We start from the raw sequence: 115,343 nt of genomic DNA on the forward strand, positions 1-115,343 counted from the left end.
TTCTTTGTGTTTTTTGATCGTTGCGGCCGCCGCCGCCGCCGCCCCCCCCCCCCCCCCCCCCCCCCCCCCCCCCCCCCTGGCGCTTACGCCTGACTCTGAATCGGTGTGATGGTTTCTGCTTTTTCTGACTTAGCGACCTCTTCCGCTTCGGCCGTCTCGGCCTCCTGCTTGAGCAGGGTGCGTTCGTAGGCCCGCACGAAGGGGTAGTACATCAGGGCGGAGATCCCCATGCAGATGAAGCACAGAATGACCGGACTTAAGGCCCAGTTGGTTGCCCAGGAGGCACCGATGGGAGCTGGCGTGGTCCAGGCGGTCAGCATCACGACCTTCTCCACCAGGCCCAGATCCACGGCGAACCAGGCCAGGATGGCGTTGATCACGGGCACCAGGATGAAGGGCAGGAAGAAGACCGGGTTCATTATGATGGGGGCACCAAACAGGATCGGCTCGTTGATGTTGAAGAACCCGGGGACCACGCCCATCCGCCCTATGGTACGCAGGTGCACGGCGCGGCTGCGCATCAGCAGGAAGGCCAGTGGCAGGGTGGAGCCCACACCGCCGATAAACAGGAAGTGATCCCAGAAACCGGGCAGGAAGGTGTGGGGGATGGCCTGGCCGGCGGCCAGGGCGGCCTGGTTGCTGGCGAGGTTGGCCATCCAGAACGGGTTCATGATGCCGGTGACGATCATGGTGCCGTGGATACCGGCAAACCAGAGGATCTGGCACAGCAGCACGGCGAGCAGCACGGCAGGCAGACTGTCAGAGGCGGCCACCAGAGGCTTGAGCATGGCCATGATCGCCTCGGGCAGGATCATGCCTGTGGTCTCCTGCAGCAACATATTGAGGGGATGCAGGGTCAGGATGATCGCCAGTACCGGGATCAGCACCTCGAAGGAGCGCGCCACCCCCATCGGCACCTGCTCGGGCAGACGGATGGTGATGTTGTTGCGCTTGAGCCAGGCATAGACCTCGGTCGAATAGATGGCGCAGATGAGCGCGGTAAAGATGCCCTGACCAGAGAAATACTCGGTGGAGATGGTGCCGTCTTTATATTGCGCCGCCACCAGCATGAACGACATCAACGACAGCAGTCCCGTGGTGATAGGGTCCAGGGAGTACTGCTTGGCCAGGCTGGATGCGACTCCTACCGAGATGAAGACCGTCATCAGCCCCATGCTCATGTTGAAGGGCAACATGAGTTCGGCCCGATAGGTGTTGGAAAAATCGAGCCAGGCTCTGGCGAAGCCCCAGGTGGTCTCGCTGGAGATGGGGGGGAAGATGAAGACCAGCATGAAGCTGCCGACGATCATGAATGGCAGCGCGGCAATGAAACCGTCACGGATGGCCAGCACATAGCGTTGCTGGCCCAGTTTTCCTGCCAATGGGCCGATCCGTTGTTCGATCAACTTGACCAGCATCCCATAGAGTGAACTCATAGTGTGTGTCCTTCCTTGTCAGCGCGTTTAACCAATCAGGGACAGGGCGTAGTCCAGCACCTTGTCGCCGCGCTGCATGCCGTAATCCATCATGTCGATAGGTTGTACCTTGATCCCGTGGGCCGCCGCCTTGGCCTGCAATTCGGGTTGCATGTACTTGATCTGCGGCCCCAGCAAGACCACCTGGTAATGAGGCATCTGGTCATCGAACTCCGATGCGCCAAAGGCCTTGATCTCGGTAGCCAGACCCCGTTTCTCGGCTTCTACCAGCATTTTTTTCACCAGCAGGCTGGTGGACATCCCGGCAGAGCAGCACAGCATGATTTTTTTCATGATCATTCCTCAGTTATTAAGTTGAGCTCACTATAGATCGGTGCAACAAAACAGGAAATCGATTTCATGATTTGGGGTTTGCAATTGTGATCACGATCACTTAGTAGGTGGGTTTCATAATTCTGTGTTAGTGATATTTTGTTTTATATCAATGCTTTGTGTGATTTTCATTGGTGCGTTACATCACTTGCTTATTAGACTTGGTTGGTTGAAATATCGATTTCAAGTTTGTCGTGGTTTTCATGCCGCTCCAGCGTCCCTGCCTGGCAGACTCTCTGCACGGTATAAGGTGCACTCTTCCGGCATGGCGGGAGGAAAACCGAAGCGCAAACAGGTGGATAAGAGATGGGCAGGCAGGAGGCATGGCCTGGCCGTGAAGGTCACGACGGGGCGGTCAGGTGCAAGGCAAGAGAGCGAGGAGGCCCTTTTCTGTCTGCTCGATAGCCTTTGCGTGATGGCGTGATGGCGTGATGGCGTGATGGCGTGATGGCGTGATGGCGTGAAACGGGGAGCCAAGGGTGGATACCGGCTCGGGCTCGGCCTTGGGGCAAGGTCGGCAGGAGAGTGAAAAAATGCTCCGTCACGGGGACGGAGCATCGGGAGGGCGATTAGCGGGTCAATCCGCCTTCATCCAGTACGCTGAGGGTCCAGAGGAAGGGGGCATTCCAGTTGATCGTCACCTCGTTCAGGGTCCAGGCGCCAATCTCATCCTTCCAGCAGGTCTGGCCGGTGCACTTGCCCTTGAGGGTGGAGGCAACGGGATCGCTGAAGTTGATGGAGTTCGGGCCACCCGACATCACGCCCGGCGGTACCAAGGGGGACGCAGGGTCGATGGGGTGAGCCCAGAACCTGTGGTGCGGGTTCTTCAGTGGGCGGCTGCCGTAACCCGAGACATAGGACTGATCGAGCGGGTTGCGACCCAGCACATAGTCCATGGCGTCAGACATGGCTTGCAGGTATTTGCGCTCTCCCGTGAAATCGTGCGCCAGCCCGAGGAAGATGCTGCGGTTCATCAGGTTGGAGTTGGATCCCCAGGGGTATTCGGTGGCCTGATAGGGGATAAGGTAACCCTCCGTCGCCACGCTCTTCTGGTAGCCGTCAGCAGCTGCGATGATGGCGGCGCGCGCCTTCTCCACGTCCTGTTTGCCCAGCGTGTTGGGCACCATGGCCAGGGTGATGGTCCCTGCGCTGCTGAGATCCTGCCAGTAGAGATCACCGCTTGCGCTGCGATCCCCCTTGGGGGCGGCCAGATAGAGAGGTGACTGCTGGACGGCCTGCTTGTACTCGGCCTTGCCGGTGGTGGCAAGCAGCTCGGCGGCAGCCCAGTAGAATTCGTCCTTCAGTTGGGTGTCATCGTAGGGACCGGATCCCACGAAGTTGTCATAGGCATAGACGTCCGGATGACGGTTGGCCGCCTGCCAGGCCCGTTCGGCTGCCTGCAGGCTGCGCTGTGCGAAGGCCGGATCCAGATCTTTCCAAACGCGGGCAGACTGGGCGGCGGTGGCCGCCAGGTTCAGGGTCGCGGCCGTGCTGGGGTGACTCAGGAAGCGAGGCTGCGGATCTTTGTGGGGAGGCAGCGGCATCCCGGTCCAGGCTTCATCGGCGACCTTGTGGAAGGCCATGCCGGAGGCATCGATCTCGGTCAGTGTCAGGTTGTCGAGCTGCCTGGACTGATCTCCCACCGGCGCCCAGACCTTCTTGCCTTCAGGCACCTGCATGGCGAGGAAGAACTCCATCATCCAGCGAGACTCGTCCAGCAGATCGTTGTGGCCGTTGTGCTGTTCCGGGATCTTGGCCTTGCCGTCGGCAAAGGCGCTCTTGTCACCCTCTTTCGCCAGTTGCTCCCGCTCATAGAGGTTCATCAAGGTCCACACCGAGATGCCCCCGTTGACCACGTACTTGCCCTGATCGCCGGCGTCGTACCAGCCGCCGGTCACATCCAGGGTGAAGTCACAGCCTGGCCACTGGTTGCCCTTGGCATCCTGTTTGTTGAAGCAGGTCACCTTCTCAGGTTTGTGCCCTGCCGGGCGAGCGAGATCGGGGCGCTGGACATACTTGGCCTCGATGTCGATGCCGCTGCGCTGTTGATAGAAAAAGGAGAGGGCGTCGAATTTCATGGTGTGATAGATGTCATCACCGATGCTGAACGGGTGGCTCTTCTGGCCTGCGACCTCCAGCACCAGGCCGGTGGCCGGGGCGGTGACCTGACTGAAGTCGGCGATCTGCACATTTTCCCCGGAGGCGGCATTCAGGCCAAAGGGCGTGGTCTTGCCTTCGGCGATGGCCTCACCCTGGGCATTGCGCAGGATCCAGGGGAGCGAGTCCTTGCTGTCGGTGGCGATGGTCGCCCGTTTCAGAGCCTTGCTCAGGTAGCCGACCTGGTTGACGCGCACGCTGGCCAGATCCGATTTCTTGACCAGAGAGGGGCCCGAGAGCGTGGCTTCACCGATGCAGACGGTGGTCGGTGTCTGGGTGCCCATCTGGAGTTGGAACTGGGTCTTCTCGTCCGTGGCGGAGGGCGTGAACTGGATATCGAAAGGCTTGGGGGTGCTGCTGAGGGCGAGGTCCTGCACCATGTGGTTGGTGTAGGGGGCGCCATCATGCTGGATCAGGGCCTTGACGTTGATGTTGCTCTTGGCCATGGCAGTGAAATGGAGCTTGTAGGGCTGTCCTTGCACCAGGCCGAGGTTGGACTGGCCCAGGATGACGTCCCAGGGATTGGCGCCCGACTCGGTGAAGGTGAGGCAGCCCATCTGGTTCTCGGCGTTCAGGGTGCCCCCGGCCGCCCACCAGCCATCGGTTCCCTGGAAGCCCCCGTTGGTCAGCAATTCACCCACAGGTCCGGCAGATGCCGAGGAGGCACCCGATGCCCCTGCGCTGGGCAGGGAGCAGCCATGCAAGCCAATGACGCAAGACATGGCGAGCGTCAGGGCACTAAGCCGAGATATTTTCATTGTTACCCCTTTGATCACAGACGGAAATAATGGCGTCGATTTTTGCACTCGCGCTGAAAATGACCGAGTCATCCAGCGGTCCGCATTTCACTGTCAAGATTTACACACAACCCTTGAGTGGAAATCGATTTCACGAGTCAGGTAACAGTAAATTTTGCGGCAAATCAAGTTTGCCTTTATGAACTGTGATGCGGGCTGCAAATTTTCGTTTATTGATATATTTATGTGCATAACTGGGGTTCTTTTGAGTTCTTTTTATTCCCCTCCATTTTCCACCAGTTTGGTCATGCCGGTGCCATTCTTGGCAAAGCATGCAGCGATATGATGTGATAGATTGACCGTATTTAGTTGATTTTATTGTTTTTTATTTGCACCTCTCCGCATGTCTTCCCATATTCCCCGCCCCCTCCGGATATTTCGCTGGCGCGAAACAGTCTGATCTTTGTGAGCTACATCACTATTTACTCTCTCGGTGGGATTTTTACCGTGGCAGGGCAAAGATACTGCTGGAATGGTGCAGAGATTTCTGTTTACCATTAAATATTCTTGCAATCGATTTCATGTTTGAGCTGTTTTTCAAGACGGATCCCCATGATCGATGCGTCAGGCGATGAATGAGAATATCCGGAGAGTCATAAGGAAAATGCGTAAAACTACAGGTCTCACCAGGTCTATGACCTGCCTATTCGTGGGGTGCGGCATCTGGAGTGCCGGGATGGCGGATGAGCTGTCGACCATGCCCTATTTTGCCACTTGGCCGCAGATCCACAGCGCCATTGCCAAGGACGAGGGGATGGAGCGCCAGATCCAGGCTCTGCTCTCCCGGATGACCCTGGAGGAGAAGGTCGGGCAGATGATCCAGCCCGACTTTCGTGAAGTGACCCCAGAGGAGGTCACTCGCTACAAGATTGGTTCCGTCCTCAACGGGGGCGGTGGCTGGCCCGGTAATAACAAACACGCCTCGGCATCGGACTGGGCACGCCAGGCCGACACCTACTGGCTGGCGGCGGAGGCGGGCTTTGAGGGCAGGGGCTATCGCATCCCCTTCATGTGGGCGACCGATGCGGTGCACGGCCACAACAATGTCTTCGCGGCGACCCTGTTCCCGCACAACATCGGCCTGGGGGCGGCGCGGGATCCGGGGCTCATCTACCGTATCGGCCAGGTGACGGCGCGGGAAGTGGCCGCCACCGGGCTGGACTGGACCTTCGCCCCGACGGTCGCGGTGCCCAGGGATGATCGCTGGGGCCGGACCTATGAGGGCTATTCCGAAGATCCCACCATCGTCTATCACTATGCCGGCGAGATGGTGCGCGGCCTGCAAGGGTCGGCGGTGGATCTGCGCGGCCAGCGCCATGTCATCTCGAACGTGAAACATTTCGTGGGGGACGGCGGAACCCAGAACGGGGTCGACCGGGGCCAGAACTTCTATTCGGAAGCGGATCTGCGCAACCTGCACGCCGTGGGCTACTTCTCGGGGCTGGATGCCGGCGCCCAGGTGGTCATGGCGTCGTTCAACAGTTGGCACAATGAGCTTAACGGCGATGTGTTGCCAGAGGACGGGGCCGAGTACAACGGCAAGCTGCATGGCAGCCGCTATCTGCTGACCGATGTGCTCAAGGGCAAGATGGGCTTTGATGGCCTGGTGGTCTCGGACTGGAATGGCCACAGTGAGATCGCCGGTTGCACCATGGGGAGCTGCCTGCCTGCGGTGCTGGCCGGGGTCGACATCTTCATGGTCACGGCGCGCAAGGACTGGATGGCGTTTCGCCAGAGCCTGCTCGATGGCGTGGCGAATCGGCAGATCCCGATGAGCCGCATTGACGATGCCGTGACGCGTATCCTGCGGGTCAAGATGCGGGCCGGACTGTGGGAGAAACCCATGCCATCGGCCCGTGAGCTGGCGGGCAAACAGGGTGAACTTGGCGCCGCGGCGCACAAGGCGCTGGCCCGGGAGGCGGTGCGCAAGTCGCTGGTGCTGCTCAAGAACGAAGGCAAGATCCTGCCCCTGAGCCGGCAGAGCCGGGTGCTGGTGGCAGGCAGCGCCGCCAACGATCTGGGCAAGCAGGTGGGGGGCTGGAGCCTGACCTGGCAAGGCAGCGAGAACGGGCGCGGTGATTTCCCCGGAGCCCAGAGCGTGCTGGATGCGGTGACCGCCACCGTCGGTGCGGATCATGTGCAGGTGAGCGCCGGGGCCGGGGATCTGACGGGAGCCAAGCCCGATGTCGCCATCCTGGTCATGGGGGAGGACCCCTATGCCGAGTGGTTCGGCGATATTCCAGACAACAAGACCCTCTCCTATGGGGATCTCAAGAACAGCTATCACGAGGATCTGCTGACCCTCAAGCGTCTGAAGGCGGCCGATATCCCCGTGGTGACCGTGCTCTTTTCCGGGCGCCCGCTCTACGTCAACGAGGAGATCAACCTCTCTTCCGCCTTTGTCGCCGCCTGGTTGCCGGGCACTGAGGGGGAGGGGATCACCGATCTCCTGTTCAAGGATGCGAAGGGCAAGGTGGCCCATGACTTCCAGGGACGCCTCTCCTTCTCCTGGCCCTTTGGCAAGTGCGCCACCACCATCAATCGCACACCCACCCATATCCCGGGCTGGCAGCGCCCTGCCTTCGAGCAATCCCTTGAAGGGGAGAATGCACCGCTCTTCCCCTATGGTTACGGGCTCAGTTACGGCAAGCCTTCCCCTGTGGCGGCCCGGGTCAGCAACCTCAATACCCTGGTCCTGGATAACCGTACCTTCGGCTGCAACGAGAGCGATCCCGCCAAGCTGAGCGCCGCCGACAAGGTGCTCGAGCTGTTCGGGCCCAAGGCGGGTGAAGAGCACCGTCTGCGCATGGGCGATGCCAGCAACTGGACGGGGACTGAAGTCTCCGGCAACGGCGTGACCGAGATGAGCTTCATCAAGGTTCAGCCCATCGACTACCTGCGCCAGCAGGATGCGCGCGCCGTCACCTTCCTTGGGACGGACAAGCCGGGTGTCGACTCCGGAGCCACAATCCAGTTGCAGACCACCCAGGTCAAGGGGGCGGATCGTCGCACCTACTTGAAGGGGGAGAGCGAGCTGCAGGTGACGCTGCGGGTGCAGCAGGCGCCAGCGGGCGACATGACGCTGGGGATGCAGTGTGGCTGGCCCTGTGGCAAGTCCATCGAGATTGCACCGGCTTTGCGCCAGTTGCCCCCGCAGCAGTGGGTGACCCTGAGCCTGCCCCTGCGCTGCCTCGAAGAGGGCATGGACTTCGCGAAGGTCAATACCCCCTTCATCCTGGGCACCAGTGGACAGGCGCGCATCGACGTGGCGACCGTGCGCTGGGTGCCGGCTTCCCTGCTGGGGGCGACAGGGGAGGTGTCCAGGCTCGATTGCCAGGGACAGCTGACCCGATAACCCCGTCAGGTAAACGCACCAGGATGCCTGCCGGGCTCCTGGTGCCTTGATAACCGGCTCCGCCCATGTGCGGAGGGAGAGGTGGGAGAGAAGGATGTCGATCGTACAGCGGATCAGATTGGGTTTTACGCTGCTGTTGGTGTTGTTGCTGCTGCTCGGGGCCATCAGTTACCTGAAGACGGCCTCCATTCACGGCCGTTTCCAGCAGGTGACCGAGGAGGCGACGCCCCTGGCCCTGACCGCCAGTCGGCTGCGCGCCGCCTTGCTGATGGCGGACAGGGACAGCCTGGCGCATCTCGCCATCCGGGAGGCCTCGACGTTTCCCCAGTCCCGCCAGCGTTTTGCCCATGACAAGGCCCGTTATCAGCAGTACGTCAAGGCGTTCGAGGCCCTGACGCTCGATGCCGAGAGTGAGCGGCAACTCGCCCAGGTCACCGGCCAGGTCCCTCGGCTGTTTACCATCTCGGAGCAGTTGATGAGCCTGCACGAAGAGTCGGTCGAGCTGGAGCGGGTGCTCTCCCGGATGCGTGGCGACCTGCTGCGCCTGGACGACAACTACCGCTCGGCGGCGGAGCTGCTGGTGCGTTATGCGGCGGGGCGACGCTCTTTGCAAAACAAGGCGGAGCTCATCACCAGCGGCATCGCCCGGGATCTCAAGCTGATCCTGCGCGCCGATGGCAACACGGATCTCGTGGCGCTGCAGGCGGTGCTGGCCAAAGACATCGACATCGCAAACCAGCGTCTGGTGCGGATTGTCGTGCCCGATGACGTCAAGGCCAGGTTCACCCGCCATGTGGCGCGCATTCCCCAGCTGGTATTCGGCGACAAGGGGCTGATCGCCACCCTGGTGCGCCACCAGCAGATCAATCAACAGCTGCACAGCTTGCGTGAGCAGCAGGAGGCGCAGAGCCAGCAACTGGGGGAAGCCCTGGACAGGCTCATCGCCATCAGCAACCAGAGCATGCGGGAGGACAGGCAGAGTGCCGACGCCGCGGTCGACAGCGCCCGCACCTGGATAGTGGCGGTGGCCCTGTGTTCCGTACTCATCGCGCTCATTGTCGCCTGGAGTACGGCCCGCAGCATCCAGGTGCCTCTGGTGCGGATCAATCGCGTCCTCGCCCTGATGGCGCAAGGGGACATGACGCTGCGGGTGCACTACCCGGCCAGGAACGAGCTCGGCGAGGTGGCGAACTCCATCGATCAGCTGGCCCACCACACCAAGGCGCTCTTGATGGAGGTCCAGACCGGGTCTGAGCACCTGGTGAGCGAGACGCGCAAGACTGCCGAGATCGGCGAGCAGGTGGTGTCGCGGGTACAGGAGCAGAAAGCTCAGACCGATCAGGTGGCGGCCGCCATCTTCGAGCTGGAGACCAGTGTCACCGAGGTGGCGCGCTCGAGCGATCATGTGCGCCGGGAAGTGGGTGAAGCCAATGACGAGAGCCAGCGTGGGCGCCATCTGATGCAGGCAAACCGGGATGGCATCGAACAGCTGGCAACCGGCATCGCCGGGGCCATGGCGATCACCCACAAGCTGGAAGGCTACAGCAGCAACATCGGCAACATTCTGGAGGTGATCCGTGGCATGGCGGAGCAGACCAACCTGCTGGCACTCAATGCAGCCATCGAAGCGGCCCGTGCCGGGGAAGCCGGGCGGGGCTTTGCCGTGGTGGCCGAGGAGGTGCGGGCGCTGGCTACCCGTTCACAAGGGGCGACCCAGGAGATCCAGGTGATGATCGACAACCTGCAGGGATGCGCTCGCGATGTGGCGAGCGTGATGGCCCAGAGCCATGAGCAGACCCAGCAGAGTGTGCAGCAGACCCGGGATGTTGAGAGAGCCCTGGCGGGGATCGCCTCGCGTATGGAGGCAATCAAGGAGATTGCGGCTCACATGGCTTATGCCGCTGCGGAGCAGATTTCGGTGAGTCAGGGAGTGGCCCAGCACGTGGCGGAAATCGCCGACGTGGCTCACGAGACCGAGCAGGCCTCCAGGGTTTCGGCGAGCAGTGGCGAGCTGTTGTCGGGGTTGGCCAGCCAGCAGCAGAGTCTGGTGGCCCGTTTCAAGGTGTAGGAGAGAGGCGATGTGGAAATCAGTGAGTGCCCTGCTGGTCTGTGGGCTGAGTACGGCGGCGGTGTCCCAGGAGCTGGTGCTGGAAACCTGGCGCGTGGATGACGAGCCGCTGTGGAAGGCGCAGTTTCTGCCCCGTTTTCAGGCGCGCAATCCCGAGATCAGCCTCAAGCTGCAACCGCAGCGCTCGGCCGATTACGAGCAGGGGCTTGCCGAGCGGCTGGCGGCGGGGAAGGCGGGGGATCTCATTACCTGCCGTCCCTATGATCAGTCCCTGCGGCTGTTCCAGCAGGGGTATCTGCTGGATCTGACGGACCTGCCCGGCATGGAGAACTTTCCGAGCTTTGCCAAGGCGGCCTGGCAGACCGACTCCGGGGCCCAGACCTTCTGCCTGCCCATTGCCTCCGTGATCCAGGGTTTTTACTTCAATGTCGACATCTTCAACACCCTTGGGCTGACGCCGCCCCGGACCCGTGCCGACTTCTTCGCCGTGCTGGATAAGGTGAAGCAGGATGGCCGCTATCTGCCGCTGGTGCTGGCGGCCCACGACAGCTGGGTGGTCTCCGAGCTTGGCTATCAGAATATCGGCCCCAACTACTGGCAGGGGGAAGATGGCCGACTGGCGCTGATCAATGGCCAGGCACGGGTGACCGATGCCCCTTATGTGGCGGCGTTTCGCGAGTTGGCGAGTTGGCGACCCTACCTAGGTGAGCACCCGGCCGATACCACCGAGGCGCAAGCGGTGGATGCCTTTGCTGCCGGCAAGGCGGCCATGATAGTGGCGGGATCCTGGTCTCTTGCCCAGTTCACCGGCAAGGTCAACTTTGGCGCCTTCCCGCCCCCCGTCGCACGGGAGGGGGACACCTGCTACTTCACCGATCACACCGACATGGGGATCGGCATCAATGCGGCCAGCCCCAACAAGGAGGTGGCCATGAAGCTGGTGGAGTGGATGGCGAGCGCCGACTTCGCCGAGCGCTTCTCCAACTCGGTGCCGGGTTTCTTCTCCCTCTCCAACCACTTCTTCGAGCTCAAGGATCCGGTGGCTAGCACCATGATGGGCTGGCGGGATACCTGTGATTCCACCCTGCGTCTGGGTGCCCAGTTCCTCACCCGGGGTGAGCCATCGCTCACCACTGAGCTCTCGGAGGTATCGCAATCCGTGGTGCTGGGTGCCATGACGCCGGAAGCGGCCGCCGCACGCATACAGCAGGGGCTGGCAAGCTGGTATCCCCCCAGAAGGCGGCAAGAAGATCCCGTCTGTGCGAAGCGGACGAGCCCCTCCCCACGACGGTGGCCAGTGCGGCCACCGGGGCGGAGACTCCCTTCGCCACCCCTTGACGGTGGCCGCGCCCACCGGGAAAGGCACCGCCCGGCGGGGCTCTTCATACTCCCCAAGGCGCTTTTAGGCGCCTTTTTCCATCAGGGTGAGGGTTCCAGGCCGCCGCGGGCTGGTTATTTCACCTTCATGGGATAGCGCATGATGCAGGGGAAAACATGATGTCTCTGGTCCTGGCCAATCCAGATTGGGGAGGGTACCTGCCGGGGTTGGCTGCATTCAAAGGGATGGAAAGCCCGGCCGCGTCATGTACCTGTGCGGACCCAAGACAGACGAGGGGGGAGGGACGATATGAAAAGCACTTCCCCCTTGCTGGGCAGGGCAGGGCGGTGTCGAGGGGGTGTGGAAAAAGGAAAGCGGCCCGCAGGCCGCTTTCATCTCATGTCGGGCGGAGCACAGCCCCCGTCAGCGTTCATCCCTTGTACGGCAGTGTGGTATCACGCACCACTATGCTCAACTCGGGCAATTCGTCCGAGTTCGGCTCCGTATTCTCGATCAATCCCAGCAGGGTCTTGGCCATCTTGACCCCCATCTCGTAGATGGGTTGGCGTACCGTGGTCAATGGTGGGTTGGAGTAGGTGGAGAAGGGCAGGTCGTCAAAACCGATGAGGGAGACATCTTCGGGCACGCGCAAGCCGCACTGCTTGAGCCCCAGGATGGCTCCGTAGCAGGTCTGATCGTTGGCGCAGAAGATGGCGGAGAATTTCCGGCCACTCTCCACCAGTTTCTTGACGGCATTGAGTCCGCCGACCTCGGCGAAATCTCCCTGGATGACCAGGGAGGGATCATATTCGATGCCCGCGCTGACCAGGGCCTGACGATAACCATGGTGACGCTCGATGGCATCGTTTTGATCTGGCAAGCCGACAATATGGGCGATATCACGATGACCCAGATCCAATAAATAACGGGTTGCCATATAGCCACCCAGTCGATTATTGATACTGAAGGAGTGTACCCGTTCGGTCATGATATTGTGACCGGTGGCAACAATAGGTATTTGCTGTGAAAACTCGAGCAGTGTTTGCTGATTGACGTGGCCGGTCAAAATAATAAGACCATCGACCCGTCGCGCCACCAGTAGTCGCAGCCGTTCGACCTCTTCTTCCGCATTCCAGTGGCCACTGACAATCAGCGGTACATATTCCATACCCTGCAGGGTATGTTCAACACCACGCAACATTTCGTTGGAAAATGGACTCTCAACATGTTGAGTCAATACTCCCAGGGTCATGGACTGACCCGTTTTCAGATATTGCGCCATCAGGTTGGGGCGAAAATTCAATGCTTGAATCGCATCTTCCACGGCCTGGCGTTTATCCGCGGCGACTTTGGCCGAGCCGTTCAATATCCTGGATACAGTGCTTGCCGAGACGCCAGCTCGACGGGCGATATCATAGACAGTGGCTTTTTTTTCCTGAGCTGACTTCGACATCCCCCCTCCGTATTCGACTGTAAAATGACTGGTGGTGGCCAGTATAAAGTAAATATCTTGCTAATAAATCAGCGAGTTAGGATACTCTTTTCCCTTCGTGGTGACAAGCGATGATACGAGTCGCCAAGGGGAAGATGCACTACTGCTGCGCGGCAAAAAAGACCTCTCTTGCCTTGGTGAAGCCTGCCTTTTCTGCGGCTTTGACCCAGGCGAGGGCTTGTTCATAGTCTTTGCTTTCGACTGCCGTGCGAATATGCTGGTAATAATCAAATTCACCCAGTGATTTATCCGATGTGACCATCACGGGTGATATGGTTTTTGTGACCAATATCTCGTTTTTGGCAGTCTCTGCGTCCAGCGACAAATATAGGCGTCCAGTGGCCATATGGGGTACTTCAACATTGATAAGCCGAGCGACATCCGTGGTGCGATCATATTGCATGGCACGCTGGAGATCGTCAGGATTGATCCTGGTATGGCCTTGCATGTCCTGTGCAGTGGTATATATCACCATATAGGCTGCTCGTGCACCGCCAATGGGAGCCGGGATCGTAAATTCCCCCTGGATGCTCTGCCCAGTAATTAATGAACGACCATCATATGTAAAGGTTGAACTGGGAATCGCTTGAACTGCCATATAGTTTTCATCCAGCAACAAGATGCTTGGCAGAAACACAGTCGCGTCGACCGGTATGGTTATTTTGACGCGGGCGGCCTGGGTGAAGGTGGGCAACGAAAAGGCCATCACATAGCTTTTTCCCGAATCAAATGCGTAAACCTGGTTGTCAGCGCCAATATTAACCCATCTGCTCTCCTGCCCAAGTGGCTGGAAGGTAAGACCCCTGAATGTTTCAACCGCCACCTTGTTTGACAATTGCATCCTGTCATCTTGAACCTGTTGCTGCAGGGCCGCTGCTGCAGACCTCGGCGGTTGGTCGGAGCCCATGCTGGCACAGCCTGCCACCAGCAAGCTGGCAAGAAAAGGCAGGTACTGCTTACTTTTCTTCATATTGTTTCCTTATAAAATGCGGGCCCCCAAGGGACCCGAGATTATAGTGCAGAACAGTGTTCCAACCTAGCTTACCACCACATATCCGCTTGCACTCCGACCAGGAAATCTTCCCGATCTTCTTGCCAGGGGGTCTCATTATTGTGATCGACATAGGTCGCCAGGAGACGGATCTCGGGCGAAGGACCCATGCCGGTATTGACGGTGAAGGTGGGAACCACACTGATCTTGTGGGAGGTACTTCCACGGTCAATGTTGTCAATCATCAGGTTATTTTTTACATAACCCAGTTCGGTCTGGACGGAGAAGAACTCATTGACCGGGAACACCGGGCGCAGTGAAGCGGCATACCAGGAGTCATGGCCACCCATCTCATAGTCGTTGTACTGATACGACAGGGTTGGCAGCAGGTGTACGTTGGCGCCATACCAGCCGCCCCAGATAAATACCCGATAGGATTGATCGCCATCCATCACCTTGGATTGATAGGGTTTGTAACCATCGGCCGCATCCTGCAGCGTCTTCTGGTACAGGGAACCCTTGCGATACATGGCGGTATTGGTCAGGTTCGCCCCCAGCAAATCGCCGGAACCCAGTCCACGGCCCGCCTGGGCGATGAACTTGGAGAAGCCGCCCGGCATGAAGAAGAAGTCATCGCGGGAATAGATGACGGTGCCTTCTGCCCCCTTGGTCGCATATTTTTTACTGTCCCCGTCAAATTCATTGTCGGGCATCTGTTTCAGGGCGATTTCCATATCCCAGGCGCCATACAAGGCGCTGGTATGGAGGGTATGCATGGTGGCATCGGTGCCATTGGCGCGATCGGAGTGGTCGGTATCATTGCTGTTGATGTAAGCAAAGTCCCACTTCCCTCCCGCCATCTCCATGCCTTTTATACCGGCGCCGGTGCCTGAGTAGTCAGTGTAAAAAAAGTCAGTGGTCCAGATATAGTTCTCACGATCGTAGTAACGTAACCCACCCCACATGATTCCTGTTGGCGTGATGCCACCGAGTTCCACATAGGTTTCTGATACGCCGCTTTCCCGTGGTGCAGTCCGAGTTTGCAAACCATCGGCATCGGATTCAACCTTGAAGTGAATGTTGACGGATTTTCCACTGCCAATATCCCACAGCTTATTCAGTCCAGCTTCCCAGCTATTATCCAACTCGGAGCCAAGGCGCCCCATGGTTTTATCCATCTCATATTCGTAACCCGCTTTGGAAAAGTTGTCTTTGGCGTCAAATAGTGAGCCGGCACGAATATATCCATGAAAACCAAAACTTTCGGCTGCATTTGATACAGCGGGCAATGCGAGCCCGCAACATGCCCCGACAAACAAGGCTAGCGACTTCAATTTCATCTTATTGCTCCAATCCGTAGAAAAGTGTTTTCAAGCGATCTCTCTTGAAGATTCAATGCCTTATCAATTGATCTTCTGGCAAGGCTGATTGCTGTCAAAGTCTGTTGGGATGGCCGTTTTCAGGGCCACGTTGGTGAAGGCGAAGCGCAGACCGGCCATGGCATCCCATGCCCCACTCAGGTAGAGCGCCTTTTGCACCGAGTCTGTGTTGGCCGCCGGGATGAGAGAGGTGACCGGCAGGGTGCAGCGATACCAGGTGTCGTCATCGGGCACTATGTTGCTGTCCATGGTGAAGAAGGTGCCAAAATCGGGGCCGGCGGTGCCGTCCATCCGGATCTGGATGTTGGGGGAGTCGCCGTAGCTGGAGACTTTCAGGTCGAGCAGCATGGCGCCGTTTTGGTAGGCAGAGAGATCCCCACTGGCGCTGTCGGTCCCGAGGAAGGCGGCGCCATTGCCCGGCAGATCCATGGTGATGACCTGGTTTTCATCGGTCAGGGTGCCGCCGAAGCTGGCTGCCGGGTAATCGGCGCTGAGGTCCTGGGCCAGGCTCTTGTCACCGGAGTAGTAGAGTGCGGTGTCGGTGACCACCAGCGCGGGGGCGTTGTTGACGCCGGAGCCTGTGTCCGGTTCGGTGCCGGGATCGGTTCCCGGATCTGTGCCTGGGTCAGTGCCAGGATCGGTGCCGTTGCCCGGAGCTTCACAGCTGACCGGGTCGACAACGGGCTTGGCCGAGGTGGTGAGCAGGTACTTGATGTTGGTGATTTCGTAGCTGAAGGCATCCTTGGTGGCCAGATGGAATGGCGTGCCCACGGTGGCGAGGTTGATGGCCGTGGCACCGGGGAAGGGCTTCATGCAGTTGATGGGCAGGGTGAGCGTTTCCCAGTCGCCGGTACCGGCCAGGGCGCCGGCAATGGGCAGGCTGCTGCGGTTGGGGTATTCGTTGTCGATGGAGACGGAGAGTGCCTCCGGGACCGCACTCTTGGTCCGCAGCTGAAACTCGATGAAACCGGAAGCATACTTGCTCAGATTCAGCGGGGTGGCGGATTTGAGCATGAAGGTGCCATCACCATCGCCGGGTACCTGCACATCGGCGGTGTCATCGGTGCCGGCATTGTTGATGAGTACGGCGCTGATGCTGGTCATGGCGACGGGGGAGGCCGTTACCGACTGAACATCCCAATTGTCTTTCTCCGATTGAATGCTGGGGGTGACGTTTGCGCTCGCCCCAACACCGAATAGCAGCAATGCACCATCGCCACTGTCTGGCGGCGTCTCACCAGGTGGCGTTTCGCCCGGAGGCGTTTCACCGCCGTTGCTAGCAGAAATGTTCTCGTCACCACCGCATCCGCCGAGCAAGGCTGCGGCGATCAAGGATGCCAAAAGTCCTTTTTTTGTTGCATTCATACTGACCACTCCAATCAATGGGAAAAATATCCACCGCGATGAACCGTCGAGACTCAAACAGCTTCTGCGCAATCGATGCCAAGACAAATCATGCTGAGCTCATTTTCTTGAAATCGATTTCCAATACAATCTTTATCTCTCATGATGATCGAAGTTTGTGTTGCAAATCACAAAACAATTCGTATTGATACATCACTCTTTACTTGTGCTGATTATATTGTGCTTGATGTTAACTTATTGATTTAAGTCTTTAATTTATGGTTTTTTCAATGAGTGCTCCTTTCGGTGTCGCTAGGGCGCTCGGTGAGCTTGTCTTGGCGCTTAGGGGGTGGGGAATTGTGGAGTGGTATGCGGTGTCGACTGATGTGGGTTGTGCTGTTTGGTTTCGATTTCAAGATTTGGTTGTCTACCTTGATCTCATTCCAGCCTCCCCAATACATGAGTCGACGCAGTCAATATCGGGAGCTGGCGCTCAAGAAGAGACGGTTCAGGGCGGTGGAGAGGCAATGGCTCCAGCGGTAGAAGGCATATGAGTCCATTGGCGTGAACCGTAGCGACCCGATTGGATGACGACAGCTAGTGGTGTTCGCATGAATGCGAGGAATTATCGTCGCCAGCTGTGACTGAACATCAGCCTGACAGCGTGTCCGAATTGAGTTGAGCACGACATCAAGGCCAAGCTAAATCAGAGCCGGTAAATGAATTTGAATCTTCTGTGATGAGAAGATGTTTGGGCCAATCCTGGCCTTGGCGTGCTTCAAAAGCTCAAACGATACAAGCCCCCCTGCCTGATGGGCTTTCTTGTGGCTCAAACGGGAGGGGTAGCAAACCGCAAAGGAGGGGGATGGAGCAAAAAAGCACAAAGGGTTGGCTTCGCTGAGAAGCTAACCCTTTGTTTTATATGGTGCCGATAAGGGGAATCGAACTCCTGACCTTCGCATTACGAATGCGCTGCTCTACCAACTGAGCTATATCGGCGTCGGCCCTAGATTCCCGAAAATGTCCTGGCAAGTCAATGTGCCTGAATCATTTTTATGAGCCGGCTCATGGTGTTACGGAGCGGATCAGAGATCTGAAAATTCCGGGATATGGGCCCGGCCCCGGCTTTCGAGAAACGCGAGCAGGGCGCGGGGGGAGCGGGCGAGGATCCGCTCTTCGGGGAAGCCGACTGCCGTGACCAGGCGATGGCAGTGTTCGAAGTCGCCGACACTGAAGGCGACATGGGAGTCGGATCCGAAGGTGAGATAGGCCCCCAGATCCCGCGCCGCCTCGACGATGGCGCGGCAATTATCTTCACTGCCCGCCCGGGAGTGGCTGAACGAGGAGTTGTTGACCTCAAGGGCGACCCTGTACTGCGCGGCGGCATGCACCACGGCTTCGATGTCGATGGGGAAGGCGGGGTTGCCCGGGTGGCTTATCATGTCGACCCGACCGCTTCTGATGGCGTTGATCATCGCCTGGGTATGGGTGGCCCTGTCACAGGGCGGGAACACGGGTTCGTGGAAGCCCGCCATGATCATGTCGAGGCGGGATTCGTAGCGTTCGGGAAAGTCTATCTCCCCGTCCAGATTCTTGATGTTGGCCTCTATGCCGCGCAGTATGCCCACGCCGTCCACGACCCTGGGCAAGACGTGCAGATTGACGAAATGCCAGAAATGCGGGGCATCGGCCATGTCCGGGCCATGGTCGGTGGTGGCAAACAGCTTGATCCCCTTGGCCCTGGCAATGGGGATGTAGTCATGGATGGTGCTGTAGGCGTGGGTGCTGGCGACCGTATGGGTATGGGTGTCGACGGTGTACTTCATGGCGTTTCCCCTGGGTGAGCAGAGCCAGATGAGCGAAGCGCCAGCATAGCAAAAACGGGGAGAGGGGGCCACGCAGAGGGGTTGTCATACTCTGTCACAAATGCCTGCAACTCTGACAAAGTTTATCCGGGAGGCTTGGGTAAGATGTGCTCATCGATGTGCAGCCTGAACTTCCATCGATGGGTTGGGTCAGGATGACGCAACCTTCTTTCCCCACCGTCGCTCTGCGGCGGTTTTTTTTGCCTTCCATTTGTTTTTCAAGCCGAAACGGGCATCCGTCAGCTCGATGAGATGGGCGTTTCGCCATAAAAAAATGCCCAATCAGCACAGGGCTGGTTGGGCGAGACTTAATGTTTAATTGCAGTGGCATAGATATAGAGTCCGTTTTTTGGTCAAAGTTCCCCGCTTTTTAATAAAACATTTCCCTAACCTGGATTCACATTCTCTTGACACCTCAGGCTATGAAACGTACTTTTTAAACATTCGTTTAAGTGAGGTGCACAGTGAGCAAGATTGATACCAAGAACCGTATTCTCGATGCTGCCGAGGTGTTGTTTGCCGAGCGGGGGTTCGCTGATACCTCTTTGCGTCTGATCACCAGCGAGGCCGATGTGAACCTGGCGTCGGTGAACTATCACTTCGGCTCCAAGAAGGAGCTGATCCAGGCGGTGCTGGACCGCTATCTCTCCCTGTTCATGCCGGAGCTGGACACCAGACTGGCCGCCCTGATGGCGCGAGACGAGCTGACCCTGCTCCAGGTATTCGAGAGTTTTGTCGACCCCCTGATGAAGCTGGCCGCCGTGCGTGCCAACGGCCCGGCCCTCTTCATGCAGCTGCTGGGGCGGGGCTACATCGACAGTCAGGGCCACCTGCGTCGCTTCATCACCAGCCATTATGGGGCGACCCTGCAGCGGATCACCCAGGCCATCTCCCAGGCCAATCCGGCGCTGACGCCGGCGGATCTCTTCTGGCGGCTGCACTTCACCCTGGGCACTGTCGTGTTCACCATGGCTTCCGCTGATGCGCTGCGGGATATTGCCCAGGCCGATTTTGGTCAGCACCTGGATGTGGAAGGGCTGGTGCGCAACGTTATTCCTTATCTGGCGGCCGGGGTAGGCGCGCCGACGGAATCGACCAGGTTATCCCTGGCCGTTTAATCAAAACAATAACTTAACGGAACTGTGAAATAGAGGGAACTGAACCATGATCACATTGCTTGTCCTGCTGGTGGTGACCGTCGCCGTCGTGCTCGGGGTCCCGGCTATCCGCAAGAAGTGGGTAACCCGTCCGGTGTTTGCCATCTTCAAGAGAATACTGCCTCCCTTGTCTGCGACCGAACGGGAGGCCATGGAGGCGGGCTCCGTCTGGTGGGATGGCGAGCTGTTTCGTGGCAATCCCGACTGGCAGAAACTCCATGGCTACGGCAAGGCGACCCTGAGCGCCGATGAGCAGAGCTTCATCGACAATCAGGTCGAGACCCTGCTCGCCATGATCGACGACTTCAAGATAGTCAACGAGACCAAGGATCTGCCCGAGCCGGTCTGGGATTATCTGAAGAAGGAGGGCTTCTTCGCCCTCATCATCCCGAAATCCTACGGTGGCCGCGAGTTCTCGGCGATCGCCAACTCCACCATAGTGACCCGCATCGCCACCAAGAGCCTGAGCGTGGCGGTCACCGTCATGGTGCCCAACTCCCTCGGGCCGGGCGAGTTGCTGATGCACTATGGCACCCAGGCCCAGAAGGATTTCTGGCTGCCGGGTCTGGCCAATGGCAAGGAGGTGCCCTGCTTCGCCCTGACCGGTCCGGAAGCGGGCTCAGATGCGGGAGCCATCCCGGACAAGGGGATCGTCTGCAAGGGTCAGTACAAGGGGGAGGAGGTGCTCGGCATTCGCCTGAACTGGAACAAGCGCTACATCACCCTGGCGCCGCGCGCCACCGTGCTGGGCCTGGCCTTCAAGCTGCATGATCCCGAGCAACTGCTGGGGGACAAGGAGGATCTCGGCATCACCTGCGCCCTGATCCCCACCAGCCACCCCGGGGTGCGGGTCGGCGATCGCCACTACCCCATGGGGCTGGCCTTCCTCAATGGCCCGACCTTTGGCAAGGATGTGTTCATCCCCATCGACTGGATCATTGGTGGTCCGGAGTACGCCGGTCGCGGCTGGCGCATGCTGGTGGAGTGCCTCTCCGCCGGGCGCGGCATCTCCCTGCCGGCCCTGGGCACCGCCTGTGGCCACATGGCGAGCCGTACCGTCAGTGCCTACGCCTATGTGCGCAAGCAGTTCGGCATGTCCATCGGCAAGTTCGAAGGGGTGCAGGAAGCCATGGCACGCATCGGCGGCCTGACCTATCAGCTGGAAGGGGCCCGTCGCATGACCGCCGGTTCCCTGGACTTGGGTCAGGCGCCGGCCATCGTCACCGCGATTTCCAAGTACCACATGACAGAGATGGCGCGCCAGATCATGGATGACTCCATGGATATCCACGCCGGTCGCGCCATCCAGCTGGGCCCGAAGAACTACACCGGCTACGCCTACATGGGGATCCCGGTCGCCATCACGGTGGAGGGGGCCAACATCCTGACCCGCAACCTGATGATCTTCGGCCAGGGGGCGACCCGCTGTCACCCTTATGTGTTCGCCGAGCTGGAGGCGGCGGCCGATCCGGATGCCGAGCGCGGCCTCGAGAAGTTTGACGGCCTGCTGATGAAGCACCTGGCATTTGGCACGGGCAACTTCTTCGGCGCCCTGTTCCAGGGGCTGACCCTGGGCCGCTTCAACGGTGCCCCCGTGAGCGGGGAAACTGCCCGTTATTACCAGCAGCTGGCTCGCATGAGCAAGGGGCTGGCCCTGTGCGCCGACGTCTCCATGCTGATGCTGGGCGGCGATCTCAAGCGCAAGGAGATGATCTCCGCCCGTCTTGGCGACGTGCTGAGCCACCTCTACCTGGCCTCCTCGACCCTCAAGCACTACGAGGATCAGGGGCGCATGGTCTCCGACCTGCCCTTCGTCCAGTATGCCCTGGAGCGTAACCTGCACCTCATCGGCAAGGCGTTTGACGGCTTCTTCCAGAACTTCCCGAACCGGGTCGTTGGCGCTCTGCTCAAGCGGGTGGTCTTCCCGTTCGGCATTCACTACCAGATGCCGGCCGATGATCGCTGCCACGCCATCTGCCAGGCCATGATGACGCCGGGCGAGTTCCGTGACCGCCTCACCGCCCTGTGCTACGTGGGCCAGGATGAGCAGGATGCCATTGGCCAGATGGAGAGGGCCTTCCTCGCCATGGTCTCGGTGCAGCCTCTGGAGAAGAAGCTTGCCCAGGCCCAGAAAGAGGGGCGCCTGCCCCGCAAGCTGGCTCTGCCGGAGCTGGTGAGCCAGGCCCTGGCGATCGCCCTGCTGACCCAGGAAGAGGCCGACCAGCTGCTCGCCGCCGATGCCCTGCGTAGCGAGGCTATCCAGGTGGACAACTTTGCCCCCGGCGAACTGGAGGCCATGGGCCACCCCGCCCGGGTGGACGACGCCGCCTGATCCCGGCATGCCTGCTGTTGAAAACCGGCCGTGATGGCCGGTTTTTTTTGTTTGTATTTCGCGCGTTTACAAGGGATGGGATTTCCAGTTTAATGATTCGTCCCCTCACCCTTGGGGCAGGAAGCAGGCTCGTGGAAGGAGCCGATAACAACAACATCAGGAAGATGAAATGAACCTCGCCAAGACGGCGATCGAACGCCCCATCTGGGTGGCGGTCTCGGTCGTGCTCATCTTTTTTGCCGGCCTGCTCAGCATGCGCAGCCTGCCGGTGCAGCTGTTCCCGGACATAGAGCGTCCCCATCTCAACATCTTCGTCTCCTGGCGATCCGCCTCGCCGCAAGAGATGGAGTCCGAGATAACGGATCCCATCGAGCAGGAGCTGCAGGGGGTGCAGGGGCTCAAGAGCCTCACCAGCAACAGCTACCCCGGCTTCGTCGAGATGGATCTGGCGTTTGCCATCGGCACCGACATGCAGCGGGTACAGCTGGAGATCATCTCGCGGCTGAACCGGGTCTCCAGCCTGCCGGACAACATAGAGGGCCCCTACCTCAACAACTACAGCAGCAACGATACCCTCACCTTCTTCTTCATCCAGCAGCTGCCGGGGACCGTGGGGAGCCTGGATGAGCAGCAGCCGCTGATTGAGTCCAGGGTCAAGCCGGAGTTGGAGCGCATCCCCGGGGTCTCCACCGTGGAGATAGACGGCATCAATGCCCGCCAGATCCAGATCCGCTTCGACCCTTACCGCGCCGCCGAGCTGGGGGTGGAGATCCCCGAGCTGGCGAGCCGGGCCGCCACCGGCTGGGATGTCTCCGCCGGTACCCTCGACATAGGGCGCTGGGAGTACAAGCTGCGCTTCGCCGGTCGCTACGACGTGGAGAGCCTCAAGGACAAGGTGGTGGACTGGCGCGATGGCCTGCCCATCTACCTGCGGGACGTGGCCGAGGTGCGGTTGACCCGGGAGCAGAACCCTGTGCTGCGCATCCAGAATGGCAACCAGGCCATCTCGGCCCAGATCTACAAGGAGAACGGCGCCAATGCCCTGGCGGCCCTGGAGGCGATCAAGGCCAGGGTGGGCGAGCTCAACCGCGAGGTGCTCGAGCCCGTCGGGCTGCACATGGCGCAGTCGTTCGATGCCTCCCTCTACATCAACCGCGCCATTCACATGGTCACCGCCAACCTGGGGCTGGGGGTGCTGCTCTCCTGCGCCATCCTCTGGGTCTTCCTGCGTCGGCTCAAGGCGACCCTGATGATAGCGCTCGCCATTCCCATCAGCATCATGCTGACTCTCTGCCTGCTCAAGCTGATGGACAGGACCCTCAACGTCATCTCCCTGGCCGGGATAGCGTTCGCGGTGGGCATGGTGCTCGATGCCGCCATCGTGGTGCTGGAGAGCATCTACCGGCGCCACGAGCGGGGGGATCTCGACAAGGCGGGGGCGGCCCTGGCGGGCACCAGCCAGGTGTGGGCGGCCCTGGTCGCCTCCACCCTCACCACAGTGGCCATCTTCTTGCCGGTGCTCCTGCTCAACGACGTGGAGGGGCAGCTGTTCGCAGACCTCGCGCTCACCATCGCCTGCGCCGTCACCGTCTCCATGCTGGTGGCCGTCTCTGTGCTGCCGGCGGTGGCGTCGCGCTGGATGGGGCAAGAGGGGCTGAGGGACCCCTATGGCGATCACTGGCGCCGGGCCACGGCGCGCATCCTCCACTGGACCCGCACCCCGGCGCGGCGCTGGACCCTCATCCTCACCATGATGAGCCTGCCTGTGCTGGCGACCTGGGCCCTGCTGCCCAAGATGAACTATCTGCCGGACGTGAAGCGCGACGCCATCGACGTCTGGATGAGCTTCACCCCGGGGGTCAACCTCAAGGCCCAGCGGGAAGAGGTGATAGACACCCTGATCGCCCGGCTCGATCCCTACATGAAAGGAGAGAAGGAGCCGGCCCTCAAGAACTACTACATCATGCGCTACCCGGGCGGGGCCCAGATCGGGGTGCGGGCCAGGGAGGAGGGGCGCATCAAGGAGCTGGAGACCTTGCTGATGCAGGATCTGTTGCAGGGCATCCCGGATACCCGGGCCTTCGGCGGCCAGGGCTCGCTGTTTGGCGGTTTTGGCAGCGAAAACGGGGTCGAGTTGTTGCTCCAGGGTGGGGATCTGCCCGAGCTCTATCACGCGGCCCGGGCGGCCATGGCGATCGTGAAACAGGATCTGCCGGGGGCCCAGGTGCGGCCCGAGCCCTCCCTGGACTTCACCGCCCCCGAGCTGCGGCTGGTGCCGCAAGACAGGCGCCTGGCGGAGGTAGGCTGGGATCGCACCCCCATGCCGACCATCATCCAGACCCTGGGGGACGGCCTGAGGGTCGGCGAATACTTCGACGGCGACGAGCGCTTCGACATCCTGCTGATGGGGCAGGCCTCGGGCAACCCGGACGATCTGCGGGCGTTGCCCCTGGCCACCCCCAGGGGCGGCATAGTGCCCCTCGGCGAGCTGCTGAAGGTGGAGCATGATCTGGGGCCATCGGGCATCTTTCGCGCCGATGGGCGCCGCAGCCTGAGCCTGCAGATCACTCCGGCACAGGGGATGAGCATGGAGCAGGTGCTCGACACCCTCAAGGAGAAGAGCTTCGCCCGCATCCGCCCCCTGCTCCCCGCCGGCGGCGAGTTGCGGGTGTCTGGCAACGCCGACAGCCTGCAGCAGGCCCTCGGCAATCTGGGGGGCATCTTCCTGTTCGCCCTGGTGATCCTGCTGGTGCTGCTGTGGGGCCTGTTCGCCTCGGTCCGGGATGCCCTGCTGGTGTTGCTGACCCTGCCGCTCGCCACCGTGGGCGGCGTGGTGGCGCTGGTCATCAGCGGGCGGGTGGCGCCGCTGCCCATGGATCTGCTGACCATCATCGGCTTCGTCATCCTGCTGGGTCTGGTGGTCAACAACGCCATCTTGCTGGTGCATCAGACCCGCTTGGCCGAGCGGGAGGGGATGACGCGCCCGGTGGCGGTGGCGGATGCGCTGCAAAGTCGGATGCGCCCCATCGCCATGACCAGTCTGACCAGCATCTTCGGCATGTTGCCCCTGATGCTGAGCCCGAGTGCGGGCAGCGAGATCTACCGGGGGCTGGCCACCGTCATCGTCGGCGGCATGAGCTGCAGCACCCTGTTTACCCTCATATTGCTGCCCGCCTTCCTGCGCCTGGGGGAGCAGGAGCCGGCAGCGGTGGCGCTGCGCCAGCGCGCCTGATGAACGAACGCGTCCATGGAAAGGAGAGAGATGTGAACAAGATGATTGCGGGGCTCGCCCTGATGGCGAGCCTGCCGCTCTGGGCCAAGTCGGTCACCCTGGCCGACGTCACCCGGGGCGATGCCGGAGCCAGCCTCTGGATCAGTGGCACTGTCGCCAGCCGCCAGCAGGCGGAGCTGAGCGCCGAGCAGAGCGGGCGGGTGGAGTGGATTGCCGAGTTCGGCAGCCGGGTCGAGGCGGGTCAGGTGTTGCTGCGCCTCGACGCCGCGGCGCTGCGCCTCTCCCTGGAGCAGGCCCGGGCCGAGCAGGCCAGGTGGGCCAGCAGCCTGCGCTTTGCCAGGGCGGAGTTCGAGCGCCAGGACAAGCTGCGCAAGCAGCACAATGCCTCCCTCAGCCAGTTCGACAAGGCCAGGCTGGAGATGGAGCAGGCGGAGCTGGCGCTGCAGCTGGCGGAGATAGCGGCGCGCCAGATAGAGGATCAGATCCGCCGCAGCCAGATCCATGCCCCCTTCGCCGGGGTGGTGAACCATCACTTCATCCAGCCGGGGGAACATGTGGATGCGGGGGAGAAGGCACTGGCGCTGGTCAACCCGGATGCGCCGGACATCCGCTTGCAGGCCCCCATCGACTGGGCCCTGCGCCTGGCCCCCGACACCCTGCTCAAGGTCGAGGGGGCCGGTTTGCAGGGGGAGGCGAGCTATTACCAGCGGGCGGCCAGTGCCGACCCCGTCTCCCGGCTCATCGAGCTCAGACTCAAGCCGACTCAGGGCAGCTACATCATAGGGGCGCCGGTGCGGGTTGCCCTGCCCCTGGGGGGGCAGCAGGCCATGCTGCTGCCCAGGGACGCCCTGGTGCTCAACACCGAGGGTAGCGTGGTGTACCGGGTCGAGGGGGAGGGGGATGCCCTGACGGTGAGCCGGGTGCCGGTCACCATCTTGTTCGGTGACGAGCACCAGGTCGCCATCAGCGGCGCCCTGACCCCGGGGGACAGGGTGGTGGTGCGCGGCGCCGGGGCCCTGAGCGACGGTGACAAGGTGGAACTCTATCGCGGTAGCTGAGCGGCGTCATTCCCATGCAAAAACGGCTCCCGAGGGAGCCGTTTTTGTTGCCGGTGGCGGGGATCACTCGACCATCATCACCTTGCAGGTGTTGGTGCTGCCGACGGTTTCCATCTTGTCGCCGTGGGTCAGCAACACCATGTCGCCGCTCTGGAGCAGCCCCTTGGCCTTGAGCACGTCCAGGGCCTCGCGGCACACCTCGTAGACGGGGCGGCTCTCGTCGGCATCGAACAGCACAGGGGTGACGCCCCGGTAGAGGTTGGTCCAGGCGAGGGTCTTGGCATGGGGGGACATGGCGAAGATCGGCAGGCCCGAGCTGATGCGGGACATCAGCAGCGGCGTGGTGCCCGACTCGGTCAGGGCGACGATGGCCTGCACCCCTTCCAGGTGGTTGGCCGCATACATGGTGGACATGGCCACCGCCTCTTCCACCGAGGTGAAGGTGTAGTTCATGCGGTGGTTGGAGACGTTCAGGCTCGGGTGCTTCTCGGCCCCCACGCAGACGCTGGCCATGGAGGTGACCGTCTCGATGGGGAACTGGCCGGCGGCGGTCTCGGCGGAGAGCATGACCGCATCGGTACCGTCCAGCACGGCGTTGGCCACGTCCATCACCTCGGCGCGGGTCGGCAGCGGGGCGTTGATCATGGACTCCATCATCTGGGTCGCGGTGATCACCACGCGGTTCAGGCGGCGGGAGTGGCGAATGAGCTTCTTCTGCACGCCCACCAGCTCGGGATCGCCGATCTCGACACCCAGATCGCCCCGGGCCACCATGACGGCGTCTGAGCCGAGGATGATGTCTTCCATCGCCTCGTCGCTGGCGACGGTCTCGGCGCGTTCCACCTTGGCCACTATCTTAGCGTTGGAGCCGGCCTCGCGGGCCAGCTCGCGGGCGTAGCGCAGGTCATCGCCGCAGCGGGGGAAGGAGACGGCCAGGTAGTCCACGTTCATGCGGGCGGCGGTCTTGATGTCTTCCTTGTCCTTCTCGGTCAGGGCCGGTGCGGAGAGACCACCCCCCTTCTTGTTGATGCCCTTGTTGTTGGAGAGGGGCCCGGCCACGGTCACCGTGGTGTGAATACGGCTGCCTTCGACCCGCTCCACTTTCAACTGCACCCGGCCGTCGTCGAGCAGCAGGATGTCGCCCGCCACCACGTCATCGGGCAGGCTCTTGTAGTCGATGCCGACCTGCTCCTGGCAGCCTTCCCCCTTGCCGAGGGCGGCATCCAAGATGAAGCTGTCGCCGATGGCGAGATAGACCTTGCCATCCTTGAAGGTGGAGACCCGGATCTTGGGGCCCTGCAGGTCACCCATGATGGCCACGTGGCGGCCCAGCTTGGCGGCGATGGTGCGAACCTGTTCGGCCCGCTGGATGTGATCTTCTGCACTGCCGTGAGAGAAATTCATTCGCACCATGTCGGCCCCGGCGCGGATGATCCCCTCGAGGATGCCTTCGCGGTCGGTGGCAGGGCCGAGTGTGGTCACAATCTTTGTACGTCTTGGCATGAAAGACTCCAGTTTGAAGTTGATATGACTTGAAATACTGTCCCGGCGGGCAGAGCCCCGATCGCCATCGGAGGGGATCTTGTTGCTAAACGACAATACTACACAATGGCGGCAGGCACACCTAGCGGGGGCCCGGGGCCCCCACAGACTCAGGAGGAGTGGGGTGTATCAAAGCGGGATTCGCGCAAACCTTCCTTGACCTTCTTCAGGTTTTCACGAAATTTCATGCCGCGGCGCAGGGTGAAACCGGTCGCCAGCACATCCACCAGGGCGAGCTGGGCGATGCGTGACGCCATGGGCATGTAGACGTCGGTGTCTTCCGGCACGTCCATGGAGAGCACCAGGTTGCACTCCCGGGCCAGGGGGGAGTCCTTGGAGGTCATGCCGATCACGGTGGCATCGTTCTCCCGGGCCAGGGCGGCTATCTCCACCAGGGCCTTGGTGCGCCCCGTGTGGGAGATGAGCACCACCACGTCCCCTTCGCTGCTGTTGATGCAGCTCATGCGCATCATGACGATGTCATCGAAGCTCACCACGGGAATGTTGAAGCGGAAGAACTTGTTCTGGGCATCCCGGGCGACGGCGGAGGAGGCGCCCAGGCCAAAGAAGCTGATCTTCTTGGACTGGGTCAGGATGTCGACGCAGCGGTTGATGGCGGAGATATCCAGGCTGTTCTTGGCGGCATCGAGGCAGGCCATGGTGGACTCGAAGATCTTGGCGGTGTAGATCTCGGGGCCATCTTCCGCCTCGACGTGGCGGTTCACATAGGGAGTGCCGTTGGCCAGGCTCTGGGCCAGGTGCAGTTTGAAGTCCGGGAAACCCTTGGTGTCGAGGCGGCGGCAGAAACGGTTGACGGTCGGTTCGCTGACATCGGCCAGTTTGGCGAGGGCGGCGATGCTGGAGTGGATGGCCGTCTGGGGAGAGGCGAGGATCACCTCGGCGACTTTGCGTTCCGATTTACTGAAACTTTCCAAATTGTTCGTAATCTTATCGAGGGTATTCATTATTACCACCAGGATTTCTTGTAATTTAGCTTCAGTGTCTTGGCACTAAATAGCAGGCTGGGCGGGTTCAAAACCAGGATGATGACTATACAAGACAAGCGTTTACCGGGACTAATCTCGGCCATGTAAAGTATGACTCACGTCTAATTATTTCGTTATTTTAGTTACAAATTTCCACTCACTTCCTGAAAGCGCTTACAAATGTTGCAAAGCAACAACACTGTGAGCCCGCGCACGTTTGTCGCCTCCGGCCGCCCCGTCGGGCGGCGCCTCGGGTAGAATCCGTGCCAAATAATAAGCTCGGGACGCAGCGTCGCCCCGACCCGTAACGAAGGAGTGATTATGCAGCATACCCATGCCCTGGTCGGCGACGTCGGCGGTACCAATGCCAGGCTTGCCCTGTGCGAGCTGGCCACCGGCACCATTTCCCAGGCCAAGACCTATTCCGGGCTGGAGCATCCCAGCCTGGAGGCCGTGATCCGCCTCTATCTGGCGGAGCAGCTGGCGCAGGTGAGCGAGGCCTGCATCGCCATCGCCTGCCCGGTCAACGGCGACTGGGTCGCCATGACCAACCACAGCTGGGAGTTCTCCATCGGCGAGATGCAGGCCCGCCTGGGTCTGGCACGCCTGCTGGTGATCAACGACTTCACCGCCGTCTCCATGGCGGTGCCCGTGCTGTCGGATGCCGACAAGATCCAGCTGGGGGGCGAGGCTCCCCAGGCGGACAAGCCGGTGGCCATCTATGGGGCGGGGACCGGCCTTGGCGTCGCCCACCTGGTCAAGGCGGGGGCGCAGTGGCTGAGCCTGCCCGGTGAGGGGGGCCATGTGGATTTTGCCGCCAACACCGAGGAAGAGGATGCGGTGCTGCAGGTGATGCGCGGCGAGCTGGGCCATGTCTCGGCCGAGCGTTTCCTCTCCGGTCCGGGTCTGGTCAATCTCTACCGTGGCCTGGTCAAGTCCGACGGCCGCGAGCCGGCGGAGCTGGCGCCCCGGGAGATCACCGAGCGGGCCCTGGCGGGCGAGTGCCTCGATTGCCGCCGCACCTTAAGCCTGTTCTGCGTGTTGATGGGGCGTTTTGCCGGCAACCTGGCCCTCAATCTGGGGGCCTTCGGCGGCGTCTATATCGCCGGTGGCATAGTGCCGCGCTTCCAGGAGTTCTTCCTCGCCTCCGGTTTTCGGGTGGCGTTTGAAGACAAGGGCCGCTTCAAGTCCTATCTCAAGGAGATCCCCGTCTTCCTCATCACCCATCCGGGGCCGGGTCTGCTGGGGGCCGGGGCCTATCTGCGCCAGAGCATGGGAATGAGCCTCTGATTCAGTCTCGATTAAGGGGATGGCGCTTATAGTGCTCCCACGCATTCAAGACTCGTTGGCATCACAGGAGGTGGTGCAACGGGTCACTCATTGAATGTGTGTATCACCTGACAGAGTCTGAACTCGCTTGACCGGCCCATGGGCCGGTTTTTTTTGTCCGTCGTTCCCACTGCGAGTTTCAGGTGAGCTCGCCACCGGACGCTGGCGAGGGGGATTCCTGGTAGGGGGGGCTGGCTGGACTGGCGGCTGCCGGTCGCGACGGCGTCTTGCCCCGTCCGGGCTCAGGGGAGCGTCAGGGTGAATCTGGCGCCGCCCAGAGGGGAGCCATCCACCCGGATATCGCCGCCATAGCTGTGGACTATTTCGGTGACCACCGCCAGACCTATGCCCTGGCCGGGGGAGCTGTCGGCGCGCACCCCGCGCTGGAAGATCTGTTGCGACTTGGCGGGATCGATGCCGGGGCCATCGTCTTCCACCTCGATCAGCAGGCCCGAGCCCTGGCGGCGTACCTGCACCCGGATCTCGCCGATGGCGAACTTGCAGGCGTTGTCGAGCAGGTTGCCCATCAGCTCCATCAGATCCCCCTGCTCACCGGCGAAGAAGACGTCATCGTCGAATTGGAAGCGGGTTTGCAGCTTTTTGTGGCGATAGACCTTGGCGAGGCTGGCCAGCAGCTTCTCGATGAGGGGGACGGGTTCGGTCCCCTTGCCGGCGAGGCGTTTACGCCCGGTCACGGCCCGGCGCAGCTGATACTGGATCATCTGATCCATGGTCAGGATCTGCTCGTTGATGTTGTCGTGCAGCTCCCGCCCCAGCGGGATGTCCCGGGTCGTCATCTGAATGAGCGCCAGCCGGGTTTTCAAGCTGTGGGCCAGATCGTTCAAGGCATGCTGGTAACGCTGGGTCTGCTGACGCTCGTTTTCCAACAGCTGGTTGACCGATCCGGTCAGGGGGGTCAGCTCGCGCTCGTAGTCCTGGGAGAGGGCGTCGCGCTTGCCCGCCCGGATCTCGTCTATCTGGCGCGCCATGGTGCGCAGGGAGGAGAGGCTCCAGAAACTGGTGAGCAGCAAGAGGGCGCCGAGCAGGAGGTAGGCGATCAGGGCGATGCGGATCCGCTGATAGAGGTAGACCCGTATTTGCTGCTGGTACTGGTTGGCGGAATCTATCATCACCACGTAGTAGGTGACGGGGCCCTGACCCAGGTTGCGCATGAAGCGCAGGCTGTAGATGAAGTAGCTGTTGCCGCTCTCTACGGTGATCTGCTTGAAGACGTAGTCGTGATCCATCTTGCCGAGATAGCGCATCAGATCCGGACAGAGGGTGGGCTTGTTCTCGATCACCTCCGGCTTGTGCAGGCTGGACCAGCTCATCTGGCCATCGGCACGGCAGATCAGGGTATCGAGGGAGGGATCGACCGCCATCGGACTGAGGTCGTCGAATCCGGCCTGCCCGGGCTGGTTGGGGAGCTTGGCGGAGAACAGCTTGGAGAGATTCTCCTGCATCTGGGTGCTGGTCCGCTTGGCCAGTTCCTCCTGCTTGGCCAGGTAGAGGGCATAGACGGAGAAGGCCAGGATGAGGGCGACGACCAGCATGGTGCTCAGCATCATCTTGGCTAGCAGTGAGCGGCGAATGAGCATCATGGCTCCGGTCACCTCGATGGGGGCGGGGCAAGGTCCCGCCGTGTTTGGGGCCGCGCCCGCGTCAGCTGCATGACAGGTTGAAGATGTAACCCTGACGACGGATGGTGGAGATGGGCAGTATGGTCCCTTCCGGATCCAGTTTCTTGCGCAGCCGGCTCACCATCACCTCTATGGTGTTGGGGTCCCCTTCACCATCCCCATAGAGCTGATCGAGCAGCTGCTGTTTGGAGACCACCTGGCGGGCGTTGCGCATCAGATACTCCAGGATCAGGTATTCGAAACTGGTCAGCACCACCACCTCATCGGCGATGGTCAGCTCCTTGCGCGACAGATCCAGCACATAGTCCCCTGCCTGCACCCTGGGGGAGATGAAGCCGGCGCTGCGCCGCACCAGGGCATTGAGACGGGCCAGCAGCTCGTCTTTCTGGAACGGCTTGACCAGATAGTCATCGGCCCCCGCCTCCAGCCCTTCGACCTTGTCCTGCCAATTGCCGCGGGCGGTCAGCACTATGATGGGGAAGGCAATCTGCCGCTCTCGCAACTCTCTGATGAGCTGCAGGCCATCCATGTCCGGCAGGCCGAGGTCGATGATGGCCACGTCTATGGGGTAGTCCTCGGCATAGTGCAGCGCCACCTGGGCGCTGTCGGTGCCATGCACCTGATTCTGTGCCTCGGTCAGCAGGGTGGTGAGATGGTGATTGAGCAGCTTGTCGTCTTCGACCAACAATATTTTCATAAGGTGCACGATCATGGGGATCCAGGCTGTCAATTAGAGAATTTATATCGGGGAGAGTCAATCAGCATCCTAACAGGCGTGCCTGTATCGGGACTGAATCAGGAGGCCCTAAAGGGGATCGCCCACCCCCCCTGCCGTCAGCTCCCCCAGTGGCAAATGGGGCCTTGCATCGCCCGTGACGCCCGTTTTTCAGGGACCGTTGAGCCATGGTATGCCGCTTTGTCCCCCACCATGAGCGGCACTCATGACGTGATCTGCGTTCGTTTTTCCCCGCTCTCGACTTCCTTCCGCCGTCTGGCCGGTTATGATGGCCATCGGCTGACACCGCCACGGACAAGCGGGCCAGTGGCGGCTTGATGCGCCACTGTGAGTGGTTTTCAGGAGGGGAAACCGGGCGCCTCCTGTCGCCTGGACATCCGGTTTGCGGTGATGGCGGCAACATCTGCCCTGCCTGCCCATCGCCTGGTATCGGGTGTAGCGAGAGGATGTGCGACAATGAGAGACCCGAAGCGTCATCGCTTCTTTTATGCCAAGTTGGGCAGGGCAAATACCCTGGCAGAGAGATGCCTCAATGGTGACACCCCCATAGGGTGTATGGCGGTCCCGATCTTTTTTGATCTCAGGGCAGACACAAGAGCACAATTTGAACGTGAAGGATCGGCCAAAGAACAAGGAAGAAATTTTTTCTGGTGCTCTGATCATCCAGAGAATGCCTTCATCATAGTGCTGCATCAGGCTGAATTGCATATATTGCGTCCAGTGGCTGAGGCTCAATTTTTTCGATGCTCGAAAAAGTTCGGATATGCTGATGCTGGCGATTATGTGAAATTTCTGCCGGTCGAAGCGATGGGGAAATATCCCTTCAGTGAGATCCCCTTGATATTATCCAGCATGTCGGCAAATGCCTATTATTATATGGGGACTTTCAGGGAAATTACCGACTATGGAAATGTTCTTGCATTGCAACACCTGGTTGGTATCGATGCTATGCCGGTGACAACAGCGCAAGATATTATTCGTTGTTTGAGCAGTACCGAACTGGAAACCCTGACGGCAAAGATCTTTGAAGAGTCCGGCTGCTTTGTTCCATCCTATATGGGCGGCGTTCTCAAGGATGTTGATATCATCGCAAGAAATACATCAGAGAACATCATTCGTGTATTCGATACGGAGATAGCTCCCCGCCAGGGCGTCTCCATACAGGTGAAAAGATCGACGGGTAACACCAGCCAGGCAGGCTGTGACATTCTGATTTCGGGTGAGCGAGATGCCGAGACGGTTGTCACCTTGGCCAAGGCCAGTCCACGAACCAAACGGTGGCTTTCTGACTCACTTCACTGGTTGCCCAATGAGGCGAGAATCATGTTTGATTTAGAATAAAATCATACACGCCATCTCGGACAATCGCCTTGCGAGCACGGGCAGTGTCACGCATCGTTCGCAGAAGAAATATCCATTTCCGGTAGAGGTTATCATGAGAAATAGCAATATTGGTGAGCTGGTACTGAGTGAGCAGCAGATCCGGCAAGGCGTGACCATAGTGGCTGAAAAATTGAACGAACATTATAGGGATGCCGTCATCATCACCATAGTCCCAGGTGGCATATTGTTTACCGCCGACCTGGTCAGGCAGCTTGATTTTGATATATGCATGGACTATATCTCTTGCCCCCATATACCGGGGGAGAGGCATAACCAGTCTGATATCGTATTTCATGACAATATCGGCATTGAGGGCAGGGATGTCATCATGATCGATGATGCCATCGAATCAGGTGGGACCATGAAGCGCCTGGTGGAGCATATCCGCGGTCACTATGGGGTCAAGTCCCTCTCGATCGCGACACTCCTGGTCAAGCCAGGCCGAATAGATATTCCAGTACCACAGCATTATGCGTTTGAGATGAAAGATGATGCGTTGCTCGTCGGCTATGGCTTGCCCTGGCAAGACAAGATGAGAAATATTCCCTATATATCAAAACTGGTTAAATAGAGGGTGGCGAGTATCGCCACCCTGACCTAAGGCGGGGGAGAGGCAATATATCTGGCATGCCTCTGCTCATCAAATAGGCACCTAGTCCATATCCCTCTCTGCCCGATATTATTCATAAGCATTATGCTCATTGACTTGGCTGTCACGGCCCAATTCATCGGCAAAGATCAACCAGGTGGTGATGAAGAGTGCGGCAATGATGGGCCCCAGCACAAAGCCATTGATACCAAATACAATGATGCCTCCCAAGGTGGAGAGCAGGATCAGATAATCGGGCATCTTGGTGTCTCTGCCCACCAGGATGGGCCTGAGGATGTTGTCGACCAGGCCGATCACTAAGGCGCCAAAGAGGGTCAGTATGACCGCATCCACCAGGTTGCCGGACGCGAACAGATAGACGGCGACCGGCCCCCAGATAAGGCCAGCCCCCACGACGGGGATCATGGATAACAGCGTCATGACCACGCCCCATATTATCGGGCCCTGGATGCCCAGGACCGCAAAGATGATCCCGCCCAGCAGACCCTGCAAGATGGCGACGGCAAAATTCCCCTTCATGGTGGCCCTGGCCACTTCGGAAAACTTGGCAAGCATCAGTCTTTCCCGGCGATTGCCCAGGGGGAGGGCATCAATGATCTTCTCGACCAGATGCTGGCCATCTCTTATCATGAAGAAGGCGACATACAGCATGATGCAGATATCGAGTATCAGGCTGAATGCCCCTTGCCCCACGCTGAAGGCGTGCTGCGCTATATAGCGCGTAATAAATACCGCCGCATTGGTCAACTGATTCCTGACCTCACCATAATCTATCCCGAGGGAACTCATGATATCGTGCAGCGCGGGAAAGGAGGCCTTGATGGTGTCCAGATATTCACCAAAATTAATCTTTCCCGCCTGCATGGTTTGATAAAGACCATTGATCTCTTTCATGAAGGACCAACCAAGAAAGAGAACGGGCACTATCAGCACCACCACGCACAGCAACAGGGTCAGCAGTGATGCCCCATTTTTCCCCAGCTTGAATTGATGCCGGATTTTCTCATTGATGGGTAGGAAGAGCACTCCAATCATGCAGGCCCAGAAAATAGCAGAGAAAAATGGCATCAGCATCCAGATGAAAAAGCCACTGATGATGGCCAAGGCAAGCATGAAGGATCTATTTTCCAATGATGCAATCATGTTCAGTCTCCTGATTATTGTAGGCTGAAGACAAGCAGCAGTACGCCGAGTGCCAGGCGATAAATGACAAATGGCAGCATCCCCATGCGCTCTATTATTTTCAAGAAATAATGAATGCAGGCATAGGCGGCGACAAAGCTGACGACAATACCAATCAATAATTCACCCATGTCTATGTCTGCTGGACTCGTCATCAATTGCCAGCCCAGATATAGACCGGCAAGGGTGATGATGGGAATGGACAGCAGAAAGGAGAATGTCGCGGCCGTACGGCGATCGAAACCCAGCAAGAGTGCCATTGTCATCGTGATACCGGAACGGGAAGTACCAGGGATCAGGGCGATGGCCTGCGCCAGGCCGATTTTCAATGCGTCCTTGACCCCGATGTCTTTCATCTCCCTGGCGAGCGTGGACTTGCGGTCCGCATACCAGAGCAACAGGCCAAAGAGGAGGGTGCTGATGGATATCACCAGGGTCGAGCGTGCGCTGCCTTCAATGAATCCCTTGCCGACAAGGCCCATGACGGCCGCTGGTATGGTGGCCAGGATCAACAGCCAGGCGAGACGGCCCTGCTCCGTGCGCTGGCCGCGCAATGAGCGCCGCCAACCCTGGATGAGGGCGCCGACATCGCGCCGAAAATAGATGACGACCGCAGACAGGGTGCCGACATGGACGGCGACATCAAACGCCAGGCCCTGATCCTGCCAGCCGAAGATCCTGGAGGGTAATATCAAGTGCGCAGAGCTGGAGATGGGCAGGAACTCTGTCAATCCCTGGATCAAAGCCAGGAAGACGGATTGAAAAATGTCCATCAGATAACAAACCTCTATTTTTAGGGCCGAATCTACCACCCTTGTCTTATTGATGCCAAGGCAACTTTTATTTGAAATACGCGGTGTTGTTCATGTGATATTCACATCGTGCTTTGTGCAACGGCAGCACCAATAGCTTCGCCCATTGAACAAAATGGAATAAATAGACTTGGTTTTGATAAGTAATTGAAAGTGAATGACTTTTTAATTGTTTTCCTACTGAGATATTCGTTGCATCTGTCCCTTGAATGTCGCTAGAATCTGGTCAATTCAAACCACGCCGAGGTCCGTTTCCGTTTCATGAGTTTACTTATAGCATTCGCTGTATTGTCTATTGGTGTTTCCTTTCTATGTTCCATCCTGGAGGCTGCCCTCCTCTCGATTACCCCCAGTTATATAGCTCAACTGAAGCTGTCCAACCCCAGGCTTTATGAGCGCATGCGCCTGCTGAAAGACAAGATAGATCAGCCATTGGCTGCGATTTTGACCCTTAATACGGTTGCTCATACCGTTGGTGCCACAGGTGTCGGCGCGCAAGTGACCATCGTTTTTGGCGATGGTTATCTGGGGATGGCATCTGCTGTGATGACAGTGTTGATCCTCGTGCTGTCAGAGATAATGCCAAAATCCATTGGTGCTCGCCATTGGCGTGCATTGGCGCCGATATTGCCTGGATTGTTGAATGGCATGATTTTCTTGCTCAAGCCGTTTATTTGGATTTCCGATCAGGTGATGAAATTGTTCGGTGCCCATACCCCGGAACATGACATACGGCAAGAGATCAAGGCACTTGCGATGCTTGGTCGTGAGATGAACAAGCTTGACGAGGATGAGCAGCGCACGATTGCCAATATTCTGGATCTTCATGAAACCAGTGTGCGAGATATTATGACGCCCCGTACCGTGTGCCAGATTGTCAGCCCGGATATGACGGTGGCTGATTTTGCCAATCATGCGCATGCCAATCGTTTTTCTCGCTACCCTGTCATTGATAAGGATGAAAATCCATTAGGATTGGTATTTCGCTATGACGTGATCAACGCAGACCATACAGAGACGGTATCCAGCCTTGTCAAGCCGGTTACCATAGTGACGGACAAGGTGAATGTTGAAAGTGTCATGAGCCAGTTCATGCAAGAGAGGCAGCATATGTTTCTCGTGTATGACGAGTACGGTACCTGGCTGGGCTTGGTGACGATGGAAGATGTTATCGAGACCATCATTGGCAAACCCATCATGGATGAGACGGATGAAATTCCCAATATGAGGCGCTTTGCCAAGCGTCGTTGGCAACACAGAATGAAGCATATCAACGAGGATTAATGGGCATTGACTTCCCCATGACATCTCACCCATTTGTACCATCAGACAGGTTATCGATATTTATTTATGGAACGTATTTTTGAAAAGCTGATGTATTCCTCACGCTGGATCATGGCCCCCATCTATCTCGGCCTGAGCCTGATCCTGCTGGCATTGGGCATCAAATTTTTCCAGGAGATACTGCATGTCCTGCCCAATATTCTGGCGATCCGTGAGGTTGATCTGGTGCTGGTCACCCTGTCGCTGATCGACATCGCCTTGGTGGGCGGACTCATCGTCATGGTCATGTTTTCGGGTTATGAAAACTTTGTCTCCCGCCTGGATGTGGGGGAGAGCGAGGACAAGCTGGGCTGGCTCGGAAAACTGGATGCAGGTTCCCTCAAGAACAAGGTGGCTGCCTCGATTGTTGCCATCTCATCCATTCATCTGCTGAAGGTGTTCATGAATACCGAGAACATCCCGAATGACAAAATAAAATGGTATCTGCTTATTCATGTCACCTTCGTCCTGTCAGCCTTTGCCATGGGCTACCTGGACAAGATCACCAAGGGCAAATGATGGCGGCGCGCTCACGCCGTCGACAGTGGGGCTGAGCCTGTCTGTCCCCCCATCGCGAATGCAGCGCCCTTGAGGTGAACTGACGCGCATTGAAAAAGCCAGCCCGTTTTCACGGGCTGGCTTTTTTGCTGTCCCCTGCAGGCAGGGGGGCAGTGGGGGCGGACTCAGCCGACCAGGCTGGCCCAGAGATCGTACTCGTCCGCCTCGTCGATGCGGACCTTGACCATGTCGCCGGGTTTCAGGCCGGTCTCGCCGTTCAGGTAGACAAGGCCGTCGATCTCGGGGGCGTCGGCGAAGGAGCGGCCGGTGGCGCCCTCTTCGTCCACCTCGTCGATCAGCACCGTCATCACCTGACCGACCTTGCGGGCGAGCTTGCGAACGGAGACCTGCTGTTGCAGCTCCATGAAGCGCTGGAAGCGCTCCTCCTGCACGGCTTCCGGCACAGGATCCGGCAGCTCGTTGGCCTTGGCGCCTTCGACCGGGCTGTATTTGAAGCAGCCGACGCGGTCCAGCTCCGCCTTGTCGATGAAGTCCAGCAGCATCTGGAACTCTTCTTCGGTCTCGCCGGGGAAGCCGACGATGAAGGTGGAACGCAATGTGATCTCGGGGCAGATCTCGCGCCACTTCTGGATGCGCTCCAGGGTGCGTTCGACGGTACCCGGGCGCTTCATCAGCTTCAGGATGCGCGGGCTGGCGTGTTGCAGCGGGATATCGAGATAAGGCAGTACCTTGCCATCGCGCATCAGCGGGATGACGTCATCCACGTGGGGGTAGGGGTAGACGTAGTGCAGGCGCACCCAGATGTCGAGCTTGGCCAGCTCCTCGCACAGGGCCACCATGCTGGTCTTGACCGGCATGCCGTCGTAGAAACCGGTGCGGTGCTTGACGTCGACGCCGTAGGCGGAGGTGTCCTGGGAGATCACCAGTATCTCTTTGACGCCGGCCTCTTTCAGACGCTTTGCCTCGGCCAGCACTTCGCCGATGGGGCGGCTCACCAGATCCCCGCGCATGGAGGGGATGATGCAGAAGGTGCAGCGGTGGTTGCAGCCTTCGGAAATCTTGAGATAGGCGTAGTGGCGCGGGGTCAGCTTGACACCCTGGGCCGGCACCAGGCTGGTGAAGGGGTTGTGGGTGGGTTTTTCCACGTATTTGTGGACGTGGCCCAGCACCTCTTCATAGGCGTGGGGGCCGGTGATCTCGAGCACCTTGGGGTGGATCTCGCGGATCTGGTTCTCTTTGGCACCCAGGCAGCCGGTGACGATCACCTTGCCGTTCTCGGCCAGGGCCTCGCCGATGGCTTCCAGGGATTCCTGCACTGCGCTGTCGATGAAGCCGCAGGTGTTGACCACCACCAGTTCCGCATCGTCATAGCTGGGCACCACGTCGTACCCTTCGGTACGCAGCTGGGTCAGGATGCGCTCGGAATCGACCAGGTTTTTAGGGCAACCCAAGGAGACGAATCCTACTTTGGGGGCCTGTTTTGTGTTGGACATCGCTCAATCACTCTTAGGTGGCTCTCTTATAAGGGCGCGGATTTTACCGGAATGGCTAACCAAAAACTATACAGCGGGCGCAACGGAGCAGAACAAACTTTGTGGTGGCGCCAGCGTGCCGACCTGGGCGCTGCCCTCGGAGCGGTACCGTGAGCCCGGGCTTTTCCGGTTTCAGTCAAATCTGCTACTGTGACCCAGGGTTTATCACGGGTGATGGAGAGCAAGATGAAGATTCGACTGCTGGTCATGGCAATGGTACTGGCATTGGCTTCGGCCCCAACGCTGGCGGATTGGGCCAAGGTGAAGGAGGCCGCCACCGAGCTCGGCAGCGCGGTGAGCGAGACCAGCAAGGAGGCGTGGCAAGATGTCACGGATTTTTCCAAACAGACCTGGGACTCGGTCTCCCGGTGGGGAGAGGAGACCTTCAACACCGCCGGGGAGTGGAGCGACAAGAGCGTGACGACCGGCAAGGCATGGTTGGAGACCGCCGACAAGCAGCTCGACACCCTGCTCGAACCCAAGACCCCGGCCGAGGCCAGAACCGCCCTCGATACCATGGCCGACACCGCCCTGGTGCGGCTGTTCAACGAGCAACCCTCCGCCAAGCTGCTGTTTGACCAGGCCTATGGCTATGCGGTGTTTGACTCGCGCAAGTTCTCCCTGATGGTGCACACCAACCAGGGATCCGGGGTGGCGGTCAACCGTCAGGACGATAGCCGTACCTATATGAAGATGTTTGGCGCCGGTTTGGCCGCCGGGCTGGGGGGCAAGTTCTACCAGCAGGTGATCCTGTTCGAGGACAAGGCCAGGTTCGATGCCTTCGTCAATCAAGGCTGGGAGGCCACCTCCGAGGTGGGCGCCGTGGCGGGCAAGGAGAGCGCCGAGCTGACGGCCAAATACAATGGCGGCATGGCCATCTATCAGATCGGCGAGAAAGGGCTGCTGCTCGATGCCAATATTTCCGGCTCCAAGTACTGGCTCGATGACGATCTGAACAAGGAGTAGCCGCCCGGGCTCTGCGGGAAATGTTTCTTGTATCATATTGAAATGCGGTCTGTTTAAATGACGCGACGCGCAGTAGAAGAGGGCCTTTCGCCCTCTTTTTCATGGCCGGGAACGGCGCCTCTGCTCGCCCTGCCCGGCAGCCAGGCGTGCCTGGGTGGCTCCCTCATCGCTCCTGGTTGGCACCTTATTTGCTTAAGTGATGCCAGCGTCAATGATTTGTCTGGGGAAGGGTGATGGAAATAAGTGCAAGCAGCCTGATGCAAGAGATGCAGGCCCTCAAGGTAGAAGCGGGTATCCCGGCCATCAGCCAGCCGGCCGGTCAGGTCAGCTCGGATTTTGGCCAGCTGTTGCAGCAGGCCCTCGGCCACGTCAACGGCCTGCAGGGGAACGCCAACGATCTGCGCAGCCGGCTCGACATGGGCGACAAGTCGGTGGATCTCTCCGATGTGATGATCGCCGGCCAGAAAGCCTCCATCGCCTTCGAGGCGACGGTGCAGGTGCGCAACAAGATGGTCGATGCCTACAAGACCATCATGAATATGCCGGTATAAGGGTGCGCATGCCGCGACCCGACCAGAAGATAAGGACCTGATCTGTGGCGAACGAACAAAACGGCGACCTGCTGATCAATCACGAAGGGACCAGCGCCCTCGATGAGCATGAACAGAAGAGTTCCGCACTGGGGTTCCTCTCCAACAGCGATGTGCTGCGTCAGATCACCCTGATCCTGGGACTGGCCATCTGCCTGGCCATCGCCGTCTTCATCCTGTTGTGGGGCAAGGAGCCGGAGATGCGGCCCCTTGGCACCTACAACACCGAGGAGCTGGTAGCGACCCTGGATTACCTGGATCAACAGAAGATCCCCTATCAGGTCGAGGGCAGAAGCGTGCTGGTCAGCGCCGAGAACTACGGCGACATCCGCCTGCGCCTGACCCGGGCCGGGCTCGGCACCAGCAGCGTCAGCAGCAATGACGGTGAATCCATCCTGCTCAAGGACTCCAGCTTCGGGGTCAGTCAGCGGATGGAGGCCGAACGCCTCAAGCTCAGCCGCGAGCGTCAGCTGGCGAGCGCCATCGAACAGTTCCAGAACGTGGGCAAGGCCCAGGTGCTGCTGGCCATTCCCAAGGACAATGTGTTCGCCCGCAACGAGCGCAAGCCCAGCGCCACCGTGGTGCTGACCCTCAAGGGCAGCGCCCTGGGACAGGGGGAGGTGGACTCCATCGTCGACATGGTCGCCTCCGCGGTCCACGGCCTGGAGCCGACCCGGGTGACGGTCACGGATCAGAGCGGTCGCCTGCTCAACTCAGGCTCCCAGGATCCCGTCTCCGCCCAGACCCGCAAAGAATTTGCCATGCAGCAGAAGCAGGAGCTGGAGTACAAGCAGAAGATAGACGCCATCCTGATCCCTGTGCTCGGCATGGACAACTACACCGCCGAGGTGGATCTCGCCCTGGACTTCTCCCAGCAGGAGCAGACCCGCAAGACCTACAACCCCGACCTGCCCGCGGTGCGCTCCGAGATGACCCTGGAGGAGAACAGTGCCAGCGGCGCCAATGGCGGCGTGCCCGGCGCTCTCTCCAACCAGCCGCCCGCCGCCTCCGGCATCCCGGAGAAGGCGGAAGGGGGCGAGGGCGGCACCAGCGCCGGCCGCTCCCGCAAGGAGGCGACCCGCAACTATGAACTGGACACCACCGTCAGCCACACCCGCCGTCAGATGGGGGGCATTCGCCGCATGACGGTGTCGGTGGCGGTGGATTACAAGTCGGTCACCGGCGCCGTGGGCGCCGTCAGCCGCGAGCCGCGCAGCCAGGCCGAGATAGACACCCTGCGTCGCCTCATCAGTGGCGGCCTGGGATTTGACGTGACCCGGGGTGACACCCTGGAGGTGGTCGCCATCCCGTTCAATCGCCCCGAGCTGGACGTGATGCCGGACCTGCCCATCTACGAGCAGCCCTGGTTCTGGCGCGCGGTGCGCATCGCCGCCTCCGTGCTGGTCATCATAGTGCTCATCGTCACCGTGGTGCGGCCCATGCTCAAGCGCCTGCTCTACCCGGATGTCAAACCCGAGAGCGAGCTGGATCTGGACAACAGCATAGTGCTGGGTGGCGACGACGAATTGAGTCTGCTGGCGGCCCAGGCCGAGGCCGAGCCCATCTTCGGGGTGCGCGATGGTCACCTGAAACTGCCGGATCTCCATCGGGATGAGGACCTGCTCAAGGCGGTGCGGGCCCTGGTGGCGAACGAACCGGATCTGGCCGCTCAGGTCATTAAAGAATGGGTAACCAAAGATGCCTGAAGAGAATAAGAACCAAGTGACCGGCAACGACATCAGCGACGGTCAGCGCCAGATCCTCGACCAGATGTCGGGGATCGAGATGGCCGCCGTGCTGATGCTCAGCCTCAACGAGGAGGATGCCGCCCAGATCTTCCGCCACCTCGAGCCCAAGCAGGTGCAGCGCCTGGGCATGTCCATGGCTTCCATGTCGGATTTCAGTCACGACAGGGTGGCGGCGGTGCATCGTCAATTTATCGACGACATCCAGAAGTACACCAACATCGGCATCGGCAGCGAAGACTTCGTGCGCAAGGCCCTGGTGGCGGCGCTCGGGGAAGACAAGGCCAGCAACCTGGTGGATCAGATCATCCTGGGCTCGGGTGCCCGGGGTCTGGACTCCCTCAAGTGGATGGATGCGCGCCAGGTGGCCAGCATCATCCAGAACGAGCACCCCCAGATCCAGACCATCGTCCTCTCCTATCTGGAGCCGGAGCAGTCCGCCGAGATCCTGAGCCAGTTCCCGGAGCAGGTGCGCCTGGATCTGGTGATGCGCATCGCCAACCTCGAAGAGGTGCAACCGGCGGCGCTGCAAGAATTGAACGACATCATGGAGAAGCAATTCGCCGGCGCCGCCGGTGCCCAGGCGGCCAAGATGGGCGGCCTGAAGGCGGCGGCCAACATCATGAACTACCTGGATACCAACGTCGAAGGCCAGCTGATGGATGCCATCCGCGACTCCGACGAGGAGATGAGCCAGCAGATCCAGGACCTGATGTTCGTGTTCGAGAACCTGATCGACGTGGACGATCGGGGCATCCAGACCCTGCTGCGGGAAGTGCCCGGGGATCTGCTGCAACGGGCCCTCAAGGGCTCGGACGATCAGATGCGCGAGAAGATTTTCAAGAACATGTCCAAGCGGGCCGCCGAGATGCTGGCGGACGATCTGGAGGCCATGGGGCCGATCCGCGTCTCCGAGGTGGAGGCGGCCCAGAAGGAGATCCTCTCCACCGCCCGCCGTCTGGCGGATGCCGGCGAGCTCATGCTGGGGGCCGGTGGCGGCGAGGAGTTCCTCTAAGCCCGGCCTGCCTGGGGGATGAACGGGCCGCTGCCTGAGGCCCTGCGCCAGGCAGGTATGGCGTGATGACGGCGTGATGCACGGGGCGCCAGTCCCGATGAAGGGTGTCAGATGGGAGTGCCTCTAGAGCATGAATGACAAGAACAGCAAGCTGCGCGGCTACATGCGACCGGATACGGCGGGCACCCAGATCGAGACCTGGGGCTGGCCCGAGATGGAGGTGGCCGCCGAGGTGGAGACCAATGCCCTCGGCCTGACGCCGGACTGGTATCGCCAGGAGGAGGAGGTCGTAGCCGAGGAGCCGGCGCCCGAGCCCGCCCCCAGCCTCACCGCCGAGGAGCTGGAGGCCATCCGCCAGGCCGCCTGGGAGGAGGGCATGGCCGAGGGCCAGGCCGCCGGTTTTGCCAAGGGCCTGGAGGAGGGCAAGCTCGAGGGCCTCAAGCAGGGTCACGAGGCGGGCATGACCCAGGGCAAGGAGGAGGGGCTGGCCCTGGGCCGCGAGCAGGTGGAGCAGGAGCAGGCCCACTGGCGCCTGCTCGCCTCCCGCCTGGCCGAGCCCCTGGCCGAGCTGGACGCCGGGGTGGAGCAGCAGCTCATCGCCCTGGTGATGCAGCTGGCCCGGGCCCTGATCAAGCAGGAGGCGGTGACCTCGCCGGCCCTGCTGCTGGGCGCCCTCAAGGAGGGGCTGGCCCTGCTGCCCGCCGCGCGCCAGGGAGTCACCCTCTCCCTGCATCCGGATGACATCCAGCGGGTGGTGGCGGCCTTTGGCGAGGAGGAGTGCGAGCGGCGCCAATGGCGCTTCGAGAGCGATCCCACCCTGGTGCCCGGCGATCTTCAGCTCGCCACCGAACTCTCCAGCGTGGATCTGACCCTCTGTGGGCGCATCGACCAGCTGCTGCGCAACTTCCTGCGGGAAAACCAGCACGACTAGCCTGGGCCCCTTCATGAGGATCGAGTGATGAGCAACAGCCTTTCCCAACGACTGCAACGATACCGGGTCGGCGAGATCGCCCCCAAGACCCCGGTCGCCGGAAAGTTGACGCGGGTGGTGGGCCTGACCCTGGAGGCGGTGGGGTGCCGGGCCGCCATCGGCGCCCTGTGCCGCATCGATACCCAGGATGGCACCCTGGAGGCGGAGGTGGTCGGCTTCTCCGGCGATCGCCTGTTCCTGATGCCGAGCGAACAGCTCAAGGGGGTCATTCCCGGCGCCCGGGTGGTGCCCGTCACCGAGGAGCACGGCATCCCGGTGGGCATGAACCTGCTCGGCCGGGTCATCGACGGTATCGGCCAGCCCCTGGACGGCCTGGGCCCCATCCTCGCCGCCCAGACGGTGCAATTTGCCCAGACCCGCATCAACCCCCTGGCCCGTCGCCCCATCCACAGGCCGATGGACGTGGGGGTGCGCGCCATCAATGCGGTGCTCACAGTGGGTCAGGGTCAGCGCATGGGGCTGTTCGCCGGCTCCGGGGTCGGCAAGTCGGTCTTGCTCGGCATGATGACCCGGGGCTCGGTGGCGGACGTGGTGGTGGTCGGCCTCATCGGCGAGCGGGGCCGGGAGGTGAAGGAGTTCATCGAGGAGATCCTTGGCGCCGAGGGGCGCGAGCGCGCCGTGGTGGTGGCCGCCCCGGCCGATGCCTCCCCCCTGATGCGACTCAAGGGGTGCGAGACGGCGCTCGCCATCGCCGAGTATTTCCGGGATCAGGGGCTCAACGTGCTGCTCTTGATGGACTCGCTCACCCGCTATGCTCAGGCCCAGCGGGAGATCGCCCTGGCGGTGGGGGAGCCTCCCGCCACCAAGGGCTACCCGCCCTCGGTGTTTGCCAAATTACCGGCGCTGGTGGAGCGGGCCGGCAACGGCAACGACGGCCAGGGCTCCATCACCGCCTTTTTCACCGTGCTGACCGAGGGGGACGATCTGCAAGACCCCATCGCCGATGCCGCCCGGGCCATCCTGGACGGCCACATAGTGCTGTCGCGGGAACTCGCCGATTCGGGCCACTACCCGGCCATCGACATCGAGAAATCCATCAGCCGGGTCATGCCCCAGGTCACCTCGGCCGAACATCAGGGGCTGGCTCGGGCCCTCAAGCAGTACTACTCCCTCTACCAGCAGAACCGGGATCTCATCACCATCGGCGCCTACAGCCAGGGGGCGGATCCGCGCATCGATCGGGCCATCAATCAGAAACCCTATCTGGATCGCTTCTTGCAACAAGGCATGCGCGAGGTCATCCACTACGACGATGGCCTGCAAGCCCTGCAACTGGTGGCCATGCCCCTGATGCAGTAATGGGGATCCGCCCCGCGCCGAGCAGCATGAGGTAGTTGATGAGCAAGGGATTGATGTTATTGGCCGAGCGCCTCGAGGCGGCCGAGCAGCAGGCCGCCCTGGCCCTGGCCAAGGCCCAGCAGGATCTCAAGCTGTTCTTGCAGCAGCAGGACGCCCTCAACCAGTACCGCCAGATCTATCACCAGCAGTGGACCGACCGCGGCCTGCAGGGGATCAAGGCCCAGCAGAATGCCCAGTATCACGCCTTCATCAACAAGTTGGAGCAGGCGGCGACCCAGCAGTACGAGGGGGTGCTGCAGATCCGCGAGGCCCTGGGCCAGCGGCGGGAGGAGTGGCTGGCGGCCCAGCAGAGGCGCAAGGCGGTGGCCCTGCTGCTGGACAAGCAGGCCGATCGGGCCCGGCAGCAGGCCCAGCGCCAGGAGCAGAAAATGCTGGATGAGTTCGCCCTGCGTAGCCGAACCCTGCATTCTGGCCTGTAACTTGCTTTGTCTTGTTCGATGGCGCGCCCAGGCGTGACCCCATCTCGATGCAACCAGGCCTTATCGGCGCCCAGACCCCGGAATCCAGGATGATGCAGACACTGTTGACCCCCACTTCCCCGCCGATCGGCGGTGACAAGCCTGCCGCGCCAGGGCTGGCGCGGTCCGCTGACGGCGCCGTCCTGGACGGTGACAAGGCCGACTTTGCCGAGCTGATCAGTCAGTATCGACACGGGGGCGAAGCCACCCCGGTCAAGGGGCAGGTCAAGGAAGAGAAGGTCGCCCTGGCCGCCGCGGACAGGGAGCCGGGCGCCTTGCCGCCCGCTGCCGGGCGTCAAGAGACTGACGCCGTGCCGGTGGCATCCGACGGTCAGGCCGATGACGCCGACGGCGGGCGCACCCCGGGCCTCTCCGGGGATGACGCCTCTGCCATCATGGCCGGCAACCCCTTCCTCGTTCACCTGCAAGACTCCCTCAATCAGGACACCCGTCTGGTCGCCCCGGGCGAGGCCGCGAGCCTTGGGGAGGAGCGCGATGGCAATGCCTTGCCGCCTGGCTCCGCGCTCCCCGCCGCCAGGGGGGCTGCCCAGGCCGATGGTGAGTCCAAACGCCTTGGGCAGGGGGAGGGCGCCGCCGAGGTAAATCAGGCAACCCAGGCAACCCAGAACACCAAGGAAACCGAAGCAACCCTGGCCTCAGCCCTGCTCGGGGCGGCAGGGGATCACGAGGCCCTGGCCGGCGAAGCGGACGAGGCCTCTGGTACGCAGGCTCCCCCCAGGGTGGGTGAGGCCGTCCGGCTGGACGGCGCCTTGACGACCGGCATGGTCACCGGCATGACGAGCGGCGAGACGCCCGATGTGGCCGTCGACGAGACAACTCATATGGCTGCCGACCAGGGCGCTGGCAAGACAACCGAGATGACGGCCGACAAGACGCCAGAGAGGGGGCCAGAAATGTCCCCTGAGCCTGAGGTCAGCACCCCGGCCGATGCCTATGCCGCCGGCAATCGCGTCGCCCGGCAGGCGGGCCAGGAGCAGGCTGCCGCCGACGGGGAGCAGGCCCTGAGCCAGACCGAGTCCGGCCTTCGCCAGGAGGCGCCAGGCAAGGATAGGGTCGCACCCCAGATTGCAGCCCAGGCCCCGGCAGCCTCCGGAGCGAACCCGGCGGTGGCGCCGACCCTGGCTGCGCCCCAGCAAGTGCTGGCCCAGGCCCAGTCCCAGGGCAGCCAGGCCCCCCTGGCCAGCCTGCCCCAGGGCGACGCGGCCGCGGCCATGGATGGCGCCACTAAGCAGGCTCAGAAAGGGGCCCCCCTGGGGGCCAGGGGCAGGCTGGCGAGCCTGACCCGGGGCGAGGCCGCCGCCGAGCCGAAGCGGGAAGAGGAGGCCCAGGCCGCCGGCCAGCCGCCAAGTCAGGCCGCGGTGGGGGAGACCCGGATCGGCACGGCGCCCACCGGCCAGCCCAGGGCCGAGGCCGCCGCCTTGCCCCATCTGAAATTGGCGAGCCAGGATGCCCCGGCCGAGTTGCAGCAGAGGGTCAACGTCATGCTGGCTGACAAGTTGCAGCAGGCGGAGATCCAGCTCGACCCCCTCGGCCTTGGCAAGATGAAGATCCAGATCCAGCTTGGTCAGGACAACCAGGCCAGCGTCAACTTCGTGGTACAACATGGCCAGACCCGCGAGATGCTGGAGCAGGCCATGCCCAGGCTCAGGGAGATGCTGGCGGGGCAGGGGCTCTCCCTCGGTCAGACCTCGGTGCAGCAGCAACCCCAGCAGCAGGGCCAGCCCGGATCACAGCAGCAGACCCAGGGGGGCGGCTTCTCCCAACAGGGAGGCCAGGGCCAGGGGGGCGAAGGTCGTCAGCCGAGCCAGCATGAGGGGGAAACCGGTGTCACCCGGCTCACTTTGTCCATGGATGCGGCAAACGAGAGCGGAATTGATTTCTATGCTTGATGCGCCCCAAGTTAAGTTTATGATATCGAACAAGTTTGATTGAGGGTGGACAAGAGATGGCAGACGATAGCGAACTGACGCTCCAGGATCCGGCGGCGGCCAAGAAAAAGAAGATGATCATCCTGGCCGCCATCCTGGTGGTGCTGCTCATCGGCGGCGGTGTGGCCGCCTGGTTGCTGCTCTCGGGCGGTGACGAGGCCGCCAAGGCCCAGACCAGCGCCCAGACCGACGGCCAGCCCCAGGATCCGGCCACCCAGCCCGCCCTCTATGTGGGGATGCCGCGCCCCTTCGTGTTCAACGTGACGGGCCAGAGCCGGGATCGGTTGGTGCAGATCAAGGTGCAGCTGATGGTGCGTGGCGCCCCGAGTGAAGCCCTCGCCAAGCAGCATGTGCCCCTGATCGAGGGGACCCTGCTGCGGGTGTTCAGCGCCGCCAGCGCCGAGCAGCTGGTCACCTTCGAGGGCAAGGAAAAATTGCGCAATGACTCATTGGAAGAGTGCCGTCGGGTCCTCAAGGATCTGACCTCTTCCCCCGTAATCGAACAAGTGCTGTTTACCGGCTTTGTAATGCAGTAGGTGAAGCGTGAGCGATCTGTTAAGTCAGGACGAAATTGATGCCCTGTTGCACGGGGTCGACGATGTCGAAGAGGAGGAGATAGGGGCGGCCGGGGATCCTGGCATCACCCAGTTCGACTTCTCCTCCCAGGATCGCATCGTCCGGGGACGCATGCCCACCCTGGAGCTGGTGAACGAACGTTTCGCCCGCCACATGCGCATCAGCCTGTTCAACATGATGCGGCGCACCGCCGAGGTGTCGATCAACGGCGTGCAGATGCTGAAATTCGGCGAGTATGTCCACACCCTGTTCGTGCCCACCAGCCTGAACATGGTGCGCTTTCGCCCCCTCAAGGGGACGGCCCTCATCACCATGGAGGCGCGCCTCGTCTTCATCCTGGTGGAGAACTTCTTCGGCGGCGACGGTCGCTACCACGCCAAGATCGAGGGGCGCGAATTCACCCCCACCGAGCGGCGCATCATACAGATGCTGCTCAAGCTGGTGTTCGAGGATTACAAGGATGCCTGGGCGCCGGTGATGGACGTGGGCTTCGAGTATCTCGACTCCGAGGTGAACCCGGCCATGGCCAACATCGTCAGCCCCACCGAGGTGATAGTGGTGAGCTCCTTTCACATCGAGCTCGACGGCGGCGGCGGCGATTTCCACGTGGCCATGCCCTACTCCATGCTCGAACCCATCCGCGAGCTGCTCGATGCCGGTGTGCAGAGCGACAAGGGTGACACCGACGTGCGCTGGAGCAAGGCCCTGCGCGACGAGATCATGGACGTCAAGGTGGAGCTCAAGGCCAAGCTGCTGGAGACAGAGCTCTCCCTGCGCGAGCTGATGGAGCTGCAACCCGGCGACATCATTCCGGTGGAGATGCCCGAGAACCTGCTGGTCTATGTGGAGGACCTGCCCACCTTCCACGCCAAGATGGGGCGCACCAAGGAGAATGTGGCGCTCAAGATTGTCGACAAACTCAAGCGACCGGACGGGGTCAAGACCGAGATGCACCTGGTCACCCGTGGCGGCGTGCGCATTGATGGCGAGGCCGAGCTCGAAGAGCTCGAGCGCAGCATCGATGATCCAAACCGATGACAGGCCAGGGGCCCGTCCAATCATGAACCGTAAGGAAGTAAGATGAGCACACCCGAAGACGAGCAGGATCTGATGGCCGACGCCTGGGCCGCCGCCCTGGAAGAGCAGGTCACCGCCGAGGTCAAGCCGGCTCCCCTCGAGGAGCTGAGGGACGATGCCCCCATCAGTGCCGAGGAGCGTCGCAAGCTCGACACCATACTCGACATCCCGGTGACCATCGCCATGGAAGTGGGTCGCAGCCAGATCAGCATCCGCAACCTGCTGCAGCTGAACCAGGGCTCCGTGGTGGAGCTGGACAGGGTGGCCGGCGAGCCCCTGGACGTGCTGGTCAACGGCACCCTGATCGCCCACGGCGAAGTGGTGGTGGTCAATGACAAGTTCGGCATTCGGCTGACCGATGTCATCAGCCAGATCGAGCGGATCAAGAAACTCAAATGATCCGAGCCGCCATCCTGCTGATGTTGCCGCTGCCCGCCCTGGCGCAGGCCAGTGCCACGGCGCCGAGCCTCACCTCCTGGCTGCTGTCGAGCCTGATGGTCATCGGCCTCATCCTGGTGCTGGGGTTTTTGCTCAAGAAGAGCAAGCTGACCGCCCAGCTCGGGGGCGGCCAGATGAAGGTGATCGCCAGCCTGCCCCTCGGTTACAAGGAGAAGCTGCTGGTGGTCAAGGTGGGGGAGCAGCAGCTGCTGATCGGCGTCACCCCCCAGCAGGTCAATTTCCTCTATCGCCTGGAGGAGCCGCTCGATGAGCGTCAGCCTCAGGCCTTCGCCCAGCAACTGGGCAAGCTGATGGCACGCCATGACAAAGAGTAACGGGACAAACTGCCTCCCCGGGATGAGACGCTGGCCCTGGCTGTTGCTGCTGCTCTCGCCCCTGGCCCTGGCCCAGGATGGCATGTCGGCGGTGACCGTCACCACCCTGGCCGACGGCAGTCAGGAGTACAGCCTGACCCTGCAGGTGCTGGCGCTGATGACGGCCCTCTCCTTCCTGCCGGCCGTGGTCATCATGATGACCTCCTTCACCCGCATCATAGTGGTGCTCGGGATCCTCAGACAGGCCATCGGCCTGCAGCAGAGTCCCTCCAACCAGGTGCTGATCGGCATCGCCCTCTTCATGTCGTTCTTCATCATGTCCCCGGTGCTGGATCGCATCAACGAGGAGGCGCTGCAACCCTATCTGGCCGAGACCATCACCACCCAGGAGGCGCTGGAGAAGGCTCAGCTCCCCCTGCACCAGTTCATGCTGGCCCAGACCCGCATCAAGGATCTCAACACCTTCATGGAGATAGCCAACGTGCAGGTGGAGACCCCCGCCGAGGTACCGCTGCGGGTGCTGATCCCGGCCTTTGTCACCAGCGAGCTCAAGACCGCCTTCCAGATAGGGTTCATGCTGTTTCTGCCCTTCCTGGTCATCGACCTGGTGGTGGCCAGCATACTGATGGCCATGGGCATGATGATGCTCTCTCCCATGCTGGTCTCCCTGCCGTTCAAGCTGATGCTGTTCGTCATGGTGGACGGCTGGAACCTCATCCTGGGATCCCTGGCCAACAGCTTCGGCCTGGGCGCGGGATAAGGGAGGCGCCATGTCACCGGAAACCTTCGTCGACGTGTTTCGAGAGGCGCTCTGGCTGGTCACCATCATGGTGTGTGCCGTGATCCTGCCCAGCCTGATGGTGGGGTTGGTGGTCGCCATCTTCCAGGCGGCCACCTCCATCAACGAACAGACCCTGAGCTTCCTGCCCCGGCTGGTGGTGACCCTGCTGGCCCTGGGAGCGGGTGCCCACTGGGGTCTGCAGAGCCTGATGGACTTCTTCGTGCTGATGGTGAGCCAGATCCCCGAGGTGGTGGGATGAGCGGCGCGGGGCAGGGGTCGTGACCTTCTCCAGCCAGCTCATCCTGGAGTGGCTCGCCTCCGTGCTCTGGCCCCTGGCGCGGATCAGCAGCCTGCTGATGGTGATGGCGGTGTTTGGCAGCAAGCTGGCCCCCATGCATGTGCGCATGGGGCTCTCGCTGGCCATCAGCTTCCTCATCGCCCCCCTGTTGCCCCCCATGCCCCAGGTGGCGCTCTTCTCCCTGGGCAGTTTTCTGATCCTCGGCCAGCAGATCCTGATCGGGGTGGCCCTCGGCCTGATGACTCAGTTTCTGATGGAGAGCTTCGTGATGGCGGGCCAGGTGATCTCCATGCAGACCAGCCTGGGTTTCGCCTCCCTGGTGGATCCCATGAACGGCCAGTCCGCCCCCGTGGTGGGCCAGTTCTACCTGATGCTGGCGACCCTGGTGTTCCTCGCCCTGGACGGTCACCTCATCATGCTGCGCATGGTGATCCTGAGCTTCGATACCCTGCCGGTGGGCAATGGCGGTCTCTCGGTCGCCTCCCTGCGCACCCTGGCGGGCTTTCTCGGCGTCATGTTCCAGGCGGCCCTGGTGATGTCCCTCTCCGCCATCGTCGCCCTGCTGCTCATCAACTTCGCCTTCGGGGTCATGACCCGGGCCGCCCCCCAGCTCAACATCTTCAGCATCGGCTTTGCGGTCAGCATGATCTCGGGGCTCTTCATCCTCTGGCTCACCATAGGCGGCTTCCTCGGCCACTTCGATGCCCTCTGGCAGCGGGTGCAGGAGACCGGCTGCCAGCTCATCGAGACCCAGTGTCTGGGGGGCGCCCATGGTTGAAGGAGGGGCATTGACCCTGGCCCTGACGGCCCCCTGCTCACGGGAGGCAGGCCACCATGGCTGATACCGATCAGGAACGTACCGAACAGGCGACGGGCAAGCGATTACAACAGGCCCGGGAGAAGGGGCAGATCGCCCGCTCCAAGGAGCTGGGCACCGCCAGCGTGCTGCTGGCCGCCGTGTTCGGTCTGCTGATGGTCAAGGAGTCCCTGGCCACCGCCATGCTCAAGGTGATGACCATGGGCTTTACCCTGGAGCGGGAGCAGGCGTTCGACCCCAGCGCCATGTGGACCATGGTGCCGACCCTGATCGGCGAGGTGGTGTTCCCCCTGGGTCTGCTGTTCGCCCTGGTGGCCCTGGCGGCCTTCATCGGCAATACCCTGCTCGGCGGCCTCAACTTCTCCAGTCAGGCCATGATGCCCAAGTGGAGCAAGCTCAGCCCCCTCGCCGGTCTCAAGCGGATGTTCGGGGTGCAATCCCTGGTGGAGTTGGTCAAGTCCATCGCCAAGGTCCTGTTCATCACCCTGTTTGCCTGGTGGATGCTGTCGAGCCAGTTCGACCACCTGCTCAACCTCTCCCTGGAGGCCTTTCCCGGCGGCATCATCGATGCCCTCGAGCTGTTTTTGTGGATGCTGATCATCCTCTGCTGCGCCCTGCTGCCCATCGTCGCCATCGACGTCCCCTTCCAGAGCTGGAACCATGCCCGCCAGCTCAAGATGACCAAGCAGGAGGTCAAGGACGAGTACAAGGACTCAGAGGGCAAGCCCGAGGTGAAGGGGCGAATCCGGCGCCTGCAGATGGAGATGGCGGCGCGGCGCATGATGGGGGACGTGCCCAAGGCCGATGTCATCATCACCAACCCGACCCACTACTCGGTGGCGCTGCAATACGATCAGGGCAAGCCGGGGGCGGCGCCCAAGGTGCTGGCCAAGGGGGTGGACGAGGTCGCGCTCAAGATCCGCGAGATAGGCCGGGAGTACGAGATCCCCATACTGCCGTCCCCGGCGCTGACCCGTGCCATCTACCACAGCGCCGAGATTGGCCAGGAGATCCCCGAGGGGCTGTTTGCCGCCGTGGCCCAGGTGCTGGCCTATGTCTATCAGCTCAAGAAGTTCCGCCGTGGCCGGGGCCGTCGCCCGCAGCCCCTGGGCAAGGACCTGCCCATACCTCCGGAATACCGCAAGTGACGTCTTGGCCAACCGTCTCTGGACAGGGACCTGCTCATTGCGCCGGAATACCGCAAGTCACGCCAGGGCCGCAGCCCGCAGCCTCTTGGCATCCCCCGCAAGCGCCCTCGTCAGGCCGCAGCTGACAAACTTCTGACACAGTCAAAATAAAAGCATTACAAATCAGTAAATTGCTTTATTGGCTCGATGTTTGCTTTAATCCCTCTCATCTGGGATCAAGAACTGAGAATCGTCATGACAGTGCGGGCATCATTGGGCCGATTGAAAGCGTACCGCGGAATAGTGGGCAAGGGGCTCGGCACGCCGCTGCTGGTGTTGGCCTCCCTCGGCATGGTGATGCTGCCCATCCCGCCGCTGATGCTCGATACCCTGTTCTCCTTCAATATCGCCCTCTCCATCGTGGTGCTGCTGGTGGCCGTCTATACCCGCCGTCCCCTGGAATTTGCCGCCTTCCCCACCGTGCTGCTGATAGCGACCCTGCTGCGACTTGCCCTCAACGTCGCCTCGACCCGGGTGGTGCTGCTGGAGGGTCACAACGGGGGCGACGCCGCCGGTCATGTGATCGAGGCATTTGGCAACGTGGTGATCGGTGGCAACTATGCGGTGGGCATCATCGTCTTCCTCATCCTGGTCATCATCAACTTCGTGGTGGTCACCAAGGGTGCCGGGCGGATTTCTGAAGTCAGCGCCCGCTTCACCCTGGACGCCATGCCCGGCAAGCAGATGGCCATCGATGCGGACCTGAACGCCGGTCTCATCAATCAGGAGGAGGCGCGCAAGCGCCGCGCCGATGTGACCCAGGAGGCGGACTTCTATGGCTCCATGGACGGTGCCTCCAAGTTCGTCAAGGGGGATGCCATTGCCGGCATCATGATCCTCTTCATCAACATCATCGGCGGCTTCATCATCGGCATGATGCAGCACCAGCTCAGCTTCGGCGAGGCGGCAGAGGTCTATACCCTGCTCGCCATCGGTGACGGCCTGGTGGCCCAGATCCCCTCCCTGCTGCTCTCCATCGCCGCCGCCATCATAGTGACCCGCCAGAACACGGATCAGGACATGGGCACCGCCATGCTGGGCCAGCTGTTCGACAATCCCAAGGCCCTGGTCATCTCTGCCAGCATCCTGCTGATGATGGGGCTGGTGCCCGGCATGCCGCACCTGGCCTTCCTGAGTCTGGGGGCCGTGGCTGCGGCCGGTGCCTGGTGGCTGCTGCGCCGGGAGAAGCAGAACCAGGCCAAGGCGGCGAGCGGTGAACTCTTGCCGGCCAACGGGGATGCGCCCGTGGAGCAGAAGGACTTGAGCTGGGACGACGTCATGCCGGTGGACATCATTGGCCTCGAGGTCGGCTATCAGCTCATCCCCCTGGTGGACAAGAGCCAGGGCGGGGAGCTGCTCAACCGGATCAAGGGGGTACGCAAGAAGCTCTCCCAGGAGCTGGGCTTCCTGGTGCCGGCGGTGCATATCCGCGACAACCTGGATCTGGCGCCGAACCAGTACCGCATCACCCTGATGGGGGTGAGCACGGGGGAGGCGAACGTCTACCACGACAAGGAGATGGCCATCAACCCGGGCCAGGTGTTCGGCCAGATCCAGGGCATCCCCACCCAGGACCCCGCCTTCGGGCTGGAGGCGGTCTGGGTCGGCAAGGATCAGGTCTCCCAGGCCCAGACCCTGGGTTATACGGTGGTGGACGCCGCCACCGTGGTCGCCACCCACCTGAGCCAGATCCTCTCCAACCAGGCGGCCCTGCTGCTCGGCCATGACGAGGTGCAGCAGCTGCTGGACATGATAGGAAAACATCAGAGCAAGCTGGTGGAAGGGCTGGTTCCCGAGGTGATCACCATGGGCAACCTGGTCAAGGTGTTGCAGAATCTCCTCAATGAGGGCGTGCCTATTCGCGACATGCGCACCATACTGCAGACCCTGGTGGAATACGGACCCCGCAGCCCGGATCCCGAGGTGTTGACCGCGGCCTGCCGCATCGCCCTGCGTCGCCTCATCGTGCAGGAGATAGCGGGCCCGGATCCCGAGTTGCCCGTCATCACCTTGGCGCCAGAGTTGGAACGTATATTGCATCAATCCTTGCAGGCGGGTGGGGGCGAAGGGGCCGGCATAGAGCCGGGCCTGGCGGAGCGGATGCAGCGCTCCCTGCTCGAGGCCACCCAGCGGCAAGAATTGGAAGGTCAACCGGCGGTGCTTCTGACATCGGGGATCCTGAGAAATACCCTGGCCAAGTTTGTCAAGAATGCCATTCCAGGATTGCGCGTCCTGTCCTATCAGGAAGTACCGGATGACAAGCAGATCCGTATTGTCAGCGCGGTAGGGCAGCACTAGTTAGCGGAGATGACGGGTGAAGATTAAGCGGTTTTTTGCCAAGGATATGCGCACGGCCCTGGCCGAGGTCAAAGAGACTCTCGGGCCGGACGCCGTCATCATGTCCAACAAAAAGGTCACCGGCGGGGTCGAGATCGTCGCCGCCATCGACTATCAATCCCAGGTCACGATCCCGAGGGATGTGCCGGTTCGCCGCCAGTTGAACGAAGAGAGCGTCAATATTTCGTCTGCGGCGCGTCAGGTGGCGCGACCGGCCCCCGGGCGCGGCGAGGCGCCCGCCGGCGGCCAGAGCCGCAATGAGCAGTATGCCGATACCCTGGCCGCCCTGCTGGCCCGTCAGCAGCAGCTGACCCCGAACCAGTCGAGCGGACTGGGGGCAGGGCGTCCGGCGCCCCAGGCGGCCGAGGCGCCCCGTACCCTGGCGGAGCAGGGCAACTGGGCCGCCCCGCAACCGGCCAAGCCCAGGGCCAGACCCGCACCGGCGCGGGCACCCCAGCCCCAGCGCGACCCGGAGATGGAAGGGATGCGCCAGGAGATGGCCTCCATCCGCAAGCTGCTGGAGCACCAGATCTCCGGCCTGATGTGGCAGGAGGTGGAACGCCGCGAGCCGATGCGGGCCCTGCTCATCAAGGAGCTCAAGAAGATAGGGTTCGATGATGCCTTCGCCGATCAGCTGGCGGGTCTCATCCCGGAAGAGATGTCCATTCATCAGGCCCTGGCCCAGCTGGCCGAGGTGCTGACCGCCCAGCTCAAGGTGAGCGAGGACGAGATCCTGCGCCAGGGGGGCGCGGTGGCGCTGCTCGGGCCGACCGGGGTGGGCAAGACCACCACCATCGCCAAGCTGGCGGCCCGTTTTGCCATGAAATATGGCGCCGAGCAGGTGGCGCTCATCACCACGGACAACTACCGGATCGGCGCCCACGAACAGCTGCAAACCTATGGGCGCATCATGGGCTGCCCGGTGCGCCAGGTGCGCGATGCCGAGGAGCTGGCCAGCGCCCTCTATCAATTCCGCCACCGCCGTCTGGTATTGATCGATACCGCCGGCATGGGGCAGCGGGATGTCAGGCTGACCGAGCAGCTCGACACCCTGGTCAAGAGTGCCAAGGTGCAGATCCGCAGCTACCTGGTGATGTCGGCGACATCCCAGCGCCGGGTCATGCAGGAGGCCATGGATCACTTTCGCCGCATTCCCCTCTCCGGCTGCATCCTCACCAAGCTGGACGAGAGCATCAATCTGGGGGAAGTGATCAATGTGTGTATCCAGAATGCGTTGCCCATCAGCTACATCACCGATGGTCAGCGGGTTCCGGAAGATATTCAGATAGCCAACGCGGCCCAGCTCGTCGGCGCGGCCATGGGGTCGCTGGACCGGGAGAGCGAAGAGCCCTACTTCTGGGGCGCGGGGTTTGGTGAGGGCGAGGATTCAGATTCTTATGAGTAACATACCTATGGATCAGGCGAGTGGTCTGCGCAAAATGCGTTCAAATAACCGAGTGAAAGTGATCGCCGTCTCCGGTGGCAAGGGGGGCGTCGGCAAGACCAACGTCACCCTGAACGTGGCCGGTGCCATGGCGGCCCAGGGCAAGCGGGTGATGGTGCTGGATGCTGACCTGGGTCTGGCCAACGTCGACGTCATGCTGGGGCTGAGGGTGCACCGCAACCTCTCCCACGTGCTGGCGGGGGAGTGCACCCTGGACGACATCATCGTCGAGGGGCCCTACGGCATGATGATAGTGCCGGCCACCTCGGGCACCCAGTCCATGGTCGAGCTGTCGCCGGCCCAGCACGTGGGGCTGATCCGTGCCTTCAGCGAGATGAAGACCCAGGTCGACATCCTGCTGGTGGACACGGCCGCCGGCATCTCCGACATGGTGCTTAGCTTCACCCGCGCCGCGCAAGACATCATGGTGGTGGTGTGCGACGAGCCCACCTCCATCACGGATGCCTACGCCCTCATCAAGATCCTCTCCAAGGATCACGGCGTGTTCCGCTTCAAGGTGGTGGCGAACATGGTGCGCTCCCTGCGAGAAGGCCAGGAGCTCTATGCCAAGCTGACCCGGGTGACCGACCGTTTCCTCGATACCTCCCTGGAGCTGGTCGCCTGCATTCCCTATGACACCAACTTGCGTGCCGCGGTGCGCAAGCAGAAACTGATCGTCGAGGCCTTCCCCAAGTCGCCGGCCGCCCTGGCGTTCCGCGCCCTGGCCAACAAGGCGGCCAGCTGGCCCATCCCGCACCAGCCGGGCGGTCACCTGGAGTTCTTCCTGGAAAATCTGCTGCAAAAACCGGCCATCACAGAGGAAGGATCTCGTGAATAAAGCCCAAGCCTACCTGCGTCATCAGGATTCCTATGTGCTGGTGGAGCGCCACGCTCCGTTGGTGAAACGGATCGCCCAGCATCTGTTGGCTCGTCTGCCGAGCAGTGTCTTGCTGGATGACCTGATCCAGGCAGGTATGATTGGGCTGCTCGAGGCCTCTCGCAACTTTGACGGCAGCAAGGGCGCCAGTTTCGAGACCTATGCCGGCATCCGCATTCGCGGCGCCATGCTCGACGAGATCCGCCGTGGCGACTGGGTGCCCCGTTCGGTTCACCGCAACAGCCGCACCATAGCGGACGCCATCGAGAACGTGGAGCAGGCCCATGGCCGCGATGCCCGCGACACCGAGGTGGCCGCCTATATGGGGGTGGGCCTTGGCGAGTATCACGCCATGCTGCAGGATGTCTCCTGCGGCAAGATCATCGGCATCGAGGATCTGGGGGTGAGTGAAGACGTCATCGGCGGACCGGAGGCGGGCAACAACCTCGGCTTCGACGAGCTGGCGGCGGAACGCTTCCAAGCGGCCCTGGCCGAGAACATAGGCCGTCTGCCGGAGCGGGAAGCCCTGGTGCTCTCCCTCTACTACGACGAAGAGTTGAACCTGCGCGAGATTGGTGAAGTATTGAACGTAAGTGAGTCTCGGGTGAGCCAGATCCACAGCCAGGCGATGCACAGATTGCGTGCTCGCCTGCGAGATTGGCACGCATAAGCGTGTCATGGCTACACTGGCCCCCGACTCTCAGGCATAATCCGCACCCTGCAACCTGCGCTAACGCATCATATGAGTGAGCCGCCCTGGCGGCTATCTAGGAGGAAAATTTGGACAAGAACATGAAAATCCTCATCGTCGATGACTTTTCGACAATGCGCCGGATTATCAAGAACTTGCTGCGCGATCTCGGCTTCAATAACACCCATGAGGCGGACGATGGCAACACGGCGCTGCCCATGCTGAAAAATGGCGACTACCAGTTCGTGGTCACCGACTGGAACATGCCCGGCATGCAGGGCATCGACCTGCTCAAGGCGATCCGCCTCGACGACAAGCTCAAGCACCTGCCGGTGCTGATGGTCACCGCCGAAGCCAAGCGCGAGCAGATCATCGAAGCGGCCCAGGCCGGCGTCAACGGTTACATCGTCAAGCCGTTCACCGCCGCCACCCTCAAAGAGAAACTCGACAAGATCTTCGAGCGGATCGGCTAAGGGGTCCGCCATGACGGCCAAAACGAGTGCCATTATCTCCCTCGAGCAGGCGAGAAGGCTGGTCGCCCACCTGGAACAGGGCGAGTTCGAGTCGGCCGACGACCTGCTCGCCGACATCTGCGCCCCCAATGCGGCCGCCCTGTTCGACAAGGTCGGCCAGCTGACCCGCCAGTTGCACGACTCCCTGCGCGACTTCCAGCTCGACCCCAGGCTGCCCTCCCTCGCCAACGAGGAGATACCCGATGCCCGCGAGCGGCTCAGCTATGTCATCGACATGACGGACAAGGCGGCCAATCGCACCATGGATGCCGTCGAGGCCAGCCTGCCCATCGCCGATCGCCTCAATGACAATATCCAGTTGGTACTGCCGAACTGGCAGGCCCTGATGTCGCGGGAACTCGGCCTGGGACAGTTCAAGGCACTCTGCCATCAACTGGATGATTTTATTAAGGCTTCCGAATCCGATGCCGATAAATTACGACAACTGCTGACCGATATCCTGATGGCTCAGGATTTCCAGGACTTGACCGGCCAAATGATCCGCCGGGTGATCACCCTGGTGCAGGAGGTCGAGACCAAGCTTATCGAGATGCTGACCATGTTCGGGGACGCCTCGGCCGAACCGAGTGCCCCCAAGGCGCCCATCAACGGCATTGAGGCGGAAGGCCCCATCATGAATCCGCATACCCGCAGCGACGTGGTCAACGGTCAGGATGATGTGGACGATCTGCTGTCCAGCCTCGGATTTTAACGGTCTGCCGCCCGGGCTCGCGCTCGATGAGATACAGGGCTCTGTTGTGCCGTCTGCCGCGTCCCGATGGGAGACGAGGCAGGCAGCCTCCGCCCAGAGCCCCCTGTGACAGGGACGGATCAGTTGTTCAACCCCGGATTCTAATGGAGTGACGAATGGCCTTCGAAGTTGATGAAGACATACTGCAAGACTTTCTGGTCGAAGCATCCGAAATTTTGGAACAGTTGTCTGAACAACTGGTCGAACTCGAGAAGCGCCCCGACGACAAGAACCTGCTCAACGCCATCTTTCGCGGTTTTCACACCGTCAAGGGGGGCGCCGGTTTCCTGTCGCTGACCGAGCTGGTGGACGTCTGCCATGGGGCCGAGAACCTGTTCGACATGTTGCGCAACGGCAAGCGAACCCTCAGCGCCGAGCTGATGGACGTGATCCTGCAGGCCCTCGATGCCATCAATGTGATGTTCGCCCAGGTCCAGAACCGTGAGCCGATCAGCGCCGCCGCTCCCGAGCTGCTGCACGATCTCCATGAGCTGTGCAAGCCCCAGGGGGAGGAGCAGCTGCTGAGCGTCTCCAGCGCCAGTGCGGCCCCTGTGGTCGCCCCCGAACCCGAACCTGAACCTGAACCCGAGATCGCCCCTGCGCCCCTGGCCGGCGGTGGCGGCACCATAGACGAGATCTCCGACGACGAGTTCGAGCGCCTGCTCGACGAGCTGCACGGAGCCGGCGGCGCGCCGACCCAGGCCGCCCCTTCTCCCGCCCCGGCCCCCGCGGCCAGCGGCGACATCACCGACGACGAATTCGAAGCCCTGCTCGATCAACTCCATGGTCAGGGCCAGCATCTGGGGGCTCCGACCCCCAATCCGCTGCAGTCGGTGCAAAGCGAGGTGGATGCCCTCATCGATGATGACGAGTTCGAGCGCCTGCTCGACGAGCTCCATGGCCGTGGCCAGGGCCCCGCCGTCACCATGAAGTCGGCGACCCCGGCATCGGCCCCGACTCGGGTCGAGCCGGTGGCCGCCCAGCCATCGTCTCCCGCCGCGCCGGCCCCGGTGGCCGCCAAGGCGGCCGTCCAGCCATCGTCCCCTGCCGCCGCTCAGGCCCCTCTGGCCGGCAAGGCCGCGCCCAAGCCGGCGGCCCCCGAGAACGCCGCCGCCGTCCAGAGCGACAGCACGGTGCGGGTCGACACCAAGACCCTCGACGTCATCATGAACATGGTGGGGGAGCTGGTGCTGGTGCGTAACCGCCTGGTGAGCCTCGGTATCGCCAGCAACGACGAAGAGATGTCCAAGGCGGTCGCCAACCTGGATGTGGTGACGGCGGATCTGCAGGGGGCGGTCATGAAGACCCGCATGCAGCCCATCAAGAAGGTGTTTGGCCGCTTCCCCCGGGTGGTGCGCGACCTCGCCCGCAGCCTGAAAAAAGAGATCGAACTGGTCATGGTGGGGGAGGAGACCGACCTTGACAAGAACCTGGTGGAGGCCCTGGCCGATCCCCTGGTTCACCTGGTGCGCAACTCCTGCGACCACGGCGTCGAGATGCCGGACGTGCGGGAGAAGGCGGGCAAGCCCCGTCAGGGCACCATCACCCTGAGCGCCTCCCAGCAGGGGGATCACATCCTGCTCTGCATCGAGGATGACGGCGCCGGCATGGATCCGGAGAAGCTCAAGTCCATCGCCATCAGCCGTGGCGTGCTCGATGCCGACAGCGCCGCGCGCATGAGCGACACCGATGCCTACAACCTGATCTTCGCCCCCGGTTTCTCCACCAAGGCCGAGATCTCCGACATCTCGGGCCGCGGCGTCGGCATGGACGTGGTCAAGACCAGCATCGTCAGCCTCAACGGCTCCGTGCACATCGACTCCACCTTCGGCAAGGGCACCCGCCTCGAGATCAAGGTGCCGCTGACCCTGGCCATACTGCCGACCCTGATGGTCGAAGTGGGGGAGCAGACCTTCGCGCTGCCGCTCGGCTGCGTCAACGAGATCTTCCACCTGGACCTGAAGAAGGCCAATGTGGTGGACGGCCAGCTCACCATCATAGTGCGCGACAAGGCGATCCCCCTGTTCTACCTGCACAAGTGGCTGATGCGCGGCGCCAGACGCCCGGGCAACCAGGAGTCGGGCCACGTGGTCATCGTCCAGATCGGGACCCAGCAGGTCGGCTTCGTGGTCGACAATCTCATCGGGCAGGAAGAGGTGGTGATCAAGCCGCTGGACAACCTGCTGCAGGGCACGCCGGGCATGGCGGGCGCCACCATCACCAGTGATGGCGGCATCGCGCTCATCCTCGATGTGCCCAGCCTGCTCAAGGCCTATGCGCGCAGACAATAATCCTTCGGGTCCAAGGAGTTAGAAAAATAACAATGGCAGTCAAGGTATTAGTCGTCGACGATTCGAGCTTCTTCCGCCGCCGGGTCAGCGAGATCATCAATCAGGATCCCCAGCTGACCGTCATCGACACGGCCCAGAACGGCCGTGAGGCGGTGGACAAGGCCATCGCCCTGCGCCCCGATGTCATCACCATGGACATAGAGATGCCCGTGCTCGATGGCATCAGTGCGGTGCGGGAGATCATGGCCAAGTGCCCCACCCCCATACTGATGTTCTCTTCCCTGACCCACGAGGGGGCCCGCTCCACCCTGGATGCCCTGGACGCCGGGGCCTTGGATTTTTTGCCCAAGAAGTTCGAAGACATCGCCCGTGACAAGGACGAGGCGGTGCGCCTGCTGCAGCAGCGGGTCAAGGAGATAGCCCGCAAACGCTTCCTGATGTCCGCCCGCCCGCAACCGGTGGCGAGCGCCCCCATCGCCAAGGCGGCGCCCGCCACCGCCCTGCGCGAGCGCTCCCCGCTGGCCGAGCGCCCCGTGCTGGCCGAGCGGCCTCAGCCTGCCGCCAGCTTCAAGCGCAGCGGCAAGAGCTATCAGCTGGTGGCCATCGGCACCTCCACCGGCGGTCCGGTCGCCTTGCAAAACGTGCTGACCAAGCTGCCCCTGGATTTCCCCCATCCGATCCTGCTGATCCAGCACATGCCGGCCACCTTCACCGCCGCCTTCGCCGCGCGCTTGAACGGCTTGTGCCAGATCGGGGTCAAGGAGGCGCAGGATGGCGACGTGCTCAAGCCCGGTCACGCCTATCTGGCGCCGGGGGGCAAGCAGATGCTGCTGGAGGGACGCGGCGCCGGCGCCCGTCTTCGCATCATCGACGGCAACGACAAGGTCAACTACAAGCCCTGTGTCGACATCACCTTCGCCTCCGCCGCCAAGACCTATGGCGACAAGGTGCTGGCCATAGTGCTGACCGGCATGGGGGCCGATGGCCGTGACGGGGCTCGCCTGCTCAAGGAGCAGGGGGCCACCATCTGGGCCCAGGACGAGGCTTCCTGCGTGGTCTACGGCATGCCCCAGGCGGTCGCCAAGGCGGGCATCGCCTCCGAATCCCTGCCCCTGGACAGGGTCGCCCAGCGCATCCTGGTCGAGTTGGGCCGCTAGATGGGATGGCTCGGTCTGTTGCTGGCCCTGGTGGCCATCGCCCTCGCCCAGTGGTGGCATGGGGGCAGCTTGCAGACCCTGCTCGACGGTCCCGCCTTCCTCATCGTGGTGGGAGGCACCCTGGGAGCCGTGATATTGCAGACCCCGCGCCAGTATCTGTTGCAAGCCTGCGCCCAACTCGGCTGGGTGTTCAATCCCCCGGCCTGGGATCTGGCCCGCCAGGGGGAGCGGCTGCAACGCTGGGCCCAGCTGGCTCGCCAGCAGGGGCTGCTGGCCCTGGAGGCGTCGGCGGACGAGGAGACGGATCCCTTCACCCGCCAGGGGCTGGCCATGCTGGTGGACGGGGTGCCGGTGGAACAGATGCGCCAGCTGCTCGAGTCCGACATCGACCTCAGCCAGGAGCGCAACGAGCACGCGGCCCGGGTGTTCGAGGCCATGGGGGGCTATAGCCCGACCATCGGCATCATAGGGGCGGTATTGGGCCTCATTCAGGCCATGTTTCACCTGGAGGATCCGGCGGCGCTCGGCGCCGGCATCGCCGTGGCCTTCGTGGCGACCATCTACGGGGTGGGCTTTGCCAACCTGATCTACCTGCCCCTGGGCAACAGGCTGCGCGCCTTTCATTACCACTATGGCCTCTATCAGGAGATGACCCTGGAGGGGCTGCTGGCCATCGCCCATGGCGACAACAGCCTGCAGCTGGAGCGGCGGCTCAAGAGTTACCTCAAGGGGGAGTGAGCATGCGCAAGCGCTATCGTCTTCACCTGAGGGGCCACGAGCAGCTGGACCGCTGGCTGGTCTCCTATGCCGATTACATGACCCTGATCTTCGCCCTGTTCGTGGTGCTCTATTCGGTGGCCATGGTCGACAAGGACAAGTACCGGGCGGTGATCGAGGGGATGACCCAGGCTTTCGAGGGGCGCCCCCTGCAAGGGGAGGGGCTGCTGGAGCGGGAAGGCCCCGCCATCCTGCCCCCGGCCGGCGCCTCGGGCAAGCCCCTGCTCGCCGAGGCGGCCCAGGCCCAGGCGAGCGCCCTGGCCCCCATCTCCGGGGTCCCCATCGCCCAGGAGGGAGAGCCCCTGGCCGAGCTGGACGATCGATTGCGCAAGGCGCTGGCCCCCTTGCAGGATGCCGGTCTCATCGACATCAAGCGGGACGAGGAGTGGCTCAATATCGCCCTGGATTCGGCGCTGCTGTTCTCGAGCGGCAGCGCCTTCATGGGGCCCAATGCCTCGCCCCTGCTCAATAGCCTCTCAAGTATTCTCAAACCGGTCGATAACTATGTGAGGGTGAGGGGCTATACCGATAACCAGCAGATCCATAATGAGATTTTCAGCTCCAACTGGGCGCTGTCCGCGGCCAGGGCAGAGGCGGTGCTCGGCGCCCTCATTGCCGAGGGCGTGCGGCCGGAGCGGCTGGCCTTCGAGGCGTATGGCGAGTTTTCCCCCTTCGCCAGCAATGAAACCGAGGCCGGCAGGGCCAAGAATCGCCAGGTGGTGGTCGCCATCTCCCGCCTGCGCTGGGTGGCCCCGGTCGCCCCGGCCCCCGAGCCCGTCATGGCCAGGCGCGAAGCGGCGGCGCCTCGGCCGGACGCACAGGACATCAACGTCATTGCCTTACCGGGCGGCGGCATACGAATTACCACGAGACAGGATTAACACTGTGATTGTCTGGGCGGTTGCCAATCAAAAGGGTGGGGTAGGTAAAACCACCACAGTCGTCTCACTGGCCGGGATCCTCGCCCAGAAGGGGCACAGGGTGTTGCTGATCGACACGGATCCCCATGCCTCCCTCACCTCCTATTTCGACTATGACTCGGATCGGCTCGAGGGGACCCTCTACGAGCTGTTCCAGGCGGTCAAGCCCAGTGCCGAACTGGTCAACAAGGTGACCCTCAAGACCCGGTTCGACAACATCAGCCTGCTGCCGGCCTCCATCACCCTGGCCACCCTGGACAGGGTGATGGGCAATCGGGAGGGGATGGGGCTGGTGCTCAAACGGGCGCTGCTGCGCATCCAGGACAGCTATGATTATGTGCTGATCGACTGCCCACCCGTATTGGGGGTCATGATGGTCAATGCCCTGGCGGCCTGCGATCGCATCCTGGTGCCGGTGCAGACCGAATTCCTGGCCCTGAAGGGGCTGGAGCGGATGATGAAGACCTTCGAGATCATGCAGCGTTCCAAGCGCGACAAGTTCCGCTTCACCGTGATCCCGACCATGTTTGACAAGCGGACCCGGGCCTCCCTGATGACGCTGCAGTCCATCAAGGAGCAGTATGGCGAGGCGGTGTGGAATGCCGTCATCCCCATCGACACCAAGTTTCGGGATGCCAGCCTGCAGCACATGCCGCCCTCGATCTTTGCCCCCGGCAGCCGGGGTTGTTATGCCTATCAAACGTTATTGACCCACCTGGACGCCCTGGAGCGTAAACGGGTGCAGGAGGTGGTGGTATGAGTGAAATCACCCAGACCCGGGCGATGGATGATTATTTCCATTCCCTGCTGATCGATGATTTGTTGCAAGAGGAGCTGCTGCAAGAGGAGGCGCCGACCCTGGCCCCGGCCCGTCAGCCCCTGGCGCTGCGCCAGCGCGCCGCCGCCCCCTATGCCGAGGTGGAGCCCGAGCGCAGGGCCCAGCTGAGCGAGCTGCTGGCCCAGGTGAGCAAGGTGCGGGTCGACATGGATGCCCTGGGCCAGGAGGCGCAGAGCGACGCCTTCGCCCTGGCGAGCGAGGCTAGCCCTGTGCCGAGTGCGCTGGCGGCCCAGCCCGAGCCCAGGGTGGAGATCGAGACCGCAGTCGAGACAGTGCCCCCCCAGGGGCTGATGGAGGTGGCGCCGCTCGCCCCGCCCGAGGTGCAGACCGCCAGCCTCGAGGCCGCCGTGGTCGCCCCGGCGCCGGAGGCCTGGCAGAACATCGAGGTGGGCAACGAGTTTCAGGCCCTCTTCTTCGAGGTGGCCGGGGTCACCTTCGCCGTGCCCCTGATGGAGCTTGGCGGCATTCATCAACTGGGGGAGGTCAGCGCCCTGTTTGGTCAGCCCAAGTGGTATCGTGGCATCATGACCCAGCGCGAGCAGCAGATGAGCGTGGTGGATACCGCCCTCTGGGTGATGCCGGATCAGGAGCTCGAGGTAACCGATTATCAATATCTGATCATGCTGGGTGAGTCCAACTGGGGACTGGCCTGCCACCACCTGAAAGGGACCGAACTGTTGCATCGGGATCAGGTCAAGTGGCGCCACCAGGAGGGCAAGCGCCCCTGGCTCGCCGGCATGGTCAAGGAGAAGATGTGTGCCCTGCTTCACGTCAGGGAGTTGCTGGTACTGCTGGCGCGGGGCGTCAATATCACGGGGCGCTGATCGCCACCCTTCGCCGGAACGAGACGTTTTCATACAAGGAACAAGACATGACAGAAAAGCGCAATATTGCCCAGAACCTGGCGGAAGACGAAGTGTTGCAGTGGGTCACCTTCCAGCTCGAGAACGAGACATATGGCATCAATGTGATGCAGGTGCAGGAGGTGTTGCGCTACACCGAGATAGCCCCTGTGCCCGGCGCGCCCGACTATGTGCTCGGCATCATCAACCTGCGCGGCAACGTGGTGACCGTCATCGACACCCGCTCCCGTTTCGGCCTGCCCGGCGGTGAGGTGAGCGAAAACTCCCGCATCGTCATCATAGAGGCGGAGAAGCAGGTGATCGGCATCATGGTCGACAGCGTGGCCGAGGTGGTTTACCTTCGTTCCTCCGAGATAGACGCGGCGCCCGCCGTGGGCACCGAGGAGAGCGCCAAGTTCATTCAGGGGGTCAGCAATCGCGATGGCCAACTGCTGATCCTGGTGGATCTCAACAAGCTGCTGTCAGACGAAGAGTGGGACGATATCGGCTCCCTCTAAGGCTGCGGCCAATGGATGAGGTCGGTTGATCCCCTTTGCCGGGGCGATGCCGGCCCGTGCGCCGGGCCTGAGCCTGGCGCGAGCAGATGAGGATGACGCATTGATAGTTGAAGCGATTGCCTTGGGGTTGTCCCTGCTGGCGCTGGGGGTGGCACTGGCCGGATGGCGCCAGGCGCGCCGGGCCGGGCAGGAGTCCGAGGCGAAGGCGGCGGCCCTGCAGGGGCAGCTCGAGAGTCTGCGCAAGCAGATGATGGAGCTGCACAGCGGGGCCATCGGCATGGGCCAGCGGCTGCAAGGGGTCGAGACCCTGGCGCAGCAGCTGGGGGATCGCCAGCAGGAGCTGACCCTGCAGGATCCGGATCGCCGGCTCTACAGCCGCGCCGCCAAGATGGTGGAGCTGGGGGCGGATCTGGACGAGGTGATGAACGAGTGCGAACTGCCGAAGGCGGAAGCCGAGTTGTTGATCTCATTGCGAAAGGGTCGACCCTGATCCCCGGGAAGGCTGCGGCCTTCCCGTTGTCTTTTCTCCCGCCGTGATCCCCTGTCCCGACGCTCGCCGGCAAGGGAATCGCCCGCAGCGGGATCTCCCCCACAAAACCGACGCCGGTTGCCCATCTTTGAAAAGACCCATTCCAATACTGTGTTAAGATGCAGGCCGCTCCTTTTTCATCTGAACCCGTCCCCATGCTGCTTGACGTTCACAATCTGGGCTGCGTGCGTGAAGATCGCACCCTGTTTGAGCACCTCTCCTTCTCCGTCTCCCCCGGCGATCTGCTGCAAATCGAGGGCCCGAACGGGGTGGGCAAGACCAGCCTGCTGCGCCTGCTCATCGGCCTGTCCCAGCCGTTTGCCGGCGAGGTGCGCTGGAATGGCGAGAACATCCGCCACTGCCGCGACGAATATCACGGCCAGCTGCTCTACCTGGGCCATCAGCCCGGGGTCAAGGGAGGGCTCACCCCCCTCGAGAACCTCGGCTTCTACCAGCGGCTGCATCAGGCCGATGCCGAGGGCGCGGATCTGTGGCAGATCCTGGCCCGGGTGGGTCTGGCTGGCTTCGAGGATTACCCCAGCGCCCAGCTCTCGGCGGGGCAGCAGCGGCGGGTGGCCCTGGCCCGGCTCTGGCTGAGCGAGCGCCCGGCGCTCTGGGTGCTTGACGAGCCCTTCACCGCCATCGACAAGCAGGGGGTCAAGGTGCTGGAGCGGCTGATGCTGGACCATGCCGAGCGCGGCGGTATGGTGGTGCTCACCACCCACCAGGAGATGAGTCTGATGCAGGGGCGGATCAAGACCCTCTCCCTCGCGCCTCGCCCCATGGAGGCCGCATGCTGAACGCCGTGCTGACCCTGATCCGGCGGGAGCTGCTGATGGCGTTTCGCCAGCGGGCCGACATCCTCAATCCGCTCTGGTTCTTCCTCATCGTCATCACCCTCTTCCCCCTGGGAATAGGCCCCGAGCCCCAGCTGCTGGCGCGCATCGCCCCCGGCATCATCTGGGTGGCGGCCCTGCTGGCGGCCATGCTCTCCCTGGAGCGGCTGTTTCGGGATGATTTTGCCGACGGCGCCCTGGAGCAGATGATGCTGATGCCCCATCCCCTGGGCCTGCTGGCCCTGGCCAAGGTGACGGCCCACTGGCTGCTGACCGGGCTGCCCTTGCTGCTCATCTCGCCCCTCATCGCCGTGCTGCTCTCCCTGGACATGCACACCTGGCTCGCCATGGCGGCGACCCTGGCCCTGGGCACCCCCATCCTCAGCCTGCTGGGGTCCATCGGCGTGGCCCTGACGGTGGCGCTGCGCAAGGGGGGCGTGCTGCTCAGCCTGCTCATTCTGCCGCTCTACATCCCTGTGCTCATCTTCGCCACCTCGGCCATCGAGGCGGCGAGCATGGGGTTGCCCTACAGTGGCCAGCTCGCCATCCTGGGGGCCATGCTGGCGGGGGCCCTGACCATGACACCGTTCGCCGTCTCGGCGGCGCTGCGGGTGAGTGTGAACTGACGGGCGTGAGGAGATATCGATCCTCTTCGCCGACCCCGTTCGTGGTCTCGGCGGCGCAGTGAATGAGAGTGAACTGACGGGCGTGAGGAGATATCGACCCTTTTCGCCGACCCCGTTCACCCTGGGTTGGCATTGGTCGGGGATAATGCGCGCGCCTGCCGGGCCCGACGCCGCCCTTTGCGGGCCAATAGGTTGCGATGGATCAAGGAGAGTGCCGCTTATTTCTTTCGGGGTATTTGCACGCCGGGAGCAGTGAGTAAGGTAGGCGGCGCCGACGATATCAATAACAGAAAGGTTTTGTGAGCTATGTGGAAATGGTTGCACCCCTACGCCAAGCCGGAGCAGGCCTATCGCCTGGCCGGTCGGCTACTGCCCTGGTTTGCCGTGATCAGCCTGCTCGCCTTCATCATAGGCACCGTCTGGGGGCTGGCCTTCGCCCCCGCCGACTATCAGCAGGGTGACTCCTTCCGGATCATCTATCTCCATGTGCCCGCCGCCATCCTCTCCATGGGGGCCTACTCCACCATGGCCATCGCCGCCTTCATCGGCATGGTGTGGCAACTGCGCATGGCGGACATGACGGTGGCCGCCATCGCCCCGGTCGGCGCCGTGTTCACCTTCATCGCCCTGCTCACCGGCGCCGCCTGGGGCAAGCCCATGTGGGGCGCCTGGTGGGTATGGGATGCCAGGCTCACCTCGGAACTCATACTGCTGTTTCTCTACCTGGGGGTCATCGCCCTCTACAACGCCTTCAGCGACAAGGTGGTGGCGGGCCGCGCCGCCGCTATCCTGGCCCTGGTCGGCGTCATCAATCTGCCCATCATCCACTACTCGGTGGAGTGGTGGAACACCCTGCATCAGGGCGCCAGCATCACCAAGCTGGCCAAGCCCTCCATCGCCCCCAGCATGCTCTGGCCCCTGCTGGTGATGATAGTGGCGTTCGCCACCTTCCTCGGCGCCCTGACCCTGATGCGTTTTCGCAACGAGTTGATCATGCGCGAGTGGCACAGACCCTGGGTCAAGGCCCTGGCCGAGCGGGAGCAATGACATGCACTTCTCTTCTTTGAGCGATTTTCTGGCCATGGGCGGTTACGGCTTCTATGTCTGGCTCTCCTTCGGCCTCTCCTGGTTCAGCCTCATCGGCATCATAGTGAGCACGCGCCTCAAGCGGCGCAGCCTGCTGGAGGCGCTGCGCAACAAGCAGGCTCGCGAGTCCCGCCGCCAGGCGGCCCGGCAGATGGAGAATACCCTGTGAGCCTCCCGGCCCCTTTCCCCGCCTCATCTTCGACGGAGATCCTGTTATGAACCCGCGCCGCAAGAAGCGTCTGACCATCATACTGGCCATCAGCACCGGCATTGCCGCCGCCATCGGCCTGATGCTCTATGCCCTGAGCCAGAACATTGACCTCTTCTACACCCCGGGGGAGCTGGTGCAGGGCAAGGGGCCGGACAAGGTCAAACCCGAGGAGGGGCAGCGACTGCGCATCGGCGGCATGGTGGTGCCGGGCTCGGTCAAGCGGGACGCCCAGAGCCTGCGGGTCGCCTTCGATCTCATCGACGCCAGCGGCGAGCGGGTCACCGTCACCTATGACGGCATACTGCCGGATCTGTTTCGCGAGGGGCAGGGCATAGTGGCCCAGGGCACCCTGGAGGACGCCAGGACGGTGGCGGCGTTCGAGGTGCTGGCCAAGCACGACGAGAACTATATGCCGCCGGAGGTGGCCGATGCCCTCAAGGGGATGCAGCACTACAAACCGGAATACACAGAGGCGCAGTTGCAGGGGAGCAAGTCATGATCCCGTCGGCCCAGTGCTTGCCTCGTTTCACCCTGCCATCGAAAGGAAATAGTCAATGATCCCGGAACTGGGTCAGTTCTCCCTGATCCTGGCCTTCGCCACCTCGCTGCTGCTCGGCAGCTACCCCTTGATTGGCGCCAAGTGGGGACGCATTGGCATGATGCAGGCGGCCCGTCCGCTCGCCTATGCCCAGTTTCTGCTGCTGCTGCTCTCCTTCCTCTGCCTGACCTGGGCCTTCATCGACAACGACTTCACCGTGCAGTATGTGGCCGGCAACTCCAACAGCCTGTTGCCGCTGGCGTACCGGATCTCGGCGGTGTGGGGCGCCCATGAGGGCTCATTGCTGCTCTGGGTGCTGACCCTGGGGGGCTGGACCGCAGCCGTGGCCCTGTTCAGCCGCAGCCTGCCGCTCGATGCGGTGGCGCGGGTGCTGGGGGTGCTCGGCCTCATCGCGGTGGGCTTCACCGCCTTCGTGCTGTTCACCTCGGATCCCTTCACCCGCACCCTGCCGTACTTCCCGGTGGATGGCCGTGACCTCAACCCCCTGCTGCAGGATCCCGGTCTCATCTTCCACCCCCCCATGCTCTATATGGGCTATGTAGGTTTCTCGGTGGCCTTCGCCTTCGCCATCGCCTCCCTGATGACGGGCAGGCTCGATGCCACCTGGGCGCGCTGGTCCAGACCCTGGACCATGGCGGCCTGGGTCTTCCTGACCCTGGGCATAGTGCTCGGCTCCTGGTGGGCCTATTACGAACTCGGCTGGGGTGGCTGGTGGTTCTGGGATCCGGTGGAAAACGCCTCCTTCATGCCCTGGCTGGCGGGCACGGCCCTGCTCCACTCCCTGGCGGTGAGCGAGAAGCGGGCCACCTTCAAGGCCTGGACAGTGCTGCTGGCGCTCTCTGCGTTTTCCCTGAGCCTGCTCGGCACCTTCCTGGTGCGCTCCGGGGTGCTGGTCTCGGTCCACGCCTTTGCCTCGGATCCGACCCGGGGCCTCTTCATCCTGGGCTTCCTGCTGGCGGTGATAGGCAGCTCCTTGCTGCTGTTCGCCTTCAAGGGCTCCCAGGTCAAGAGCCACGGCAAGCACGAGCTGTGGAGCCGGGAGACCCTGCTCCTTGGCAACAACATACTGCTGGTGGCGGGCCTGCTCGCCGTGCTGCTGGGCACCCTGCTGCCCCTGGTGCACAAGGAGCTGGGGCTGGGCAGCATCTCCATCGGCACCCCCTTCTTCAACCATATCTACAGCTGGCTCATCATTCCGTTCGCCGCCCTGCTGGGGCTGGGCCCGCTGTTTCGCTGGCGCCGTCAGGCCCTGGGGGAGCTCAAGGGCAAGGTGATCCTCGCCCTGGTGCTGAGCCTGGCCGCCGCCCTGCTGCTGCCCTGGCTCTTCGCCGAGGCATTCAAGCCCTGGGCTGCGCTCGGCATTGGCCTCGGCGCCTGGATCATCATCACCAGCATCCAGGAGACCTGGGTGCGGGCCACCCACAAGCACGGTTTCGCCACCGGGGTGCGCCGCCTTGGCAACAGCCACTGGGCCATGATCCTGGGCCACGTGGGGCTGGCGGTCAGCATCATCGGCATCGCCTGCACCCAGAACTACAGCATCGAGAAGGATCTGCGCATGCAGGCCGGGGACAGGGTGCAGTTTGCCGATTACGAGTTCGTCTTCGCCGGCATCCAGGAGAAGAACGGCCCCAACTACGAAGGCTTCAAGGGCATATTGGAGGTCCATCGCGACGGCAAGCAGGTAGCCCTGCTCAAGCCGGAGAAGCGCAACTATATCGTCAGCCGCATGCCGATGACGGAGGCGGCCATCGATGCCGGCCTCACCCGGGATCTCTATGCGGCGCTCGGCGAGCCCTTGGACAACGGGGCCTGGGCGGTGCGCATCTACTACAAGCCGTTCGTGCGCTGGATCTGGTTTGGCGGCGTCTTCATGGCCATCGGCGGCGTGCTCGCCATGCTGGACAAGCGCTATCGTTTCGGCCGTCGTGAGGAGGAGGCCAAGCCATGAGCAAGAAGACCTGGTTGTTTCTGATCCCCTTCATCATCTTCATGCTGGGGGCCCTGTTTCTGTTCAAGGGGCTCTATTCCGACCCCCGCAAGCTCGAGTCCGTGATGGTCGGCAAGGAGGTGCCCCTGTTCACCCTGCAGGATCTGCAGGATCTCGACAAGCAGCATGACAGCAAGCTGTTCAAGGGGCGCCCCATGCTGCTCAACGTCTGGGCCACCTGGTGCCCCACCTGTTACGCCGAGCACACCTATCTCAAGGAGCTGGCGGGGCAGGGGGTGGCCATCGTCGGCATGAACTACAAGGACGAGCGCGACAAGGCCCTGAAATGGCTCGCCGAGCTGGGGGACCCCTACCAGGTCAACCTCTACGATCCGGACGGCATGCTGGGGCTGGATCTCGGCGTCTACGGCGCCCCCGAGACCTTCTTCATCGACAGCCAGGGCATCATTCGCTATCGCCACGTGGGGGACGTCAACCCCCAGGTGTGGCAGTCCACCCTCAGGCCCATCTATGAGGCGATGAAATGACGCTATCCACCCTGACTCGCCTGCTGCTGACCCTGGCGCTGCTCAGCCCTGCCCTGGGCCGGGCGGCCATCGACGTCTACCAGTTCGACAATGAACAGCAGGAGCAGACCTTTCGCGAGCTGACCCGCGAGCTGCGCTGTCCCAAGTGCCAGAACCAGGACATCGCCGACTCCAATGCGGGTCTGGCCAAGGATCTGCGGGACAAGACCTACCAGATGGTGCATCAGGGCAAGGAGAAGCAGGAGGTCATCGATTACATGGTGGCGCGCTACGGCAACTTCATCCTCTATGATCCGCCCATGATGGCCTCCACCCTGATCCTCTGGCTGGGTCCGCTCGGGGTGATAGTGATCGGCTTCGGGGTGATGCTGGCGCGGGCCCGCAAGGCGCCGAGCGCCAGACAGGCCGCCCCGCAAGAATTGAGTGAGGAGGAGCGCAACCGTCTGACGGCGCTGCTCAAAGAGGAAGAAAAACCATGACCGCATTCTGGATTGCCATCATTGCCTTGCTGGCACTGGTGAGCCTGACCCTGGCCCTGCCGCTGCTGCGGACGGGCAGCCATCACACCATCAGCCGTTCCGCCCTCAACAAGGCGCTCTATCGCCAGCGGGTGCTGGAAATCGGCGAGGAGCGCGAGCAGGGGATCCTGGCCGAGGAGGCGGAATCCCTGGTGGAGCTGCAGCGCAGCCTGCTCGACGACATCCCGGATGTGGAGCAGACCGCCCGCGCCGGGCGCAGCCTGCTCTGGATCCCCGGCGTCCTGGTATTGGTGGTGGTGAGTCTCGGGCTCTACGCCAAGCTCGGTGCCTGGCAGGAGGTGCAGCACTGGCAGTCGGTCAGTGCCCGCCTGCCCGAGCTCAGCAACCGCATCCTGATCGAGCGGGACAGCGAGGTGACCGAGCAGGATCTGCAGGACTTCATGCTGGGGCTGCGAACCCGGCTGGCCGAAGAGCCCGATGATTACCGCGGCTGGCTGCTGCTGGGGCGTCTGGCTCTGGATGGCAGCGACCCCGACACCGCCCTCGGCGCCCTCGAGCGCGCCTACAAGATGGCGCCGGACAGACGCCTGGTGACGGTACCCTATGCCCAGGCGCTGATGATGAGCGGCGACGAGGACAAGGCCGATACCCTGCTCCGGCAGGCCATCGCCAGCGATCCCCAGGATCTGGAGGCGCGCTCCACCTATGCCTTCATGGCGCTGCAAAAAGAGGACTTCGAGACGGCCATCGCCCGCTGGCAGGCCATGCTGCCCCTGATGGAGAAGGGATCGAACCGGGAGGTGATGATCCAGCGCTCCATCGAATATGCGCAGCAGCAGCTGGCCAAGCGTGCGCCGAGTGCGACCCGTGCTCAGGATGAAGCTGCCCCGGCGGTGAAGGCGGGGGAGTATCCCCTGCACATCACCCTGGCGCCCGGCATCCAGATGCCCAAGGATCCCTATCTGTTCGTGTTTGCCGTGGTGCCCAATGGCTCACCCATGCCGATCGCGGTCAAACGCATCCAGGATCCCAGGCTGCCGCTCACCCTCTCCCTCGGGGATGGGGATGCCATGATCGAGGGCAGCAAGCTCGAGGCCAACCCTGAGCTGCAGTTCAAGGCGCGCCTCTCCGAGGGGGGCAACGTCATGAACAAGGAGGGGGCGTTCGAAGGTTTATCGATCCCGGTATCAACAGCGACAATTCCGACAGTGCCGATTGACATCCGTATCGATCGCGCCCTCTAATAGTCATCTTTGCTCGGCCCCCATGGGGCCGAGCCGCTTATAATCATCACACTGTTCAAAGTGATTTTCTCAAGGTAAATCAGTATGCAAATACGATTTGGAGCCTGGGTTCTGGCACTGCTGCTCGGTGGCTGTGCCGGCGGACCTCCCAAACCGGGCCCAGAGAGCCTGGATCTGGGGCTCAGCAATCACAGCGCCCCCGGGGCCACCAGCACGGCCGATGATCCCCAGGATCCCTTCCAGGGCGTCAACCGCGCCATGTGGGCGGTCAACTTCGACGTGCTGGAACCCTATGTCGCCCGTCCCGTGATCCACAGCTATGCGGATTATGTGCCGGACAGCGTCAAGGAGGGGGTAGACAACTTCGTCAACAACTTCGATGAGCCGAGCAGCATGGTCAACCACCTGATCAGCGGCGATCTGCCCGGCGCCGGCACCAACCTGGGCCGCTTCACCCTCAACACCACGATCGGCCTGCTCGGCATCTTCGACGTGGCAAAACACCTGGGGCTGGAGCGCAACATGCTGGAGATGAGTACCCTCATCGGCCGCGCCGACATCGGGGAGGGGGGCTATCTGATGTTCCCCATCTATGGCCCGACCACCACCCGGGACTTGATTGGTGACACCATCGACACCCTCTACTTCCCCTATGCCCTGCTGACCTTCCCGATGAAGGTGGTGCACTGGGCCCTGGACGGAGTGGGGACTCGCTCCAAGCTCATCGATCAGGAGCGGGTGGTGGACAACTCGCTCGACCCCTACGCCTTCACCAAGGGCCTCTACCTGCAATACGGCCAGAGCAAGGTCGAGGGGCGCAAGGCGACGTTCGGCGAGGGGGGCGACGCCCGCGGTGGCGATCAGGATGAAGGCAATCTGGACGACTATTTGGACGAGATCGACCAGTGATTTCCCCTTCTTCCTGAAAGAGAAAGAGGCGCCCGCGGGCGCCTCTTTCATCTTCGGGTCGCGGCCTTGCATAACAAAACACCCCGCAGTGCGGGGTGTTGTCAGCAAGACTCGGCGACTCAGGCAGCCAGGTTCTTGGCCACGAATTCCCAGTTGACCAGAGCCCAGAAGGTCTCCATGTACTTGGGACGCAGGTTGCGGAAATCGATGTAGTAGGCGTGCTCCCACAGGTCGACGGTCAGCAGCGGCGTGGTACCGGCTTCGGTCAGCGGGCAGCCGGCGTTGGAGGTGTTGACGATGGCCAGGGAGCCGTCGGCTTTCTTCACCAACCAGGTCCAGCTGGAGCCAAAGTTGCCGATGGCGGATTTGGTGAACGCATCCTTGAACTCGGCGAAGGAGCCGAATTGCTTGGCGATGGCGTCGGCCAGGGCGCCGGTGGGCTCGTTGCCACCGTTCGGGGAGAGGCAGTGCCAGTAGAAGGTGTGGTTCCAGATCTGGGCGGCGTTGTTGAAGATGCCGCCAGTGGAGGTCTTGATGATCTCTTCCAGAGACTTGCCTTCAAACTCGGTACCCGGCACCAGGTTGTTCAGGTTGACCACATAGGTGTTGTGGTGCTTGCCGTGGTGGTATTCCAGGGTTTCCTGGGAGATGTGCGGTTCCAGAGCATTGATTGCGTAGGGCAGAGCGGGAAGTTCGAAAGCCATTTTCTACTCTCCATTGGCTGGCCGTGCGAAAGCGACGGTTGCAAGACATTGCATCGGCTTTTCTCAGGCGAAAAGCATCATTTTACGTGATTGGGCAAGCGTCCTCGCATGGCCAGGACGGGCGCCCAATGGGCCGAACGATTGTAACAGCATCAAAGATGGCGTCACAACTCTTGATTCTTGCCATGATCGAGATCAAGCCGTCCGGTATTGAGGAAGAGATAAACAGCGGCTTTGCGGTTTGCCGGTTTGTGGTCGGCGGACTTTGCAGTAGAATGAGCGCCGAAATCGCTCTAGTGAGGCACCTATGGAAACTATTGAAAAGATTAAACAGCAGCTGGCCGAGAACCCCATCATTCTCTACATGAAAGGGTCCCCCAAGCTTCCGAGCTGCGGTTTCTCTGCCCAGGCCTCCCAGGCCATGATGTCCTGCGGCGAGCCCTTCGCCTATGTGGACATCTTGCAGAACCCGGACATCCGCGCCGAGCTGCCCAAGTTTGCCAACTGGCCGACCTTCCCCCAGCTGTGGGTCGAAGGTGAGCTGGTCGGCGGCTGTGACATCATGATCGAGATGTTCCAGGCGGGCGAGCTGCAGACCCTGATCAAGGAAGTAGCGGCGAAGCACAAGCAGGACGACGCCGCCGCCGAATAAGGTGGATCCCTTGCGCGGCCTCAGGGCGCGGCGCGGTGGATGTTGCCAGCATAAAAAAGGAGGGGAGCCAGTGGCTCCCCTCCTTTTTTGCGGCTTGTGCTGCCCTGGGCTCAGGCTCAGGCTCAGGCTCAGGCTCAGGCATCAGGCGATGCGCTCCAGGCGGGCCATGTAGAAGCCGTCGAAGCCGGTCTGGCTCGGGCTGACGTTATGGTCATCCAGCAGGCGGAAGTGCTCGTTGGCGGCGAGGAACTTGTCTACCTGCTGACGGTTTTCCGCCGGCAGTATGGAGCAGGTGGCATAGACCAGCATGCCGCCGACCTTGGTCATCTGGCTGTAGCGTTGCAGTATCTCTTCTTGCAGCGCCATCAGCACGGGCAGTCGCTCGGCGGTGTCGCGCCACTTGGCATCCGGGTTGCGCTTGAGCACGCCGAGGCCTGAGCAGGGCACGTCCAGCAGCACCCGATCCGCACTCTCTTTCAGGCGCTTGACCGTCTTGCTGCTGGTGATGACCCGGGTCTCCACGTTGTGGGCCCCGGCGCGGCGGGCGCGCTGCTTGAGGTTCTCCAGCTTCCACTCTTCCACGTCCATGGCGAGCAGGCGACCCTTGCCCTCCATCAGGGCGCTGATGTGCAGCGTCTTGCCGCCGGCACCGGCGCAGGCGTCGATGACCCGCATCCCGGGCTTGACGTCGAGGGCCGCGGCCACCAGCTGGGAGCCGGCATCCTGCTGCTCGAACCAGCCATCGGCGAAGGCCTTGGTGCGAAACAGGGCGGCATCGGAGGTGACCTGCAGGGCGGACGCCACTCCCTCGACCGGGATGGTGCTGACCTGCTCCTTGGCCAGGGCGGCCTGCAACTGCTCCCGGGTGCACTTGAGGGTGTTGACCCTCAGGTAGCGCTTGGGCATCCAGGCCAGGGCGGCGCGCTCGGCAGGCCAGGCGTCCCCCAGCTGCTCGCTGCCCAGCTTCTCCAGCCAGCTGGGGCAGCCATCCATCAGCACAGGATTCTTCTTGGCCTCGGTCAGACGGCGACGAAATGCCTCTTCATTGAAGCGATCCAGACTGGGGTGGTTGGGCATACTAATCTTGTGAAACGCATGCCAGGCCAGCAGCAGCGGCCAGACGTTCTTCGCCGCCTGCCGCACCTGAATGCCGGACAGGTTGCAGTAGAGGCTGAGGCGACGCAGCAGATCGCCGGTGACCAGGGCAATCCTTGCCTGTTCTTGGGGTTTGAGTTCGATGCCGGAGAAATGACGGGCGTAGGCTCTGTCCAGGGTGAGTCCCTGGGTCAGTACGTCGTCAAGAATGGCATCAACCAGATCCCCGAAACGGGGCAACAGTGGGGACTTGAGCATGAGATTAACCTTGGCCGAAGAAATCCGCGCAATGATAGGGGTTAGACCAGATTGGCGCAACCGCGGTGCTTGCCGCACCCCTGATAAACGGCCATGATCCCGTTATTTGTCGGCGCAGCCGCCTTTGGCGCTCGCCCAGGGCACAGACGATAAGGATATCCAGATGATGTCGATGCGAATGCTTCTGTTATGCATACCCCTGTTTTGTGGCCAGGCGTGGGCCCAGTCGACGCCCCATTGGAATACCCTGGCGGCCAGGGGCCAGGAGGACGCCGGCGTGCAGGTGCGGGCCCGGGCCTTTCGCCAGGTTGAGGAGGTCGGCGGCCAGCTGACGGCGCTGGCCGATGGCGCCCGCACCCTGATGCTGCCCCTGCCGGAGGGGGGCGAGGTCGGTTTCACCCTGACGGCCAATGATCTGCTGCCGGCGGCGCTGGCGGCCAGGTATCCCGAGATCCTCACCTTCAGCGGCCAGAGCCTGCAGGATGGGCGCGATACCGGCCGCTTCGAGCTGGGGCCCCTCGGCTTTCACGGCATGTTCCGCCATCAGGATCGGCTCATCTTCGTCGATCCCCTGGCCGATGGGCTCGGCTATGTGGTGTACGATCAGCGCGACGCCCTGACTCCGCTGGATCAGCAGGCCGACGAGGTGCTGGGTCAGCCCCTGGCCGCCGCCCGGGCCGTGCTGGTGAGCGGCAACGAGCGCAGGCGCTATGTCATCGCCATCTCGGCCACGGGGGAGTACACCCAGTATCACAACGGCACCAAGGCCGGCGCCCTGGCGGCCATCGCCACCCTGCTCAATCGGGTCAACGAGGTCTACCAACGGGATCTGGGGGTGAACTTCCAGCTCATTCCCAACAACGACCTCATCATCTATACGGATCCCGCCACCGACCCCTTCAGCAATGACAGCAGCGACATGACCGAGAACCAGAACGTGCAGGCGGGGGCCCTGGGGGGCACTGCGTTCGATATCGGCCATGTGCTCAACACAGGGGGAGGGGGCCAGGCCGTGGTGGGCAGCCTGTGTCTCTCCAGCTTCAAATCCCAGGGGGTGACGGGGGCCTCGGATCCCGTGGGGGATGCCTTCTTCATCGACTATGTCTCCCACGAGCTCGGACATCAGCTGGGGGCCGAGCACACCTTCAACGGCACCACGGGGGATTGCGGCAGCGGCAGCCGCAGCGCCAGCCAGGCCTGGGAGCCGGGCAGCGGCAGCTCCATCATGGGCTATGCCGGTCTGTGCGGGGAGGAGAGCCTGGGCAGTCGCAGCCTGGCCTATTTCCACAGCAAGTCCATCGAGCAGATGCGGGCCCACATGGCCCGTTACCCCAACTGCGGCACGGGGGAGGCGCTGAGCAACAATGCGCCCCAGGTTGCGGCGGGCAAGGACTACGTGATCCCGGCCAACACCCCCTTCCTGCTCAGCGGCGGCGGCTCGGATCTCGATGGCGACAGCCTGACCTACAACTGGGAGCAGATCGATCTGGGCACCGCCTCCAGCAGCCTGGCCACCATGGTCGATGACGGCAGCCGTCCCATCTTCCCCTTCGTGGCGCCCGGCTCCTCGAGCCAGCGGCTCCTGCCCAGCCTGAGTTCCCTTCAGAGCGGCACCCTGGCCAAGGGGGAAGCCTGGCCGACCACCAACCGCACCCTGAACTTTCGCCTGACGGCCCGCGACGGCAAGGGCGGGGTCGCCAGTGACGAGATGCAGGTGCAGGTGGTCAACACCGGCTCAGGCTTCAGGCTGACCGCCCCCCTGGATGGCACCCTGGCGGAGCAGCAGTCCCTGGCCATCGCCTGGCAGGTGGCGGGCAGCCAGTTTGCCCCCATCTCCTGTGGCAAGGTGGACGTGGCGCTGAGCGCCGACGATGGCCAATCCTGGAGCCTGCTGGCGAGCGGCATCGCCAACAGCGGCGCCGCCACTCTGCTGTTGCCCACCCTGCCCGCCTCGGATCAGGGACGACTGAAGCTGAGCTGCAGCGACAACATCTTCTTCTCCATGAGCCCCAGGCTGCGGCTGGCGGGCAGCGGCAGCACCATAGGCAGCGTCAGCCAGCCGGTCACGCCGACGACGCCCATCGTCGATTCGAGCGGGGATGGGGGCGGCGGTGGCGGCGGCAGTGCTAGCCCCTGGCTGTTGCTGCTGCTCGCCCTGGGGGGCGCCGCCCGGCGTTGGGGGCCCCGATGAGGGCCCTCTGGCCCCTGGGGCTCCTCCTGCTCGCCGGTTGCCAGGCCGATGCCAGCTCCCAGGGGGTTGCCCAGCCTGATATGACGGTGCCAGAGGTCGTCGTGCCGGATCTGACCCAGGCTCTGGACGAGCACCTGGCTCGGGGCGATCACCGCCTCATCATCCGGGCCGGACGGGGCCAGATGGCGCCGGGCATCGCGGCGGAGCAGCAGCAGGCCGCCAAGGCCCGCTGCGGCATACGCTATCTGACGGGGCTGGTGGACATGGTCAGGCCGGGGGAAGAGGCCAGGCAGCAGGCGCTGACCGAGTTCGCCGCCGAGTACAACCGCCAGATGCTCGGCCACTGTCCGCCCGATGAGGGGAAATAAGGCCGTCATGGCGCGCCGCTGGAGAAAGAGGCCAGTCAGCGGCCGACTCATCTGCCCGGCCGATGAGAGGGAGTGACGCCGCCACGGGTGGCTGCTGCGAGGGGGGGCCCTGGGCCTCCCCTCGCAGTTGAGGCTTGTGGCGAGGGCGGGCTCGTCGCACAATGCCAGCCAGAACATGCCCGTCGCCATGGGGGCGGGGAATGGGAAAAATAAAGAAGGAAAAACAAGATGATGGATGTTGCCGATCTGCGCCGTGAGTACATCAAGGGGGGGCTGCACCGGGCGGATCTGCCCGCTGAACCTCTGGCCCTGTTCGAGAAGTGGCTGGGGCAGGCCTGCGAGGCCAGGCTCTCCGATCCCACCGCCATGGTGGTGGCGACCGTCGATGGCGAGGGGCAGCCCTGGCAGCGCACCGTGCTGCTCAAGCACTTCGACGACGCCGGCATGCTGTTTTACACCAACATGGGCAGCCGCAAGGCGAGCCAGCTGGCGGGCAACCCTCGCATCAGCCTGCTCTTCCCCTGGCACATGCTCGACAGGCAGGTGCATGTGACGGGCCGGGTGGAGAAGCTGGGCTCCCTCGAGGTGATGCGCTACTTCCACAGCCGCCCCAAGGATAGCCAGATAGCGGCCTGGGTCTCCCAGCAATCGTCCCGCATCAGTGCCCGTGGCGTGCTGGAGGCCAAGTTTCTCGAGCTCAAGCAGAAGTTTGCCAATGGCGAGGTGCCGCTGCCGAGCTTCTGGGGCGGTTACCGGGTGGTGATCGACACGGTGGAGTTCTGGCAGGGGGGCGAGCACAGGCTCCATGACCGCTTCCTCTATCGGCGAGAAGGGGCAGGCTGGCAGATAGACAGACTGGCGCCCTGAGGCCAAGTGACCGCTCACAAGGCCGCCGCCTGGCCAAGGCTCTCTCCCCTGCGCCTGCTGCTCGATGGCGAGCTGCTCGCCCCCCACTGGCTGCCGGTGCTGGCCCGCTGGCGCCAGGCTGGCCATGGCTGGTGGCTGCTGGGTCGCCCAGACAGAGAGGGCCCTGCCATCCCCCCAGGTGGTGAGCCAGATGGCTGGCTCGAGGCCAGCCAGCTCTTGGCCGACTGGCTGGCCCCGGCCCCCCATGCCCTGGAGGCGCAGCCGCCGAACCGGCAGATCCTGTTGAGCGGCTCCCTCTCCTTGCAGGTACTGGCTCGGGAGCTGGGGCTGCTGACCTTGGGGCCGGGCGCTGGGGATCAGGATCTGGCGCCAGGGGACCCTCTGGGGCCGGCCCTGACCCGGTTGCTGGCCAAGCGCCTGACCATCCCTACCCTGAGCGAAGTGAGCGCTTCGCTCACGCCGACCCCAAATGAAGTCACCACTTCTCCCCCGTCACCCCCGAGCCTTGCCTCGTCAGCGTGCTTGACGCTGCGCCCCCTGCTGCCCGGGGACGAGATCTGGATCCGCCGCTATTGCCGGGACGCCGCCCTGAGCCGGTATACCCTCAACATCCCCCACCCCTACCCCGATGAGGGGGCCCTGGACTGGCTGCGTCTGTGCTGGCGCAGGCAGGCCCTGGGGCAGGGCTGGAGCTGGGCCATCACCCTGGATGACGAAGGAGGCGAGGAGGCGGTGGGTACCCTCTCCCTCGGCCGGGATGGCAGCCTGGCCTGGTGGGTGGGGCAGCCCTGGCAACATCGGGGGCTGGCGACCCGGGCCGCCCGACTGGTGCGCGACTTTGCCTTTGGCCGCGCCCGCTTGCCCGAGATCAACGGCTGTCACATGACGGCCAATCTGGCCTCGGGCCGGGTGATGGCCAAGCTGGGCATGGTGGATCTGGGGGTGAGCGCCCTGGCGTCTCGCCCCGATTGCCTGGTGCGCCACTGGCGGCTGGCCGCCCCCGGGAGCCAGGGCTGAGGCGCGGCGTCCATGGCGCTCAATCGTTTTCCTGGGGCGAGGCTCCCATTTCTCGACAAAGCCGTGCCGGCGCCGCGACGGTTATATGGAATAATGGCGGCAAGTTGTATCAGGAGTCTGTCTTATGCTGAGAACCGAGCGCCCCGGCGACATGCTGCCGGTCTATGAACTGGTGAGTGCCGCCTTTGGCCGTCACGATGAGGCCGAGCTGGTCAATCGCCTGCGCGAGTGTGGCGCCGCCGTGGTGACCCAGGTGGAGGAGGAGGACTATGAGTTCATGGGCCACCTGCTGCTCAGTCCCGTCACCATCAACGGGCAGGAGGGCCCCTGGCTGGGCCTGGCCCCGGTCGCGGTGCATCCCGACTGGCAGGGCCAGGGCATAGGCTCGGAGCTTATCCGCGAGGGACTGGACACGGCGCTGGAGATGGACTGGAAGGCGGTGGTGGTGCTCGGCGATCCCGCCTACTACGGCCGGTTCGGCTTTCGTCCCGCCAGCGAGTTCGGTCTGCACTGCTGCTATGAGGTGCCGAGTGAGCACTTTATGGCCATGGAGCTGCAAGCGGGAGGCCTGGCGGGCCTGCAGGGGGAGGTACTCTACCATCCGCTGTTTGACGAGATGCCGGAAGAGGCCTGATCCTGGCCCATGAAAAAGGCGCCATCAGGCGCCTTTTTCGTCTCTGTCATCCGGCAGGGATCAGTCGCCGAAGAACCAGTAGCCGCGGTTGATGAGGCGGGTCAGCAGTTGCAGGAAGCCCGCCTGATCGGCCAGTTCCACCATGTCGGCCTGGGTGATCATGTCCTTGTCGCACAAGAGGGAAATGGCGGCCGCATCCTCGCTCGGCAGAGTCCAGGCCTCGCCGTCGATGTAGCAGGTGCGGCTCTCGCCGCTGAACCAGACGCTGCGCAGCCCCGGCACCTTGATGGCGGGCTCGCCCTGACTCAGCAGATCGGCCACCTCGTCGGCGCCGTAGTCGGGCTCCATGGGGCTCACGTCCAGATCGTGCTTGGCCTCGGAGATCATGGTGCCGAACCACTCCTTGAACAGGGTCTCGTCATCCAGGGCCTGCTGCATCAATTCCCGCAGGCGGTGCAGCTCATGGGGCTGGATCTCGCCGTGACGGGCGCGGGGCTGGAGGTCCGGGTCGCCGTAACGCTCGGTGCGCAGATCGTTGTCGATCAGGTGATCGGCAAAGGAGGAGATGAGCGCCTTGGCATCCGGGGCGCGAAAGCCCACCGAGAAGTTGAGGGAGGGCTCGATGGCGTAGCCCTCGTGGGGGAATCCGGGCGGGATGTAGAGGATGTCGCCCGGCTCCATGATGGCGTCGATAATCGCCTCGAACGGCTCGCAGTGCAGCAGGGCGGCGTGGGCGGCGAACTCGCCGAGGGGCTTGGCATCGCCGACCCGCCAGTGGCGCTTGCCCTGGCCCTGGGTGATGAAGACGTCGTAGTTGTCGATATGGGGGCCGACGCCGCCGTGGGGGGTGGAGAAGCTCACCATCACATCGTCAAAGCGCCAGCCCGGAATGAACTGGAACGGCAGCGCCAGCTCGTGCACCTCGGGGGCCCAGTGGTTGCAGGCCTGCACCAGCACGGTCCAGTTCTCCTCCCCCAGGTGATCGTAAGATTCGAAGGGGCCGTGGGACGCCTCCCACTGGTTGTTGAAGCGGGTGACGAGGCGCGATTCGATCACCTCCTCCATGGCCAGCCCCGCCAGCTCGTCCGGGCTGATGGGATCCTGAAAGTCTTTGAAGCCCCCCTTGATGAGGAGCGGGCGCTTCTGCCAGTAGTGCTCGAGGAAGTGAGCGATATCCAGATTGAGTTGGTACATGGTGCTTCTCGTATCTTGTGAGAGGGCTTGCCCAAGGCGGGCTTGGGCAAGGCCTGTCGGGTGCTTGAAAAGAGCGGGGGCCCTGTGGCAACAGCTGCACAGGGCCCCCGTGTATCAGGTTATCGGCTTATTTCAGCAGATCCACCAGACGCTGGGCGTCGCCGATGTAGTTGGCCGGGGTCAGCTTCTTGAGCTCCACCTTCACGTCCTCGGGCAGTGCCAGCGTGTCGATAAAGGTGCGCATGCCTTCGGCGTCGACGCGGCGGCCACGGGTCAGCTCTTTGAGCTTCTCGTAGGGCTTCTCGATGCCGTAGCGGCGCATCACGGTCTGTATGGGCTCGGCCAGCACTTCCCAGTTGGCGTCCAGATCGGCGGCCATGGCGTCCGCGTTGGCTTCCAGCTTGGAGATGCCCTTCAGGGTCGCCTGATAGGCAATCAGGGAGTAACCCACCGCCACACCCAGGTTGCGCAGCACGGTCGAGTCGGTGAGATCACGCTGCCAGCGGGAGATGGGCAGTTTGCTCGCCAGGTGCTGGAACACGGCGTTGGCCAACCCCAGGTTGCCTTCGGAGTTCTCGAAGTCGATGGGGTTGACCTTGTGGGGCATGGTGGAGGAGCCGATTTCGCCGGCGATGGTGCGCTGCTTGAAGTGGCCCAGGGAGATGTAGCCCCAGACGTCGCGGTCGAAGTCGATGAGGATGGTGTTGAAGCGGGCCAGGGCGTCGAACAGCTCGGCGATGTAGTCGTGGGGCTCGATCTGGGTGGTGTAGGGGTTCCAGGTCAGGCCGAGGGAGGTGACGAACTCCTCGGAGAACTGGTGCCAGTCCACGGCCGGATAGGCGCTGAGGTGGGCGTTGTAGTTGCCGACGGCGCCGTTGATCTTGCCGAGGATCTCCACCGCCATGATCTGCTTGAGCTGGCGCTCCAGACGGTAGGCGACGTTGGCCATCTCCTTGCCCATGGTGCTCGGGGTGGCCGGCTGGCCGTGGGTGCGCGACAGCAGAGGCATGTCGCGGTACTCGGCGGCCAGACGCTTGAGTTCGCCGATGAGCTTGTCGCAGTAAGGCTTGATCACCTGGTCCCGGGCGGTTTTCAGCATCAGGCCGTGGGAGTTGTTGTTGATGTCTTCCGAGGTGCAGGCGAAGTGGATGAATTCGCTGACGGCGGCCAGCTCAGGGGTCACTTCCACTTTTTCTTTCAGGAAGTACTCCACCGCTTTCACATCATGGTTGGTGGTGCGCTCGATGGCCTTGATGCGCGCGGCATCCGCCTCGCTGAAGCCGCTGACGATCTCGTCGAGCAGGGCATTGGCCTGGGCACTCAGGGCCGGGACTTCCGGGATCCCGGCGTGGCTGGCCAGTTTCTGCAACCAGCGCACTTCTACCTCGACGCGAAAACGCAGCAGACCGAACTCAGAGAAGATAGGACGCAAGGCATCGGCCTTGTCGCCGTAGCGACCATCGATCGGGGATACGGCAGTCAGCGCTGACAACTCCATGGGGGTGAACTCCTGATGTGTGTGGGGGGTTAGCATCGGCTCACCCCCGGGGGGGGGGGGGGGTGCGGGACATTAAAAAAGTATGGGCAGGTCCACCCACATATTGGGGGGGCAAATTATCTGGGTGCGGCTGCCACCCAGTTGGCGCCAGAGCACGGCGGCGCGGATGCCCGCCAGCAGCAGGGCGCGCACCTTGTGCTGTACCAGGGGTTGCTGCAGGAACAGCGGCGTGCCCGCCACCTGGATGCGCGGCCCTATGGGGCTGATGAGATCGCTGTAGATGCTCGCCATGTTGGCCAGGATCTGCTCGTCCAGCAGATCGAAATGCTGTTGCTGGCGAGCGATCTGACCGATGCGCTCCCCCAGCATGTTGAGGATGTCCTTGCGCTTGGCCAGCTTGCGCTCCAGTGCAATCAGGCTCACCACGTAGCGGGTCAGCTCGGCATTCTTCTGGCTGCCGTCGGCCCCCAGCTGCTCCACCAGGGCGCGGTAGCCGTCACGAATGGCCAGGTGGCTGCCGAACACTTCCAGGGGCTGTTTGGGGTCGGTCACCAATATGCTTTGCAGGCTCTCGCGCAGGGCGGCCTCGTCACAGCTGCCATCCCGGGCCACCTTCTGCACCAGATAGGCCGCCTGGCAGATGCCGGCAAAGGCCATGGTTCTGTCTTGAAATTTGTCGCTCATATCTTCACAGCCCTGTTCTGTTCATTCACCGGCCGATGCCATGACCCGGCCTGGAATTTGTCGGCCATAGCTTCACAGCCCTGTTCTGTTTTTTCACCGGCCGATGCCGTGACCCGGCCTGGAATTTGTCGGCCATAGCTTCACAGCCCTGTTTTGTTTTTTCACCGGCCGATGCCGTGGCAGGCCCTGATCCGGCCCTGGAATTTGTCGCTCACGTCTGCTGCCTTCTGTTAAGGATTCAAACCGGATGGCTGAAACGCTGCTCTATGATGCCGCCGCCCAGGCACACTTCCCCGTCGTAGAAGACGGCGGACTGGCCCGGGGTCACCGCAGCCTGCTTCTCGTCGAAGATGACGCGTATGGTCAGATCGTCGATGGGCTGGATCAGGCAGGGGATATCCTGCTGGCGGTAGCGGGTCTTGACGGTGACGCGGCGCGGCTCGCGGATGGGGGTGCGATCCACCCAGTGCAGCTGGCTCGCGATCAGGCCGTCGGAGTAGAGGCGGGGGTGATCCCCTTGCGCCACCACCAGGGTATTGCGCTCCACCTCCTTGTCCACCACGTACCAGGCCTCTTCGGTCGCATCCTTCATGCCGCCGATGCCAAGGCCCTTGCGCTGGCCCAGGGTGTGATACATCAGGCCCTGATGCTCGCCGATGACCTTGCCGTCCACGGTTTCGATGGGGCCGGGCTGGGCGGGCAGGAACTTCGCCAGGAAGTCCTTGAACTTGCGCTCGCCGATGAAGCAGATACCGGTGGAGTCCTTCTTCTTGGCGGTGATGAGGTCGAGCTGCTCGGCGATGCGGCGCACCTCGGGTTTTTCCAGATCCCCGACCGGGAACAGGCTCTGACCCACCTGGGCTTCGCTCAGGGTATAGAGGAAGTAGCTCTGATCCTTGTTGTTGTCGAGACCGCGCAGCAGGTGCGGGCGGCCCGTGCTGTCGTCACGGCGCACATAGTGACCGGTGGCGATGTAGCTGGCCCCCAGCTCCTCGGCGGCAAACTCCAGGAACGCCTTGAACTTGATCTCCTTGTTGCACAGGATATCCGGGTTCGGCGTGCGCCCCGCCTTGTACTCTGCCAGGAAGTGTTCGAACACGTTGTCCCAGTATTCGGCGGCGAAGTTGATGGTGTGGAGTTTCATCCCCAGCTTGTCACAGACCGCCTGGGCGTCAGCCAAATCCTGGGCGGCAGAGCAATACTCGTCCGTGTCGTCCTCTTCCCAGTTCTTCATGAACAAGCCTTCGACCTGATAGCCCTGCTGCTGGAGCAGGTAGGCCGAGACGGAAGAGTCCACACCGCCGGACATGCCGACGATCACCTTGATTTGGCTGTTATCTGTCATTGAGTGTCGTTACCATTTCGTTTAAACGGGGCGTATTCTAACAGAGTTTCGTCGCCCCGGTCACATATCACATTTGTCCCGCGCCATGGTCGCGCCTTCGCGGTAATCGTTTGCCTCGATCGTCGGCAAGGGGGCGGGCAAGAACGGCAGGGCTGACCCTTGCCAACGCCCCGGGCCAGGGGCTAGCTGCCCTGGATGAAGGCCTGGAGCGCCGACAGCGGCAACCGGGTACCCGCCAGATAGTCCTGGATGCACTGCCACACCAACGGGCTGCGCAGGGCCGGGCGACGCTCTGCTATCTCGGCCAGGGTGAACCAGTGGCAGGCGAGCACGTCGCCGTCGGGATCCTCGGGCAGGTGCTGGCCTGGCGCCTCGGTCAGATCGAACACCAGGGCGGTGCGCAGGAAGGTGGCCTCGCTGTCGGCGGGTTTGAACAGATAGTTGCCGAGCCAGGCGTTAGGGGCGGCGCAAAGCCCCGTCTCTTCTTTGAGTTCGCGCCGGGCCGCCTCCATCAGGGTCTCCCCTGCTTCCACATGACCGGCGGGCTGGTTGAAGCGCCGCTCGCCGCGGATCTCTTCCTCGACCAGCAGGAAGCGTCCCTGCCAGTGCACCAGGGCGGCGACCGTGAGGCGGGCGGGCAGATAGTGGTGGTCCATAACAAGGCTCCTGCTGATGGGCACAACGCGGTGCCGGGGGTTAGTTGAGTTCGCTTCGATAATCGGGGGTTAGGCCCGGCTTGTCACCCGCGGCCTGCCATCCGGCCTATCGTCACCTGGGATCCGAGGGCGCCCTTGCCGTCGCTTTCCCATGTTGGCGTGCCCGAATGGATTCAGGCAAGGGGCAGGCCGCGATAACGCCTTGGCCAGAGATGCGCCGCGCCCCTTTTTCGCCATGGCCCCGCCATCGCCAGGGCCCCCGTTGTCATGCCCGGGTTCAGATCTTGCGGGCCGGGCGGCGGGCGCTGGCGCGCCCGGATCCCTTGCCGCCCGCCCCGCTACCGCTCTTGTCGCTCGCCCCGGTGCGGGCTGCTCTCCTGGCTGGCGCCTTGCTTGGCGAGGCTCTCCCCGGGCGAGGGGGGGAGGGCATCTCCTGGCTGGTCAGGGCGCGGCTCTCCCCCGGCGCCAGACCATCCAGGGTCCAGTCGCCGATGGCGTAGCGGATGAGGCGCAAGGTGGGGTGACCGATATGGGCGGTCATGCGCCGCACCTGGCGGTTGCGCCCCTCCACGATTTTTATCTCCAGCCAACAGGTGGGGATCGCCTTGCGCATCCGAATGGGCGGGTTGCGTGGCCACAGTGCAGGTTCATCCATGATGCGCGCCCCGGCGGGCAGGGTCATGCCGTCGTTGAGCGCCACCCCGGCGCGCAGGGCCGCCAGCTTCGCTTCATCGGGGATCCCTTCCACCTGCACCCAGTAGGTCTTGGGGGTCTTCTCCCCCGGCTGGGTGAGGCGTGCCTGCAGCTGACCGTCGTTGGTGAGCAGCAAGAGTCCCTCGCTGTCGCGGTCGAGGCGGCCGGCGGCATAGATGCCGGGCTCGGTGATGTAATCCTTGAGGGTCTCGCGCCCCCCTTCGTCGGTGAACTGGCACAGCACCATATAGGGCTTGTTGAGCAGCAAGAGCCTGCGATCTGCCGGAGCCACTGCCGGTTTGCCGCCGAGGGAGGGCTGGCTGCCGGCCCGCTGGGGCTCATGTTTTGCTGTGCGGCCAGAGAGGGAGAGGCGGGGACGATCAGGTTTCATCGCGTGCATACCAAAAACAGGGGATGGCGGAGTGTACCACAGGGGCGCAGGCCCATGGGCCATGGAGGAGATAACACCCGCCTCACTGGGATCAGGGCTCAATATTCGAGAAACTTCTCGCCGCAGCGCTCGCAAATCAGGTGCCTTACATGGGGGGCCTGGTGAGCCAGCGTGTCACCGAATGCCCAGTGGGTGATGCTGCTGGCAAGAAAGGCTTGCCAGAAGGCCTTGCGCGGCTCCTTGGGCATGATGTCTTGAGTGTGATCGCGGGCCACCAGCACCACGAGATGGCGGGTGCGCTCGCCGCATTGGTCGCAGCGATGAATTTCGCTTAGGGGTTGGGTGGTGCGCTCTGTTGTCATGATGAGACCCGCTGTGGATGGGCGGCCATCATAGTCTTCTCCGCTTGGCTCTCAATCCCCAGATAGAGGACATCCACCCGCTGTGAGGGGGCCCCATGTCACGGATTGAGCAAAAAGACCACCTCCCCCCGGTAGTGGGGGGAGGCGGCCAGTGTTGCCTGCCAGGCGGGATCCCAGTCGCCATCCTGCACCAGCCCCACCTTGAAGGGGAGGCTGAGTTGGAGCATGGCGGGCAGATAGGCCTGATAGCCAGGCACAGTGTGTTTGCCCTGATAGGTCTGGATCACCAGCTCGTCCACCGGCAGGCGATTGAGCTCTGCCAGGTCCCCCGTTTTCGCCCAGTCCAGCAGCCCCGTCACGCTGAGCTTGCACCCGGCAGGCAACACCAGCCTGAGGCGCTGCAAGGCGTCGGCGTACCGATCGAGTCGATGGGTGGCCGCATCGAGGTCTATCTGGATCCCCGTCACCCCGGCGCCCACCCGGCGCCACGCCTCATACAGGTGCACCAGCACCTTCTCGTGATCCGGGGTGAGGGGCAGCGCATTGACGCGCACCACCAGCCAGAGCTGCTCTGCCCTGATGGGGGAGGGGGCCCGCCCCAGCTTGACGAAGCGGGGGCCGGCGGGCCTGCCCAATATCTCCCCCTGATGCAGATAGAGGGTGCTCGCCTGCGCCAGGACCGGCTGGGGGCGGGTGGCGGACCAGAGCCAGAATGCCTGATAGGCGCTGGCATCAACCCCGGCTTCAAGGGGGGTGGCCAGGGTCGCCAGCAGCAGCGCCAGCAGAGCGCGTTCAGGGGGTCTGCTCATGCTCACCAGTAGTATTTGAGGGATCTGGCCCACACCGAGTTGCCATGGCGCTGCTTGAGGGTATTGAACCAGGCCTGCCGGGTGCCCTTGGGGATCTCCTGGCTGTCGCAGCCGTTGTAGCCGGAGGGGGCATAGCACTGGATGGCGCGATAGAGGGCATAGCTCTTATCCTCGGGCTCCGCCTTGGGGTTGGCCATCACGGCCTGATAGAGGGCGAGCCGGCTCGGTGCCGTGACGCTCTCCTCTGGCGCCAGCCCCCAGATCATCTCGCTATCCTGCCACGGGTCGATATGGGGATCCCGATTGCGCAGGTACTCCCCCAGGCAGTTGAGGGCATGGCCATCCTCGGGGCGCTGCACCAGGGTGCCAAGGGTCTGGGCCAGATCCCGGCAGTGGTAGCCCTGGGGCGTCCCTTCCCCGCTCCACTGGAACGCCGAGAGGCGCACATCCCCGTTGGGCACGGGCTGCCAGGGGGCGTCGGCGGGCGGGGCGACCTCCTTGTGATCGGCGGGAATGAGGGCCAGATCCTGCAAGAAGGTGGCAGCGTCGCTGGCGATGAGATCCCGCACCAGCAGGGTATGGAGCGCAATCTGGCGCTCCGCCGCGCTCGGGCCCTGCCTGACCTGCTGGCGCAAGAGGGCGGGATCGGCCGCTTGTTTGAGCACGGCGGTGCGGATGCGCAACTGGGTGATGGGGCTGCCCGGCTGGAAGATGGCCGCCGTGTTGCCGGTGCGCACCCAGTGATCCGCCAGCAGGTTCTCCACGAACGCCTGCTGGGCCTTGCCAAGGGGGGACGCCCCCAGCGCCAGCAAGGCCTGCTCGGCCTTGTCAGAGGCCTTCATGCCCTGCCAGGCCCAGATCCGCAGGATCTGGCGGCTGAAGGCGAGGGTCGAACCATCCGGCTCCGGCAACGCCGGCAGCAGGGTCAGCACCTGCTCAAACTCCTTGTTCAGGAGCAGGGCGTAGGCGTGCAGATAGGTGGCCTCTTGCGTGTTACCCGCTTCATGCAACTGTGTGATGGCGGCATCGAGCCGCTCATCACTCCAATGGCGTTTCTGGTCATCGCTGGTTCTGAGGCCACGCAGTGCGTTGGCAAACAGCAGGTCCGGTTGGGTTTTATCCTGGTAGACGGGGGCGTTTCGATAGGCGTCGGCACTGAGCAGGGCGAGATCGATCTCGTTCACCAGGGCCTCCAGCACCGGCAGGCTGCGGGTGGAGGCCATGGCTTCGGCGTAGGCATCGCGCAGCGCAGACCAGTCCCCCGACATCCACTGGATGCGCCTGAACAGCCCCTCGGTCGAGCTGGCGTAGCGCCCCTGCGGGTAGGCCGCCAGATAGGCCCGGCCCTGGGTCATGGCGCGGCGAAGGGCGACCTTGTCGCTCTTGCTCACATCCTCGCCACCGTATTCGTCCTTTGCCTCCTTCATCGCCAGGTTGATCTCAGTGCGCATCACCATGTAGGTGGCGCTCTCGGCCACCCAGGGGGCCCTGGCTTGCTGCAAGGCGGTAAAAGCCGCGCGGGTCTCGTCAAACCGGCCGTCGTAGAAGTGTTGGGCGGCCTGCAGATAGTCGCGCCACTCCCGGGCGGCGGCGCCCATCTCGACCCCGTCCTCCTGCGGGATGGCCTGCCGACCGAGGATCAGCAGGCGCATGCGCAGCAGGGGCACCCGCTGCTGTGGGGTTACCTCGCTCTGCTCGAGGGCGTCCAGAAACGCGCCGACCGAGGAGAGCGAGTTGGAGATGGCGTGCCCATAGAGGGAGTCGCGGCCCGCGTAGGGCTCGAGCAGCGGGGGGAGAGACGGAGCATGGGCGGCCAGCCGGCTGCCCAGCTGCTCGCGCAGCGCCGGGTCTTCCACCTCCTCTGGCTGGGGGAGGCGCATCAGGGAGAAGAGCGGCTTGTCCCGCTCGTTGACCGGATCCGCCGGCAGGGTGAAGGGGAGGGGAAGCCGCTGCCGCTCGGCGAGCCGCATCAGCAGATTGCCCTTGGTGTCGTTGTCGTTGAGATAGAGCGGGTAGGCGGGCAGCGGGCACTCGGTGAGCCAGAAGCGGCAGCCATCCCCGTCGCCGGAGGCGAGGGCCGGCACAGCGGCAAGGGCGGCGGCCAGCGCAGTGCCATAGATCAGGATTTTCATCGGAGGCGGTATCCATACGGTGTCGATTGGCTACTCCTTGCAGAACAGGCCACAGAGGTGAGTCGCAATGGTCGGTCATGGTACGAGATAGGGTCGCAATCGACAACCTATTGGCCACCAGAACCGGCGCGTCTCCCGGGATGGGGAGGCAGGCTCTCCCTTGGCGAGGGGAGCCGTGATCCATGAGATGGCATGGCGCCATGCAAGAGCGTTTTTTGGTCGCAATACATCTGTTTTATTGATTAATATTCTAATTTTCCATCCGTTAATTCGATGTTTAATGCGCCTCTTCGTGGGTTGGCCATGGATGTCAGAGAGGTGCTGCGTGAAAAAAATGTGCATAGCCAGAGGCCGCTGAGAGGGCGGGGCAGGCAACTGAATGAATTATGATTAATGTATTGATAAATATGGAATATTAGTCCTTACCCTGGTGTGATTCAGGGATGAAAAATAGGGTTTCATAAGAGGCTTTTGTTCATTTTTTAGATTGGTTTTTGCATAATCAATCGTTTATTTAGTTGGACAATAGAGGAAGGTTCGGTGTCCAATCGGGGGAGTAGGTTGGCCAGCTTCATTGATATGGGCAGAGCCGTCAGCCAGTGTGTAACCCGAGATGTAAGGAGACATCCTGATGGAAAAACTTGACCAACAAATCGACACCATGCGCCAGGAATTTGAGTCACAGGGGCAAAAGCAGGCCCATGACAAGTGGCAAGCCAGGGTCGATGAGCTGCAGCGGGAACGCACCGAAGCCCCCCAGCCGGAAGCGGCAGAACACTAGCCCCCGACGACCATGTCATGATGGTCATCGGTTGAGCAGATAAGAGAAACCACCGCCCCGACTCGGGGCGGTGGTTTTTTTCAAGGCGCAGAGCATGGGATCTTGACGCCAGGAGAACGCTCTATCGCTGAGCCCAGCTGTTCGGGGCTGGGATCTGCCTCATCTCTTGCGGCTCGCCCATCTTCATGGAGGGTCATGAGCATGTTGTTGTGCTCATCACGGGGAAGAGGTGGTGCCGGCGGTCACGGCTGCTCTGAGGTGGGTGTAGAGGCCGAGCCCGGCCAGCGATCCGACCAGGGCCAGCAGCAGCCAGATGGCCGTGACGGGGCGGGTGCCTGCGCCCCCCAGCATAAAGCCGATAAGCAGGTTGCCAAAGAGCGCCATGCAGCCCCCGGCGCTGGCATAGAAGCCGTAGTAGCTGGCGAGCTGGTCGGGGGGCGCGTAGCGGGGCAGCTGGGCGGCGAAGAGGGGGAAGCAGAGGATGGAGCCGAGCGAGAGCAGGGCCACCTGCGCCAAGACCCCCGCCGTCGACCAGGGGGCCAGCAGGGGCAGGGCCAGATAGCTCAGCCCCATCAGCCCGATGCCCAGCCCCATGGCGAGCGGTACCCCCAGGTGGCGCTCCACCAGGCGCGAGGCCGGCAGCTGGAGCAGGACGCCGATCACCGCCGAGAGGGTGAAGACGCCGCCGAGCAGCTCGGTGGCGTCCGGCAGGCTCTGGATATGGGCGGGCAGGGCGAGATAGAGCTGGTGGAACAGGATCTGGTAGCTGCCTGCCAGCAGGGTGAACATCATGAAGGGGCGCTGGCGCAAAATGGTGCCCCATTGGCGCAGTATGGCGCCGCGCGGGCTCTGGTTGGCCACCGGGCGTTTGGGCAGCACCCGATACTGCAACACCCCGAGCAGGGCGAACAGGCTCGCCGCCAGAATACCCGTCAGGGCATAGCTCTGCTGGGTCAAGGTGAGACCGACCAGGGGGCCGAGCAGCATGCCCGCCTGGCTGGCGAGATTGTGAAGGGCGAAGGCGCGCTGGCGCTGGCTCGGGGTGCCGCATTCGCTGGCCAGATAGGCCTGGGCGCAGGGGGTGAACAGGGCCCCGGCAAAGCCGGTCAGGGTCGCCGCCAACAGCAGTATGGGCAGGGACTCGGCCCAGCCCAGCAGCAGGAAGCCGACCGATCGCACCAGGCAACCCCAGACGATGGCAGGGTGATAGCCGATGCGATCCCCCAGTGTCCCCCCCAAGAGGAAGAGCCCCTGCTGGCTGAAGACCCGCATCCCCATCACCAGGCCGCAGGCCCAGCCGGCGAGGCCGAGCCCGCTGCCCATGTGCTGGGCGAGGAAGGGCAGCATCATGTAGAAGCCGAGGTTGAACGCCAGGCCATTGGTGATGAGCAGGCGGGCGGCCGGGCTCATGCCCTGCCAGTCCCGCCAGTAGGAGGCGCGGCTCATGCTCCATTGCTCCGAGTGTGGGACCTGCGCGCCCGATGCTGCGGGCTGCGGCTCGGGGCACTTGCTCTAATGGCCATCATGATTGTCTGCGCACGGTACGAAGGAAGGGGATGCCGCTCTGATCGTGGCTGATCTGCACCGGCACCTGATAGAGCCGCTCGATGAGGGCGGCGTCGAGCACTTGGGCGGGGGGGCCGAAGGCTTGCAGATCGCCCCCTGCCAGCACGATCAGCTGATCGGCAAACTGGGCCGCCAGGTTGAGATCGTGCAGCACCACCAGGGTGATCCACTGCTGGGCCCGGGTCTGCTGGCAGAGGTGCTCCATCAGTTGCATCTGGTGGTGCAGATCCAGCGCGCTGACCGGCTCGTCCAGCATCATGATGCGGGGGTCGCGCAGCAGCACCTGGGCAAACAGCACCATCTGGCGCTGGCCGCCGCTCAAGGAGTAGAGGGGGCGATCCGCCAGATGGGCGATGCCAAGGGCCTGCAGGGCGCGGCCGGCCGCCAGTATGTCTTCGTCCGCGAGGCGCATGGAGAGGCTGTCGAGGCGCCCCAGTACCACCACCTCGATGACGCTGAGATCCAGCTCCAGCTGGATGTTCTGGGGCATGTAGCCAAATTGCTGGCGCCATTTTGCCTGGGTCATCTGGCGCGGCGATTGGCCGGCCAGGCTGATCTCGCCGGAGGCCGGGGTCAGCTCGCCAAACAGGGTGCGCAGCAAGGAGGTCTTGCCGGTCCCGTTCGGGCCGATGATCACATGGACCTGGCCCGGCTGCAGGGTGAGGTCGAGGTCCCGCAGCAGGGTCTGCTGGCCGAGGGAGAGGGAGAGTCGGGATATCTCAAGCACGTTTACGCCCCCTGCCGAGGATCAGCCAGATGAAGAAGGGCACGCCAATGAGCGCGGTGACGATGCCGATGGGGAAGAGGGCCCCCGGAATGATCGACTTGGAGAGCACCGAGGCGGCCGACAGCATGCAGGCGCCGCACAGGGCGGAGAGCGGGATCAGGAAGCGCTGATCTTCTCCCACCAGCATGCGGGCTATGTGGGGGGCCACCAGGCCGACGAAGCCGATGATGCCGACGAAGCTGGTGGCGGTGGCGGTGAGCAGGGCGACCAGGATCAGGGTCTTCATGCGCAGCCTGTCCACGTTGACCCCCAGGCTCCGTGCCCTGGCTTCCCCCAGACGCAGGCTGGTGAGGGCCCAGGCGTCCCGATAGATGAGCAGGGTGCAGATCAGGGTGACGGCGGCCGTGATGGCCAGGGCATCCCAGGTGGTGCGCATCAGGCTGCCAAACAGCCAGAACATGATCTGCTGGTTGAGCTCGGGGGAGGAGAGAAACTGCAGCAGGGAGAGCAGGGACTGGAACAGGAACAGCAGGGCGATGCCCGCCAGGATCAGGGTCTGGCTGCTGACGTTGCGCATCATGGCCAGGCCAAACAAGAGGCAGGCGGCCACCATGCACAGGATGAAGGCCCCGGCCGGAATGGTGACCAGGGGCGGCAGCCCGAGCCCGCCGGTATAGAGCGCCAGCGCCGCGCCAAGGCCCGCCGCGGCCGCGAGACCCAGGGTGTAGGGGCTGGCCAGGGGGTTGTCCAGCAGGGTCTGCATCTGCACGCCGCCAAGGCCGAGCGACGCGCCGACCACCAGGGCCATCAGGGCGATGGGCAGGCGCATGTCATGGACTATGGTGCGGGTCATGGCGTCCGCCTGGGCGGGGGAGAGCAGGGCATCGATCACCTCGCCAAGGGGCAGCAGGGAGGGGCCGGTGGCGATGTCGAGCACCAGGGTAATGCACAGCACCAGGCTGAGCAGCGCCAGCCAGTGCCAGCGGCGGCGCTCCCGTTGCCGTTGACGGGTGAGGGTCTGCTGGAGGGCAGCCAAATCATTCATGATAACCATCCTGACGCGGGCGCTCTTGATGAAGCGCCCTGTGGGTAACAAGCGAGGGCGAAGGCGTTGCCTGCCTTGACGGCAGCGCGAGCCGCAGTGGTCTGCGGCTCGGGACTCAGTTCGCCTGGGACGGGTTTATCCCCAGCATAAAGGTGCCTTCTGGGCGAATGGGTAGATAGGCCTGGTAGAAGCCCTGATAGGTGGCCAGGGGGTCGAGATCTTCGAACAAATCCGGGTAGAGCGCCTTGGCCATGAACTCGATGAGGGCGGCATCCATGATGCTGCGGGTGGCGCCGTGATAGACGGCGTAGAGGCGACCCTGCTGCACCGCGGGCAGATCGCGCCAGCCCGGACGGGCGGCAAAGCCCTGCAGGCGCTGGCGCACCGTCTCGGCGGAGATGTCCTGGCCGACCTGCATCGCCTCTGCGCTGCTCACGCTCTCGTAGCCCGCCATCAGGATGACCTCCGGTTTGCTCGCCAGCAGTTGCTCCGGATGGATGGTGCCCCAGCGATCGACGAAGGGGGCCGCGACGTTGTCACCCCCGGCCAGCAGCGCCATGGCGCCCCACATGTCCTTGCCATAGGTGTAGCTGTACTCGGCCGGGCCCTTGTCCCCCAGCTCGATGTAGACCCGGGGCGGCTGGCGCTTCGCGGCAGCGATGCGCGAGGTGATGGTCTCAATCTTGGCCTGGTACTCGTCGGCCATCTTGCGGGCGCGGGCCTCCTGGCCGGTCAGCTTACCAAGCAGCAGGGTGCTCGCCATGTGGCGGGCCAGGGTCTGGGCGTTGTAGTCCACCACCACCACAGGGATGCCCGCCTGCTCGAGGCGCGGCAGATCCGGGGCCAGGGCCTCGTATTGCCACTGGGCCAGGATCACCAGATCGGGCTTGACCGCCAACGTCTTCTCGATGGAGAAGCTCTGATCCTGCACGTTGCCAAGGTCCGGCACCTTGGCCAGTTGCGGCTCTTTGGCGACATAGAGAGACCAGATGGCGGGGCGTGACTTGACGAACCAGCCACGGGACATGCCCACCAGGCGATCGGCGCCCCCCTCACCGGCCACGGCCAGGTAATCCTCGGGATAGAATCCGAGCACGATGCGGCTCGCGGGCAGGCTCAGTGAGACCTTGCGGCCCATCACATCTTCCACTTCAACGGGGGCGGCGGCCTGTGCCATCCAGCTCATCAGGGTGAGCTGACCAAGCAGCAGCAGCCTTGCCAGGGGGGAACGAAACATCTTGTTGGAACCTCGGGGGATGGACGGAAAAAGGAAAGTGAGAACTATTACTATTTCATCGCCAAAACGCAATGGGGTTTTGCATGGTTTGTCCTCTCCCTCTCCCCTCAGGCACAGCATTTGCGCGGCGCTGACGCAATGTGTGCTCCCTATGGGTCTTGTTATGGCTCAACTCATCCAGCAGATGACGCCGACTGGCATCGGGGCGCCCTGCTTGGGCGTCGCCGGGGGAGGGGGTAAAGCGTGGGCGCGTCTCCTGCTTTATCCTGGCCCGGGTGCATTGTGATCCAGTGCGCGACTATGGCCCGCGCTGCGTGCTCGCCATTTGATTATGTAAAGGGATGGGCTAAGATGGCCGCGCGAAATGATCAGATTGATAACAAACGGAAGTTAGGAGATGCCGATGGAAAGCAAAGTAGTAATCCCGACCCAGGGTCAGAAAATCACCGTTGCAGCCGATGGCAAGCTGAACGTGCCGAACAACCCCATCATTCCGTTTATCGAAGGGGATGGTATCGGCGTTGACGTGACCCCGGCCATGCTGAACGTGGTCAACGCTGCGGTCGAGAAGGCTTACAAAGGCGAGCGTTCGATCGCCTGGATGGAGATCTACACGGGTGAGAAGTCCACCCATGTCTATGGTGAAGGCGCCTGGCTGCCGGCCGAGACCCTGGATTTCATCCGTGAATACTGTGTGGCCATCAAGGGCCCGCTGACCACCCCGGTCGGCGGCGGTATCCGCTCCCTCAACGTGGCCCTGCGTCAGGAGCTGGATCTCTACGTCTGCCTGCGCCCGGTGCGCTACTACCAGGGCACCCCCAGCCCGGTCAAATCCCCCGAGCTGACCGACATGGTGATCTTCCGCGAGAACGCCGAAGACATCTACGCCGGCATCGAGTGGAAGGCGGACAGCGAGGAAGCCAAGAAAGTGATCGCCTTCCTGCAAAACGAGATGGGCGTGAAGAAGATCCGCTTCCCCGAGTCCTGCGGCATCGGCATCAAGCCCATGTCCAAGGCGGGTACCGAGCGTCTGGTGCGCGCCGCCATCGAGTACGCCATCGACAACGACCGCGACTCCGTGACCCTGGTGCACAAGGGCAACATCATGAAGTTCACCGAAGGTGCCTTCAAGGATTGGGGCTATGCCCTGGCCCAGAAAGAGTACGATGCCCAGCTCATCGACGGCGGCCCCTGGTGCTCCTTCAAGAACCCGAAAACCGGCAAGACCATCGTCGTCAAGGACGTCATCGCCGATGCCTTCCTGCAACAGATCCTGCTGCGTCCGGCCGAGTATGACGTCATCGCCTGTATGAACTTGAACGGCGACTACATCTCCGACGCCCTGGCCGCTCAGGTCGGCGGTATCGGCATCGCCCCTGGCGCCAACATCGGCGACGGCGTTGCCCTGTTCGAAGCCACCCACGGCACCGCACCGAAATATGCCGGCCAGGACAAGGTCAACCCGGGTTCGCTGATCCTCTCCGCCGAGATGATGCTGCGCCACCTGGGATGGGTTGAGGCGGCAGATCTGGTCGTGAAGGGGATGGAGCGCGCCATCGCCAACAAGACGGTCACCTATGACTTCGAGCGACTGATGGAAGGCGCCACCCTGCGCTCCTGTTCCCAGTTCGCTCAGGACATGATCGATCAGATGTAATCTATTGATTAAGTTGATATTAAGAGGCAACCATCACCGATGGCTGCCTCTTTTCGTTAGCCGGTTCCAAAGGAAGGCGCCTTCCTGGCTGAGTAGAGGCAATACATCGGTCGAGGATAAAGTTGGATTCCAATGACACCTTATTAGTTGAGGGTTAATCGACCAAACGGGCCCTGGCAATTTGCTTTTCGGTATCTCTTGGCGGGAGGGAAGTGATAGAATCCGAGGCTGTTTTAACGACTGTCCATGAGTGTTTTTCATGGAGAGCCCAGAGCCCAGAGCCCAGAGCGCATCAGCTCATCTCTGAGTTCCCGATGCGAATTCCTGCAGTGCTAAGCGTCACTTGAGGTCAACACCATGATCCTTGCACGCACACAATCCGGTCAAAAGCAGCAAACTGGGGGCTGTAACTCAGGGGCGGTAGCTATGGCATTCGGGGTTACCGCTGCAATATACGGATTAGGTGCTTCGCTTGCACCAGGCAGATATCCACAGCCGATCTCACTTCAGCATTAATTCTTATTCAAGAGCATATCTATGAAAATACTCGTCACTGGCGGAGCTGGCTTTATCGGCTCGGCAGTCGTTCGTCATATCATAAAGGACACTAACGACTCTGTTGTCAATCTGGATAAACTCACCTATGCGGGCAATCTGGAGTCCCTGTCAGAGGTATCGGCCAGTGAGCGTTATGCGTTCGAACAAGTGGATATCTGCAACCGCGCCGAGCTGGACCGGGTCTTTGCCGCGCATCAGCCGGATGCGGTGATGCACCTGGCGGCAGAGAGCCACGTCGATCGCTCCATCACCGGCCCTGCCGATTTTATCGAGACCAATATCGTCGGCACCTACATGCTGCTGGAAGCCGCCCGTGCATATTGGAATAGCCTGGAGGAGGCGCGCAAGGCGACGTTCCGCTTCCACCATATCTCCACCGATGAAGTGTATGGCGACTTGCCCCATCCAGATGAAGTTACCCCTGGCGAGGCCTTGCCGCTCTTTACCGAAACCACCCCTTATGCCCCCAGCAGCCCCTATTCTGCTTCCAAGGCATCGAGCGACCACCTGGTGCGCGCCTGGCGCCGTACCTACGGCCTGCCGACCGTGGTCACCAACTGCTCCAACAACTACGGCCCCTATCACTTCCCCGAAAAACTGATCCCGCTGGTGATCCTCAATGCCCTAGATGGCAAGCCGTTGCCTGTGTATGGCAAGGGGGACCAGATCCGTGACTGGCTCTATGTGGAAGATCACGCTCGTGCTCTCTACAAGGTGGTGACCACTGGTGTGGTGGGCGAGACCTACAACATTGGTGGCCACAACGAGAAGCAGAACCTGGAGGTCGTTCACACCATCTGCGACCTGCTCGATGAGATGGTGCCGAAAGCGGGTTCCTATCGCGATCAAATCACTTATGTGACCGACCGCCCCGGCCACGACCGTCGTTATGCCATCGATGCCAGTAAGATGAGCGCCGAACTGAATTGGCAGCCAGAGGAGACTTTCGAGTCTGGCATTCGCAAAACCGTGCAGTGGTATCTGGATAACCAACAGTGGATTAACAACGTCCAGAGCGGTACCTACCAGTCCTGGATCGAGCAAAACTACGGGGAGCGTGCCTGATGCATATTCTGCTATTTGGTAAGAATGGTCAGGTAGGTTGGGAGTTGCAACGGGCATTGGCGCCGCTCGGTCTCGTCACCGCCGTCGACTTCGACTCCACCAACTATTGCGGCGACTTCAGTAACCCGGTCGGTGTGGCCGAAACGGTACGTCTGGTTAGGCCGGACGTGATCGTCAATGCCGCCGCCCACACCGCAGTTGACAAGGCCGAGAGTGAACGGGAGTTTGCCGAGCTGCTCAATGCCACCAGTGTTGCAGCAATTGCCAAAGAAGCCGAGGCGTTGGGTGCCTGGTTGGTGCACTACTCCACCGATTATGTGTTCGATGGCAGTGGCGAGCGGCCCTGGACTGAGGGCGACCAGACCGCCCCACTCAATGTCTATGGTGAAACCAAGCTGGCAGGAGAACAGGCGGCAGCACTCTGCGCTCGTCATCTGATCTTCCGCACCAGCTGGGTCTATGCTGCCCGCGGTGCCAACTTCGCCAAGACCATGCTGCGCTTTGGCAAAGAGCGCAGCGAAATGTCGGTCATCAATGACCAGTTCGGCGCCCCGACCGGTGCCGAGTTGCTGGCTGATTGCACCGCTCATGCGATTCGAGTGGCGCAGAACAAGCCCGAAGTGGCGGGGCTCTACCATCTGATCGCCTCCGGCACCACCACATGGTTTGACTATGCCCAGCTGGTGTTTGCCAAAGCGAGGGCTGCCGGGGTTGAACTGGCGGTCACGCAAGTCAACGCCGTACCGACCAGTGCGTTTCCAACGCCGGCCAAGCGCCCTCACAACTCGCGACTCGATACCAGCAAATTCCAGCGCACCTTCGATCTGGTACTGCCGGACTGGACCGTCGGAGTGGAGCGGATGTTGACCGAGATCCTGGGCAAGTAAATCACTGGCCAGGGATGTATTGAATGCATCCCTGGCTGGCAGGGATCAAATGCAAAAGGTGTGGCCTCAAGCCACCCTTTTCTTTTGCAATTTAAGAACAAGAAACAAGCATCATGACCAAGCGTAAAGGCATTATTCTGGCCGGTGGCTCTGGCACCCGTCTCTATCCGGTCACCATGGCGGTGAGCAAGCAGTTGCTGCCCATCTATGACAAGCCGATGATCTACTATCCGCTCAGCACCCTGATGCTGGCCGGTATTCGCGATATTTTGATCATCAGCACACCGCAAGATACGCCTCGTTTTGAGCAGTTGCTGGGCGATGGCAGCCAGTGGGGCTTGAATCTGCAATACAAGGTGCAACCCAGCCCGGATGGCCTGGCACAAGCCTTTATTCTGGGTGAGGAGTTCATCGGCTCAGACTCCTGTGCGCTGGTGCTGGGGGACAATATCTTTTACGGCCATGACCTGCAGAAGCAGCTGGAGGCGGCGGCGAGAAAAGAGAGCGGTGCCACCGTCTTTGCCTATCACGTCCACGACCCCGAGCGTTATGGGGTCGTGGAGTTTGATAAACAGGGCATCGCTATTTCACTGGAAGAGAAGCCACTGGAGCCCAAGAGCAACTATGCGGTCACCGGCCTCTATTTCTACGACAACAGCGTGGTGGATATTGCCAAGAGCCTGAAGCCCTCTCCCCGTGGCGAGCTGGAGATCACTGATGTCAACCGCATTTACCTTGAGCAAGGAAACTTGTCGGTGGCCATGATGGGCCGTGGTTATGCCTGGCTTGATACCGGCACCCATGAAAGCATGATTGAAGCGAGCAACTTTATTCAGACCATCGAGACACGCCAAGGGTTGAAAGTCGCGTGCCCGGAAGAGATTGCTTATCGCCAGAAGTTTATCAATGCTGACCAAGTCCGTGAACTTGCCGCGGCGTTGGCAAAAAATGCATATGGACAATATTTATTAAGAATGGTTGCCAAAGCCTGATGTGATATGGGGGGAAGGAATATGCTCCCCCCATAAAAATTAAATTAAATGTGGATAGACAGATGAATGTAATCAAGACAGCGATTCCAGACGTGCTTATCTTTGAGCCAAAAGTATTTGGTGATGAGCGTGGCTTTTTCTTTGAGAGTTTCAACCACAAGCTGTTCGAAGAGGCAGTGGGTTATCCGGTTAACTTCGTGCAAGACAATCACTCGAAATCGTCGAGAGGCGTGTTGCGTGGATTGCACTACCAGCTGCCACCATACGCTCAGGGAAAGCTGGTTCGGTGTGTTGCAGGTGAAGTGTTCGATGTGGCGGTAGATATTCGCAAAAGCTCACCGACCTTCGGGCAATGGGTTGGGGTTCACCTTTCTGGGGAAAACAAGCGGCAATTGTGGATCCCGGAAGGATTTGCTCATGGGTTTGTGACCTTAAGCGAAACCGCGGAGTTTTTGTATAAAACGACGAACTACTATGTACCACAGAGTGAGGGCTCAATCCGTTGGGATGACCCGCAAGTAGGGGTTGAGTGGCCGATTGAAGGTGAAGTCAGCCTATCGAAGAAAGATCAAGAGGCGGTAAATTTTAGTTCAGCACTTTTGTTCAACTGATGTTACTGATGCCCATGCGATAAAAGTAAATAATGTGGGCATTTTTTATGTAAAAACGGGAGGGTGATTAATGAAAACACTCTTGCTAATATGAAAGTTGAAATGAATGACGAACTCAAATAACAATCGGCGGATTGTTAAAAATACGCTGTTTCTTTATTTTAGGATACTGTTAACCCTTGGCGTAACCCTCTATACCTCGCGTGTGGTCCTCAATAATTTGGGGGTGGAAGATTTCGGAATTTATAACGTTGTCGGTGGAGTGGTGACCATGATGGCGTTTTTAAGTGGTGCTATGTCTTCTGCCTCTCAGCGTTTTTTGGCATTTGAATTGGGAAAAAATAACCTTGAGCAGTTAGCCAAGGTGTTTAAGATGAGCCTCAATATTCATTGGTTTATTGTACTCATTGTGATTTTTGTGGCGCAAACCTTGGGGCTGTGGTTTGTCAATACCCAGTTGGTGATCCCGCCCGATCGCTTAGTGGCAGCCAATTGGGTATTCCAGTGCGCCTTATTCTCGTTTTGCTGCACTGTGCTGGGTGTGCCCTATAACGCAGCGATTATCGCTCATGAGAAGATGAGCGCTTTTGCTTATATCAGCATTGTTGATGTGTTGCTTAAACTAACAGTAGTTTTTCTATTGGATGCGCATGATGGCGACAAGCTGCAACTGTATGCGTTGTTGCTGGCCGTGGTGAGTCTACTGGTCTTGGGTTGTTATTATATCTATGCCCGCTGGCAGTTTGCGGTAACTCGATTTAGTTGGTATTGGAATGCCGAGTTATTTAAAACCTTGTTTAGTTATACCGGTTGGAACTTATTTGGTAATGTAGCTGCGGTAGCGACTAACCAAGGGATTAACATTTTACTGAACCTATTTTTTGGTGCAACGGTCAACGCAGCGCGTGCCATTGCTTTTCAAGTCAATAGCGCTATCACTGGTTTTGTAAGTAGCTTGCAGATGTCAATCAATCCTCAGATTGTAAAGTCATACGCTAATGACAACCATGAGTATATGTTACAACTGGTCTTTTCTGGTGCTAGATACTGTTTCTTTTTATTGTATTTCTTATCCATTCCATTTTTGTTACAAACAGAACTAATATTAAAAACTTGGTTAGGTATGTTGCCTGAACATGCAACTGAATTCTGTCGTTTAGTTATCATTGACTCATTAGTTATATCATTATCTGGTACATTAATGACTGCATTTCAAGCAACAGGAAAAATAAAAAAATACCAGATGGTTGTTGGGGGAGTTATATTGTGTAACTTACCATTATCATATATATTTTTAAACTTGGGATATAATGCACAAGTGACAATGTGGATTAGTATCTTAATATCTCTCGCGGCTTTATTTGCGCGAGTTTTTTTAATGTCAAACTTATTTCCTGGGATAGTCGATAAATTTAAAAGTTTATTTAATAAAGTCATAATGGTTTTCGGGTTCTCATTGCTTATTGCAAATGCGATACCATCCCTAGATGGAGAAATGTTTATAGGGTTTGTCGTTAGCTGTATATTTCATTGGTCGGTGGTGTTGTTATTTGTACTAACAATAGGCATTGATGACCAAGAGCGAAAGTTTGTTTTTAATAAAATTAAGAACATTCTAAAATAATTAGGTTGGTGAAAGAATGAATAGCAAAGCTATGATAAAAGCTGTGGTCGAAAATGATATGTGTATCGGTTGTGGAATGTGTGCAGCACAATGTAAAACCGGCGCTATTAACATGAAGATGAATGACTTTGGTTTTTATAATGCAAATTTTGATGATTTGTACGAGGTAGATGAGAATGCTATTAAAGTTTGCCCATTTAATCCCAAGCCTGATGACAAGGTTAAAACGGAAAATGAGATTTCCGAGTTGTTTTTAACACAAGCAAATAATCAACATGATAAAATCGGTCGTTATATTAATACCTATGCGGGCTATTCAGTTGAGCATCGATTAACTTCGTCCTCTGGTGGCATTGCCACTTACACGCTAACTGAATTAATGCGCCGTGGCGAAGTTCAGCATGTTATTTCAGTTAAAAATGGACAAGCTACAAAGCATTACCAATATACGATCATTAGTTCAATTGATGAGTTGGTTGATGCTGCAAAGACTAAATATTATCCGGTTACCCTTGCTGATGTTTTGAAAGATATAGCCAAGTTAAATGGTAAAGTGGCTATTGTTGGTGTAGCCTGCTTTGTTAAAGCTATCCGACTTGCACAAGTTTACGATCCTAGTTTTAACGATAAAGTTGGTTTTATCATAGGTATTATTTGCGGGGGAGTAAAAAGTGCTTTTTTTGCAGAATATTTAGCCAGCAAAACAGGTGTTTCTGTAAAGGACTTTAGTCAGCCCGAGTTTAGAATTAAAGATCATAATAGTACCGCTGCAGATTATGCATATGGTTGCTTAGATAAAAATAATAACCAGAAAACCATTAAAATGCGTAATGTTGGCGATATGTGGGGTACTGGTTTATTTAAAGCCAACGCTTGTGATTATTGTGATGATGTGACAACTGAACTAGCCGACTTATCTGTTGGGGATGCTTGGTTAGAACCATATGTACGAGATGGCCGTGGGCATAATGTACTCGTAACTCGCTCATTGCTAGCTGATGATATCATTAAATCTGGCTTTATTAATGGTGCTTTAGTGATAGAAGAGTTATCAGAAAATATGTTTTTAGCATCACAGCAAGGTAGTTATAATCATCGACATGATGGTTTATTGTATCGGATAAAACATGGCAGAACCGATAGCCGTGTTATACCTCCTAAAAGATTTAATACCAAATTAATTTCTCCATTATTAATGCTAATCCAATCTATGCGTATGAACTCTCGCAGGAAAAGTCTAGAGGTATGGAAGGAAGAAAAATCTGCATCAATGTTTGATGCTAGAATGAAAAAACATTTATATTTGTTAAGGCTTTTTACAAGGTTCAATCATTATCAGCGAGCCATATTGCGGAGAGTTAATAAGATTGTAGGTGTTTAATCTTATTTTTATGGCAATTATTTAAACTAATATGATGTGAGATTTAAGCTTTGAATAAAAAAATTGGATTGTTAAACTTCCATTACTCAGATCATAACTATGGTGCTGTGTTGCAAGCCGCCGCATTGGCTGATGTCGTGACGCAATTTGGTTATAACGCAGAGCATATTGATTTCATACCTGTAATAATTGAGCAGAAAAAAACACTACGTCAGCGATTGGTCGCTGTTTTGGCGGCGTTAGGGGTTAAGTCATTTCTCAAACGTCTATTGGGTAAAAAAGTCTACATAAAGTCCCAAGTCACTGGAAGTGAAGTATTTGAACAATTTCGCACAACCTGGATTGCCCGCAGCGCCCAGACGTACACCGCCTCAACCCAGTTAAATACGATTGGTACGACCTACGTAGCTGTCGTGGTGGGTAGTGATCAAGTTTGGCGTCCCGGTATGTTTGTGAACAAGCAACAGGATGTAGCAGCATATTTTTTATCTTTTTTGCCAGACTCTGTTAAGCGTATCTCTTATGCCGCCAGTTTTGGAGTGGATAAATGGGAAGAAACAAGTGACTCTATACTGAGTGACCGTGTTCGCAAGGCGATGACCAAGTTCAATGCGATCTCAGTTCGCGAACAATCTGGCGTTACTATTTGTCGAGAAAATTTTGATGTTACTGCACAACATGTACTCGATCCTACTTTATTAAATGGGGTAGAATTTTTTGAGCGTGTGATAGCAAAGGCTGGTGTGGGCATACAATGTGAAAATGTGGTTTACTACAAACTGGATGTTGATACCGTATTTATTAGCGCTATTAAACATATCGGGGATATTTTGCAGGCACCAACTGAAGATATCTACTACCAAAAGAGTGAGGCTGGTTATCGTTATATCCCTGTCGCCGACTGGTTAGCTAAAATTCGTGACAGTAAGTTTGTAGTTACAGATTCGTTTCACTGTGTATGCTTGGCAATTTTATTCAATAAAGAATTTATCTGCTTTGCCAATAAAGATCGAGGTCTAGCTCGCTTGCAAAGTCTGTTGGCTAGTTTAGGGATTGAAGGTCGTTTGTGTGATGAGCAACAATCACTTGCGCCATTCTTTGCTGAGTGCAAACCTATCGATTATAACAACGTTAACACCAAACTCGCCGAGCTGCGTATTGGTTCACTGGCGTTTTTGAAAGATGCACTTGAGTAATAATAATGCAAACTAACGTTGATAGTGAAATCATACTCTCGGTAATTATTCCAACTTGTAATCGCAATAATACTTTGCCAAGGGCAATATATTCGGTATTGAGTCAAAATGTGATAGGGCTAGAAGTTATCGTTGTAAATGATACAGATAACCCTATTTCCAATGAAATACTCAATATTGCAAAATCATATCCGGTGGTCTTTGTCACTAATCCTGGCAAGCATGGTGCGGCAAGCACTCGTAATTATGGTGTGAGTATCGCTAAAGGTACATACATCACCTTTCTTGATGATGATGATATATATTTGCCAGGCAGACTTAACAATATGCTGAAGGTCATTCAGAGTGGTAAATATGTTGTAATTTCTTCTGGTCGGTTCATTGAATATGATGATTTTAATACAATAAGCATACCAAAAAGTCAATTGTTTGGCGAATTTAGCTTTAAGGATGTATTGTTTGGTAATGACATAGATATTGGGTTTATGATATCAAGAAATATTTTTAGTGCGCTGGATGGTTTTGATGTCAATTTAAATTCATTGGAGGATTGGGACTTTATTTTACGAGCGTTAAGTAATGGAGACGGTTATAAAATTCAAAGATTTGATTATGTTGTTAATAGAACCTCTAGCTTTATTAGAGTTTCTGACCGTGAATCAGAAGGTTATATTGAGTTGTCGAGAAAATGGAGAGGCAGGACTAGTTTAAACTGGATAGCCTTTATGATGTCGACTTCGTTGAGGCTTGCTAAGGAATTAACATTTATTAATGCTTTAAAACTATCATTAAAGTTTGCTAGTATAATTCCTTTAAAGCAATATTTAAGTGTGAAAATGAGAAATGATTAAATATCTAGTGTTAAATCCATTTTTTATTATTTCAACCTCCTTTTGTTTATCTTATTTTCTTTATCTGTTGCCTTTTTCTGATAAATATTACGAGCTTGATTTGATAGGTTTATATCCTGGCTTGTATTTTGTTTTTTTAAATTTTATATTGGGCTTTTTATGGTTTGAATTTAAACTAAGCACTTTGACCAAGATTGATGTGTCAAAGGTTTTAGTTTTTTCAAAAAAAACAAACTATTTAGGCTGTGTGGTTTCTTTTTTGATTTTGATAGAATTATTATTATATGGGGTACCTATTTTAGGACAAGTTGATTATACTGAATTTGGAGCACCTATCATTCATGTCGCATTGGTTTCCTCAATGCTTGTTTTATCAATCATTTCAAGTCTAATTTATTCATACAATAAGAAGTTAAAATGGTGGATTATTATCTCTTTAGTTATTTCTTTTTTGATTTTAAATAGATTTTTAATGTTGTTTGTGTGTATTTCAACGGTGTTTGTTTATTTGAGTTTATCTAGAGTTCGCGCAAAAAATATTATTTTAGTATTTATATTTATTATTCTTTTTGGTTACGTTTTTGGCTTGTTGGGTACATGGAGAATGTCAAACATTATGGATGTACCTTATTCGCAAGCACAAGACTATATCTTGACGGCAGGTCATGCTTCAGATCAGTTTAAAAACACAGGCTTGCCCGTTAGTGTTTTCTGGTTTTGGTTATATATAACGTCACCATTATCTAATTTTATATTAAATATACATGATAATCAGATTGGAAATATTGCAAATATAGTAAATGTTATATCTTTTGAACTTTTACCCCAGACGATTTCCAAGCACCTCGGTGATTATCCGATAAAAGTGTTATTATTATCTGATAATTTAAATGTATCGTCTGCGATAACTCCAGTTTATGTTTCTCTTGGTTATCTCGGTATAACAATTTATGTATTGTACTACGCTAGTATTTATTTTTTTGTTGCAATCCTGTCGCGTGGAATTTTTAGAAATATCACTGTGATATTACTATCTACACTTTCTCTGTTCATGATTTTTTTTAATGTTATAATTATGCCAATTTTTATTTTTTCATTAGTAATTGTTTTTTTTATTTCGTTGAAATACTCTGGTTCATTGCGTGGTGCTAGATGAATATTGCTATATTACTTGCTACATACAACGGTTCAAAATTTATTGAGGCGCAAATAGAATCCATCATCACTAATGATAGCTACAATCTTATAAGTAAGATTGTCGTTACAGATGATGGTTCTGCCGATAATACAGTTGAATTAGTTAAAAAGTACAAAAATGTACTTTTTATAGAGAATACGTCGATAGAACATGGGCCATCAGCAAATTTTTTTAATGGTCTTAAATATTGTAAAGATATGGATTATGTTTTTTTTTGTGACCAAGACGATATTTGGTTTAATAATAAAATATCTGTTTTTATTGAAAACATTCCAAAGCTGAATAAGAATTGTCCAGGAGTAATCTACTCTAACTTAGAATTAATCGGTTCAGAAGGGGAATATATAGGGAAGACATTTTTTGAGAACGAATCAATTCCTTATGATTGGGCTTGCAAGATTAGCAATCTATATCTGCAAAATTGTGCACCAGGTTGTTCGATGCTGATTAATAATAAAGTCGTTAATCGAATGATTGATACTTACTCAAATGAAATCGTGATGCACGATTGGTGGGCTTTGTTATTTGCTTCATTATATAAAAATGTAGTTGTTATTCCTGAATGTACCGCAGGATACAGACAACATGATAACAATGCTATAGGTGCCACCAAAAAACTATCACTATTGTCAATTCCAAGCATTTTCACAAGAAGTAGAAATAATCTAAAGAGTACAGTTCTTCAATTAAGTTTATTTGAGAAATCTTTATCTGTTGATGAATTGAAGATGCTTTCGCCAAAAGAAATCAAAGTTATGAGATATATAGTTTCGTTAAATGAAACTACCTCCTTCATTTGTAGAATGAAATTGGTTTTTTGTTTTTCTAGATATAAATCATCTCTTATAAGGGATATCGTCACTAGACTTTACTTTATTAATATCTAGCATCTATGATTACCGAAGGAAATAGAAACCTGAGTGATCAGGTATTTCGTTAATATTTAAATATCACTTGGTGGTTAATTATCACTTCTAACATGCAATAATTAGAGTGGTCAATACGTGACAAATAACAAAACGCTAATTTTACTTGCTGCATACAATGGCTTTAATTCGATACCAGAGCAACTCGACACCATTATTCAACAAGCTAATGCAATAGTCGATATAGTGATTAGTATTGATTTAAGTGATGATGGTACTTTTGCTATTTGTAGTGATTATGCAGAAAAAAATACTAATGTTAGGTTGTTAGCTTATGGCGAACGTTTCGGTGGTGCTGGAAAAAATTTTTATCGTCTATTAAAAGATACTGAGTTAAGTGACTATGATTATATTGCCTTTAGTGACCAAGATGATATTTGGCCAGAAAATAAACTAGCCAAGGCTATCGAAAAACTTCAACAATATGATTGTTATTCTGCCAATGTGACGGCTTTTTGGGAGGATGGTCGTGAAGCCTTGATTGACAAGGCACAACCACAACAACAATGGGATTTTTTATTTGAAGCCGCAGGTCCTGGTTGTACCTATGTTTTTAAACGAGATGTAATCATACAATTTAAGACATGGTTGCTTGTGCACTATAAAGAAATTGGTGATGATATCGAGTTGCATGACTGGCTTATTTATGCTTTTGCACGTAGTCGCGGATATCGTTGGTTTATTGATCCAGAACCAATGATGCGCTATCGGCAACATGCTCATAACCAGGTCGGTACTAATAACAATATTAAAGCAGCCAAGAAACGGCTTTTATTAATTAGGTCAAAATGGTATCGTAAACAAGTAATGAATATCGCTGAGTATTTGGAGTTGCAAGAAACTGCAATATTCAAATTCGGTTTAGCAAAGAAATACAGAGGTAATTTATATCTTTTCTTTAGGGTTAATAAACTAAGGCGTCGGTTACGTGACAGACTGGCTCTGGCTCTGGTTTTATTGTTTAACGTTTTCTGATTGCTAGTGTGTTGTGTTTTTAACCTTAGCTCTATATTGCCTGTTTACCACAGGATATAGTGCTATTTTGTGAATCATTCTTTATAAACTCGAATAAAGATTCATGTCTTGACTGTATATGTATTTATGTTGCCAAGTGAATACACAACTGTAGTTCTGTTTGGTTTTATGTATAGATACGTATATTCTAATTCTTTATTTTCTGGGGGTCGTCCTTGTCATTTCAACGTCGTCACTCACGCTGGTATGAGCGTGTGTTATTCAGCCCTCCCTCCTTGTTCCTGTTCGGGGCCTTGCTTGCTGTTTGTCTACCTGCCATCGAACGCTGGGGTTGGGAGTTTTGGGAAGGACTTGATGCGGTAAGAATCAACACCTTGGCAGGGGCTTTCGTGGCGTTTCTGCTGACAGGAATTGTGTTGCATCGCTTCCTGCGCTATCCGGGCGCTAGCCCGGTGGCCTATATGATCCCCACGGTGACTACCCTCTATGGTGCCTTGGTCGGGATCCTCTTCTTCCTGCGTTTACCTTACAGTCGTCAGGTATTGTTCGAGTCATATCTGGTGGCCTTGCTCTGCTGCTGGCTGGTCTATTTTATCGGTCGCCGCTACCGCACCCCCAAGTATGCGCTGTTGCCCTTTGGCGACTATCAGCCCTTGACCCAGCACGCGTGCGTGCAGTGGCGCTTGCTGGACAAACCCGATCTCGGTGCCGTGCGCTATGACGCCGTGGTGGCAGACCTTCGGGATGAGAAGCTGGCGGGTGAGTGGGAGCGTTTCCTGGCGCGCTGCGCCCTGGCGCATATCCCCGTCTATCACATCAAGCAGATCAGCGAGGCCCTGACCGGTCGGGTGAAGATCGACCATCTGCACGAAAACCAGCTCGGCTCCCTGTTGCCGTCCCCCATCTATGCCTTCATCAAGCGGGGCATGGACATACTGGCCGCGTTGATCGCCATCCCGTTGTTCTCCCCCTTGATGCTGGTGACGGCAGTCTTGATCAAGCTGGAGAGCCCAGGGTCCGTGATGTTCCTGCAAAATCGGGTCGGCAAGGGCAACAAGGATTTTTGCATCTACAA

102 protein-coding genes and 1 tRNA gene (1 of these 103 running past the window's edge) are annotated in these 115,343 nt (G+C 60.2%); 72 read left to right on the forward strand and 31 right to left on the reverse strand.

The features are described 5' to 3' along the window. Nucleotides 1-83: 83 nt before the first annotated feature. The 3 genes from ACW5W4_RS10340 to ACW5W4_RS10350 form a co-directional block, all read right to left on the reverse strand. Nucleotides 84-1,436 carry a PTS sugar transporter subunit IIC gene (locus ACW5W4_RS10340; protein ID WP_456689301.1) on the reverse strand — a complete coding sequence of 451 codons (1,353 nt, stop codon included), beginning with the start codon at nt 1,434-1,436 and terminating at the stop codon, nt 84-86. 27 nt (nt 1,437-1,463) lie between these two features. Then, nucleotides 1,464-1,769 (reverse strand): PTS sugar transporter subunit IIB, encoded by a 306-nt coding sequence (locus tag ACW5W4_RS10345; protein WP_339332019.1) that lies wholly within the window; start codon nt 1,767-1,769, stop codon nt 1,464-1,466. A gap of 608 nt (nt 1,770-2,377) precedes the next feature. Continuing rightward, complete coding sequence (locus ACW5W4_RS10350; RefSeq protein ID WP_456689302.1) at nt 2,378-4,606, reverse strand: glycoside hydrolase family 9 protein; 2,229 nt, start codon at nt 4,604-4,606, stop codon at nt 2,378-2,380. Between the two features lie 832 nt (nt 4,607-5,438). Between ACW5W4_RS10350 and ACW5W4_RS10355 the strand changes: the two genes are divergently transcribed. The 3 genes from ACW5W4_RS10355 (at nt 5,439) to ACW5W4_RS10365 (ending at nt 11,659) form a co-directional block, all read left to right on the forward strand. Beyond that, nucleotides 5,439-8,117: a glycoside hydrolase family 3 N-terminal domain-containing protein gene (locus tag ACW5W4_RS10355; RefSeq protein WP_456689303.1), complete on the forward strand. Its 2,679-nt coding sequence runs from the start codon at nt 5,439-5,441 to the stop codon at nt 8,115-8,117. A gap of 94 nt (nt 8,118-8,211) precedes the next feature. Continuing rightward, the gene (locus tag ACW5W4_RS10360) at nt 8,212-10,185 is read left to right on the forward strand and encodes a methyl-accepting chemotaxis protein (protein WP_456689304.1); all 1,974 of its coding nucleotides are present in this window, start codon (nt 8,212-8,214) and stop codon (nt 10,183-10,185) included. A 10-nt stretch (nt 10,186-10,195) separates the two neighbouring features. After that, entirely contained in the window at nt 10,196-11,659 is a 1,464-nt protein-coding gene (locus ACW5W4_RS10365) for an ABC transporter substrate-binding protein (protein WP_456689305.1), read from the forward strand. A 274-nt stretch (nt 11,660-11,933) separates the two neighbouring features. Here the strand turns inward: ACW5W4_RS10365 and ACW5W4_RS10370 are convergent, their stop codons facing one another. The 6 genes from ACW5W4_RS10370 to ACW5W4_RS10395 all read right to left on the reverse strand — a co-directional run bounded on the left by ACW5W4_RS10370 (nt 11,934) and on the right by ACW5W4_RS10395 (nt 18,535). Then, nucleotides 11,934-12,956, reverse strand: coding sequence for a LacI family DNA-binding transcriptional regulator (locus ACW5W4_RS10370; protein ID WP_427262936.1), 1,023 nt, complete (start codon nt 12,954-12,956; stop codon nt 11,934-11,936). Between the two features lie 139 nt (nt 12,957-13,095). After that, nucleotides 13,096-13,965 carry a MalM family protein gene (locus ACW5W4_RS10375; protein ID WP_456689306.1) on the reverse strand — a complete coding sequence of 290 codons (870 nt, stop codon included), beginning with the start codon at nt 13,963-13,965 and terminating at the stop codon, nt 13,096-13,098. A 71-nt stretch (nt 13,966-14,036) separates the two neighbouring features. Further along, a complete protein-coding gene (locus ACW5W4_RS10380) occupies nt 14,037-15,326 on the reverse strand; it encodes a carbohydrate porin (protein WP_427262934.1) in 1,290 nt (429 codons plus the stop codon). A gap of 63 nt (nt 15,327-15,389) precedes the next feature. Further along, on the reverse strand, nt 15,390-16,730 hold the full coding sequence (locus ACW5W4_RS10385) for a putative glycoside hydrolase (RefSeq protein WP_456689307.1): 1,341 nt from the start codon (nt 16,728-16,730) through the stop codon (nt 15,390-15,392). Nucleotides 16,731-17,632: 902 nt separating this feature from the next. Next, a tRNA-Thr gene (locus tag ACW5W4_RS10390) sits at nt 17,633-17,708 on the reverse strand. 86 nt (nt 17,709-17,794) lie between these two features. After that, complete coding sequence (locus tag ACW5W4_RS10395) at nt 17,795-18,535, reverse strand: PHP domain-containing protein (RefSeq protein ID WP_456689308.1); 741 nt, start codon at nt 18,533-18,535, stop codon at nt 17,795-17,797. A gap of 503 nt (nt 18,536-19,038) precedes the next feature. Between ACW5W4_RS10395 and ACW5W4_RS10400 the strand changes: the two genes are divergently transcribed. The 4 genes from ACW5W4_RS10400 to ACW5W4_RS10415 all read left to right on the forward strand — a co-directional run bounded on the left by ACW5W4_RS10400 (nt 19,039) and on the right by ACW5W4_RS10415 (nt 26,353). Beyond that, a complete protein-coding gene (locus ACW5W4_RS10400) occupies nt 19,039-19,692 on the forward strand; it encodes a TetR/AcrR family transcriptional regulator (protein ID WP_408798013.1) in 654 nt (217 codons plus the stop codon). Nucleotides 19,693-19,738: 46 nt separating this feature from the next. Further along, nucleotides 19,739-22,063 carry an acyl-CoA dehydrogenase gene (locus ACW5W4_RS10405; protein ID WP_456689309.1) on the forward strand — a complete coding sequence of 775 codons (2,325 nt, stop codon included), beginning with the start codon at nt 19,739-19,741 and terminating at the stop codon, nt 22,061-22,063. A gap of 169 nt (nt 22,064-22,232) precedes the next feature. Next, nucleotides 22,233-25,295, forward strand: a complete 3,063-nt coding sequence (locus tag ACW5W4_RS10410) for an efflux RND transporter permease subunit (protein ID WP_456689310.1) — start codon at nt 22,233-22,235, stop codon at nt 25,293-25,295. Nucleotides 25,296-25,336: 41 nt separating this feature from the next. After that, nucleotides 25,337-26,353: an efflux RND transporter periplasmic adaptor subunit gene (locus ACW5W4_RS10415; RefSeq protein WP_427262960.1), complete on the forward strand. Its 1,017-nt coding sequence runs from the start codon at nt 25,337-25,339 to the stop codon at nt 26,351-26,353. Between the two features lie 63 nt (nt 26,354-26,416). Here the strand turns inward: ACW5W4_RS10415 and pyk are convergent, their stop codons facing one another. Beyond that, on the reverse strand, nt 26,417-27,856 hold the full coding sequence (gene pyk / locus ACW5W4_RS10420; protein ID WP_427262928.1) for a pyruvate kinase: 1,440 nt from the start codon (nt 27,854-27,856) through the stop codon (nt 26,417-26,419). A gap of 149 nt (nt 27,857-28,005) precedes the next feature. Next, the gene (locus ACW5W4_RS10425; protein WP_167335478.1) at nt 28,006-28,860 is read right to left on the reverse strand and encodes a MurR/RpiR family transcriptional regulator; all 855 of its coding nucleotides are present in this window, start codon (nt 28,858-28,860) and stop codon (nt 28,006-28,008) included. A 342-nt stretch (nt 28,861-29,202) separates the two neighbouring features. On the opposite strand from ACW5W4_RS10425, the gene glk reads away from it, so the two are divergent. Then, on the forward strand, nt 29,203-30,171 hold the full coding sequence (gene glk, locus ACW5W4_RS10430) for a glucokinase (protein WP_427262927.1): 969 nt from the start codon (nt 29,203-29,205) through the stop codon (nt 30,169-30,171). A 281-nt stretch (nt 30,172-30,452) separates the two neighbouring features. Here glk and ACW5W4_RS10435 read toward each other — a convergent pair whose 3' ends face one another. Together ACW5W4_RS10435 and ACW5W4_RS10440 are read right to left on the reverse strand one after the other, a co-directional pair. Beyond that, nucleotides 30,453-31,811, reverse strand: coding sequence for an ATP-binding protein (locus ACW5W4_RS10435; protein WP_456689311.1), 1,359 nt, complete (start codon nt 31,809-31,811; stop codon nt 30,453-30,455). Between the two features lie 61 nt (nt 31,812-31,872). Next, nucleotides 31,873-32,547, reverse strand: coding sequence for a response regulator transcription factor (locus tag ACW5W4_RS10440; RefSeq protein ID WP_427262925.1), 675 nt, complete (start codon nt 32,545-32,547; stop codon nt 31,873-31,875). Nucleotides 32,548-33,042: 495 nt separating this feature from the next. On the opposite strand from ACW5W4_RS10440, the gene ACW5W4_RS10445 reads away from it, so the two are divergent. Together ACW5W4_RS10445 and ACW5W4_RS10450 are read left to right on the forward strand one after the other, a co-directional pair. Further along, nucleotides 33,043-33,927, forward strand: coding sequence for a hypothetical protein (locus tag ACW5W4_RS10445; protein WP_456689312.1), 885 nt, complete (start codon nt 33,043-33,045; stop codon nt 33,925-33,927). A gap of 94 nt (nt 33,928-34,021) precedes the next feature. Continuing rightward, complete coding sequence (locus ACW5W4_RS10450) at nt 34,022-34,540, forward strand: phosphoribosyltransferase (RefSeq protein ID WP_456689313.1); 519 nt, start codon at nt 34,022-34,024, stop codon at nt 34,538-34,540. 108 nt (nt 34,541-34,648) lie between these two features. Here the strand turns inward: ACW5W4_RS10450 and ACW5W4_RS10455 are convergent, their stop codons facing one another. Then, nucleotides 34,649-35,722, reverse strand: coding sequence for an AI-2E family transporter (locus tag ACW5W4_RS10455; protein ID WP_456689314.1), 1,074 nt, complete (start codon nt 35,720-35,722; stop codon nt 34,649-34,651). A gap of 14 nt (nt 35,723-35,736) precedes the next feature. Continuing rightward, nucleotides 35,737-36,534, reverse strand: a complete 798-nt coding sequence (locus ACW5W4_RS10460; protein ID WP_456689315.1) for an undecaprenyl-diphosphate phosphatase — start codon at nt 36,532-36,534, stop codon at nt 35,737-35,739. A 300-nt stretch (nt 36,535-36,834) separates the two neighbouring features. Between ACW5W4_RS10460 and ACW5W4_RS10465 the strand changes: the two genes are divergently transcribed. Continuing rightward, nucleotides 36,835-37,857: a CNNM domain-containing protein gene (locus ACW5W4_RS10465; protein WP_408798038.1), complete on the forward strand. Its 1,023-nt coding sequence runs from the start codon at nt 36,835-36,837 to the stop codon at nt 37,855-37,857. Between the two features lie 66 nt (nt 37,858-37,923). After that, nucleotides 37,924-38,415, forward strand: coding sequence for a TIGR00645 family protein (locus ACW5W4_RS10470; RefSeq protein WP_456689316.1), 492 nt, complete (start codon nt 37,924-37,926; stop codon nt 38,413-38,415). Nucleotides 38,416-38,579: 164 nt separating this feature from the next. Here ACW5W4_RS10470 and rimO read toward each other — a convergent pair whose 3' ends face one another. Beyond that, entirely contained in the window at nt 38,580-39,908 is a 1,329-nt protein-coding gene (gene rimO / locus ACW5W4_RS10475) for a 30S ribosomal protein S12 methylthiotransferase RimO (RefSeq protein WP_456689317.1), read from the reverse strand. A gap of 225 nt (nt 39,909-40,133) precedes the next feature. Here rimO and befA point away from each other — a divergent pair, with 225 nt between their 5' ends. The 40 genes from befA (at nt 40,134) to ACW5W4_RS10675 (ending at nt 77,441) form a co-directional block, all read left to right on the forward strand. After that, complete coding sequence (befA, locus tag ACW5W4_RS10480) at nt 40,134-40,913, forward strand: beta cell expansion factor BefA (RefSeq protein WP_456689318.1); 780 nt, start codon at nt 40,134-40,136, stop codon at nt 40,911-40,913. 233 nt (nt 40,914-41,146) lie between these two features. Then, the gene (gene fliE / locus ACW5W4_RS10485) at nt 41,147-41,464 is read left to right on the forward strand and encodes a flagellar hook-basal body complex protein FliE (protein ID WP_456689319.1); all 318 of its coding nucleotides are present in this window, start codon (nt 41,147-41,149) and stop codon (nt 41,462-41,464) included. A 44-nt stretch (nt 41,465-41,508) separates the two neighbouring features. After that, complete coding sequence (gene fliF, locus ACW5W4_RS10490; protein WP_456689320.1) at nt 41,509-43,209, forward strand: flagellar basal-body MS-ring/collar protein FliF; 1,701 nt, start codon at nt 41,509-41,511, stop codon at nt 43,207-43,209. Then, the gene (fliG, locus tag ACW5W4_RS10495; protein WP_427261275.1) at nt 43,202-44,263 is read left to right on the forward strand and encodes a flagellar motor switch protein FliG; all 1,062 of its coding nucleotides are present in this window, start codon (nt 43,202-43,204) and stop codon (nt 44,261-44,263) included. Before fliF ends, fliG begins: the two co-directional genes overlap by 8 nt. A gap of 130 nt (nt 44,264-44,393) precedes the next feature. Then, complete coding sequence (gene fliH, locus ACW5W4_RS10500) at nt 44,394-45,194, forward strand: flagellar assembly protein FliH (RefSeq protein ID WP_456689321.1); 801 nt, start codon at nt 44,394-44,396, stop codon at nt 45,192-45,194. Nucleotides 45,195-45,221: 27 nt separating this feature from the next. Continuing rightward, a complete protein-coding gene (gene fliI, locus ACW5W4_RS10505; RefSeq protein WP_456689322.1) occupies nt 45,222-46,553 on the forward strand; it encodes a flagellar protein export ATPase FliI in 1,332 nt (443 codons plus the stop codon). Nucleotides 46,554-46,591: 38 nt separating this feature from the next. Beyond that, on the forward strand, nt 46,592-47,032 hold the full coding sequence (fliJ, locus tag ACW5W4_RS10510; protein WP_408797403.1) for a flagellar export protein FliJ: 441 nt from the start codon (nt 46,592-46,594) through the stop codon (nt 47,030-47,032). 89 nt (nt 47,033-47,121) lie between these two features. Then, nucleotides 47,122-48,981 carry a flagellar hook-length control protein FliK gene (locus ACW5W4_RS10515; RefSeq protein WP_456689323.1) on the forward strand — a complete coding sequence of 620 codons (1,860 nt, stop codon included), beginning with the start codon at nt 47,122-47,124 and terminating at the stop codon, nt 48,979-48,981. Between the two features lie 56 nt (nt 48,982-49,037). Beyond that, the gene (fliL, locus tag ACW5W4_RS10520) at nt 49,038-49,556 is read left to right on the forward strand and encodes a flagellar basal body-associated protein FliL (RefSeq protein WP_427261278.1); all 519 of its coding nucleotides are present in this window, start codon (nt 49,038-49,040) and stop codon (nt 49,554-49,556) included. 7 nt (nt 49,557-49,563) lie between these two features. Then, on the forward strand, nt 49,564-50,634 hold the full coding sequence (gene fliM / locus ACW5W4_RS10525) for a flagellar motor switch protein FliM (RefSeq protein ID WP_041994013.1): 1,071 nt from the start codon (nt 49,564-49,566) through the stop codon (nt 50,632-50,634). A 42-nt stretch (nt 50,635-50,676) separates the two neighbouring features. Beyond that, entirely contained in the window at nt 50,677-51,072 is a 396-nt protein-coding gene (gene fliN, locus ACW5W4_RS10530) for a flagellar motor switch protein FliN (RefSeq protein ID WP_041994010.1), read from the forward strand. Further along, nucleotides 51,069-51,446, forward strand: a complete 378-nt coding sequence (gene fliO, locus ACW5W4_RS10535; RefSeq protein WP_456689324.1) for a flagellar biosynthetic protein FliO — start codon at nt 51,069-51,071, stop codon at nt 51,444-51,446. Before fliN ends, fliO begins: the two co-directional genes overlap by 4 nt. Continuing rightward, nucleotides 51,433-52,206: a flagellar type III secretion system pore protein FliP gene (gene fliP / locus ACW5W4_RS10540; protein WP_408797396.1), complete on the forward strand. Its 774-nt coding sequence runs from the start codon at nt 51,433-51,435 to the stop codon at nt 52,204-52,206. The genes fliO and fliP overlap by 14 nt, the downstream gene beginning before the upstream one ends. Nucleotides 52,207-52,216: 10 nt before the next feature. After that, nucleotides 52,217-52,486, forward strand: a complete 270-nt coding sequence (gene fliQ / locus ACW5W4_RS10545; RefSeq protein WP_041993999.1) for a flagellar biosynthesis protein FliQ — start codon at nt 52,217-52,219, stop codon at nt 52,484-52,486. Between the two features lie 19 nt (nt 52,487-52,505). Next, nucleotides 52,506-53,303, forward strand: a complete 798-nt coding sequence (gene fliR / locus ACW5W4_RS10550) for a flagellar biosynthetic protein FliR (RefSeq protein WP_408797394.1) — start codon at nt 52,506-52,508, stop codon at nt 53,301-53,303. 56 nt (nt 53,304-53,359) lie between these two features. Beyond that, on the forward strand, nt 53,360-54,490 hold the full coding sequence (gene flhB / locus ACW5W4_RS10555) for a flagellar biosynthesis protein FlhB (RefSeq protein ID WP_427261281.1): 1,131 nt from the start codon (nt 53,360-53,362) through the stop codon (nt 54,488-54,490). A 234-nt stretch (nt 54,491-54,724) separates the two neighbouring features. Beyond that, nucleotides 54,725-56,827, forward strand: a complete 2,103-nt coding sequence (gene flhA, locus ACW5W4_RS10560) for a flagellar biosynthesis protein FlhA (protein WP_456689325.1) — start codon at nt 54,725-54,727, stop codon at nt 56,825-56,827. Nucleotides 56,828-56,843: 16 nt separating this feature from the next. Then, on the forward strand, nt 56,844-58,271 hold the full coding sequence (gene flhF / locus ACW5W4_RS10565) for a flagellar biosynthesis protein FlhF (RefSeq protein WP_456689326.1): 1,428 nt from the start codon (nt 56,844-56,846) through the stop codon (nt 58,269-58,271). Further along, a complete protein-coding gene (locus tag ACW5W4_RS10570) occupies nt 58,264-59,148 on the forward strand; it encodes a MinD/ParA family protein (RefSeq protein WP_041993984.1) in 885 nt (294 codons plus the stop codon). The genes flhF and ACW5W4_RS10570 overlap by 8 nt, the downstream gene beginning before the upstream one ends. Further along, nucleotides 59,141-59,857: an RNA polymerase sigma factor FliA gene (locus ACW5W4_RS10575; RefSeq protein ID WP_408797386.1), complete on the forward strand. Its 717-nt coding sequence runs from the start codon at nt 59,141-59,143 to the stop codon at nt 59,855-59,857. The genes ACW5W4_RS10570 and ACW5W4_RS10575 overlap by 8 nt, the downstream gene beginning before the upstream one ends. A gap of 122 nt (nt 59,858-59,979) precedes the next feature. Further along, nucleotides 59,980-60,351, forward strand: coding sequence for a chemotaxis response regulator CheY (cheY, locus tag ACW5W4_RS10580; RefSeq protein WP_425320766.1), 372 nt, complete (start codon nt 59,980-59,982; stop codon nt 60,349-60,351). Between the two features lie 10 nt (nt 60,352-60,361). Beyond that, nucleotides 60,362-61,102: a protein phosphatase CheZ gene (locus tag ACW5W4_RS10585; RefSeq protein ID WP_427261283.1), complete on the forward strand. Its 741-nt coding sequence runs from the start codon at nt 60,362-60,364 to the stop codon at nt 61,100-61,102. A 155-nt stretch (nt 61,103-61,257) separates the two neighbouring features. Next, nucleotides 61,258-63,432 carry a chemotaxis protein CheA gene (locus ACW5W4_RS10590; RefSeq protein ID WP_456689327.1) on the forward strand — a complete coding sequence of 725 codons (2,175 nt, stop codon included), beginning with the start codon at nt 61,258-61,260 and terminating at the stop codon, nt 63,430-63,432. Nucleotides 63,433-63,464: 32 nt separating this feature from the next. Next, nucleotides 63,465-64,589, forward strand: coding sequence for a protein-glutamate methylesterase/protein-glutamine glutaminase (locus ACW5W4_RS10595; RefSeq protein WP_456689328.1), 1,125 nt, complete (start codon nt 63,465-63,467; stop codon nt 64,587-64,589). Next, on the forward strand, nt 64,590-65,327 hold the full coding sequence (locus ACW5W4_RS10600) for a flagellar motor protein (protein WP_456689329.1): 738 nt from the start codon (nt 64,590-64,592) through the stop codon (nt 65,325-65,327). 2 nt (nt 65,328-65,329) lie between these two features. Next, a complete protein-coding gene (locus ACW5W4_RS10605) occupies nt 65,330-66,247 on the forward strand; it encodes an OmpA family protein (protein ID WP_456689330.1) in 918 nt (305 codons plus the stop codon). A gap of 4 nt (nt 66,248-66,251) precedes the next feature. Further along, nucleotides 66,252-67,046 (forward strand): ParA family protein, encoded by a 795-nt coding sequence (locus tag ACW5W4_RS10610; RefSeq protein WP_111872854.1) that lies wholly within the window; start codon nt 66,252-66,254, stop codon nt 67,044-67,046. Next, the gene (locus tag ACW5W4_RS10615; RefSeq protein ID WP_456689331.1) at nt 67,043-67,948 is read left to right on the forward strand and encodes a chemotaxis protein CheW; all 906 of its coding nucleotides are present in this window, start codon (nt 67,043-67,045) and stop codon (nt 67,946-67,948) included. The genes ACW5W4_RS10610 and ACW5W4_RS10615 overlap by 4 nt, the downstream gene beginning before the upstream one ends. Nucleotides 67,949-67,995: 47 nt before the next feature. Then, entirely contained in the window at nt 67,996-68,484 is a 489-nt protein-coding gene (locus ACW5W4_RS10620; protein ID WP_041993956.1) for a chemotaxis protein CheW, read from the forward strand. Between the two features lie 103 nt (nt 68,485-68,587). Continuing rightward, nucleotides 68,588-68,974: a DUF2802 domain-containing protein gene (locus tag ACW5W4_RS10625; protein WP_084205269.1), complete on the forward strand. Its 387-nt coding sequence runs from the start codon at nt 68,588-68,590 to the stop codon at nt 68,972-68,974. Nucleotides 68,975-69,168: 194 nt separating this feature from the next. Continuing rightward, a complete protein-coding gene (ccmA, locus tag ACW5W4_RS10630) occupies nt 69,169-69,813 on the forward strand; it encodes a cytochrome c biogenesis heme-transporting ATPase CcmA (protein WP_456689332.1) in 645 nt (214 codons plus the stop codon). Then, the gene (gene ccmB, locus ACW5W4_RS10635) at nt 69,807-70,475 is read left to right on the forward strand and encodes a heme exporter protein CcmB (protein WP_408797371.1); all 669 of its coding nucleotides are present in this window, start codon (nt 69,807-69,809) and stop codon (nt 70,473-70,475) included. Before ccmA ends, ccmB begins: the two co-directional genes overlap by 7 nt. Nucleotides 70,476-70,781: 306 nt before the next feature. Beyond that, nucleotides 70,782-71,522 (forward strand): heme ABC transporter permease, encoded by a 741-nt coding sequence (locus tag ACW5W4_RS10640; protein ID WP_408797369.1) that lies wholly within the window; start codon nt 70,782-70,784, stop codon nt 71,520-71,522. Between the two features lies 1 nt (nt 71,523). Continuing rightward, the gene (gene ccmD / locus ACW5W4_RS10645) at nt 71,524-71,730 is read left to right on the forward strand and encodes a heme exporter protein CcmD (RefSeq protein WP_456689333.1); all 207 of its coding nucleotides are present in this window, start codon (nt 71,524-71,526) and stop codon (nt 71,728-71,730) included. Between the two features lie 46 nt (nt 71,731-71,776). Further along, a complete protein-coding gene (ccmE, locus tag ACW5W4_RS10650; protein WP_408797365.1) occupies nt 71,777-72,271 on the forward strand; it encodes a cytochrome c maturation protein CcmE in 495 nt (164 codons plus the stop codon). A 55-nt stretch (nt 72,272-72,326) separates the two neighbouring features. Next, nucleotides 72,327-74,282: a heme lyase CcmF/NrfE family subunit gene (locus ACW5W4_RS10655; protein ID WP_456689334.1), complete on the forward strand. Its 1,956-nt coding sequence runs from the start codon at nt 72,327-72,329 to the stop codon at nt 74,280-74,282. Continuing rightward, nucleotides 74,279-74,809, forward strand: coding sequence for a DsbE family thiol:disulfide interchange protein (locus ACW5W4_RS10660; protein WP_456689335.1), 531 nt, complete (start codon nt 74,279-74,281; stop codon nt 74,807-74,809). Before ACW5W4_RS10655 ends, ACW5W4_RS10660 begins: the two co-directional genes overlap by 4 nt. Then, nucleotides 74,806-75,288: a cytochrome c-type biogenesis protein gene (locus ACW5W4_RS10665; protein WP_456689336.1), complete on the forward strand. Its 483-nt coding sequence runs from the start codon at nt 74,806-74,808 to the stop codon at nt 75,286-75,288. Before ACW5W4_RS10660 ends, ACW5W4_RS10665 begins: the two co-directional genes overlap by 4 nt. Further along, complete coding sequence (gene ccmI, locus ACW5W4_RS10670; protein ID WP_456689337.1) at nt 75,285-76,532, forward strand: c-type cytochrome biogenesis protein CcmI; 1,248 nt, start codon at nt 75,285-75,287, stop codon at nt 76,530-76,532. The genes ACW5W4_RS10665 and ccmI overlap by 4 nt, the downstream gene beginning before the upstream one ends. A gap of 84 nt (nt 76,533-76,616) precedes the next feature. Then, the gene (locus tag ACW5W4_RS10675) at nt 76,617-77,441 is read left to right on the forward strand and encodes an MlaA family lipoprotein (RefSeq protein ID WP_456689338.1); all 825 of its coding nucleotides are present in this window, start codon (nt 76,617-76,619) and stop codon (nt 77,439-77,441) included. 119 nt (nt 77,442-77,560) lie between these two features. Here the strand turns inward: ACW5W4_RS10675 and sodB are convergent, their stop codons facing one another. After that, entirely contained in the window at nt 77,561-78,145 is a 585-nt protein-coding gene (gene sodB / locus ACW5W4_RS10680; protein ID WP_041993924.1) for a superoxide dismutase [Fe], read from the reverse strand. A gap of 307 nt (nt 78,146-78,452) precedes the next feature. Between sodB and ACW5W4_RS10685 the strand changes: the two genes are divergently transcribed. After that, nucleotides 78,453-78,797, forward strand: coding sequence for a Grx4 family monothiol glutaredoxin (locus ACW5W4_RS10685; protein ID WP_408797359.1), 345 nt, complete (start codon nt 78,453-78,455; stop codon nt 78,795-78,797). A 141-nt stretch (nt 78,798-78,938) separates the two neighbouring features. On the opposite strand, the gene ACW5W4_RS10690 is transcribed toward ACW5W4_RS10685, so the two are convergent. After that, nucleotides 78,939-80,150 (reverse strand): RsmB/NOP family class I SAM-dependent RNA methyltransferase, encoded by a 1,212-nt coding sequence (locus tag ACW5W4_RS10690; RefSeq protein ID WP_456689339.1) that lies wholly within the window; start codon nt 80,148-80,150, stop codon nt 78,939-78,941. A 178-nt stretch (nt 80,151-80,328) separates the two neighbouring features. Here ACW5W4_RS10690 and ACW5W4_RS10695 point away from each other — a divergent pair, with 178 nt between their 5' ends. The 5 genes from ACW5W4_RS10695 (at nt 80,329) to ACW5W4_RS10715 (ending at nt 85,227) form a co-directional block, all read left to right on the forward strand. Next, nucleotides 80,329-82,341 (forward strand): reprolysin-like metallopeptidase, encoded by a 2,013-nt coding sequence (locus ACW5W4_RS10695; RefSeq protein WP_456689340.1) that lies wholly within the window; start codon nt 80,329-80,331, stop codon nt 82,339-82,341. After that, nucleotides 82,338-82,709 carry a hypothetical protein gene (locus tag ACW5W4_RS10700; protein WP_456689341.1) on the forward strand — a complete coding sequence of 124 codons (372 nt, stop codon included), beginning with the start codon at nt 82,338-82,340 and terminating at the stop codon, nt 82,707-82,709. The genes ACW5W4_RS10695 and ACW5W4_RS10700 overlap by 4 nt, the downstream gene beginning before the upstream one ends. Nucleotides 82,710-82,937: 228 nt before the next feature. Beyond that, a complete protein-coding gene (gene pdxH, locus ACW5W4_RS10705; protein WP_456689342.1) occupies nt 82,938-83,576 on the forward strand; it encodes a pyridoxamine 5'-phosphate oxidase in 639 nt (212 codons plus the stop codon). 6 nt (nt 83,577-83,582) lie between these two features. After that, nucleotides 83,583-84,593 (forward strand): GNAT family N-acetyltransferase, encoded by a 1,011-nt coding sequence (locus tag ACW5W4_RS10710; RefSeq protein ID WP_456689343.1) that lies wholly within the window; start codon nt 83,583-83,585, stop codon nt 84,591-84,593. Nucleotides 84,594-84,717: 124 nt separating this feature from the next. Next, the gene (locus tag ACW5W4_RS10715; protein WP_408797353.1) at nt 84,718-85,227 is read left to right on the forward strand and encodes a GNAT family N-acetyltransferase; all 510 of its coding nucleotides are present in this window, start codon (nt 84,718-84,720) and stop codon (nt 85,225-85,227) included. A 60-nt stretch (nt 85,228-85,287) separates the two neighbouring features. Here ACW5W4_RS10715 and ACW5W4_RS10720 read toward each other — a convergent pair whose 3' ends face one another. The 9 genes from ACW5W4_RS10720 to ACW5W4_RS10760 all read right to left on the reverse strand — a co-directional run bounded on the left by ACW5W4_RS10720 (nt 85,288) and on the right by ACW5W4_RS10760 (nt 94,991). Next, the gene (locus ACW5W4_RS10720; RefSeq protein ID WP_456689344.1) at nt 85,288-86,421 is read right to left on the reverse strand and encodes a ribosomal protein uL16 3-hydroxylase; all 1,134 of its coding nucleotides are present in this window, start codon (nt 86,419-86,421) and stop codon (nt 85,288-85,290) included. Between the two features lie 127 nt (nt 86,422-86,548). Further along, nucleotides 86,549-87,919, reverse strand: coding sequence for an adenylosuccinate lyase (purB, locus tag ACW5W4_RS10725; RefSeq protein WP_456689345.1), 1,371 nt, complete (start codon nt 87,917-87,919; stop codon nt 86,549-86,551). A gap of 72 nt (nt 87,920-87,991) precedes the next feature. Then, nucleotides 87,992-88,603, reverse strand: coding sequence for a high frequency lysogenization protein HflD (gene hflD, locus ACW5W4_RS10730; RefSeq protein WP_456689346.1), 612 nt, complete (start codon nt 88,601-88,603; stop codon nt 87,992-87,994). A 238-nt stretch (nt 88,604-88,841) separates the two neighbouring features. Next, complete coding sequence (gene mnmA / locus ACW5W4_RS10735; RefSeq protein ID WP_456689347.1) at nt 88,842-89,948, reverse strand: tRNA 2-thiouridine(34) synthase MnmA; 1,107 nt, start codon at nt 89,946-89,948, stop codon at nt 88,842-88,844. A gap of 182 nt (nt 89,949-90,130) precedes the next feature. Further along, the gene (locus ACW5W4_RS10740; protein WP_456689348.1) at nt 90,131-90,604 is read right to left on the reverse strand and encodes an NUDIX hydrolase; all 474 of its coding nucleotides are present in this window, start codon (nt 90,602-90,604) and stop codon (nt 90,131-90,133) included. Nucleotides 90,605-90,881: 277 nt separating this feature from the next. Further along, complete coding sequence (gene rluE / locus ACW5W4_RS10745) at nt 90,882-91,697, reverse strand: 23S rRNA pseudouridine(2457) synthase RluE (protein ID WP_456689349.1); 816 nt, start codon at nt 91,695-91,697, stop codon at nt 90,882-90,884. 89 nt (nt 91,698-91,786) lie between these two features. Next, on the reverse strand, nt 91,787-92,050 hold the full coding sequence (locus tag ACW5W4_RS10750; RefSeq protein WP_456689350.1) for a hypothetical protein: 264 nt from the start codon (nt 92,048-92,050) through the stop codon (nt 91,787-91,789). Nucleotides 92,051-92,148: 98 nt separating this feature from the next. Next, the gene (locus ACW5W4_RS10755) at nt 92,149-92,859 is read right to left on the reverse strand and encodes a DUF3142 domain-containing protein (RefSeq protein ID WP_456689351.1); all 711 of its coding nucleotides are present in this window, start codon (nt 92,857-92,859) and stop codon (nt 92,149-92,151) included. 2 nt (nt 92,860-92,861) lie between these two features. Then, nucleotides 92,862-94,991 (reverse strand): hypothetical protein, encoded by a 2,130-nt coding sequence (locus tag ACW5W4_RS10760; protein WP_456689352.1) that lies wholly within the window; start codon nt 94,989-94,991, stop codon nt 92,862-92,864. A 631-nt stretch (nt 94,992-95,622) separates the two neighbouring features. On the opposite strand from ACW5W4_RS10760, the gene ACW5W4_RS10765 reads away from it, so the two are divergent. Beyond that, on the forward strand, nt 95,623-95,772 hold the full coding sequence (locus tag ACW5W4_RS10765; RefSeq protein WP_427261308.1) for a hypothetical protein: 150 nt from the start codon (nt 95,623-95,625) through the stop codon (nt 95,770-95,772). A gap of 216 nt (nt 95,773-95,988) precedes the next feature. Here the strand turns inward: ACW5W4_RS10765 and ACW5W4_RS10770 are convergent, their stop codons facing one another. From ACW5W4_RS10770 to ACW5W4_RS10785, 4 genes are all read right to left on the reverse strand, one after another. Further along, nucleotides 95,989-97,218, reverse strand: a complete 1,230-nt coding sequence (locus ACW5W4_RS10770) for an MFS transporter (protein WP_456689353.1) — start codon at nt 97,216-97,218, stop codon at nt 95,989-95,991. A 76-nt stretch (nt 97,219-97,294) separates the two neighbouring features. Beyond that, entirely contained in the window at nt 97,295-98,065 is a 771-nt protein-coding gene (locus ACW5W4_RS10775; RefSeq protein ID WP_456689354.1) for an ABC transporter ATP-binding protein, read from the reverse strand. Beyond that, nucleotides 98,058-99,110, reverse strand: coding sequence for a FecCD family ABC transporter permease (locus ACW5W4_RS10780; protein ID WP_456689355.1), 1,053 nt, complete (start codon nt 99,108-99,110; stop codon nt 98,058-98,060). Before ACW5W4_RS10780 ends, ACW5W4_RS10775 begins: the two co-directional genes overlap by 8 nt. Before the next feature lie 115 nt (nt 99,111-99,225). Further along, entirely contained in the window at nt 99,226-100,347 is a 1,122-nt protein-coding gene (locus tag ACW5W4_RS10785) for an ABC transporter substrate-binding protein (protein WP_456689356.1), read from the reverse strand. Between the two features lie 403 nt (nt 100,348-100,750). On the opposite strand from ACW5W4_RS10785, the gene icd reads away from it, so the two are divergent. The 13 genes from icd to ACW5W4_RS10850 all read left to right on the forward strand — a co-directional run. Beyond that, a complete protein-coding gene (gene icd, locus ACW5W4_RS10790) occupies nt 100,751-102,004 on the forward strand; it encodes an NADP-dependent isocitrate dehydrogenase (protein WP_456689357.1) in 1,254 nt (417 codons plus the stop codon). A gap of 537 nt (nt 102,005-102,541) precedes the next feature. Then, complete coding sequence (gene rfbB / locus ACW5W4_RS10795) at nt 102,542-103,627, forward strand: dTDP-glucose 4,6-dehydratase (protein ID WP_456689358.1); 1,086 nt, start codon at nt 102,542-102,544, stop codon at nt 103,625-103,627. Then, nucleotides 103,627-104,514: a dTDP-4-dehydrorhamnose reductase gene (gene rfbD, locus ACW5W4_RS10800; RefSeq protein WP_456689359.1), complete on the forward strand. Its 888-nt coding sequence runs from the start codon at nt 103,627-103,629 to the stop codon at nt 104,512-104,514. Before rfbB ends, rfbD begins: the two co-directional genes overlap by 1 nt. Nucleotides 104,515-104,627: 113 nt before the next feature. Then, nucleotides 104,628-105,506, forward strand: coding sequence for a glucose-1-phosphate thymidylyltransferase RfbA (gene rfbA, locus ACW5W4_RS10805; RefSeq protein WP_456689360.1), 879 nt, complete (start codon nt 104,628-104,630; stop codon nt 105,504-105,506). Nucleotides 105,507-105,568: 62 nt separating this feature from the next. Continuing rightward, nucleotides 105,569-106,117: a dTDP-4-dehydrorhamnose 3,5-epimerase gene (gene rfbC, locus ACW5W4_RS10810; RefSeq protein WP_456689361.1), complete on the forward strand. Its 549-nt coding sequence runs from the start codon at nt 105,569-105,571 to the stop codon at nt 106,115-106,117. A gap of 106 nt (nt 106,118-106,223) precedes the next feature. Then, entirely contained in the window at nt 106,224-107,741 is a 1,518-nt protein-coding gene (locus tag ACW5W4_RS10815) for a lipopolysaccharide biosynthesis protein (protein WP_456689362.1), read from the forward strand. 16 nt (nt 107,742-107,757) lie between these two features. Next, complete coding sequence (locus ACW5W4_RS10820) at nt 107,758-109,122, forward strand: Coenzyme F420 hydrogenase/dehydrogenase, beta subunit C-terminal domain (protein WP_456689363.1); 1,365 nt, start codon at nt 107,758-107,760, stop codon at nt 109,120-109,122. Nucleotides 109,123-109,172: 50 nt separating this feature from the next. Further along, nucleotides 109,173-110,318 (forward strand): polysaccharide pyruvyl transferase family protein, encoded by a 1,146-nt coding sequence (locus ACW5W4_RS10825; protein ID WP_456689364.1) that lies wholly within the window; start codon nt 109,173-109,175, stop codon nt 110,316-110,318. Between the two features lie 5 nt (nt 110,319-110,323). Beyond that, nucleotides 110,324-111,169, forward strand: coding sequence for a glycosyltransferase family 2 protein (locus ACW5W4_RS10830; RefSeq protein WP_456689365.1), 846 nt, complete (start codon nt 110,324-110,326; stop codon nt 111,167-111,169). Beyond that, on the forward strand, nt 111,162-112,325 hold the full coding sequence (locus ACW5W4_RS10835; RefSeq protein WP_456689366.1) for a hypothetical protein: 1,164 nt from the start codon (nt 111,162-111,164) through the stop codon (nt 112,323-112,325). The genes ACW5W4_RS10830 and ACW5W4_RS10835 overlap by 8 nt, the downstream gene beginning before the upstream one ends. After that, complete coding sequence (locus ACW5W4_RS10840; RefSeq protein WP_456689367.1) at nt 112,322-113,254, forward strand: glycosyltransferase family 2 protein; 933 nt, start codon at nt 112,322-112,324, stop codon at nt 113,252-113,254. Before ACW5W4_RS10835 ends, ACW5W4_RS10840 begins: the two co-directional genes overlap by 4 nt. A gap of 117 nt (nt 113,255-113,371) precedes the next feature. Then, entirely contained in the window at nt 113,372-114,268 is an 897-nt protein-coding gene (locus ACW5W4_RS10845; RefSeq protein WP_456689368.1) for a glycosyltransferase, read from the forward strand. A gap of 389 nt (nt 114,269-114,657) precedes the next feature. After that, nucleotides 114,658-115,343, forward strand: the 5' portion of a protein-coding gene (locus tag ACW5W4_RS10850; protein WP_456689369.1) for a sugar transferase. 412 nt of this gene lie beyond the right edge of the window; 686 of the gene's 1,098 nt are visible here — the first part of the coding sequence; it begins with the start codon at nt 114,658-114,660; the stop codon falls past the right edge of the window.

The organism is Aeromonas crassostreae, assembly GCF_054052445.1.

Bases quoted from the DNA above. Each gene is read 5' to 3' on its own strand.
- ACW5W4_RS10340 (WP_456689301.1), bottom strand. From the start codon at position 1,436: ATGAGTTCACTCTATGGGATGCTGGTCAAGTTGATCGAACAACGGATC.
- ACW5W4_RS10345 (WP_339332019.1), bottom strand. From the start codon at position 1,769: ATGAAAAAAATCATGCTGTGCTGCTCTGCCGGGATGTCCACCAGCCTG.
- ACW5W4_RS10355 (WP_456689303.1), top strand. From the start codon at position 5,439: ATGGCGGATGAGCTGTCGACCATGCCCTATTTTGCCACTTGGCCGCAG.
- ACW5W4_RS10360 (WP_456689304.1), top strand. From the start codon at position 8,212: ATGTCGATCGTACAGCGGATCAGATTGGGTTTTACGCTGCTGTTGGTG.
- ACW5W4_RS10365 (WP_456689305.1), top strand. From the start codon at position 10,196: ATGTGGAAATCAGTGAGTGCCCTGCTGGTCTGTGGGCTGAGTACGGCG.
- ACW5W4_RS10370 (WP_427262936.1), bottom strand. From the start codon at position 12,956: ATGTCGAAGTCAGCTCAGGAAAAAAAAGCCACTGTCTATGATATCGCC.
- ACW5W4_RS10375 (WP_456689306.1), bottom strand. From the start codon at position 13,965: ATGAAGAAAAGTAAGCAGTACCTGCCTTTTCTTGCCAGCTTGCTGGTG.
- ACW5W4_RS10380 (WP_427262934.1), bottom strand. From the start codon at position 15,326: ATGAAATTGAAGTCGCTAGCCTTGTTTGTCGGGGCATGTTGCGGGCTC.
- ACW5W4_RS10385 (WP_456689307.1), bottom strand. From the start codon at position 16,730: ATGAATGCAACAAAAAAAGGACTTTTGGCATCCTTGATCGCCGCAGCC.
- ACW5W4_RS10395 (WP_456689308.1), bottom strand. From the start codon at position 18,535: ATGAAGTACACCGTCGACACCCATACCCATACGGTCGCCAGCACCCAC.
- ACW5W4_RS10405 (WP_456689309.1), top strand. From the start codon at position 19,739: ATGATCACATTGCTTGTCCTGCTGGTGGTGACCGTCGCCGTCGTGCTC.
- ACW5W4_RS10410 (WP_456689310.1), top strand. From the start codon at position 22,233: ATGAACCTCGCCAAGACGGCGATCGAACGCCCCATCTGGGTGGCGGTC.
- ACW5W4_RS10415 (WP_427262960.1), top strand. From the start codon at position 25,337: ATGATTGCGGGGCTCGCCCTGATGGCGAGCCTGCCGCTCTGGGCCAAG.
- pyk (WP_427262928.1), bottom strand. From the start codon at position 27,856: ATGCCAAGACGTACAAAGATTGTGACCACACTCGGCCCTGCCACCGAC.
- ACW5W4_RS10425 (WP_167335478.1), bottom strand. From the start codon at position 28,860: ATGAATACCCTCGATAAGATTACGAACAATTTGGAAAGTTTCAGTAAA.
- glk (WP_427262927.1), top strand. From the start codon at position 29,203: ATGCAGCATACCCATGCCCTGGTCGGCGACGTCGGCGGTACCAATGCC.
- ACW5W4_RS10435 (WP_456689311.1), bottom strand. From the start codon at position 31,811: ATGATGCTCATTCGCCGCTCACTGCTAGCCAAGATGATGCTGAGCACC.
- ACW5W4_RS10440 (WP_427262925.1), bottom strand. From the start codon at position 32,547: ATGAAAATATTGTTGGTCGAAGACGACAAGCTGCTCAATCACCATCTC.
- ACW5W4_RS10445 (WP_456689312.1), top strand. From the start codon at position 33,043: ATGAGAGACCCGAAGCGTCATCGCTTCTTTTATGCCAAGTTGGGCAGG.
- ACW5W4_RS10450 (WP_456689313.1), top strand. From the start codon at position 34,022: ATGAGAAATAGCAATATTGGTGAGCTGGTACTGAGTGAGCAGCAGATC.
- ACW5W4_RS10455 (WP_456689314.1), bottom strand. From the start codon at position 35,722: ATGATTGCATCATTGGAAAATAGATCCTTCATGCTTGCCTTGGCCATC.
- ACW5W4_RS10460 (WP_456689315.1), bottom strand. From the start codon at position 36,534: ATGGACATTTTTCAATCCGTCTTCCTGGCTTTGATCCAGGGATTGACA.
- ACW5W4_RS10465 (WP_408798038.1), top strand. From the start codon at position 36,835: ATGAGTTTACTTATAGCATTCGCTGTATTGTCTATTGGTGTTTCCTTT.
- ACW5W4_RS10470 (WP_456689316.1), top strand. From the start codon at position 37,924: ATGGAACGTATTTTTGAAAAGCTGATGTATTCCTCACGCTGGATCATG.
- rimO (WP_456689317.1), bottom strand. From the start codon at position 39,908: ATGTCCAACACAAAACAGGCCCCCAAAGTAGGATTCGTCTCCTTGGGT.
- befA (WP_456689318.1), top strand. From the start codon at position 40,134: ATGAAGATTCGACTGCTGGTCATGGCAATGGTACTGGCATTGGCTTCG.
- fliE (WP_456689319.1), top strand. From the start codon at position 41,147: ATGGAAATAAGTGCAAGCAGCCTGATGCAAGAGATGCAGGCCCTCAAG.
- fliG (WP_427261275.1), top strand. From the start codon at position 43,202: ATGCCTGAAGAGAATAAGAACCAAGTGACCGGCAACGACATCAGCGAC.
- fliH (WP_456689321.1), top strand. From the start codon at position 44,394: ATGAATGACAAGAACAGCAAGCTGCGCGGCTACATGCGACCGGATACG.
- fliI (WP_456689322.1), top strand. From the start codon at position 45,222: ATGAGCAACAGCCTTTCCCAACGACTGCAACGATACCGGGTCGGCGAG.
- fliJ (WP_408797403.1), top strand. From the start codon at position 46,592: ATGAGCAAGGGATTGATGTTATTGGCCGAGCGCCTCGAGGCGGCCGAG.
- ACW5W4_RS10515 (WP_456689323.1), top strand. From the start codon at position 47,122: ATGATGCAGACACTGTTGACCCCCACTTCCCCGCCGATCGGCGGTGAC.
- fliL (WP_427261278.1), top strand. From the start codon at position 49,038: ATGGCAGACGATAGCGAACTGACGCTCCAGGATCCGGCGGCGGCCAAG.
- fliN (WP_041994010.1), top strand. From the start codon at position 50,677: ATGAGCACACCCGAAGACGAGCAGGATCTGATGGCCGACGCCTGGGCC.
- fliO (WP_456689324.1), top strand. From the start codon at position 51,069: ATGATCCGAGCCGCCATCCTGCTGATGTTGCCGCTGCCCGCCCTGGCG.
- fliP (WP_408797396.1), top strand. From the start codon at position 51,433: ATGACAAAGAGTAACGGGACAAACTGCCTCCCCGGGATGAGACGCTGG.
- fliQ (WP_041993999.1), top strand. From the start codon at position 52,217: ATGTCACCGGAAACCTTCGTCGACGTGTTTCGAGAGGCGCTCTGGCTG.
- flhB (WP_427261281.1), top strand. From the start codon at position 53,360: ATGGCTGATACCGATCAGGAACGTACCGAACAGGCGACGGGCAAGCGA.
- flhA (WP_456689325.1), top strand. From the start codon at position 54,725: ATGACAGTGCGGGCATCATTGGGCCGATTGAAAGCGTACCGCGGAATA.
- ACW5W4_RS10570 (WP_041993984.1), top strand. From the start codon at position 58,264: ATGAGTAACATACCTATGGATCAGGCGAGTGGTCTGCGCAAAATGCGT.
- cheY (WP_425320766.1), top strand. From the start codon at position 59,980: ATGAAAATCCTCATCGTCGATGACTTTTCGACAATGCGCCGGATTATC.
- ACW5W4_RS10585 (WP_427261283.1), top strand. From the start codon at position 60,362: ATGACGGCCAAAACGAGTGCCATTATCTCCCTCGAGCAGGCGAGAAGG.
- ACW5W4_RS10590 (WP_456689327.1), top strand. From the start codon at position 61,258: ATGGCCTTCGAAGTTGATGAAGACATACTGCAAGACTTTCTGGTCGAA.
- ACW5W4_RS10595 (WP_456689328.1), top strand. From the start codon at position 63,465: ATGGCAGTCAAGGTATTAGTCGTCGACGATTCGAGCTTCTTCCGCCGC.
- ACW5W4_RS10600 (WP_456689329.1), top strand. From the start codon at position 64,590: ATGGGATGGCTCGGTCTGTTGCTGGCCCTGGTGGCCATCGCCCTCGCC.
- ACW5W4_RS10605 (WP_456689330.1), top strand. From the start codon at position 65,330: ATGCGCAAGCGCTATCGTCTTCACCTGAGGGGCCACGAGCAGCTGGAC.
- ACW5W4_RS10615 (WP_456689331.1), top strand. From the start codon at position 67,043: ATGAGTGAAATCACCCAGACCCGGGCGATGGATGATTATTTCCATTCC.
- ACW5W4_RS10620 (WP_041993956.1), top strand. From the start codon at position 67,996: ATGACAGAAAAGCGCAATATTGCCCAGAACCTGGCGGAAGACGAAGTG.
- ccmA (WP_456689332.1), top strand. From the start codon at position 69,169: ATGCTGCTTGACGTTCACAATCTGGGCTGCGTGCGTGAAGATCGCACC.
- ccmB (WP_408797371.1), top strand. From the start codon at position 69,807: ATGCTGAACGCCGTGCTGACCCTGATCCGGCGGGAGCTGCTGATGGCG.
- ACW5W4_RS10640 (WP_408797369.1), top strand. From the start codon at position 70,782: ATGTGGAAATGGTTGCACCCCTACGCCAAGCCGGAGCAGGCCTATCGC.
- ccmD (WP_456689333.1), top strand. From the start codon at position 71,524: ATGCACTTCTCTTCTTTGAGCGATTTTCTGGCCATGGGCGGTTACGGC.
- ccmE (WP_408797365.1), top strand. From the start codon at position 71,777: ATGAACCCGCGCCGCAAGAAGCGTCTGACCATCATACTGGCCATCAGC.
- ACW5W4_RS10655 (WP_456689334.1), top strand. From the start codon at position 72,327: ATGATCCCGGAACTGGGTCAGTTCTCCCTGATCCTGGCCTTCGCCACC.
- ACW5W4_RS10660 (WP_456689335.1), top strand. From the start codon at position 74,279: ATGAGCAAGAAGACCTGGTTGTTTCTGATCCCCTTCATCATCTTCATG.
- ACW5W4_RS10665 (WP_456689336.1), top strand. From the start codon at position 74,806: ATGACGCTATCCACCCTGACTCGCCTGCTGCTGACCCTGGCGCTGCTC.
- ccmI (WP_456689337.1), top strand. From the start codon at position 75,285: ATGACCGCATTCTGGATTGCCATCATTGCCTTGCTGGCACTGGTGAGC.
- ACW5W4_RS10675 (WP_456689338.1), top strand. From the start codon at position 76,617: ATGCAAATACGATTTGGAGCCTGGGTTCTGGCACTGCTGCTCGGTGGC.
- sodB (WP_041993924.1), bottom strand. From the start codon at position 78,145: ATGGCTTTCGAACTTCCCGCTCTGCCCTACGCAATCAATGCTCTGGAA.
- ACW5W4_RS10685 (WP_408797359.1), top strand. From the start codon at position 78,453: ATGGAAACTATTGAAAAGATTAAACAGCAGCTGGCCGAGAACCCCATC.
- ACW5W4_RS10690 (WP_456689339.1), bottom strand. From the start codon at position 80,150: ATGCTCAAGTCCCCACTGTTGCCCCGTTTCGGGGATCTGGTTGATGCC.
- ACW5W4_RS10695 (WP_456689340.1), top strand. From the start codon at position 80,329: ATGCTTCTGTTATGCATACCCCTGTTTTGTGGCCAGGCGTGGGCCCAG.
- ACW5W4_RS10700 (WP_456689341.1), top strand. From the start codon at position 82,338: ATGAGGGCCCTCTGGCCCCTGGGGCTCCTCCTGCTCGCCGGTTGCCAG.
- pdxH (WP_456689342.1), top strand. From the start codon at position 82,938: ATGATGGATGTTGCCGATCTGCGCCGTGAGTACATCAAGGGGGGGCTG.
- ACW5W4_RS10715 (WP_408797353.1), top strand. From the start codon at position 84,718: ATGCTGAGAACCGAGCGCCCCGGCGACATGCTGCCGGTCTATGAACTG.
- ACW5W4_RS10720 (WP_456689344.1), bottom strand. From the start codon at position 86,421: ATGTACCAACTCAATCTGGATATCGCTCACTTCCTCGAGCACTACTGG.
- purB (WP_456689345.1), bottom strand. From the start codon at position 87,919: ATGGAGTTGTCAGCGCTGACTGCCGTATCCCCGATCGATGGTCGCTAC.
- hflD (WP_456689346.1), bottom strand. From the start codon at position 88,603: ATGAGCGACAAATTTCAAGACAGAACCATGGCCTTTGCCGGCATCTGC.
- mnmA (WP_456689347.1), bottom strand. From the start codon at position 89,948: ATGACAGATAACAGCCAAATCAAGGTGATCGTCGGCATGTCCGGCGGT.
- ACW5W4_RS10740 (WP_456689348.1), bottom strand. From the start codon at position 90,604: ATGGACCACCACTATCTGCCCGCCCGCCTCACGGTCGCCGCCCTGGTG.
- rluE (WP_456689349.1), bottom strand. From the start codon at position 91,697: ATGCACGCGATGAAACCTGATCGTCCCCGCCTCTCCCTCTCTGGCCGC.
- ACW5W4_RS10750 (WP_456689350.1), bottom strand. From the start codon at position 92,050: ATGACAACAGAGCGCACCACCCAACCCCTAAGCGAAATTCATCGCTGC.
- ACW5W4_RS10755 (WP_456689351.1), bottom strand. From the start codon at position 92,859: ATGAGCAGACCCCCTGAACGCGCTCTGCTGGCGCTGCTGCTGGCGACC.
- ACW5W4_RS10760 (WP_456689352.1), bottom strand. From the start codon at position 94,991: ATGAAAATCCTGATCTATGGCACTGCGCTGGCCGCCGCCCTTGCCGCT.
- ACW5W4_RS10765 (WP_427261308.1), top strand. From the start codon at position 95,623: ATGGAAAAACTTGACCAACAAATCGACACCATGCGCCAGGAATTTGAG.
- ACW5W4_RS10770 (WP_456689353.1), bottom strand. From the start codon at position 97,218: ATGAGCCGCGCCTCCTACTGGCGGGACTGGCAGGGCATGAGCCCGGCC.
- ACW5W4_RS10780 (WP_456689355.1), bottom strand. From the start codon at position 99,110: ATGAATGATTTGGCTGCCCTCCAGCAGACCCTCACCCGTCAACGGCAA.
- ACW5W4_RS10785 (WP_456689356.1), bottom strand. From the start codon at position 100,347: ATGTTTCGTTCCCCCCTGGCAAGGCTGCTGCTGCTTGGTCAGCTCACC.
- icd (WP_456689357.1), top strand. From the start codon at position 100,751: ATGGAAAGCAAAGTAGTAATCCCGACCCAGGGTCAGAAAATCACCGTT.
- rfbB (WP_456689358.1), top strand. From the start codon at position 102,542: ATGAAAATACTCGTCACTGGCGGAGCTGGCTTTATCGGCTCGGCAGTC.
- rfbD (WP_456689359.1), top strand. From the start codon at position 103,627: ATGCATATTCTGCTATTTGGTAAGAATGGTCAGGTAGGTTGGGAGTTG.
- rfbA (WP_456689360.1), top strand. From the start codon at position 104,628: ATGACCAAGCGTAAAGGCATTATTCTGGCCGGTGGCTCTGGCACCCGT.
- rfbC (WP_456689361.1), top strand. From the start codon at position 105,569: ATGAATGTAATCAAGACAGCGATTCCAGACGTGCTTATCTTTGAGCCA.
- ACW5W4_RS10815 (WP_456689362.1), top strand. From the start codon at position 106,224: ATGACGAACTCAAATAACAATCGGCGGATTGTTAAAAATACGCTGTTT.
- ACW5W4_RS10820 (WP_456689363.1), top strand. From the start codon at position 107,758: ATGAATAGCAAAGCTATGATAAAAGCTGTGGTCGAAAATGATATGTGT.
- ACW5W4_RS10830 (WP_456689365.1), top strand. From the start codon at position 110,324: ATGCAAACTAACGTTGATAGTGAAATCATACTCTCGGTAATTATTCCA.
- ACW5W4_RS10835 (WP_456689366.1), top strand. From the start codon at position 111,162: ATGATTAAATATCTAGTGTTAAATCCATTTTTTATTATTTCAACCTCC.
- ACW5W4_RS10840 (WP_456689367.1), top strand. From the start codon at position 112,322: ATGAATATTGCTATATTACTTGCTACATACAACGGTTCAAAATTTATT.